Source organism: Halobacteriovorax sp. DA5, assembly GCF_002903145.1.
GTDB lineage: Bacteria > Bdellovibrionota > Bacteriovoracia > Bacteriovoracales > Bacteriovoracaceae > Halobacteriovorax_A.
Window position 1 is genome coordinate 1 of record NZ_PPDJ01000007.1, and the last position, 115,343, is coordinate 115,343.

Here is a 115,343-nt window from a genome sequence, read left to right on the forward strand (position 1 = left end):
TTTAAGCGTTTAGTTAATCAGCGATCTCTTCTTGTCGAATATAAATTCCACTTATTCCCCACTTCCCATTATAAATATCAGATTTTCTAAATCCCATACTGTTATACTCACCGTCGATAGTAAACCTTAAATATTCAACATCATCTTTTGTTTTCAAATTCAACTGTCCAAGTCTATCCACGATATTTTTCAATCGCTTCTTAGTCAGGATATATTCTTTCAAATATAGTCTAGGATGAATCACACTAGATATTTGTGTTTCATATTTAAAATCAGGATTTATAAAGTAATGAATACACTCCTTATTTTTTTCACTTAGTGCACACTTTCTAAACTCATTTACAAGTTCTTTGAGTGAATCATATCCTTTAACATAAAATAGTTCTTTAGAAACCCTTTCCGGGCATGAAACAACATTATAAGACTTTAAAGCAATTCCCTCTTGCTCTACTCTGATACAATCTCCTGTCTTGTATCGATAAAAGTATCCTGATAAATTTAAACTACTTTCACGCCTATGAGCATCAGTAAAGAGCTCCTTTTTAATTTCGGGGAAACTATCAGGAATGAAGGCGTAAGATATTAAAACAGGAACATTCATATTAATATTCCAAAAAAACGATCTAGTATCTTTTTTATAACTATCGAAGAATTCTGGCTCGAGGCCTTTATCCTTACTAGTGTCAGAGTTACTTCCAAAGACTAACGAAATCCAAAAAATACATAATACGTTTTTTAAAATATTATTCATTATCAATGCCTCTCTCTAGGTGTTTTATCGTAGACGTTATCCAACGGAAAATGCCTAAAACTAATTCAAATATACGATTCAAACTTTTGAATATATTGCCTAAGAGCTTCAATTTTATTGCAAGTATCTTTATTTAAACAATATTTGATAATCTCAAACTTGTCCTGACTAGAAAACATGACTTCGAATGTTTTGGCCTTATTTCCCTTATTCAGTTTCACATATTTGAAATCATGGTAGCCTAAATCATTTCTAAAAAAAGAAAAGACAACACTGTCTTCAGAAGTCGAATAGTATTTTGTTGGTATCGCTATATACTTCTCATTATTTAATAACTTTTCGATCTTTTCATCAGTTAGCTTTGGATATCTATTTTCGATTTCAAGTTTCTCACAATTCAATTTCTTATAATTACAGTATTCATAAATTTCTAACGGATAAACACTTCTAAACACTCTAACAATATCCTTTTCCATATAACGATAATGTATTAATTCACCATTAAAATCTTTTAATCCTTCATAATTAAAAATGAGAATATCCCTATCTGATATCGTAAGTGTAAACTTCTTATAAGTATCTAGATCAAAATCTTGAAGATATTCCTTTCCACATCCACTACGTAACTTTCGATTATCAATTACTACGGGCTTAGCACAATTCATAAAATCTCTTCTAAGCTTTAATATTAATACACTCCAAGAATACGTAGGCTTAACTCTTCTTGAGTATGATGAAGTAGAGCTTAATAAGATTAAAATCATCAATATTGATTTTGAATAAAGCGTGAATTTAAGCAAGAATGCCCTCCTCTTCATAAATACTTCTTAGTCGCTAATACAGACTTCATTCACTCACAAATATATGAAATAATTATCGGGTATAAATGAACTGAATGTTACCTATTTCCACACAAGTTATATTGAGTCCGAGTTCATCGTATTTAGCAGTGTCAAAGTCAAGAAATTCTAAAGAAAGAGATTCCAGAAACTAGAACTTTTCTCAAAAAAATTGCCAACAATATGAGAAAAGTTGATTGGTATGAATGTGAGTCTGTTGTACGAGGAGATTTGTTGCTCATTTTCACTTCGTGAAAGAAAAAGCACCTGGAACACCTATCCAATACCATTAATATAAACAATGTTCACATTCTTTCTTGGAGAACACTTAAGTTTTGCATAAATATTAGAACTAATTATGATTCTTAATAAAATGATTATATTCATCTAAGAACTCCTCTATCTCTCTATCATATTTTTTATACATCCAATGGTCTCTATCTAGAATAATATTATCTATTCCTTCCTTATCTTTTATATAACTATAAATTTTCAACTTCATTGGCTCGATATGCGGAGAACAATAATTCACAACATGAAAAAATGAATTACTGTGCACCTTTTTCAATTTACTTGCAAAGTCATGACTTTCCCTACTTCCGCCAATTTTCAACAATTCTTTTCGAAATATTTTTCTTTTATTAGTATTAAAAAGGAGATAATCATAATAAAGTGTTAAGTCTTGGTCATACTTAGTCTTCGAATAACGATAGGTTTCTAAGTTTTCATAAAGCTCTCTTACACAACCTCCAAGATTTTCATCATGAAAATACCAAGTATAGACCTCTTCTTTATTCTTTAGATCGAGACTGAAGAACTTCGTATTGTGTTTTGCAAATTCTTTCCAGATCTTTATGATATCTTCGTCTGCATCTTCTCCAATATTACTTATGATATATTCCCAAAGATCATCTCTGATGCCGTCTTCATTTTCATCGACTCCTGCTAAAGTCTCCGTTCTATCTTGCCAAAAGATATACCAAGGACGGTCGAGCTCCACGATTATTCCATATAGCAACCACGGACCAAATAACACCGTTAAAACTCCACCAAGCACGACATAGTAAACAAGGTGCGGAAGAACAAAACTTGCAATTAATGCTTTTATTGTAAACTTCGCTACCTTCTTCTTTTTACTTTCATTCATTTAAAAATCCGTTCCTAGTGCTTGCACATTAAATCAGCCTTACTCAATCTTAAATAAATCATGAATGCTTATCGACATTATACAGGCATAAATTCAATATACTTACTGGCTTTAGGATTAAAATAGAATTGTCTTCTATATATTTAATTTTATAATAATTTTTTGAGAGTTAATTGCTAATTTTCACTTCGTGAAAATGTCGCTTTTATATTGCGGAGACATTCCCATTGGCCCAGAGACGAACCGCTCGGGCTTGGACCCTCGCTCTCGACGCTAATCTCTAGCTAAAGAGTTGGGGGCCTAGCACCGCAAACAATAGCCCACCTTTGGGCGGCCAATTTTGCGGGTGCTTAATAGCGATCTTTAAAACGTATAATCAAAGATTGATTGATATGAAGGTTTCCGCGACGATAGTCGATGAATTTTGCACGCATTAAGTTTTTTAATGAGTGAGAGAAGTCCACATCGGCCATGGCAAATTCTTTGTAAGGATAACCGGCCCAAAGATTTTTAAGTTCAGCATGAAGATCTTTTTCTCTTTTTCTGAATTTACCTTGGTCTTTGAGATGGTAAATGATGAAAAGCTCTTCGTCTTCAAGATCAATTCCTAGGCCATAGCAGATGGCACTAAGGGCATGAACTGCTGCGATATACTTCTTATCTTTACCGAATTCATTTTGAAAATTAACAAAGCCTTTAAAGAATGCATCTAATTTGAAAACCATATTTTCATAGATTGCATATGTACTTTTTGATGAGTCATTAGAGACGTGGATACATTTATGAAGAAGTTCTTCAAATTGATCCATTTTCTTAAATTCTACTCTTTCTAATATTTCTTCTAATGTTTCTTGTAATTGTTCCATAGTCGTCTTTCTATCACATAATTCCTAAGCTGCCTATTGAGTAATACCGCGAATCTGATACTCTCTTGACGGCTTACGACGGCGATCGTATTCCTTTTGTCCAGGAGAGCGAGAGTCATTATAAATATCCTCTGCTCCATAATAATTACTGATCATACATACATTCAAAGCTGCAATACGATCACATTTTGATTTTACAATTCTCTTATAATTGGCCACGGCCTTTTGGTTGCGGGCCTCTCTTTCTGGTGTTAAGCGGTAGTATTCAACAAAGAGATTTCTATCCGCTGGATTAATTTCATCCTTGTACACATTGTAAACGAGCTTCTCGCAAGAAACATCCTTAAGCTCACCTTCAATAGCAGGAAAGTGATTCTTTAAAGTTGATGCTGATTGAGAGCGGAAGCCGCCTTGGTCGTTGTCCCCTGCAAAGAAAGAAAGGTTTGAATAAATATCTTCAATCTTGGCGGTTTCATTTTCACATGAGTTGAGCATTTGATCGACTCTTGTTAGAAGCTTCTCAAGATTCTTCTTTGTCACCTCGGCATTTTCATCATCACAAGAAATACACCACTCTCTTTCAGCGAAGTCCGAGTTCACATAGAGCATGGTTGCCAGAAGTGTATTTTCAAGTCCACTCATCGCATCCGCATGTGCAGTTGGAATGATAAGATCAAGGACAGTAAACCTACGAGTGGCCTTAACTTTTTCAACAAGTTCATCAAAGGCCTTATTAAAATCAAGCTTCTTGAAGTCAACAGGACGCTCATTCAAAAGAAATTGATTCTTAACCAGAGTTTCAATGGAATATTGTAATTTGTAGTTACCAACTCTAATGGTGGCCACACCGTTTTTAATCGTTGCAGGAGGGAGCTCACCGATGCCAGTCTTCTTTAGCCAGCGAAAGTACTTATGTTGCTCTTTAATATTTTTAAAGGATTGAGCATAGACCTCAGGGTCTTTGCGTCTCTGATTATAGCTATCCGTAATATTTACGAAGCGACGATAGTAGTTCTTCAGTGCAAACTCTTCAACGATGGCCTCGACAGAGTACTCCTCTTTCTCCACAATCATTTTTGCATGAGTCTGGGTAGCTGTCGCCAAGAGGCCAACAAGCGCTAAGATCTTAATAATCGAGTTCCTCATAATTATCTCCCATACGCTTAACGGAGTAATTATATCAATTATTAAATATTTATGTCAGAGATCTAAAGATATCAGTAAGATAGCAAGGCCATCGACATGGCCTCGCCCTAGTTATGCCAATTAAAATTGTGCTGATAATTGAAAGATAAAAGATGAGCCACATTCGAATTCATCCAGCTGATTGACTCCACAATCCATTGCTGAAACCGAATAGTCCATTGTGAATGAGCCTTTTTCGGTATTCAAATTGAAGCCATCTGCTAAATCAAGGCCTTGGGCCGTAAGAGCTGGAGCGATTGCTCTTTCTAAGTTCTCTGCACTAATTGAGATTTGTTTGAGCTTACCAAATAAAGTCTTCTTAACCACTGCTGGTACCACAATATCAATTTCATGCTCTTCAAAGATAATTTGAACTGCTTTTTTAGAGACAACGTTTAATTTCATTTTATTAAGTATTTGCTTAGTAGGAACTCCTTGCGAGATTTCATTACGTGAGCCTTCAACACTAATAACCATGTCGAAGTCACCTTCAATTGTCGACTTTGTTCCAGTAAGAGCATCTCCCTTAACCTCATAGAAATCCTTACCACGAAGCTCGATCGTAATTTCCATACCATTTTCAAGGTGATTAAAGCTTGTGTTAACAGTCTTAGCTAATTCATTATAGCTTACACCCTTGGCAAGAGCTTCAGTCATTGCCGTTGAACAAGATTCAACCTGTGCAAGATCTCCTCTTTTAAGTAAGGCTGCGGCCTTAGTGGAACCCTCAAGCGCACGAGCATAATTTACTGCAGCTTCACTATTTGAAAAGCGGCAACTTGATAGGCCATCATTAACTGACAATGATGCAAATGCTTGAGTGCTTAATAAAGTGATTGCTGTAGCAATAATAAATTTATTCAATTCAGGCTCCCTTGTACCTTCTTAAAAGTCTGGCAGTAAATTATCATATCTAGGAAATCTATCGAGTTATTTGAAAATTTGCCAATGGATGTCTTAGATTTAGACGCCTATTTTAAACAGGGAGAAATGGTCTTAAAACTTAAGATTTCTCTTAAGTTTCAAGACCTTAGAGCTTATTCAGTCTTCATTTGCTCAATAAATAATCGATATAATGAAGGAAGAACAACAAGTGTTAGAAGTGTTGCTGATATAATTCCTCCAACGACAACTGTAGCAAGAGGCCTTTGAACCTCTGCACCTAGCCCTGTTGAAAAAATCATCGGCAGGAAGCCGAAAATATCCGTTAAGGCCGTCATAAGAACTGGACGAAGTCTAACCATCGTCCCCTCCCTCACAACGTCATCAGGTGATTTTCCATCAGCTAAGAGTCGATTAAAGTAAGTCACAAGAACAACACCGTTTAGAATACTAATCCCACAAAGAGCAATAAAGCCAACCCCAGCTGAAATACTAAATGGTAGACCTAAAATCTTTAATGAAAGAACACCACCAATAAGGGCCATTGGTGCACACAGAAAAATTAGTAAGACTTGTGCATAATTCTTAAAGGCCGCATAGAGCATAACTAAAATGAGAAGCAGGGCCAAAGGAACTAGAACGCTTAGTCTTTCTTTAGCAGAAATAAGATTCTTAAAACTTCCACCCCATTCAATATAGTAACCTTCTGGAAGAGTTACTTCTTTTTCAACAATCTCTTTTGCAACTTTAACAAAGTTTTCGATATCTCGAGTTTGTGGATTAATAAGAATGGCAAGTCTGCGAACTGAGTTTTCACGACTAACTGATGCGTATGTTTCAGAAAGCTCAATATCGGCCACATCACTAATCTTAACAGTGTAGCCTTCAGAGATTCCAACAGGAAGGTTTGAAATTGTCTCCACATCCTTCCTCTCGTTTGCAGACAAACGAGTCATGATCGGATACTTCTTAACACCATCATAGATATCCCCAACTTGGGCACCACCGATAGCAGTTGAAATAACATCAAGTACAGGTTTACTACTTACGCCTAGTTTAGCTAGTTCATCAAGCTTTGGCGTGTATTGAATCATTGGAGCGAGCCCTTTTGATTCAACTTCAACCTCTCCTGCACCAGGTGTTTTTGCAATGGCCGCAGATACCTTAGTGGCGATCTCTTCAATGACTTTTAAGTCTTCACCGTAAACCTTAGCAGAAACAGACGCCCTTGTTCCTTCAAGTAACTCGTTAAAGCGAAGCTCTACTGGTTGGGAGAACATGGCCACTTGAGCTGGTATATTTAAGGCGAGGGCCTTTCTTACTTCCTCCATAAGCTCGGCCTTGTTTTTGATATGTTCATTCTTAGGCCACTCATCTCTAGGCTTAAGCATGACATATGAGTCCGAGATATTAACACCCATCGGGTCCGTACTAATCTCGGCCGCTCCTGTTCTTGCGAAGACCGTCTTTACTTGAGGAAACTCTTTAATAACATCTTCACTTAAGCGTTGAAGATGAATTGAGTTTTCAATACTAACATTAGCAGGACGGATAAACTGAACAGCAAAGTCCCCTTCATCTAATTGAGGAATAAACTCGGAGCCCATGCCCATAAAAAGAATTCCACCGAGAGCAATAGCAGATACGCCAAAACCGAGGACAGTCTTTTTAAATTTTAAGGCCAATTCTAAAATTGGAGCAAACGCCTTTTTTGCAAGAAGCATGATTCTTGGTTCACGATCTTGTGTATTAGAGCTTAAGAAAGTTGCAGCTAGAGCAGGAACTAAGGTGAATGAAAGTACAAGTGCTGAGGCAAGGGCCATAATGAAAGTTGTGGCCATTGGACCAAACATCTTCCCTTCAACTCCAGTTAGGGCAAATAGAGGGATGAAAACAGTAATGACAATGATCTCACCGAAGCCTGCGGCAGAACGAATTTCTATTGCACTTTCTACAACAAGATCTTTGATTTCAGCGCGTGTTAAGGCACGCCCAATTTCCTTTGTTCTCTTTTGTAAGCGGTGGACACAATTTTCAATAACAATAACGGCACCGTCAACAATGATCCCAAAATCTAGAGCACCAAGACTCATTAAATTTCCTGAAACATTTTGCCAGCGCATTAGAATGAAAGTAATTAAAAGAGATATTGGAATGGTAGCAGCAACAATAATTGCGGCCCTAATATTTCCCACAAGAAGCATGAGAAAGGCCATCACAAGTCCGGCCCCTACAATTAGGTTATGCTCAACTGTACTTAAGGTAGCATTAACCATATTCGAACGATTATAAACGATTTCGAGATTTACCCATGAAGGAAGATCCTTTTTAATCTCGTTGATACGCTCTTCAAGCCTAGTTGAGACTGCACGCGAGTTTTCCCCAAGAAGCATGAAGGCCGTTCCAATGACAACTTCTCTACCGTTATGAGTCGCCGCTCCAGTTCGTATTTCCTTATCAAATTTAACTTTTGCAACATCTTTTACGCGAATGATATCAAGAGAACCAAGTCGCTTAATGACAATATTTTCAATGTCCGAAATATTCTTTAATAGGCCAACTCCGCGAACAAGTAGCTGCTCTCCTGTTTGAGGAATATAGCCTCCCCCAACATTCTGGTTCGTACTCTCAATGGCGTTTTCAATATCATCAAAGTGAATTCCAAAACGGGCCATTTTATCAATATCTGGTTGGATGAAATATTGCTTCTCATAACCACCAATTGTATTAACTTCTGTCACACCTTTAACAGTTAGAAGTCTTGGCTTGATCAACCAGTCTTGGATTGAGCGAAGCTCCATAAGCTTCAGCATCTCCTCTTCTTCAGTTTTTACTTCTCCCTTAAAACTTAAGGAGTAGTGAAAGATCTCTCCAAGGCCCGTACTGATTGGCCCCATCTCTGGCTTCATTCCTATAGGAAGATCGATATTAACAAGTTTTTCAGAAGTAAGTTGTCTGGCGCGATAGATATCCACATCATCACTAAAGATGACAGTAACCTGAGAGATTCCGTATTTAGAAACTGAGCGGGTTTGCTCAACACCAGGCATTCCCGTTAAAGCTGACTCAATTGGAAACGTTACCATTCTTTCAATTTCTTCAGGAGTTAGCCCTTCAACAGGAGTATTAACCTGCACCTGGGTATTTGTGATATCTGGAACAGCATCAATTGATAATTTATCAAAAGAGTAAATACCGCCAATGATGAGAATTGCTGTGGCAATAAAAACAAAGAGACGGTTATGAACACTGAATTCAATTATTTTATTCATCATGATTCTTGCTCCCGTCCTTAATGTGCGTGGCCATATTCAGACTCATCTGTTGAGAAGATATCTGAAACGCGAAGAAGACCAATTCCGCTAACAACAATTTCATCCCCTTTAGTGAATGCTCCCGTTAACTCATGCTCGTCTATTAACTTAAAGAAGCCAGCTCTTTTACGATAAAGCGCACGCTCTTTACCAACCACAACGTAGGCACTATCTGGGATATTTACAAATCCCTTTGTGTACGTAGTTGTTTTAATAGCAAGTCTCTTCTGCGCTTCATTAGACAACTGAAAACCGTGCCTTTCATCAACTTTCGTGATGGCCTTGCCTTCACCAGTTTTCTCTTCCCCGTGTCCATGATGATCGTCGTGGTCGCCATGTTCTTCATGATCGCCGTGTTCTTCATGGTCACCGTGCTTATCATGATCGTCGTGGTCAGAATGTTCCTCATGCTTATGTTCGTCATGCTTGTGTTCGTCATGATGAGATTCACAGCCAACTAAACCGATCAGTAATATTATTAAGAATATTTTTTTCATATTTGTTCCTCTAGGATTGTTCCTCTTAGTAAATAGATATTCCATAAAGCTTCGACTGCTCCCATTTCGTAGTCGTTTCGCCTAATGGAAAAGTCCACCATTTGCCTGTGGGCCTCAATAATTAGCGATGTTGAAATCACACCGCGATCAAAGAGCTTTTCTATTCTCTTATGCTTCTTTTCTAAGACCGCCTGAGAAATCATTTTCTTGTAAACTGATTTGTAACGTTGATATTTTTGAATCCAATTCCTAAGATCGATTTGAAGATCAAGCTCATCGTAGCGAATTTGGTACTCACCCTTTTTAACTGCGGCCATCCCCTTGGCCTTTGCTCCATCATTTGTATTAAATACTGGTAAGTCAAAAGTAAGGCTTAGACCAAAGGCATGCTCTTTCTCATCATCAACTTTGGAGTATTCATACATCGGGCCAATTTTGAGATCACTATAAGCATTAGACTTGGCGACATCGTACTCAGCTTTTGCAACAGCAAGTTGTGCGAGTCCTTTCTTATAGTCAGTGCTATCTTTTAACTCTAATGACTTAAGGTTTATCTTCTTAAATTGGAACAACTCAGGAAGAGCACTTTTTGTGACGACACAATTCTTTCCCGCATTCAATTTCAGATGAACTTGGAGTTTAGACTTTTCAGCATGTAATTCAGATAGCCTGATATAGTAATCATCCATGGCAAAAGAAAGTGTTTCATACTCAACCTCTTGGCTTGGCGAAAGCGCTTTCCTAATCTTGCTCTTTTTATCAAGAACTTTCTTTAGAGAATCGTATGACTCTTGATAGACAGGTATAAGTTCTTGAACTTGTCTAAGGCGATACATATTTAGAATATTTTCTAAAACGACCTTTTCTTTCTCCCCTTTAAATTCAAGGCTACCAAGCTCTTTCATTCTCTGGGCCCACGTCTTACGCGATCCCCTCTTACCCCCTAACTCAAAAGTTTGAGTGACTTTAATCATCGAGGAAATCTCATTTTTTCCAGGCGTGACAATTTCTGTTTCAACCTCAGGGTTATAAACCTGATTGGCCGAATTGATTTCACCATCAAGCATCTCCTCATTGGCCTTTGCCAAGAGATTCACTTGATGATTCGATTTAATTTGCTTCAAAAATTCATTGGCATCTGTGATACGACAACTCTGTCCATAGGTATTTATGCCCATGCACAAAGCGAGAATCACGATGCTACTTCGACTAGTATTCATCGCATTAATCCTTTAAAAATAAGAATGTTAAAACTTTAAATTTGTAATGTTACGATAAAGAAGGTGGCTTCTTTGCCGGGTCGAGGTATGGGGATTTGAAGAAATCCAATCTTGGTGTTTGTGTGATATTAATTTCAATTAGAGGTAATTTAATTTCGACAGTATGTTCGAGATTGGCCAAGAAGTGAAGACCTGTACAATGAATATGACAGTGATCAGAACCGCTGTCGTGATCGTCGCAATGATCTGGATGGTCCAATTTAGATTTTTCGACTTTGGTACTCTCCATATTATTTACAGACAATTTAATTTCATGGGCCTCATGAGTGAAGCTCACAAAAATCATAAAGACTGTGAATAGTGAAAGTAGAATTCGCATCATGAGTAAAATACTAACATGCTCAGATATTGGAGTCTAGCCTCCAATTTGTTTCCACTTTAAATTATTTTTATCGAAGTGCGCCTTAACTTGATCAAGCTTTTCACCGTGAACTTCAATATAGTCGTTCTTAAAAGCGCCACCAACCCCTAGAGACTTCTTTAAATCTTTAGCAAGTTTCTGACACCACTTCTTATTTGCTGGAAGATCACTTATTTCAACGATTGCTCTTCCTTTTCCAGAAGTAAGCCTTCTAATTTTAAGAACAAGTTCAGACTCGTTAACTTCTTCATTAGAATTATTTTTACTATTTTTTTTTCTTAAATCACCGGCCTCATCAGACCATACTAACTTTGCATCTTTCATTCTTTAATCATAACTTAGAAACTAGAATTTGGCATTTTCAAAAATTCAATCTCTTCTGGTGTTGACTCTCGACCAAGAACTCCATTGCGATGTGGATAGCGGCCAAAGCGCTCAATGATGGCCATATGCTGATGCATATATTGAAGGGCCATGTCGTTATCTAATTTTTCAAATAGTCTCAATCCCTCTTTTTGAATGGTAAGAGATTCACTGTGCATATAGGGCATGTAGAGAAAGTGTTTCTTTCTAGTCGTAAAACCTTCATCTGTTTTTTGCAAAATGGCCTCCTGAGCTAAAACCAAGGCCATATCATCACTTGCAAAAGAGCGTGCATCACCACGATAGATATTACGAGAAAATTGATCGAGGATAATAATTTCGGCCAAACGACCCAGATGCTCCTCCCTCCATTCAAATAACTCTCCTTTTGCTGCCTTTGTATGAAGTCTGCCAAAGCGCTCTTCAATCTCGCGATCAATTCGAGCATCTTTCATCCACTTTTGCTCTTCAGTAAGCTCATCAAACCAAAAATCAAGTACTTCGTGATACATAAACTCTCCTACTTAATGAAAAATTACCCGATATCTTGTTCAAAATTCGAAATCTAGGTAGAACCTTGTCATGAAACAATTAATCCTTCTAGCGTGTTTATTTACATTAACAAAATCAATCTTTGCGGCCGTTAGCAAGGATGAGTATGAGCAAGTAAAAGCTGCTCTTTACCAAGCTTATAGTGAACTTGCCCCGTCACAAAATGAAGTTTTACAAATTAACTTACCAATTGCAGGTTTACCTGATTCGTATTGGTGGGATATTGATATGATCCATGCCTCATATGTTCAGGCCACAAATCAAGAAGATCAAATTGAACACCGTATTTACTTAATGGGTGGTTTTGGCCGTCTAGCAGGAATGACTCCAGATGGACTTGCATTAACAGCATGCCATGAAATCGGACACGGTATCGGTGGAGCTCCAAAGAAAGATGATCCAATGAATATGGGCTATCACTCTTCAATGGAAGGTCAATCTGATTACTTTGCAACAAAAGACTGCTTGGCGATCGTCTTTAAATACCTTCCAGAATTACGTGAAGTAAAAGAGAAATCGATCTACAAAGATCTATGCTCAAAACAAGATAAGCATGAGTACTTTACTTGTCTAAGACTTCTAACTGCTATGGAAGCAGATCAGGCCTTCTTTAAAAGCAATGGTGATGAAGTAAGTTTTGCGACATACTCTTCAAATGTAGCGACTGAGCTAAATACTGCCCCGTCATTTTATCCTAGTGCCCAATGTCGTTTTGATACGATGATTAACGGAATCTTAGACCTAGAGCGTCCAGAATGTTGGTACCCAGGTGGCGAGAAAAACGGAACATTGCGCTAAATACCTCCTATTTTTCGACATGTTCTCCATTAAATGCTAAGGTGCCCACTATTAGTAGATTTTAACCAAACAAAGGGTATTTAATGGAAACTCATATGGAAAAAGTAAGCTACATTATCGGTCGCCAAATTGGATCTGATTTTGTTGCACAAGGAATGGAAATCAATGCTGAAATTTTCGCAAATGCTGTAGCATCTGCAATGAAAGGTGAAGCAAGCCAACTATCACCAGAAGAAACTCAAAAAACAATGACTGAGTTCCAAGAGCACATGGCAAGACAACTTGCTGAAGCAGCGAACAAGCTAGCTGAAGAAGGTCGTGCATACCTTGAAACTAATAAAGCAGCCGAAGGTGTATCAACAACAGCTTCAGGTCTACAATATAAAGTTCTAGAAGCAGGTTCAGGAGCAACTCCATCTGCAGAGTCTACTGTAGAAGTTCACTACGAAGGTAAACTAATTGATGGAACTGTTTTTGATTCTTCATACCAAAGAGGACAAACAATTCAATTCCCTGTTGGTGGTGTAATTAAGGGTTGGACAGAAGCTCTTCAACTGATGAAAGAGGGAGACTCTTGGGAACTAACAATCCCATCTGAGCTTGCTTACGGTGAGCACGGTGCAGGAGCAAAGATTCCTCCACACTCAACTCTTATTTTCAAAGTACAACTTATCAAAGCAAACGTATAAGTTTCATAGGGGCCAAGTCATTGGCCCTTTTTTCTTAACTCACTCATAACCTTTCTTAACCAAACTTAAACTTCTAAATTGTTAATAAAAAGCTACATTTCCATCCATAACTTATGGGAGGATTCATGAAAAAAGTATTAATCTTTTTGGCAACACTACCATTTTTCTTTAATACTGCTCTTGCAGAAAGAAAAAGCGGAGAAGAAGTAAAATTATCAACAACAGAGACAGTCGGTGCAATGAAGCACACAAAACGTTTTAGAAATTTCTTAAGCGCGGCCAAAATTGCAGGCCTTGATGATATCGTAACAATCGATCACCCGATCACTATCTTTGCACCGAATGATGCAGCATTTGCTAAGTTACCACCTGAAACAGTTGAGTACCTTCTAGCAAATCCACTTGAGCTAAGAAAGCTTTTACTTTATCACATTGGATATGGCCGCCACGAAAAAAGCGATCTTAGACAAAAGAAAGAAGTTAAGACATTCCACGGAAGAGTTATTCTTGTGGATCAAGACAGTGAAGAGTTTATCCTAAACTCAAGTACACTACGTCTTGGAACATTAAAGAAACACGATAGAAATATCATTGTTCATGAAATCAATGAAGTATTACTTCCTTCTGAAGAGCTTCCTGCAAACAACTTCCAAACAGTTGAGTATGTTGACCTATCTCGCTACCTTGGTACTTGGTACCAACAAGGTGCATATGACGCCTTCTTTAACCTAAGATGTCAGGGAACAAAAGCAGAGTATAAGCTTAAGCACAATCGCATTAGAGTTAAAAACTCATGTCAGCTAGTTAATGGTGAAGAAAAAGTTGATAAAGCTTATGCAAAAGTAGTGGATAAGATTTCAAATGCAAAACTTAAGGTTAGCTTTGTTCCTCTACTTGGATACTTTGGTGTTGGCGCTGGCGACTACCAAATCATCCACCTCGATGAAGAATATACTGAAGCTATCGTAGCTGATAGAAATAGAAATACGCTCTTCATTTTGACTCGTGACAGAGAAATTGCTGAGTCAAAATATGAAGAATTAGTACAAATTGCTGTAAATCAAGGTTTTAGACCGGAGTATATTAAGAGAACTCCAGTATATGAAGTTGTTGAGCCTGCTGAGCCAACTGAACCGACAGTAGAACCAACTGAGCCTAATGATCATACAGATGGTGACAATCATGACGGTGATCATGATGGGGATATTGTAATTACAGATCCAGTTGAGACTGAAGTAATATTTTAGAAAAAAGAAGGGCCAGATTCTGGCCCTTTTTTATTGAACTCTTACAAGATTTTTACAAACGATGATATTTCTCTCTTTCTTTGGGAAATGGGGAAAGAGATTATATTTTGAATCAAGAGAATCAACCATGAATTTACCATTCTTTTGTTTCTCTAAAACAAGATCATTAAAGCCTGTGAATTCGTCATCATGAAACCAACGAGTCTCAATCCCTGTATACTGACGATAGAGTCTAAACTCATCTGACTTATCTGTTTCTAGCTCGCCTTCAAGCACAAGAGACTTATCTCCTTTTTCAACAGTTGCATGACAGTATCCATCTTCACATTCAATACTAACGGCACAGCCACTAGAGCTCTCATAATTGCCTTCTAATTTTGCGGCAAAAGAATTAAGTGAAACTAGCGCAAGTAATGTTACTAAAGTAATTTTCATTGTGAACCTCATAATTTTTTTTTGAATCTAACAGAAATCAAATTCAAATCATATGAAGTGAGTAAGAAATATTATGGTGATTAGATTTTAAACAAGGGGGCAGTGCCCCCTTAAGTAACTGTAATTATAGGGAATACATTTGAACAATGATTACCGCAAAAAAGATTGCTAGAAAAAGGCCCACACAGAAATAGAATCCCCAGACACTTCCCTGCTCTTCATCATTATTATAGTGTTGTTTAACCTTACCTTCATAATCGTATTTCTTTACTTCGACAGAAGTATCTACTGATGTGTTTTCCATACATCCTCCATTGGATTTAAATCAAAAAAATAAAAAATAAAAAGTTATAAATTGATCTAAGACAATGGTGGACTGAGTCCAGAATGAATTCCTTGATAGAATTTTGAATCGAGATTGATATAAGGTAATGAAAAGTGACCAAAGACAGAAATAACTAAATCACTTTCATCATTTTTTAAATGAGAATAATCATCAGGAAAGTCTTCCAAAGACTTGAGCTCTGGCGCCCTTGTTCGATTTTCGATAGAAGAGCTAGTCTCATGATTAAAGTCTAAGAATATTTTTGCACTATCCTCAACATCAATTTGAGTTGAAGATGCACTTGCGATACTTCCAAGAAAGAAGATCCAGCTAAATAGAAGTATTTGCTTAATTTTCAAAGCGCCATAGTCCTCTAACATTTGTTACGCCATTTACGCGCCACTTATCTTTCTTCATTAAGCTGAAAATAACTTCAACTGGCTTAAGCTCATATTGGCCTTCATTGATATTTTTCAAAATAATTGCATTTGTTTCCGCACGATTGGAAACAAGTGGTGGCCTAGTTAATTTCAATAAGGCAATTTGCATATCAAATTTATTATCAAACTCTGGAACAATAATGACAGTTCTTACTGTCGCTCGATTTCCTTCAACTTTGACATCAACCACTTTGAAAGACAGTAAACCTTGAATTGCAGAAAGAACCTCTTTCTTTGTCTTCTTGATATTCTTTTCCCAAGCAACGACATCATTTACGAAACCGCGATAGTCTGCGATCTGCTGCTGACTACCAAAACCAGGGTCGTAGTAATTAAAAGTTTCTTCAAAATTCGCTGAAAAGGTTTCTCTAATAACAGCTTCAACTGTTTGTTCAGGAGTAGGCTTAGAGCAGCTTACGAGTGAAGAAATTAAAATTAGTAGAATTACAAATCGTTTCATTCTAACAGTATACACGCTGGCCTAATTATGGCCTAATCATTTCTTTGTCAAATCTTTGTATTGAGAGAGAAGTCACTAAAACATGGAAAATACTAGAATAAGTATTACTTTTATAAATATGATCCGCAGGAAGTTTCTCCATTAACTCTTTATGGGCAGCTGCTAAATTCGTATACGGCAGCTCTGGAAAGAGGTGGTGAATAGCATGATAATTAAGTCCATTAACAAAGATGAAAAATGAACTTAATCCAGACTCAATTGTCACTGTATCAAGTAAATGCTCCTCCCATGTCATCGGAACAAGACTCTCGTTCGCATAGAGATGATTAAAGAGTGCTCGATACATATTCAGCGTCGAAGAAATCACAACGATTGAAAACCAAATCCATATCGTCTGCAAAGGAAGAACTTCCAGGAAAATCAATAGTCCAATTGCAACTTTATAAAGTACACACATAAGATCATTTCTTACCATGCGAGCAATATCTTTTTTTTCATTTCTTATTGGCCTTTTATAGTCCATCGAAAATGCAAGAGTTGAAATATTCTGATAGACCCATTTCTTTTGTTCTGTATTTAAAAAGATATATGTCAGAGGGAGAATTCCAAAACGGATGACTTGAATGATAGGTAAAGCAACTGAAGCTAAGAACGGCCTTGTTAAGGTTAGGAATCGAAACTCAGAAATATACTTATATTCAGGGTCTCTTTCAGTGCCATATGTTTTCTTACCATGGTGAAAAAGATGGGCATCTCCAAGATAGACAGGATAAGCATTAGGCCATCCAAACAGGATATTAAAGGCTGTACGATAGCCTTTTACCTTCTTTGCAATATGACTTACTTCATGGACTAAGATCGTTCCACGATAGATAAAGAAGATAGCAAGAATGAATGTGAAGATATTAAAGTGAAAACAAGTATAAAAGAAAGCACTCCATCCAATTAGAGCATTAGAAAGAAGGTCAAACCAAATCCTACCTTTTTTTAAGGCATGATGGTTCTTTAAGATCTCCTTCATTAAATGAATGTCATCTCTTTTGATAGTTGTCTCTCTCATTATACTTTTCTAGCACATAAGAGAGACATACATAATATAAGAATTGAAAACTTAACTTAAATTAAGTGCTACTTCACACCATTTTTAATTTCTTCAACCACTGATGGATCAAGAAGTGTTGAAGTATCGCCAAAGTTATTGAAGTCATGGGCCGCAATCTTTCTAAGTATTCGACGCATAATTTTTCCAGAGCGAGTTTTTGGAAGTCCTGGAACAATTTGAATTTTATCTGGGCGAGCAACAGCACCGATTTCTTTTACAACAGTTGCGTTAATAAGCTTTGTTACCTCGGCCTCGTCAGTAAGATTAGTTACAACGTATGCGTAGATCCCCTCACCTTTAACGTCATGTGGAAAACCGACAACAGCACTTTCAGCGATGGCATGATTCTTACCAATAGCATTTTCAATTTCGGCCGTTCCAAAGCGGTGTCCTGAAACATTGATAACATCGTCAACACGTCCAGTGATTCTAAAATATCCTTCAACATCACGTTTTGCGCCATCACCTGAAAAGTAATAGCCTTTGTACGTTCTGAGATAAGCATTCATAAAACGCTCATGATTCTTGTAAACCGTACGTAGCATTCCTGGCCACGGATACTTAATACAAAGCTTTCCTTCGGCCATTGTTTCACCAATTTCATGCCCATTATCATCAACTAACACTGGAACAATTCCCGGAAGAGGAAGAGTTGCCTTACATGGTTTTGTTTTCGTAAGCCCTGCAAGTGGAGAGATTAAAATCCCACCAGTTTCAGTCTGCCACCAAGTATCAACAATTGGGCATTTCTTCTTTCCAATAAACTCATTATACCAATGCCAAGCTTCCGCATTAATTGGCTCACCAACTGAACCTAGAACCTTAAGAGTTGAAAGATCATACTTAGCAGGTACATCATCTCCCGCGGCCATAAGGGCACGAACCGCAGTTGGTGCTGTATAGAAATGTGTTACCTTATTCTTTTCAACAATGTCCCAAAAACGTCCCGCATCTGGATATGTTGGAACACCTTCAAACATCATTGTTGTGGCGCCGTTTAGAAGTGGCCCATAAGTAATGTACGTATGACCAGTGATCCAGCCAATGTCGGCAGTACACCAGTACATATCATTTTCTTCTACCTGAAAAACGTTTGCAAAAGTATATGCTGCCCAAACCATATACCCAGCTTGAGTATGAAGAACTCCCTTAGGTGTTCCTGTTGAACCAGAAGTATAAAGAATGAATAATGGATCTTCGGCATCATGCTGAGGTGCCTCGTGTTTGTCTGATGCTTTATCAAAAACATCATGCCACCAAATATCGCGTCCCTCTTTCATGGCCACTTCATTTCCAGCGCGCTTATGAACGATGACAGTTTTTACACTCTTACATGCACTATCTTCTAGGGCCTCATCAACAATAGGCTTAAGCTCTGTCACTTTCGTTCCGCGAAGTCCCCCATCGTTAGTGACAAGAACACTACACTGAGCATCTTCAACTCTTCCAGCAAGTGCTTGTGCAGAAAATCCACCGAAGACAACTGAGTGGATGGCACCAATTCTTGCACAGGCAAGAACAGTAAACATAAGCTCTGGAACCATCGACATATAAATACAAACGCGATCCCCTTTTTTTACGCCAAGCCCTTCTAGCATATTTGCTGTTTTACAAACTTGAGCGTGAAGTTCTTTATAAGTAAATTCTTGATTGGCTTCATTCGGATCGTTGGACACAAAGACCATCGCTTTCTTATCACCCTTCGTTGCAAGATGGCGATCAAGACAATTTTCTGTGATATTTAATTTTGCTCCATGGAACCAACGGATATCTCCGTCTTTAAAATTACCTAGAGTTACTTCATCCCACTTCTTAGAAAATTTAAAATTTTCTGCAATAGATCCCCAGTATTCTGTTGGATTATTTTTGGCCTGCTCATAGGCAGCTTCATATTCTTCGAAAGTCTTTAAACGAATATCCATATTCATTACCTCGCTAAATTACTTATTAATTTTTTATGTCAGAGGTAAATTTTCTCGCAACTTTTAAGATACGTCTAGTACTGGTAAGGATTCTTAACTTCTATTATCTTAGATAGTAAGGCCCTTAAATCATTCATCTGCCCATACCAGTAATTTGGCGATTCAAAATAGCCAAAAGTATACTTGAATGAAGGGTCATCCCAGCGCTTTGCTATCCAGGCACTAAAGTGTATTAGCCTTAATGCACGAAGAGAAGGAATGAGCTTTAGTTGCTCGTATGGAAATGAGCGAATGCTATCGTAGGCTTCTAGAAAGATATTGCGATCAATGACAGACTGTTGGTCATCCCCAGGGCAAATAGGCCAAACATCTTGAACCACTGGGCCCATTACCATATCGTCAAAATCAACAAAGAATGAGTCATCCCCTCGAAGGATGATATTACCCTTATGAAAGTCTCCGTGAACTCTTTGATAACTTACATTTTCAAAAAGTGGTTTTGATTCAGCAATGATTTGTTCGCAAATTGTAATGAAGTGCTCGCGAATATCAGTTGGAATATAATTTGTCGAAGCTAAGAACTTTAAGTTAGCGACTCCATACGTCTCAGGAGTAAGCTTAATTCTGTGATCAGCACTTTTTAAGGCACCAACACTGTGAATACGAGCAAGTGAGCGGCCCATAATTTCAAGCTGCTCGATATTCATCTCTTCAGGGTTTCGTCCCCCTCTCTTTTCATAGAGACAATAGAAAATTTTGTGGTTCGGCATTTCAAAGATAGTTGTGCCGTCAATTTTAAGTGGAGCAATTACAGGAATCTCCGCATCATCTAGATCCTTTATGAAGTCATGCTCATCAATGATCTGATCTTTCGTCCAGCGTCCAGGACGGTAGAACTTGGCCACAATGAAATTATCACTTGGAGACTTAATCTCTGCTTCTGGGCGATCCACCTCAATCTCATAAACGCGGTTTTCAATACTATTTAGTGGTAGGCAACGCCCTGTTGTCTTAAAACCGACAGCATCAATAGCGTCTAGAATGGCCTCTGGATTCAATTGGAAGAAATATTGGGTTTCTTCACTACCCCATACATAATCAGTCATGTAAAAAATCATATGCTTGCGCATAGTGCCATGGCAATGAAAACCTAGGGTGTTAGAAAGCCTTATACTTAGGAGAGATTATGTACAAATTTGCACTTTTAGCACTTATTTCAACTTTTAGCTTTGCCGCAACTTTTGAATTTGTTGGCCCTTGTAAAAGAGGAGCTCTTTTTAAGACTGAGATGCAGCTTAAAAAAGGTTCAACTGTAGGAAGTGCTACGATTGATCTTCTCAATAATTTTGGTATTGCTTATAAAGGAACTCAAAGAGCAATGAACTCGATCTTTGATACGCCAACAGGACTTGATGCCATGGAAGTCTTAAGTGATACACAAATGAATGCTCACGGTTGGTGCTATTCTGTTAATGGCCAAAGCCCAGAAGTATATCCAGATGAAGTTCCAATAGGAAATGGTGATCATGTGATGTGGTGGTTTGGTTATGCTCACTACGATAGTGGAGAATGGCTAACTCAGTGTGAACCAACTTGGATGCGTGCACCTTCTCAGTTTTGTAACTAAGAAGGTTACCCACTAGCTCGAACAACTTAGTGTCGAGCAACCTGGCCTTGATGTGGACCAATCAGGTGCCTTAACAAGAAAAGGTCTTGTGAATTCATTTAACTCATATGGATTAGCAATGGCCTTTTCAAGATTTCTAAGAGATGTCTCATCCCCTTTTTCTAAATCATCTAAAACCATCTGAACAATATAGTTACGCGGAATAAAAGCAGGATTCACTTCATTCATAATTCCAAATGCAATCATTGGATCAATTCTTTGAAGTTTCTGCTCTCTTTGCCATTTAGTGACCCAAGTATTAATTCGTCTAAGATCTGCATCACTTAAGCTTTTATAGAAAGCATCTTGCCAAGAAATATCCTTGCCTTCCATCACACTCATAAGAGTACGGTAGAAAAGAGTCATATCGGCCTGTAGCTCATATTTTAAATCAAAGAGCTCATCGATAAATTCTCGAGAACAAGTTTTAAGTCCTAGTTTCTTTGCCACACTCTCCTGATAGAAGCTGTGAAAATACTCAGGGTATTGATCTAGAGCTTCATCTAAACTTTCAAGGCAAACTGCTTGCAGGGCCTCTTTAAGCTGAGCAAGGTTCCAATATGCAATACTTACTTGATTAATAAAACGGTAGCGTCTTTCTCTAAAGTCCGTCGTATTTGGCGTCCAATTTGGATCGAAGCGATCAAGCCAACCATACGGCCCGTAATCAATTGTTAGTCCTAACATTGAAAGGTTATCAGTATTCATGACACCGTGGACGAAGCCCACACGCATCCACTCACTCATAAGAAATGCACTTCTGCGCACAACTTCTTTAAACATTTGGGCAATGCTCATGCCTGGAAAGTAATTATCAATCGTAAAGTTTACGAGCTCAGTCAACTCTTCTAATTCGTGATTGGCCGCATGGATCTGATAGTGCCCAAAGCGAAGAAAGCTAGGAGCAACTCTTGTGCAAATAGCACCTTTTTCATAAGCAGCATTTCCATCATAGAACATATCACGTAAGACTTGTTCACCTGTTTCAACAAGACATAGTGCTCTGGTTGTTGGAACACCCAAATTATACATGGCCTCCGAACAAATATACTCTCTTAAAGATGAGCGAAGAACTGCCTTACCATCGGCACCTCTTGAATAAGGAGTCAGACCTGCTCCTTTTAGTTGTACTTCAAGTCCTTCATAAAGACCTAAAGTCATGGCACGGCCATCACCTAGCTGGCCGGCCCAGTGACCAAATTGATGACCACCATAGCGAGTTGCAATTGGAGCTGGATTATATGATTCTTGGTTGCCACTTAGCAGAGAAAGCCAAGATGACTTATGTTCTTCAGTTATTCCCATGGCCCTAGCAAGATCGCCAGACCAGCAAAGCTCTTTAGGAGCTGGGGATTTTTCTGGTGTGACACGACTAAAGTGTGCACCAGGAGTTTGTTGTGGACGACCTGTGAGATTTTTAAACTCACGTAGTCCTTTATATGCAGTTTCTAACTTAATCATAGTTACCTAGTAATGTGGTGGCTTGAAATCCCTAAGATTATCAAGTGTCAATTGCTCTGCAGAATCCTCTCCTTGATTAGCAAGGAGGTTCCTAATATGTGTGACAAGTTCATCAATGATAAATTCTTGTTTCGTGACAACTTCGTTTAGTTGGCCAAGTAAATGATCTTGGTGACAAAACTTTTCTTCTAATGCGATTATTTTCTTTTCAAGTTCTTCATTATTCATGTCTATAAAATACTACATTACTCAAGTAGCGTCCATTTCTTAGTCGATGAATACTGTAGTTTTGGGCGCTTACAGACGTCAAAAATATTAGGATTTTATTAATAACTCCCCTTCCTTTACATGGTACAATTACTGCCATGAAAAAGAAGTGGAATATTGCCACAAATTTCATCTCCATCCTTCTTATTGGGTTTATTATTTACAAGCAGGCACCTGCTGTACTCAATAACTTTAAAAAAGAAGGAAGCACTCTTACTCCACAAGAGTATGTTGACCTTCGCACAAATCAAAAAGTCGATTTCCCTAGTAAGGATTTAAGAGATAGAAGCCTTGCTATCTTTTGGGCGACATGGTGCGCTCCTTGTAAAGTGGAAATGAAACGACTTCATCAATCTGTTTTGGAGGGCAAGCTCTCGCCAGATCAGATCTATGCCATCAACTCATTTGAAAATGAATCAACAATCAGAAGATTTATCGGTCAATCTCCATACGAGTTTCGCTTTATCTCTTCACCTTACGCAGTAAAAACTCTTGATGTAAAATCAACGCCGACAACAATTCTACTTGAAGGCCCACACGTTAGTTCCATGAGTTCAGGATTAAGCTTTATTGGTATTTGGCGCGCAGAGCAATACCTTGCTAAGAAGTAGAATTCTCGACAAATAGTTCCTCACTAGCTACTATTAACAATACTTTATTATTAAACGAGGATTCTATGGGAAGAAAATGGGCCAATATCGTCAAGAAGAAAGGCGCTCTTGATAAGGCAAAAAGTCAGATTTACACAAAGCTATTATTTGAAGTAACAAAAGCAGTAAAATCAGGTGGCGACGACCCAGGCTCAAACTTTATCCTTAAAATTGCTCTTGATAAGTGTAAGGCAAATAACGTTCCAAAAGATAATATTGATCGTGCCATCAAGAAAGGTCTTGGCGGAGAAGATGATGGATATGAAGAAATCAACTATGAGGGTTATGGGCCAAATGGTGTTGCGGTATTTGTAGAAGCTTCAACAAATAACCCTACTCGTACAATTGCTAACGTAAGAGTTCACTTCAAGAAGGCCGGCGGCTCAATTGGAACAACAGGTACTCTACAATATGTATTTTCTAGAAAGGCGCTTTTTGAAGTTCCAGTTGCAGACCTTGATGAAGATGAATTCACTCTTGAGATGATAGATGCTGGAGCGGAAGATATTGAAGTGGAAGATGGCTACTTTTCAATCACTGGGCCAATGGAAGTATTCGGCTCTATCTCTAAGAAATTAGAAGAGATGGGAATTACTCCAGAAGAAGCGACTCTTGAACAAATTCCACAAACATTCAAAGAAGTTGATGATGAAACGTATTTAACTATAATGAAGATGGTGGATGGCCTTGAAAGTGATGAAGACGTTCTAAAGGTTTACCACAATATTGAATTTGATGAGCGTTTCGAAAGTTTATAATGGATAAAGCAAAACTAACATATACAAATGAACAAGGACGAGAGGTGAAAACCTCTCAGTTCTTAAAAAATCGCGGCTCTTGCTGTAAGACTTCATGTCTTCACTGCCCTTACGGCTTTACCTTAAATAAACACGGTATTCAAAGCCAAGAAATTTCAGTAAATGACATAACGAAGGCCCAGGCCATCGTCGATGCCAACCAACAAGAATCTCTATCTGTTGCCTCTTCTTTAATGGGTGCAGCTTTTGGCGGTAGCAAGCCTAAGAAATTAACAATAACAGAATCAAATTCGTGTGATTTTGCTTTTGTTGAGCTTAAGGGTGAGATTTTTGGCCTTATTGAAAAAGGTGGATTACAGGCCAAGAAGCTCTATCTCAAAGAACAATTTAAAGAGCAAGGTCTCGATCTCGATACAGTAAATTCAGTTATATAGACACTGTTCACTGTTTTTACACGCTCGTCTTTTTTTCAATTTCTCTGTGAAACCTCTGTAATCAATTTATATTGAAGCAGATTAAATGGAGAAAATATGAAGAAGATTACTCTACTTTCAGTAGTGCTCATGGCACTTCTTAGCTCACTGACAACTCAGGCCAGACGAGACGAATCGCCTTTTGAAAGAAGGCAGCGTGAACGTATGGAGGAGCGTCGTAAGCAGAAAGAACTCGAAAAGAGGGCCAATCAAATCAATTGGGGAGCAAATTACCAAGACCTTCTAAACGAGAATTCTCGCTTCTTCAAAAGACTATTTGATCGCTATGAAAATGGAAATATCGTAGGACTTGAGCTCGTTATTGCCTCAAGCTCTTGGTCTAATATTGAAAGTGGCTTTGGCCACACAATGCTACGTTTTGTCGACAATGTAGGAACTGAAGCAGATGACGTTGTTCTAAGCTTCGTTGCAAACGTCGACACTTTAAAGCTTAATTACTTTAAGGGAATTTTTGGTGGCTATCCTGTCTTTCCTCAAGTGAAAAGTCTTCGTATGTTTATGGATGAATACAATAACAAGCAAAGACGTGACCTTGATCGCTACATCATAATTTCTAATGAAGAAATTAGAAGTAATATCATTAGAGAACTTAAAACTCAGTGGGAACAAGTTACTAAGCACAGAGTAGAAACTCAAAAGTCGGTACTTCAAAATACCCTTGATGAATTGAATAAGTTTTCAACTGAAAAGTATGGCCAAGGTAATTATGGAATCCTTCCGCTACGCTCAGGTACAGGTTCGGTATTTGCCCTAACACCCGTTCCAAATAATCTGACTTCAACATTTAAGACAACTGTCGAAGAAGTTTTTCCTGTTAAATATGAACTACCTGAAAGTAGTGAATTAGGAGACTACACTTTCTTCTCTAATAATTGTGCTGGAGCACTTGTTAATTTTCTAAAGCAAGTTGGTTATCCATATCATAAGAAGATGGGCTTTAAAGGACGTATTCCTCTAGCTCTTCCAGATTATTTGCAAAGGGCCTTAATTAACCCATACCCTATTATTAAGATTCACTCTCTAAGAGAGCTTAAAGATAAAGTAGCTAATATTCTTGAGTTAAAAGATGAGACATATCTGCAATACGATATCGACACAGCTCAAGTAAAGAAACTACAGAAAAAACTTAGCCTTAATGAGTTTAGAAAACTTAATGAAATCGCAACTCTTGATTTAGAAGCTTTCAAGTATTATGCATCTCAAATTCAAGAAACGAAGTCCATTTCATTTGACGAGCTTCATGGCATTACTAAAGCACCAGATGCACTTTATGAAATATGCAATAACTCTAAATGTGAACAAGATGTGATTAAAGGACTAGAAGAGTTTTACGGGACAGGTAGCTTTTCTAAGATCAAAGAGATTAATAAAGAGAAATCTCTAAAGTCCATCACAAGATGGAAGCGAGATCACGACACAAAAAGAAGAGAGAGAGTCATCACTCGCCCTTACAAAGGTTTATTAGTTAATAAGAAAATATTAGATCATCAAAAGAGATTCTACCTACTCGATTCGAGGTGGTAGAAATAGGAGAATTCAATGAGAAAGATTATGCTTTTAACATGTCTAATTTCTATTTTAATGGGATTTAGTACAAGAGCATCATGCCTTGAAATTTATCAAGAAAATCATCGTGCGCCTGACTATCAACAATTAGGGGCCGTCGTTGGGATTTCTTCTACGATTTCAGGAGTCACAGTTGCTGGTGGAGAGATTGCTCTAGGTCTATCAACGACAAGTGCCGTGGGTATTCTTCATCCCGATAGTGCTCTTAGTGACCTTACAATTTCAAAGTCAATCAAAGGCGCAGCTTCTTCAACTGTTGATACACTTTTTTATGGTGCCTCAAGTACATCTGCGGCCATGGGAATCATTAAAGACAGAGATTATAGAAAGCAAATTAAGCTTATCCAAGCTTCTGAGCTTGCTCCAAAGCTTATTAGTGGCGACATTATCGAAATGACAGGAATGATCAATGATACACGTCCTCTAGATAAGAGAGTTTCAGTTAATGAAGTTGCAAATGAAATTCAACTAGCAAATGAAAGAATGGAATTCTGTCTCGATAGTGAAAATCTTATGACAGTAGATCAAATACAAAAATATATTGGTGAACAACTATAAAGGAGAAAACAATGAAAAAATCGTTAATTGCCCTTGGACTACTATGTTCAGTAGCAGCTTCAACGCAAGCATCTTGCCTTGAGCTATACAAAGAAAGAAATAATGCTCCAACAGACAAGGCCCTTGCAACTGGTGCGGCCCTAAGTACAACTGGTGTGGCCGTGATCTATGGTGGTGTTGAGCTCGCTTCAACAACAATCGCTGCAGGAACTGCGCTTCTAGAAGATTCAGGAAATATCATTATCGATCTAATCGCTCTTGATATTATTGAGGATGGACTTTCATCTTCAACTCATGCTGTTTACCACGGATCATCTAGTACACTAGCTGCAACTGGTGTTATTGATGACAGTAAGAGAAACTTTAGAGGACAAATTGAATTAATCCAAGATGCACAACTTTCACCAAAAGTGACAGGATCAACTCTAGCTGAGTTTACAGAAGATCTAAATGATAGAAGATCTTCAAATGATAAAGTTACTGCTGAGCAAGTTGCTGACGAAATCCGCGTAGCTGATGCTCGTGGTGAATTCTGTATGGACGTTGATGATATGATGTCTATGTCAGAAATCCGTAACTACATCAATAATCAACTTTAATAAGTGTTTAAATAATAGGCCCTCTTCTAGGGCCTATTGTTTAAGTTCTAAACACTATCCTCCCCTAAACTCCTCAAATCACATAACCTAATTGGCACTATCATTGCATTAAATATAAAGACTAACTAAATTAGGAGAGAGAAATGAAAAACGTCTACTGCTTGGGACTTCTTACCATTCTATTCTTAAATACAAACACGTATGCGCAAAATCTACGTGGGAAGATTTATGATAAAGATGGCAAGGCCAGAGCAATTGTAAAAGTAGACGGCCAAGACCAAGACCTCTCACTAGAGCTCGATAAGCGCTATGACAGGTATATGGATAAAGTTCTTAAGAACTCTCCAGATTATGTCTTTGAATTTGACGGTGAAATTTCAGGAGACAAGTTAGTAATTGATAAAATGCCAAGAGTTGTCGCTGATCTTGAAGATCGTATCGGTGTTCTAACAAGAGCAAAAGATGGCAACTATTATATCGATGATCAACGTGTTGAGTTTGGACGTTCAAAAAAGATTTACGGAAGTGAGTTTGATTATATCTCACGCCACTACTTTGAAAATAAGAAAGTTCACACTCAAGGACATATGCAAGATGATACCTTCATTATCAATGCAATTATTCCAGCGGATCTTTTTACTGTTGGAGAGAACCCATATCCAGCAAGTGAAAAATTTAATAAGAATCCGCTAAAGTATATTTTGAATGAGATGCCAAAGAATAAGAACTCACAATCTAAGGTGCCTTTTAGAGGCACAATCAGATATCGTGATAATTATGAAGCAACTCCAGGTGATCATGTCTTTATCGTAACTCTAAGCGGACGCCAAGGAGATGAACCAGGTGCGGCAGCAGGACATTTTGCTATTGGTATGGGAGAAGTTCAAAATGACCTATCGATAAAAGGTGAAACATTTAACTTTTACTTTAAAGGTGAAAAAGAAGTTCTAGCAAGTAATACTGATCTAGTAAGTTACTATGGCCACTTAATTCAAGGTCAAGTTAACTATAGGCCAACTTATACTCTTATTGGCTATGCTCGTTCAAAAGAAGATATGCTTAAAGTTAGAGATATATTTGAAGAGCAACTACACCGAGTGCGTACAGAAGTAGGACTTGAAATTACTCCTTTCTATAATTGTACAACAACATCAAATGATACAATGAGAACAATTGGGATTAAGGGAGCACATGAATTTGCAATTAGTAATATCCTTGATTACCAAACATATTTACCAATGAGCTCGAAAGCACCAAAAGATGGAACAAATGCATCAACTCTATCTCAGCTACGTTATATCCTAAAGAGAGATACTGAGCATTATGTACCAAGAAAAGCATTTGAATCATTTGCTAAGGCAATGGTTTATCAAAGTAAAAGACTAAAGCTTAAAAGAACAGATTATATTTTCTTACCACAAACACCTTCACAAAGACCGACTGGTGGGATCTCTTATGATGAAGTTCTATCAGAAGGAAAGAAAATTATCGATTTCAAAGAAGAGAGACTTCTTAGACTTGAAAAAGAAGAGAATGCTCGTAAGACATTAAAAGATCCAAATGCGACCGCACAGCAATTAGAAGAGGCCAAGTCAATTCTAGCAAATGCTCCGACTAAAGAAGAGGATCAAAAACAAATTAACGAACTACTATACAGAATAGATTAAAATTAACTTTCTCCTAAACTCCTATCCTGAGAAGATAGGGTTTAGGAGTTTTCATGACTAAGCCCTTAATACTCATTCTACTACTGGCCCCATTTTTCTCATACGCAGAGTGGAGTACTCATCGTTTCTCTCTAGGTCTAGGATACACATATCATGACACGACAATACAGGTTGGAAAGAAATCCTTAGGTGCACTCATATTGAGTACCGAAGACACACTAGGACTTGATGACACCCAATCTTCGATTCGCTTAAATTATGAATGGCGATTTAGTCAGAACAAGAGGCACTCAATAACGACAGGTTGGTATAGTCAGCATAGGAGTGGAAGAAGAATTCTTGATCAAGATATAAAATACTTCGATAAGAATAATAACGAAGTAGTCATTAGCGCAGGAACTTCAGTAGAAACAATCTTAAATTTTGACATCGTTCGACTCGCCTATTCTTACGCCTTTTTCCTAGATGATCGCATTAATATTTCAACCGGAATAGGTTTCTATATTATGCCCCTTGAATTTGGCATTGGTGAAACAGGCACAACCAAGACAGAGAGTGACTTTATAGCACCACTACCTACTCTTCAACTCAAGTCAGAAGTTAAGATTACCCCTGAATGGACCCTTTCAAATGAATTTAATATCTTCTACATACAAATCGGAGATTATACCGGAAGTGTAATTGCAACAAGCCTCTTTGTTGACTATCAATTCTATAAATCATTCTCTATTGGACTTGGTTTTGAAGCTTTCAAGTTAAAAGTCGATATGTCAGAAAGCTCCGATGTCTTTGATGCAGAGGTTGGTGGAGAGCTCAATTTTGGAAATAATTCACTAATTGCTAGGATGCGCTACGAATTATAGGGGCCTGGTAGATTTTTAAGTAAAGCTCAATCCAATTTAATAAATCTTTTCTCTTTTTATTAAAAAGTGCAATTTGGTCCTGGCTTAGTGTTTTTGAAAATTTATCAAAGAACTTAAAGAAAGACTTATTTTGTTTTAAAACTTCTTTTAATGGAACAATATCTTGAAAATTCTTTTTAAGGTAATCCTGATATGCTTTTTGATCTTGTAAATTTAGCGCCGAAATAAATTCATTATGCCAGCTTCGGTTCTCAACACGATCTTTTTGATATTCAAGAGCAAATTCATTGACGAGTTTAATTTGATTTTCTGAGAGCTTCCCAAATACATTCTCAAGGCGTTTCACACCCCTTTGCTCATAACTCTCCTCATAGTCCTTACGGTCTTCGACTCTCTTTTTTACAAGCTTCTGTCTTTGTTCAAAACTAAGTCCTGACAACACTTCCACAGATATTATATTTACTTTCTTCATGATAAGAGAATACGGAGGATAACCTTTCACAATAGCTGCTTTTAATGAGTCATTTTGAATTTCATAGTCTTTAATAATTGCCTTTAACTCGAGAACTTCTTTATGATGTTCAAAGAAGGCATTAGTCACTTTAACTCTTAATTCTTTTTCTTGTTCATCATCTAAAGAAAGATAGTCATCAATCTTCTCGCTTAAGAAATCAGGAGCCTTTTTTAAAATAACTTCACGATAACTACAACTAGCAAGGGAGAGAATAAGTAATAATGAGAGAAACTTAACAACTATTTTGGACACTCAACTTCCTTCCATTTAGAATCATTTGTATAACGAAATGTCGGAGCATTTTCAATATCGACTTGCTTCAGCCAAACATCCCATCCCCATTGTCGCATAACTTGGTAAATTTCTGGATACTCCTTACTTGTTAAACAAGTATTAGGTTTCCTTCTGACAACAAATTCAGAACAGCTCAATATAAATAGGAAGATAATAAATAACTTCATTTAAAACCACTTCTCAACTTGAAAGATAAAATCTAAATAAGAATTATCAGCAACGTAAAGGTCACTATTATCAACTTGAAGATCATAGCGATCGATCCTCTGATTAACTTTAAAAGTTAATATTCCAATTCTATTCTCATATTTTAGATAATCAAACTTAAGAAAATAGTTTTGTTGAGTTGATTTCTCAACATTAACGTTTTGAGTCTGACCTGAAAGCGAAAAAGTATCAGCAGATAAAAATGAAATTCCAAGACTTGCTTTCAAGTGCTTTGAAAGATCAATTTGTGCTTGAAATCCTATTGCAACTTGATAACTATCTTCGGCCTTTAAGCTCTCATTTCCAAATTCAAATTGATTTAATCCACCATTGTAAAAAATGGCCCCGACATAACTAAGTAGATAGAAAGTATTAAAATCAATTCCTGCAATGGCACTTACTTGATAATAATCTTGTCCATCAAAGGGGCTTACAGTTTTACTAAGTGGTGTTTTCCCGGAGTTTGTTGCTCCCCATACGACTTTAGTACTCAAGTCGAAGAAAACCTCATTTAAGTCGATAAAGCGATATCTAAGCTCTATGGCAGGATCATAAATTCCAAAAGGGCTCTGCTCAGGAGTTTCTTCATCCAACTCATTTTCAAGATGCGTTTCAAAATCAGCAATTTCAGCATGAGTACTAAAAGCAGCTAAGAACTTATCTGAAAAAGCATAACGATACTCAAGTCCGGCAACAAGAACAGAGCGGTCAACTTCAAAAAACTCTTCAACTCCTGCACTACGATTATCAAACTCCATCTCGTCAATAGACCAATAGAGTGAATAAGTTAAAACACTCTCTCCCTTTTGAGGAAAACGATAAAGGTAATCCAATCTATTTTCAGCGAATGTAGAAATTGTCAGGAAAAAGATTAAGAAATATCTCATAACATCATCCCAAAGCTTAGAGCATAGCGTTCATTGATTATATCAATTGCTGGCGCTACGACAATCTTACTCTTTTCATTAAAGCGATAATTGCCACGATTATCAAAATGGAAGTCATACATTAAATAACTTGTAAGCCCGCCAATGAATGCCCCCATAGAGACATCTTTAAAACTGTGTTTCTTTGCATCAATACGACTCCAACCAATATATGAAGCATAGACAAGAGGAAGTGAAGCAACCAGATAATTTCGATAAAATCTTTCACTATTAAAGATATCCCTACTCATCCACATTCCAACAGCAAAAGCATGAGTGGTATGGCCACTAGGAAAAGAAAGATAGTTTGAACTATCAGGTCTTTCTTTATTGGCCGTATACTTGATACCAAAAGTTATTCCTTGAGAAATAAGCAACGACTCCGTAAAAACAAATGCTTTCTCTAGAGCATACTCATCGCTACCAAGTAAGTAGTAACCATACATACCAACCGTTAATAACTCAGGTCCATGATTACCTAACTCATACAACCACTTTGGGACAGATAGATCATCTTCATTATAATCAAAATCTCCTCCCTCAAATTCTGTTTTTACAAAAGATGGAGAGATGATTGAGTAAGTAATGAGCTCTAAAGCAAAGAAGGCCGACATAAAGCGAATTTGAATAGGAGAAATATCCCACTTAGATTTTCTAATATGCTCGGATGGTGCAACGAAAGCACTTGTGCTGAAGCTAATGAATATACAAAGAATAAATGCTTTTAACATCTATTAATGAAAACAAAAAACAGCTAATTCGTCTATTTATTTTACTTTTAGAACGATAAATAAAGAAAGAGTACTGCAGATTAAAAACCCTAATGCAATTGGCGTTACATCACCGCTATACATCTGACCAATTACCCCACCTATTGTCGCAGAAATGATAATCTGCACGGAGCTAACAACCGAATTTGCAGTTCCCGCAATATGTCCCATTGGCTCCAATGCTAAAGCAATGAAATTTCCAAAAAGAAGACCAAAGCTGAAAAGGCTTAATAGTAAAAAGCCATAAAAAAGGAAAAATGGAGGAAGTCCTCCAGTAAAGAATAAAATAATATTAAACGTAATTGCGATAAAAGAAATTGTCGTTAGAGCTAGGCGACATAATTTTTTCATTCCAAACTCTTCCACAAGTCTAGAATTTAAAAATGAAGAAAGACCGATAAATGAAGCCAGTACACCAAAGGCCAATGGGAAGTCCTCACCTAGTCCATACTTAATTTGTAGAATCTGCTGAGAAGTATTTAGATAACCAATAAAAGCACCAAAAACTAGACCAGAAGCAAGAGTATAACTAATTGTTATAGGATGGCTTAAAGTTTCAATGGCAGCATCTTTAATCTTCTTATAAGAAAGAGGGCGTCGATACTCTTCGTGTAAAGTTTCTTCTTGTCTCACAGTAAACCAAGCTAGGCACAGAACTGCAAGAACAAGCATAATAAGGAAGATATCACGCCATCCACCAAAACTTAAAATAACTTGTCCAATAGTTGGAGCAAGGGCCGGAACAAGAACAAAGATAATCATAATTAACGACATCGTCTTGGCCATTAGCTTTCCGCTAAAGCGATCTCTAACCATTGCTGTTGAAATAATTTTAGCTGATGCCGCTCCTAAGCCCTGAGTAAAGCGCCCGACTAACATCATTGTAAAAGTATGAGCATTTAAAGAAATAAGTCCACCAACAAAGAAGATCGCTATACCAATATACATTGCAGGCTTTCTTCCAATGGCATCAGAGATTGGACCAAAAAAGAGTTGACCAACACCCATGCCCAAGAAAATGAAGGAAATAATCATCTGGTTATCATTAGGGTTTTGAACTCCTAAACTCTGACCAATAAGATTAAGCGCCGGCAACATCGCATCAATTGATAATGCTGCAAATGACATAAGTGCTGCCATCAGAGTTATAAATTCACGACGACCAATTTTTTTTCCAACTTCTTCTACTGATAAATCCACTAGCTTAAATGTCCCATTTTTCCTGATTGATAATCTTCAAAAGCTTGAATGATCTCTTCTCTTGTATTCATGACAAAAGGGCCATGTGAAAAGACAGGCTCATCAATAGGCTCACCATTTAAGATCAATAGCTCTGCGCCTACATTACTTGATAACTCAACCTCTTGGCCATCTCTTTCAAAGATCACTAATTGGTGTTCGTTAACTTGATTACCATTTATTGCAACACTTCCTTTTCGAATAAGAACAAGTAAGTTTGTTTTATCATCTAATGAAAGTAGGAAGTTAGAATCTTTTTGCATTTTCGTTTGAATAAGATTTATTGGTGTGAAGGTCTGACAAGGCCCTACTTTATCCGCATATTTTCCTGAAACTAATTTTAACTCAACACCTTCACTAGGATTGATTACAGGGAACTTCTCCCCCTTTACCCCCTGATAGCGTGGAGCTGTCATCTTATCTTTCTTAGGAAGATTTACCCACATTTGAACCATCTCAAATAGTCCACCTTCCCTTGCAAATTTTTGAGAATGAAATTCTTCATGTACAACACCACTTGCAGCAGTCATCCACTGGACATCTCCACTGCCAATGATACCGCCGCCACCAGCAGAGTCGCGATGTTCAATTTCACCTTCAAAGGCAAAAGTTACAGTTTCAAAACCGCGGTGCGGGTGCTCACCCACTCCTCTTTTTGTTTGCGTTGGTGAAAACTTTTTAGGAGCAGCAAAGTCCATCATTAAAAATGGAGTTGTGTAATAGTAAATATCAAAACCTGGGTGAAACATTGTGTGAACATGAAATCCATTTCCTACCCAATGTTTTTGCGGAGGATTTAAAATATATTTAATAGCTTTTTGTTTCATTTAATTATCCTTAAAAAATTTCACTCGGCCCTAAAGCGACAATACGATATGGATTTAAATCATCGTGGCTATAGAAGTAGTGTCTTTTGATATGTTCAATATTAGTAGTCTCTTTAATACCTTCGATTGAATAAAGGTCTCTCACATAGCGAGAAAGATTCTTATAATCTTTGATTCTCTTTAGGTTGCACTTGAAATGAGTTACGTAAACACAATCAAAGCGCAAAAGAGTTGGCACTAACCTAAGGTCAGCTTCTGTTAACCTGTCACCTAGTAAGTATTTTTGGCCTTCAAGTATTTCTTCGACTCGATCAAGAGATGTAAATAACTTCGTCACAGCTGATTCATAAGCTTCTTGAGTTTTTGCAAAGCCACTACGGTAGACACCATTGTTGATATTGCTATATATAAATTCATTTAACTCATCAATTTTATCTGCTAAATCTTCAGGATAAAAATCTTCATGATTACCAGTAAGTTCATTAAACTCAGAATTAAAAATTCTAATAATTTCTGATGACTCATTATTAACAATCGTTTGTGTTTTCTTGTCCCATAGAATTGGTACTGTCACAGTTGTGCTTACCTTAGGATCCGCTTTTAAGTAAATTTCTTGAAGATAGTTTAAGCCGTATAGATCATCCCCTGTTGCACCAGCAATTGACTGATCAAAAGTCCATCCCATCTCTAACATATCAGGAGAAACGACACTTACACTAATATGAGACTCAAGTGATTTTAACTTGCGATAGATAAGAGTACGATGGGCCCAAGGACAAGCATAGCTAACATATAAGTGATAGCGCCCACTTTCAGGTTGATACTTTGAGTGATTGCTACTTATTGTGTCTCTAAACGAGCGTGGTACGCGATCATATGCCCCACTTTCGTCACTTGTGATGACCGAAGACTTGACCCATTTTCCATCGACTAAACGTCCCATTACTAAACCTTTGTTTGATTATTAACGGGTATAGAATAACGAACAAATGGATCGATTAAAAGATCATTTACCAGATCAACTTGTTCTAACTTTAGATCATTTAGTATTTAGCTGGCCACAGGCCGCAAGGACATCATCACCTTTAGTGGTACGAACCATCGTCGGGATTTTGAATTCTTCCAGGATTAATTTGAAATCCTGAACACTTTGAAGCTCTGGCCTCTTATATTTTGTGCCAGGGAATTCATTGAAAGGAATGAGATTTATTAAAGCACGTCGATCTCTAAGAAGCTCACCTAAGGCCTTCGCATCTTCATTTCCATCGTTTAAATCTTTAATTATCAAATACTCATATGTAACAAATTGCTTATAACGAAGAGGTATACCATCAATGTAATCAAGAACTTCTTTAAGAGGATACTTTCTATTAATTGGAATTAGCTCGTCACGTATTTCATCAAATGGTGAATGTAGGGAAAGTGCTAAATTAACTCCAGGTATCTCATCTTTCCATCTTTTTAGTCCTGGGATATAGCCACTTGTCGAGATCGTTATCTTTTGATGGCCAATCGAAGTTCCATATTGAGAAGTAAAAATATCACAGGCCTTCTTTACTTCATCAAAATTATGTAATGGCTCGCCTTGTCCCATAAAAACGATATTAAGAATTCTCTCTTCACCTGGGCGATGATCTCTTAGCCAATGCCAGGCAGCTAGAAATTGACCAATAATCTCACTAGCTGAAAGATTTCTTTTTAGCCCTTGCGTACCAGTGAAACAAAAAGAACACTTCATGGCACAACCAACTTGAGAAGAGAGGCAAATTGAATACTTCTTATTAAAAGGAATTAAAACACTTTCTACTTTAGAACCATCTGATAATTCAAAAAGAAATTTTACCGTTTTATCGTCTGCCTGCTGAACTTTTACAGGACGAGGTAAAATAAAGTTAAAATTAGTATCAATAAAAGACAACGTACTCTTAGCAATATCAGTGATTGAATTGCTGTAATGATTTTTTCTTTTATAATACCAATTATAAAGTAGATTAGCGGCCGATACATTGAGCCCATTTTGCTCTAGTAACTGCTGTAACTCATTGAATGTAAGTTGATAAAATGACTGCTTCACCAAGTCACATTATAAGAATTAACACATATAGTCCATGCTAAAGAATCAAAAGGGGTCAATTATGAAAGTTTTATTAATCAGCTTATTTTCAATTCTTACTTTTTCCCAAGAACTTGGCCTAGGTGTCGGAACCAAGTCCCCTAATATAGAGATTAAAAATATTGAAGGTACGGAAATAATTCTAGATGATAGCGACAAGAAAACGGTACTTGTTTTTTATCGTGGTTCTTGGTGTCCATATTGCATGAAACAACTTCAAAGTATTCAAACAGAAGTTATGCCAAAACTTGATAAAAGCTCTAAGCTAGTGGCCATTAGTGTGGATAAGAAGATGATTGCTCATAAAATGAAAAAGAAATATCAATACACTTTTGACATTGTCTCAGATCCTAAAGCGAGTCTTCTCTTGGCCTTTAATATTGTTAACAAACTCGACGACAAACTTGTTCAAAAATATAAGCAGTCTTATAAGATTGATATTGAGGGAGACTCAGGGCAGACACATCACATGGTTGCTCACCCTGCAGTTTTTGTCATAAGAAATGGTAAAATCACTTATCAAGATATACACAAAGAATATAAAGATCGTACAAAGAATGATGATATTTTAGCAGCGCTAGAATAAAGCTTACTTTGTATAAAATGTTGCACGCTTTTGCTCAATGAGAACAAATTGTTTGCCCTCAAAAACAGCAAGGCCATGATAATTACCTTTAGGTAATTTTATAGAGCCAGAGAATGCATCTAGCTCATTATCGAGAATAAGTATTTCACTACTATTTGGATCTAGGCCATATAAAATTGAGTCAATAACCTTAAGGCTTGAGATAACTGGGCCTAGATCATTATCATCAATGAAGATTTCTTTTTCACTATTCAAAAGAAAATCTGCACTAGAAAATCTAGTTGCAATAACTTTATTATTCTTTTCATTGGGTATTGAAACGATAACGAGTTCTTGAGTTTTCTTATCATATGCTAAACAGCGAATATAAGAGTATTTCGAGCGAACACTTGAAAGACGTCCTCGATATTTCTCAGAAATTCCATTTGTTCCCTCTAAAAAACCTGCATAATGATCAACAATTTTTGCTCCCTCATCAATACGGATGACAACATATGACTTATTATATCCTGTAACCATAAGACGACGTGGGCCAATGAAGCTTATACCAACAAAAGTTTTTATATCGATACTATAAAGAGGATCTATTCGTACGTAGTAGAGAATACTTTTTAATTTATCATCTAAGATATAAATAAAATATTGATCTGTAACAATGGCAAAAAGCTTTGACTCACTATTATAATCGATATCTCTAATCCCACCCCTAATCTCACTAGGAAGACTAACCTCCTTAACCTTCATTAATTCATCACCACTTTGAAACATTGCAATCTTTCGTCTTTCATCATGCTTAAAGTAAGGTTTATCAATTGAGTAGTTTCCCCTTAAGCTAAATGGTTTTAATAGGCCACTCCAATTCTTAGTCGACCAATGCCAGTTTTTAGGAACCCAAGAAAATCTCACGGGATCACTATGTCCAATGAATGGTGGAGGACCAACTTGGGTAAATGCTTGTACCGAATTAAAAAATAAAATAATGAAATAAGAGATAAATGCCAATGATTGAAACTTGCTAAGATAGCGAACTTCTCCGTCTTCATTATCAACTAAATTATTACCAAAGAATATAAGTATAATTGAGAGAATTAATAAAATTGACCAGCATATAACAACACCCCACGTATATGTGTGAAGTCCAAATATTTCTAAAGAAAATCCCTGACCAAGATCTCTTAAGAAATGACCTCCTGTATGCCTTAAGGTCATGAAGATTCCAATCGTACAATACAGAATTAATAAACCGAGATACTTTGGTCTAAGGCCATAGCGCATAATAAAGAGAGTTGTTAATGTAACAAAAATAAGGATTGCTCTTTCCTGCCAACAGAGAATACAAGGATTATCACCTAAACCAAACCCTAGAATGAGACATGCGATTCCAACAGGTAGAATAATCAGGGCCATTGATGCCAGGGCCACGATATTATAGAAACGTTCTGATTTATTTGTCATGGACACCTCTAGTAGTTACCAGGCGGAAGAATCATCGATTTTGTTGCAACAAACCAAATTAAGAACATTAAGAATGTAGCACTATAAAGAAACTTTTCTGCTTGCCTTTGATTTTGAGGCTTCTTCCATACTAGAAAACCGGCAATTATTAACAGTACCATTTCTAAAAATTCCATACAGACTCCTTCTATCAGCTCATTTCGGCTTGTGTTTAATTTAAGCTAAGTTAAATTCCCTTAAATTTAGCTTTGCAGTAAAATAGAAAGATAACAAAAGGAGTTGTTATGAATAGTCTTAAGCTAATTTTCTTAATACTAATTTCTAGTGTGACACTGGCAAAATTTGGATCAAAATCTCAACCTCTCTATCACTGTGTGAATTATGATGAGCAATCAAAAGTTACTGATGCGATGATATATGAATCACAATACGGAAGAGGGCCAATCTTTCATGAAATTGAAGTTTATGTTGAAGATACTAATCAAAACAAGGAATTCTCATACCGTAAAAAAGTTAACTATATTCCAAAATATGATGCCAAAGTTGAGTCTTTCACAACTGGAAGTTTCAGAATAAGACTTGATCATGTCGTAGGTGGTATCGATGGAAATATTTGGGCCTTTGTCCGTATTCCAGAATATGATATTCATTCATTTGATTGGTCATGTAAGGCAGTAGAGGGACAATAAATGTCCCTCTTCAAAAATTAAACTTTTTTAACTTGAGTTGCACAAGGTCCACGTTTACCTTCCCCAAGCATATAAGTAACTTTATCATTATTGTTTAACTTATTGCCAGTTTCAACAGCAGAGATATGAACAAATAAGTCCCCTTCCCCACTATCTGGTTTAATAAACCCAAAACCCTTTGTTTCATTAAAAAACTTAACTTTACCTGTTTGCTCTGTATTCATATTCTTCCCTATTTTTTCCAAAACCGACAATCAGTTGCCGGGAACTAAATTAACAATAGAAAAGTTATCGCCAAAACATTGAGATTTGAGAATTTAAAATAGGTTAAGTTTTTCAAATCAAAAGATTACTTGGACATATTGCATAAACAATCGTGATAGTCGTTTTTAATGGAAATAAATGAGAGAAAATAAAAAAGTCGCACTAAATTAAGTGCGACTCATTTTAAATTTTATCAAAAATGGTAGGAACACTATTGGAACAATAGTAAAGACCACCACGATAATTGCTCCAGCAGGAAGATCAAAGAAGTAACTGAGGGCCATTCCAAGTAAGCTCAAAATTAAGCCAATCCCCCAACCGATAAACAGCTGTGATCGAATACGTTGAGAGAGTAATGTACTGATCAATGCAGGGACAACAAGAAATGAGAAAACAAGTAGAATACCAGCTATTCCAACAGATGAGGTAATTACAACACCAAACAACGAAAAGAAAATAAAATCCCAAAATGCAGAACTATTATCTTTATCTAAAGTTGACCTAAGAATTTGTTTTCTAAAAATATAGTGAATTGTAGCAACAATACTATAAATAGCACCTGTCTTTATAACATCTGCCCAAGTTACCCAGAGGATCTTACCAATGAGTATTTCTTTAATATGTTCTGCACCATGGGCCATCATGTTAACAACGAGAATAACAGCGGAAGAAGCGAAAGCATAAACAAGAGCGATTAACACTTCTTGCGAGATATACTTTTCAAACTTCTTGGCCCAAGCAAAGTAAGCTGCGGCCACAAAAGTGAAACCTAAAGAAACAAAGTAATTAAGGCCACTATGGTGATCGAGATGAAGGAGTAAAGCTACTGTTGAGCCTAGGCTTGCCACTTGTGCTAAGGAGAGATCAACGAAGATAACTCCTCTTCTTAAGACATGTAATCCTAGATAGCAGTGTATCCCTACAAGAATTAAACACATGACAAATGGTGCAGCTAAAAAAGAAATAACTTCCATTAATCCTCCAGTGCTAGAGCGAGGCTCTCATAAAGAGAGAAAATATCTTTCACTTGTGAGCTACCGTCAACAGCAACTGCGACATTATTGATTTTTACATTTTTGATACTCTTACTAATTCTTTTAGCGACACTATCATCGAAGTAATTTTCAACTAAGATATGACGAATTCCTTCTTTTTTCATCTGTTCAATAACACTGATAATGTGTGAAGCAGTTGGAGGAATTCCTGGCTTAGGTTCAAGAACATTTTGAACTTGAATCCCAAATTCATCTAAAAAATAAGTTAGCGTACGGTGAAACGTTATAATCTTAGTTCCTTTCTTAATCTTGGCGCTAAGATCTTTTATCAATTCTTTAGTGCGTTTTTCATATGCTATGTAATTATTTTCGTAAGCCTGCCTATTACTTTCATCTAACTTAATGAATCGATCACGAACTCCCTTCGCAACTTCTAGGGCCTTACTCGGTGAAAGCATAAAGTGAGGATTTCCTTCCGGATGAACATCACCATGAGCACGCGTTAGCTTCCCCTTAACCTCATCTGTTAGTTTCACAAGAGCGTATGCTTCAAGTCTTCCTTCTTGTCCGATACGAACTTTTGGATTGCGACTTCCTCTAACAACAAGCGGGAGCCAACCGACTTCAAGGCCCGCACCGATACTAATTAACAGATCGGCCTTAGCTACTTTAAAAGTATAGCTAGGTTTTGCTTCTAGGAAGTGAGGATCTTGAGTACCTTTAGCAAGAGAGTGTACACTCACACTCTCTCCACCAATTTTTTTTGCAATATCTGCTAAATTTGTCGTCGTTGTTACAATTCTCAATTGAGCGTAAGAGCTCATACCTAGAACAAGTAACAACCCTATAAGAATTGACTTCATTTTAGCGACCTAGTACTGGTGTGCCGGGTGGGCACCGATACTAAAGCTTAACTGAAGACTTACTCTTTTTTCAGGACGATCTTCACCATCATGAATTTCATCGTATTGCATTCTTACAGCTGAGAATTCAGTAGGAACAAATGCTAAAAGTGCAGTATATGCATTTTGATCTGCAATTGACTCATCCTTAGCAACACCTAGGAATTCATATTGTGCTTGAGCAAACCAGCGTGGTGCAAATTGATAACGTAAGAATGTCGAATAACCACCATTTTTAACTTCGTTTGTTCCCTGAACATCTTTGTGGATAAACTCAGTTGACCAAACAAATGACGAATACTTACCTTTTTTAACTGGACGCCATTTTAATGTTAAGTCTGTTCCTAGGACAGTTGATTTCTCAGCTTGTTCTTCAAAATAAAGACCTGAAAGACCCCACTCTAGAGTTAGTGACTCAGATAAATCCCAAAGGTTTTTTAGGTTAGCGACTGTAGTGATCGAGTGTGGATCTTCAACAAATAATTCTTCATTTGTTGGCTGAAGAAACTGAACAGTTAAATCACTATACCATGGCAGTGGCGCTAGATATGATACACTTACACCAACTTCATTTAGTCCTTCTTCTCCAAACATATACTCTTGAACAAGACCACGGTAAATGAATGGCTGAGCGTGAGTATGTACCATATTGTACTTACCAAATTGGGCATAGAACTTCCCTAACTTTACTGTAAAATCAGGAATTGAAATTGTTTCAGCAAATACTTCTTCAGGCTCAAATGCATAACCATGCTCTTCCTCGCCACCCTCTTCATGATGTTCCTTGTGAACAGCAAAAGTCGCCTCAGCTCTAAAGTATGCATCAACATCTGCACTAAACTGAAGCTCTGCTTCTTGTAGAGAAAATCCATCGTGATCATTATCACGAGACGAGTTTTTATAGATAGTTAAAGCATTTAAACCGATGGCAGGATTAAACCCATTGCCTCTTGAATTGTCAGAAAGAGATTGCGCAAAAGTGTTTGAGCCTAGTAATAAAATAGAAATATAAAATAAGTTTTTCAAAATAAACCTCATTGAAAATTAATTAATTAAATTTAAAAAATAAAAAGTGAATGTAATTAAATTAACAATGAGTTGGTGGCCCTCGAGGAGCTGTTTGAATAGATAGTGATTGTAATGTGTGACCGACTAGGGTCTGATAACGATCTGTAACGAGAAAAAGAAAACTTGCTTCAAGTTCTTCAGAGAAATCAGAATTACTAGCATCATATTTGAATTGAGAAACTTTAATACAGAAATGGCAAGCTTGATCTAACTTACTAGTCTCATGCTCATTTTCATGGAAATGAATGCTTGCAGTAAGAAAGCTTACAAGAAAGGTTGCCGCAAATATAAATCTAAAAAATTTCTGCATTAGCTCAATACTAGCAATACTAAATTTAAATTGTCTCGTTTTTTTTTAACAAGACAATCTATTTAGATACTTAACATCTGTCCAATAAAGAGATTACTCGATCGAAGAGAGTTTCTCTTTCTTATTTCGTATGTAGTCGTATTATAGAGTTTGGCAATACGTGTTAAGTTATCACCCTTTTTAACACGATAGCGAAATACTCTTACACCTCTAGTGATATCTAACTTTTGCCCTACGTAGATACTATTGCCATGAATTCCATTTAAGCGTCTTAAGTAAGATACGCTTAGGCCCGAGCGACTTGCAATCTTTCCTAGATAATCATTCTTTTTCACAAAGTAGAATCTCTTCCCAACAACACTCTTATACTCATTTGCTCTTAGGGCAAGTTTTTGACCTGGATAAATTCGGCTGCTTCTTAAATTATTAATTCGCTTAAGCCTGTTAAGTGAAATTTTGTAACGACGAGAGATCTTTGTTAATGAGTCCCCTCTTTTAACTCGATAGTGAGTTGGAAAGGAATTAAGTTTTCCCCATTGACGGTTACTTGCCAATTTCTGTTGAATTTCTTCTATATTCTCATAATCCTTACGAGGCATCCAAATCGCATATTGCTTAATCCAATTAGGTGTACGCTTATGTTTAAGGGCGGGATTAATTTTTTCAATTTCACTGCGATCAATATTAAAATGTTTTGCAACATCTTTAATGTGCACGCCCCCAGGAACCTCCACTAATTTTAAATCAGGGTAAGTCGGAGATTGTGCAATCGTCTCTTCGTCAAAGCCAAATTGAGCAAGATTTTCACCAACGTAGGCTGCTGCCAAAAACTTAGGGACATAATTTCTCGTTTCTCTTGGAAGTAGTTTTCGATCTGCAAGTTCCCAAAAATTACGTGTTCTCCCCTTCATAATGGCACGTAAAACTCGAAGCTCCCCACAATTATAAGCTGCAATTGCAAGCTCCCAAGAATTAAAAACGGTATATAGATCTTTTAGATACTTCGTTGCGGCCTCTGTACTATGAACAGGGTCTCTTCTTTCATCAACAACTCGGTTAACAGCTAGTCCATATCTCTTTCCCGTGGCCTTAATAAATTGCCATGGCCCAACGGCCCCTGCATGAGACAGTGCAGTTTTGTTATAGCCACTTTCAATTAGAGGTAGGTAATATAATTGATATGGAAGCTCTTCTTCTTCAAGTACTGTTTGAATAACTTCTTTGTAATACATTCCCTTTTTAATAAATTGTTCAAAACGAGCACGATCTTTTACTGCAAAATAATTTATCCATTTTTGGACACGTTCATTTTGATAGAGCTCCATCTCATGCTTAATTGTATCTTCATCTTGATAAGAGATCGTATTGCTTCCAGCAACAGCAGGTGTAATATTCTCCTTCTCTGAAGAAACACATGAGAACAAAGTGAATAAGAGTGTAAAAATAGAGAAGAACTTAATTGAATTTAAAAGAGTATTTTTTTTCATATAAAAATTCTAAGGGAATTTTCACGAAATAAAATATGATCAAACACAAATTAGTTTTATCCTAATTCAATAAATCATCTGAAACATCAGACACTTCAATCTGTAAATCCACATCTTCATAACGGTCAGGAACATTAGATAATTTTGACTGAAAGAGTTCTTGTAGCTTACGAATAGAAATAAGGCCTTCATCTGATTTCTTCCAAATAGCATAGAGAGACATTTTGAGAGGCTCTCCAAGATTAAATGTTTTGAGTCCGAGGTATTCTTCAAGCGGATTCTTTGGCAAGAACATCACACAACGTCCTCTCAAACACAACTTATGAACAAAGTCGATATGATCGCTATAGACCTTCTCTTTAGGTACGACACCATTCTTTCTTAAGTGTTGGTAAATAACACGATTTAGATTCTTATCCCAATTACTCTCTGCAAATGGAATATTTACAAGTAGATCCTTTTCATCCTTAAACTTGTCATAAAGTTCTGTTGAGCAACAGAAGACAATTTCGAATGAACCTATTTCAGCAACATTTAGACTTTTTCTCTTAGGTTTTCGAAGAGAGATTCCCCAATCGATATTTCCTCGTAAAATATTATCCACAAGAACTTCATGGTCGGCCTGGCGTATTGTATTAACTGTTCCATATTTCGTATAAAGATCCCAGTATTGAGATGCAAACTCAGTAGCAAGATCATATGAAATAGTCTCTTCAATACCAATTGAAACAGGATAACCACCAACAACATCTTCTGAGAAGTGTTCAAGTAACTTACTCCCCTCTTCAAAAATGCCTTTTGTTCTTTCGAATAATTGTAGGCCTTCAGGCGTTAGAGATAGCCCCTTTGAGCTGCGATTAAATAGCTTCATATTGAATTTATTTTCAAGACGCTTTAATTGTTCACTAAGTGTTGGTGATGAAGTACCTATGATTTCGGCACCTTTTTTTAAAGATTGAACTTTGGCGACTTCATAAAAACAATAGAGATGATTCCAATTAATATCTTTTAGTTTTTCCAAGTTTATTCCTCGATTCATTTAGCTTTGCTCCTTACCTTAACAAGACGATCATCAATTAGCAAAAACCGAACTACCTAGTCGCGCTAAGTACCTAGGAGTCGGAAGAAAGGGGGAAAAATTGGTCTAAAATGAAAATGATCATCTTTAAAACCTGTTCAATTAAGTTACTTATTATATTTAAAATCATATCTACCTCTAAATTATTAACTCTTAATATTGAGTTTATGAAACTCAATCCCTGCACTTTGAAGCTCAATATAGAGCTGTGTGCGCATATCATTTCTTAACTCCCAAGCATCACTTGGATTATCGGCCCAAGCAGCTAACCAACACTCAATAGCATCCTTATCTAATTTCATGACCCACATCGTTGGCTCTTCAACATCGCTGAAATATTCCGATCTTTTTGCAACCTTGTGAGCTATTTCCTTTACCAACTTCAAATCGACATTTGGCGCAACGAAAAATTCAACGTGTGTCCAAACATAATGATCATTCATTGTAAAATTCTGGATTTCTTTCTGGAGTAACTTTGAATTCGGAATTACTAATCTAATCCAATTCCATTTTTTTATTACTGAATAAGTCAATCCAATTTCTTCGATCAGCCCATAATGTCCATCGATCGTAACGGTATCTCCTATCTTGATTGATTTAAAAAAAGAGATAATGACACCTGCAAAGAGATTTTCTAGAAAAGGCCTTAAAGAAAAACCAGCAATCACAGATACAATGGCAGCGATAATTGAAACGTAGACTGTTGGAATTTCACCTAAGTACGGGATTGAAACAAATAGAGACCATAAAATAAAAAATAAGACTGGCAGTGCTTTCATCATAAATGAGAAGCGACCTTCTATGCCCTCAGCACCATGAGACTTTAATTCTTTTTCTTGATCGTCAACAGGTGAATCTGTTTCAACAGCATCAGAAATATCTCTTTTACGAATATTTTTGAGCTTTCTTTTTTGCACTCTTTTAATATTAAAAAGAGAAAGAAAGTACCCTCCTAAAAATAGGAGGGTAACCGTAATTGGGTATAAATAATCGACCAAGGAGTTAGCTATTGGCTTCATTTACAAGCTTTGAATTTTTCATTCGATTATCAACAACCTTATTACTAGAAACGATTTCATTTAATGGTGTGTTTGAAAGAACAAAGTATGTGATTAGTCCTGCCATGATACCTGGGGCAACTTCATAGATAGTCGCACCGTAACCAAGATTCATCCAAACGATTGTCACGACTCCACCAACAATAACCATAGAAATAGCAGTTATTTCAGATACCTTCTTACCAATTGCATAGATAAAAAGGAGTGGGCCAAAGCAAGCAGCTAGTATTGACCAAGAAAGAAGAACCAACTCAAACACATTCTTGCTTCCAAAAAGGGCAACACAAAGAGCAATAATTGTCGTACCTGCTGTTGCTAGCTTTGTTAGATAAATATTATCTGATTTTTTAGGTAAAATATCTCTCGTAAAAGCTGCAGAACAACTAAGTACCTGAGAGTCGGCAGTCGACATTGTTGCAGCAAAAATACCTGCAAGGACAACACCAATCAGTAACTCAGGTAGAAGTTTTTGACTCATTAAAGGTAGTGCGAGTTCAGCATCAAAATTTGCTGAGCTTGGTAAGAGAAGTCTTGCAGTTAGACCAACACCAATTGTTAAAATTGTAAAAGCAATAAACCATGCATAGTAATACAATTTAGTCTTTGCCATATTCTTAGTATCATCAATTGTCATAAATCTAATCATGATATGTGGTTGTCCAATAACACCAAAACCAGCAAATACCCAACCTAATATAAATAAACCGATTCCCGTTCCACCTGGTACATTAAGTCCAGTTGGAGTGAAACTTAAAAACCCAGGAGATACAGCATCTAGTTTTGTCACATATGAATTAAATCCACCAACTTCATTGATTCCAACAAAGAAAAGTAGCCCCATTGCAATAATCATGACAAATGATTGAGCTGCATCTGTCCAAATTGATGCGCGAATCCCACCTGATAGACAGTAAGCAAAAACAATGACTGCACCAATAATAGCACCAGTACTATAATCCCATCCAAAGAGAACGTGTAAGGCCTTAGACCCTGCCTTGAATTGAGCAGCAGCATAAACACCTAAAAATAAGATAGTAATGATACCGACTAACAATCTAAGTTTCTTAAAACTTGTTCCACGTTGCCAACGAGAAAGAACACCCCCAAAGCTTAATAGGTTTTCTTTTTCAGTAACATCTCTTAGCTTCTTGTGAACAAAGAAACTCATGACCATATCACCAACAATCCAACCAATCATTACCCAAGAAGATTGAAGTCCACTCGTATAGGTATAGCCAATAAGGCCAATAAACATATATCCACTATTATTTGTTGCCACAGCAGATAAAGCTGCAAGCCATGGTGGTGTGGAATGTCCTGCTAATAAATAGTCAGAATTATTTTTCTTACTTTTTAAACTTGAAGAAACTCCAATCAAAACAAAGAGGAGTAAAAAAAAGAGGAAACTGTAAACAATCATTTAACAATCCTTTTTTTGGCACAGCTATCCGTTCACTTAAAGAATACAAAGCGCTAGCGAACAAGATGAGCTCTTGCTTATTAATAAAATACTAAATTAAAAACTTATTCATTAGAGTATCGAGAGGCAATTCTCTTCATCTTCAATTAGGCTTCGACGAAGGAAAGATGTCTCTCTTAGCGCCTTACCATGCCCCTCTTCACAAATAGAAGTCTTCTTTTGTACTTTAGTTTTGCGGGACTGTTTCTTATCAACGATACTATAACTTACTAATTGTACTAATTTTTCAGATTTCTTATTGTTCATTTAATTACCTTAACATTGTCTAGATTCATTAAGAATTGATTAATTTACTAATTAGGTTATCCCTAAGACTCACGTAGTTGGGCCGAGCGAAGGATCGCTTTATCAATTCCCATCCTCACAAATGCATCGACACCATTATCCTTAAAACTTTCAATCGCCTCTATCGTAACGCCCCTTTTAGACGTTACTTTCCCGATTAAATCATCTAGTTCACTCTCGCAATTAATCAATGCACTCTTTGCACTTCCTCGAAATAATTGGCTAACGATTGCTCTGGATTCAACTGATCCTAATCCCCAATCCTTCAAAGAGTCTTCTAGAGTATTCATAAAATAATAAACAAAGGCCGGGCCAGATGCCGAAACAATGGTTACCTGATCAAAGAGTTCCTCGGTACTCATTTTTAAAATTAAAGAGCTATCAGAGAGAAGCATTTTAATAAAATCGAGTTCATCTACTTCCACATTCTTCGAAGAACTAAGAAGACAGATTCCTTCAGAGTATTCCATAGGTAAACTTGGCATCAATCTGATTACCTTTGTCGTATTTAAGAGCCTACAAATCTTTTCTTGATCGATTCCGGCCATGATAGAAATGATAACTTTCTTTGAAAGGTCCATACTCTTTAGAGACTTTGCTAATTCTTCAAATTGTTGAGGTTTACAGCCAATCAAGAAATAGTCTGCATCACAAGCTTCTTCTAAATCAACAATTGCCTTTCCCTCTACTTCTTTAGCTAGTTCAACTGCTCGAGTGTGACTTGGCGTATAAGTGAGAAATTCATTTTTTACTTTTTGGCCTCTATACATTGCACGAACAACTGCGCTGGCCATATTTCCGCAACCGATTACTGCAATTTTCTTCATCACTACTCTCCTTGCTCTATTAAATTATGATCTGACCTGTCCATCACCGACGACAACATAGCGAGAAGTCGTCATTTGTTCGACACCCATTGGCCCATAAGCATGTAGTTTCGTTGTTGAGATTCCAAGTTCAGCACCAAGGCCTAGTTGAGCACCGTCGTTAAATCGAGTTGAGGCATTAACCATGACACAACTTGCATCAACGCTTTTTAAGAACTTAAGACAATTGTCTTCATTAGTTGAAATAATACATTCTGAGTGATTACTTCCATACTCTCCAATATGCTCAATAGCATCATCAAGAGAAGAAACTGTTTTGATTGATAAAATATTATCTAAATATTCTGTCGCCCAGTCTTCAGAAGTTGCTTTAATGAATGAACCTTTTGTCTGTTTTGCAAATTCTTCATCAACTCTTAATTCACATCCTTTTGCCAAAAGTCTTTTCGCAATTTTTTCATTTACTTTAGGAAGAATGTCTTTATGAATTAGTAGTGTTTCAATTGCATTACATACACCGGTTCTTTGTGTTTTTGCATTCTCTACTAAAGTCACGGCCTTCTCAATATCAGCTTCGCTATCAATATACATATGACAAAGGCCCTGGTAATGAGCAATGACTGGCATTTTGGCATTTTCAAAAACATGATTAATTAGGCCATGTCCACCACGTGGTATAACAACATCAATCTCTTCTTTAAGACTTAGTAAATCATTTAAAACTTCGCGATTATCTGATGCTAAAACTTCAACGACACTCTTATCAACATATTTCGATATCGCCTCCTGAATGATCTGTCCTAGAACCTCATTTGAATGCTTGGCCTCTTTTCCACCTTTTAAGATGATGGCATTTGAAGATTTAAGCGCCAAGGCAGCGCAATCAACAACAACATTTGGTCGACTTTCAAAAATCATTAGGATCACCCCTAGTGGAACCCTCTGACGTTTTATCTTTAAACCGAGATCATTAGTAAATTCGTTATAAAAAGTACCAACGATTTCAGGTTGTTCCTTAATCGTTTTAACTCCAGAGATAATGTCATCAATTCTTTCATTAGAGAGCTTTAGGCGATCAACCATTGCTTTAGAAAGATCATTTTTAAAAGCAGCATCTAAATCAAGTTGATTCTTTTGTAGAATTAACTCACGATTTTTATCAAGGGCCCTAATAAGATCATCAAAAATCATTTCTTTTGTTTCACTACTCAATTGTAGTAATTCTCTTGACGCCTTCTTTACTGTACTAGCTAATTTTTTCATCAATTATTTCCTTTTCTAAAATTAAGTTTATTGTATGGACAACCTCGATTGATGTTCGAAAACCAATAACTTCTTCGATTTCATCACTATGGCGTCCCATAATTTGTTCAACTTCACAGTGGCCATACTCACAGACCCCGGAAGCAAAAACTTCTCCATCACAAAGAATATCAACACAGTCCCCTTTATAAAATTGGCCAAAAACATCAATAATCCCTTTTGGTAAGAGTGACTTATTTTCATTAAGAGCTTCGAATGCACCTCGATCAACTTCAATATAACAATTTGGTTTTTTCATTGAGAGCAGCCATGCTTTGCGCTCTTCCGGGTCATAGGCATTTTTAGGTGCAAAGTAGGTTCCTATGTCTTTAGTGAGTGGATCTAAAATTAGGCGCTCATTTTCCATTGAACTAATAATCGCCTTTATACCTATAGGAGTAATTTTTGTGATGGCGTGAACTTTTGATTCCATTCCACCTTTTCCTACAGCAGTCTTTCCTTGATAATCCACGTCCTCTAGAACATCACTTCCAAATGGAACAATAGCGATTCTCTTTGCATCACTAAAAGCAGGATCTTTATCATATAGGCCATTTGTTGAAGTGATCATAAGCAATGCATCGGCATTAATCATCTGAGCAGTTTGCGCAGCAAGGTGATCATTGTCTCCTAAGGCGATTTCGGTAAAAGAGATCGTGTCATTTTCGTTAAGAATAGGCGTAATATTATTTTTCAAAAGTACATTTATACTTTGTTTTGCATGTAGGTTGCGCTTTCTATTTCTAAAGTCATCATGGGTTAGAAGAATTTGTGAACATATTTTTTGATTCTCTTCAAATAGTCTTGAGTATGTATTGATAAGCTTTGGTTGCCCCACGGCACTTGCAGAGTGCTGAAGATCAATTTGACCTCTTCTTGGTAAGTGCTCCTTAAGAAAAGACTTCCCCACACTAACTGCACCAGAGCTTACTAGGACGATTTCGATCCCTTCATCAATTAGCTCACATATATCCTCTACTATTTTTCTAACCTTCCTTGTATCTAATTTTCCGCTGTCTTTTGTAATAACGTTACTTCCAACTTTTACAACAAGGCGCTTCACACCCTGTAGTTCTTTACGAAGTCTCATTCCTTCCCCTTATCTTGTTTAAAAACAACATGACATAAATTCCAATAAACCAAAAGTGAGACATTTCAAGATTAGGGATAACCGAACGAGCAAGTCTCTGACTAGAGTAGTCAACATATACTAGTATATTGTATAGAGCTCTTAAAAATTTAATAAAAATTACAAAATATTCCCTACAGAATTAGGGATTGAGATTATAATATTTCCATTAACTTATGCTTTAGAAAATACAATTTGGAGAGAACTTGAAAAGAAGAATTGAAGTTATTAAGCCTGATAATTTTGAACAAGAGAATCACTTTTATCCGAAGGCCTTGAACTCACAACTACACCCTCTAGTGAGTCACTTTTTTAATTTAGATCACGAAAGAATTATCAAAAGATATAGTCATTTAAATCCACAAATTTGTACTGACACGTTGAGAGAAATTCTATCTTATGAAAGTAAGCACTTCTTCTGGGGTGGCTCTGACTTATTTTATGTAACAACTCAAGCTGGTAATCGCCGCATGGTAGTTCTTGAAACAAACTCTTGCCCTTCAGGACAGAAGTCGATGCCACCAAGAACAGATGCAGATGAGCACAGAGGTTATAAATTTCTAATCGAAAACTCATTCATACCAGCACTAAAGAAAAGAAAGAAGAAACTCCCACCCGGAGCACTGGCTGTTATCTATGATAAGAACTACATGGAAACATCGGGATATGCTTCAACTATTGCAGACCTGACAGGAGAAGAAGTTTATCTCGTTCCTCACTTCAATGGTGAAGAACAAATGGCCGATTTTGAAAACGGAGTTCTTCACATCACTCTTGAAACAGGAGAAAGAATTCCTATTCGTGCGGCTTTTAGATATGTAACTCAAAAGCCATGGAATAGAATTCCAACGACAACGAAGACCTTCATCTTTAACTCGACTCTTGTTTGTCTTTCAGGTGGACGCAATAAGCTTCTCGCAAATAAAGCCTACGAACTCTATAACTCACAAATTGCAGAATCAGGTTTAAAAATCAATATGCCTGAAACAATTAAGGATGTTAATAAATTAGAAATTCCTTTATGGGTTCAAAAGTTTGGTGGAAAAGCAGTTATTAAAATTCCTTATTCAAATGCTGGCCAAGGTGTATTTACAATCACAAACCAAGATGAGCTAGATGCCTTCATGCAAATGGATTATCCATATGACCAATTTATCGTTCAAAGTTTAATTGGTCACTATGAGTGGAGTTCAACAAGTGAGTATGGGAAATTCTTCCATATTGGGACGGTTCCAAATAAGAAAGGAAATATTTATATCGCCGATCTAAGACTTATGGTCTACTCTTCACCTAAAGGCTTTATGCCATGTGCAGTTTATGCTCGTCGAGCGAGTAAACCTCTTGAAGCAACATACCCAAAAAATAGTTGGGAAGTTCTAGGAACAAACTTATCAGTAAAGAAAGGTGAAAACCTATGGGACTCTGACACATCAAGACTAATGCTAATGGATCAAAAAGATTTTAATTCACTAGGAATTGGTACTGACGATCTAATTGAGGCCTACATACAAACAATTCTAACAATTGTGGCCATTGATAAGATGGCAGAACAACTTATAAGTAAGAAAGGGACTTTCAGAACAAAACTTTTTAGAAGTTTAGATAATGATAACTCTCTCTTTAACGAGATCATGATCTCATAGCATAGGAAGTACAATGGGTGGAATACAAGTCATTAAGACCACTGAAGAAATTGATTTAAACTCTTTTGCAAAAGGTGAAGTACACCGTTTACAAATACACCTTTCAGATAACGCACTAGGAGTACCTTGGCGCGTGCCGATCATTATTATGAAAGGAATTGAGGATGGGCCAGTTGTTGGGATTACAGCAGCTGTTCACGGAAATGAACTAAATGGTATCTCAACAATTTTTAAAGTTATTGAAGAGATTGATCCGAAGAACTTGAAAGGAACTCTCATCATGGTTCCTATTAGTAACGTACCAGGTTACCTTACAAATCAGCGTCGCTTTATTGATAATGTTGACTTAAATCGTATTATGCCAGGTAAACTTACTGGGAACCCTAGTAATGTTTATGCTTACTACTTCACTCAAAAAATTGTTTCGAAGTTTGACTACCTACTCGATCTTCATACAGCAAGTCATGGCCGTGTGAACAGTCTTTACTTAAGGGCCGATCTTGAAAAAGAAGAAACAAGAACCCTGGCCTTCTTGCAAAACCCACAAATTATTGTTCAAAAATATGATGAAGAAGGAACGCTAAGAGCATGGGCGAATGAACAAGGAATTCATGCTATTACTGTTGAAATCGGTAATCCAAATGCTTTCCAACATGCTCTAATTGATGAGACTCTCGATGGAATTAAGAACACACTTCGCTACTTCTCTATGATTGAAGGCGATGTGAAAGATATGATTACTGATGCAACAATTTGTGACCATTCTTACTGGATTTATTCAACAAAAGGTGGAATTGTTGATGTCCTTCCAAAACTTACTCATCGAGTGCAAAAAGGCGAAGTCATCGCAAAAGTTTACGATGTCTTTGGACAAGTTAAAGAAGTCATTTGTGCTGACCGTTCTGGAGTTGTTATTGGAAAGAATGTTAGACCTAACTGCGAGGCAGGACAACGTATTGTGCACCTTGGAGTAGACCTAAAAGAAGCATTACCGGAAGAAATTCCTGGCCACGATGATTTTGAAATTTCAGAGAAATAAAAAAAACCAAGGGGGATTCAATCCCCCTTTTTTTATAAATTCACATTAAGTGTTAGTCCAACATTTGTGCGATCGGCACGAATATCTTCTGCAATGAAGCGAATATTAGGTGCAATTGAGATATCGCGATTAAAGAAGTATGTAGCTGCAATAGTTTGTTGAAGAACGCGCTTTTCAAGTTTACTCTCACGTCTTAGTGTATAGCGAGAGAAGATATCTGAAATAAGTCTTAAAGAAATATTGCGCTTCAAGTACATTTCAGTTGATAAACTTACCTGATACTCTCTTTCTCTTTGATATGGAAGAAGCGAGATATCAAAACCCATATACTTTGTCGTCGACTTATCAAAGAAGTACTGAGTCAAAGTGGCAGTTGCCGCAATATAAGCGAATTTAGAAATACGGTACGCCATTGCTTGTGAAAAAGCGGCAGCAGAATGATAACCATAATCTTTTTCTGTTCCACGAGTTACATACTGATACTTTAGAAATGAAACATTTTGTAATTCACCAATTGTGTATGTTTTAAAGTATGAAAGAACAGGATTATCAATATCAAGCTCTTGTGAGTTGTCATCAAATTCTTTTTGAATAGAAGCTGTCGATGCCGTGTGGTTTGAATGAAATGGAGTTGCCATATACATTCCAGCTTGAAGAGAAATATTATCTGATTTCGTGAGGCGATATTTAGCACCAAAGACACCAGATATATTTGTCAAAGAAGGATTACCTTCTGCATTCTTAATATTAGGTCTTTCTGCACTTGTTAAGTCATTAATTGCACCACCTTTGTAAGCAAAAGTTGAGTAAAATGACCAACGCTTAAGAGAGCCCGACAAAGTCTTTAAAGTTGGGTTTTCGATTACCTCTTCCTTTGTATTAAAAGATTCGGCTTTTTTTACTTCTGCCTTTGACTCATTTGCCGGGGCAGCAGATATAGTAATTGAAAGTATTGAGAAAAATAGTAACGTTACTAGCTTCATTGTCTCTCCGTTAGTTAAAAAAGCTTAAAAAGCTTTCGCTATTATTTGTAGTTTTGTATTTAGTTTCGCCAACGAGGTCATTAGCAATCATGGCCGAGCGCCAAGACATTAAACTTGTTTGTGGATCTGCTACACCATGGCCATGGCGACTAAAATTCATTGAATAGATCTTCCCGTTTTCAATCGTAGTCTGGATGCTATAATCCTGTCCTACAATTATGCGCCCCTTAGAATCCTTTGTAATCTTATCTGCAATTCCATCCAGAAAACTAGGTAGAACACTTTTAAAACCTGTCGCCAAGATAACAATATCGGCATCGATAAATTCTTCGTTTTGATTAAGTAAATTATCAACAACTAATTTATATGATTCTCCTTGCTTCTCAATCGCCTTAAGCCAGCGCATTGGAGAAATTGTATAATCAGGAAGTTTCTTTAAATAGAATCGGTCAAGATATAGTTCATTATACATTTCTTGTAAGTATTGAGGAGTGTTACCATCACTAGCTAATAGCTGGCTTTGAGTATATGAATCTTTTTGCTCTTGAGATAGAGAGTGAAAATTAAGTACAAATTCAGGTGTAAATATTTCATTTGTAAATGGAGCTTCATCAAGTGGTTGTAAATTATGTCTTCCGCTTAACAAGGTAACCTTTTCTACTTTTCCCCACATTCCATTTAGAGCATTTCTAAATGTTTCGACTCCCGTCTGTCCCCCACCGATAACAACAACTTTCTTACCTTTAAGATCAAGTTTCTTCATTTGCTTAGACTTAGCGTGAAAAAGAGTCTCAGACAGGAATGGCCTTGCACATTCTGGTATATTTTTAGTTGGGCCAGAAGCGACACAAATATTTTTCGTAAAGTAACTCCCACCTTCCTTAATCACCTCAAATTTTTCACCATCGTGCTTTATATCAATTACCTTAGATTCGAAATCAATATCATCACAAAGTTGTTTTGAAACCCACTTGCAATAGTCTTGAAACTCATAGCGGTTAATCGCCTTACGATCCGTATTTAAGAAGTGATAAAATTGTCCATTTTCAACTAAGTAATTTAGAAAACTAAAGATACTTTTAGGATCAACAGGAGTGACAAGATCCTTTAAGAAAGAAGTTTGCATCATCGCATCACCAAACATCAACTCAGGATGCCAACTAAATTCTGGTTTATTATCTAAGAATTTACTATTAATTTCACTTAAAGGATTTAAAAGAGCTGCTAAACTCAAATTAAACGGTCCTAAACCGATTCCAACAATGTCATATATATTCTGCATTTAACTACCTCAACTCAACCCTAACTATTTTTAACAAGAGGATTTTTAATATTACTTCCAAGCATTGGTTTAAGCCTTTCCCCTGTTTCGCTGTAACCAGCTACAAAGCGAACAGTATTAACCAATACCTTTTCAAATTCATTTCTTAATAAATTAACCTTACCAACAGGAGAACAATCGACTTGATAGTTTGCTACAACTTCACCAAGTAAGTGATAAAAGTCCTTTTCTTTAAAACCTAGACATTCTTCAACAACTCTCGAGAAGTAGCGTAAGACTGTGATAAAGTGTCCTGTGATAAGATCGTGAATCAAATACTCTGGTGGTAACTTATCAAGCTCAACACCAAAATCAGCTTCGCTATGCTTTGAATCAGATGCCATTCTAAAGTCACCATGAAAGTCTTTGATAATAAGTTTATTAGGTCTTGCACCTTTAAGAGTCAGTATCGTATTTTGTCCGTGAGCAACAAGGCCCAATCCATGTTCTACTTGTAAGTGATAAAGAGGAATGACAACAACTTCAAAGTATTCTTTTAACCATTCTTTAGTACCTAGGCCCGATAATTTAATATATTCACTAACAAGAGATTGGTCATCTTTAGTGAATAATAGTGCCGCTGTAGGAATTGCGAGCTCATCATCAGCAATCTTATTCTCTACACTTTCTCGCCATACACACCCAAGTAATTCCTTATAGCGATATGAGCCACCGTCGATACGGTTAAACTCAGGTAGCGGACAGCTCATTGCTGCAACTTCTTTTAATATATCGACCTTATCAACAAGAAAGCTATCTGACTTAATGATGCTCTCAACCTTCTGTGATAAAAGATGTCCTTTTGAGACATATTTTTGAGGAATTCCTCTTACACTAGATGTATTTAAAATTGAAATTGCGACTTTTAAGTCAAATTTACTCTCACGAGAATTAGAAGATAAGGTTCTAATAGAAACCTGTGGAGTATATTCTCTTCCCATGATTCCAAGTGGTATAAGGGCATTTTGATAAATTAAGTGTGCAAATTGAACACTTATATATTTACTCCACTGCCAAGGATGTACAGGAATGAAAACAAAATCATCACTATTTGCGCCAGTTTCATGAACTAGCCCTTTAGCAAATTCAACTTCGCTATTCGACAGGGAGTCTTTATAGAGATCATTTAGTTTTAATTGTTCTTGATCAAGGCCTAATTCAAGATACTCTTTTTTTATTGCACACCAATGTAGCTTGTAGCTGTTTCGTGTTTCTGGTGCATACTTTAAGAGTTCATCACTTCCCCATCCGAGGCGTCCCTTATTCATAATAATTTTTGGGTGCCCTGAAAGAATTTGATCAATTTTATTAAAATTAAACTGTGCAATCTCATTAAGAGAAAGATTCTCTAGAGAGTGATAATGAAGGATATCTCCATAAATAGTCTGATTACCTTCTTCGATAAATTGTGCCAATGTTTCATCACTCATCTTTGTAAGGTATTGAGTCTCGTAGAAGAAATCTGCCAGAGTAAATTCCATGATAACCTTTTCACCACTTACTTTGTGAAAAGTACTTTTATCAATTTGAAGGTTTCCCCATGCACCAATACGGCCATGAAAGCTATAATAGATGCTATCATTTATCCTAAAATTAAAACGATCATCAATAAACTCAACATTAAATAGTTCTTCAAACTGAAGTTCTTCAATGGCCTTAATGATTAGGTTTTTATGTAATTCATAGAATAGCTGAGTATTGATCATGATTGAACCTCGCGCAAAAACCTTGTACGATCAGCTTCTAAGAGATTTGATGTTTTATGTGGAAAATCAAAAACTCCTCTATGTTCCCATCCCGGAAGAAGCCTTGCTAAAGTTAAGACCTTCTTATTATCAACACGAGGCTCCCCCCACACCTTTTGAGTTCTTTCATCATCTTCAAATAAGAATTTAGTTAAATGAAAAATTGAATCAAAAACGGCACGAGTACCTAAGAACTTCTCTTCTCCAATTAAAATGTGGATTCCTCTATCATATAGTGAAGCATCACAATAAGGAGCAATCCTATCATCAAAGCTCCAATAAACTTCGAAGTATCCAGCTTGTTCTCCATCGATATCCACAATCATTGGAAGTTGGTATGGAGAATCTTTCAGGCCCTGTACATAAGCTCTTAGTTCCTCTATCGACTTATTCATTTCCCAAAATTCATAAACATACTTCTTATTATGCCATTCATGAAACTTTTCAAGATCTTCATTCAAATCAAATGCACGAAGAGTTATCTCGTGATTATGCTTAGATTTTGCACGATAAAGCTCGCCTTCATAGACACGAGGTTTTCTTAGAAGAGTACTAATAGGATTAGGTATTTTATTATAAATATCCCAAGGATTTTCAATTGTATTTTCGTTAATATTGCTTACACAACATCTGAAATTACCTTTTTGATAGAGAAAGTCACTGTTAATTAAATAATTTAGAAATGTTGATTTATGATGCGCTTTAAAAATAAAATTTCTAAATTGTCCTAAATGAAATAGCTCGGCCTTAGCATCACCATTTGCAAGCGAGATAATGGTATTAAATACTGAGTTGATAATTAAGTAGTATGTATATACTTTGTTAACATCATCAGGTGAAAGAATATTTCCCTTTGTGCCACTAATAAATTCATACTTAGAACCAAATTTTTCCACACTCTTTGTTGTAAATCCAGTCCCCTGACAATCACGGTATATTGTCCCAACAGGTAACCCATCTTTCATTTTTAGGATGATATTTTGCATATGAGCACCTAGAAGAATTCCGTGCTCTTCAGAAAGAGTAATAAACTCCCCTATGACATTTTCAAGAAAGGCTTCAAACCAGTACTTTCTTGCTAAAAAGATATTCCCGCAAGCCTTCTTTGCATTTCCCTCTACTAAGCTTAAAAGATGTGACTTTCCTGTATAAGGATTCTCTTCAGCAAGGCTACCTAGTAGAAAACAATTATCTGTCTCAAAATTTTCACGTAACTGAATTGTCGATTCAATAATAGCATTACCATCTTGTCCCTTAAGAGCAACATAGAATGGTTCATAAAGAATATGAAATTTATCACTAAAGTTTGCGACCCCTTCATTTTTGAATACAGTTTCCATCTGCATTCCACGAATAGCTTCTTCTGGTTGAAGATGCCTTATCGAGTTTGTTAGCTTTACATCCATTGAATACTTAACTAAGAAAGGTGCTCCATATGAATATAGAGATCTAAGGGAAGAAAGTGCATACCAATCATTAACACCACTTGCAACTTCCACTATGCCATTAACTAATTCTTTCTCTTTTAAACGACGCCACTGCCAAGGATGCATTGGAATATAGACGAAAGGGTCATCGATATCTTCTAAATCAAATTGAGCAAGCTTATTCATAGCTGTAGAAACTGCAAATAGCTCTGCATTAGTATGGATTGATTCTTCTCTACACTTTATCCAGATCAACTTAAATCCATTAGAGAATTCAGGTGAATAAAGTTTGAGATCCTCTTCACTCATTCCCTTTTTACATTTAGGATAAGGGTGAAATGGATGTCCAAGAAGCATCTTTTGTTCACTAGTAAGGTAGCTATCAATATTCACTTGTGGATTATATTTAAGAATCAACTCGATATTATCGCGAGAGTTAATTATATTTTCGATAAAAGTAGAATCAACATTAGAAAAATTAGGCACTAAGTGAACAAGCATCTCATCAAAAGTAAGCTTTGTTTTATTGAAGTAAATATCACCAGTATAACGATGCCCACCGAGAGGAGAATATGACTCAAGTTCAAAAACAAGATCACCAATCAATACATCACTATTTTCAACATCAACTTTAACAAGATTATCTTCTGAATAATCTCTTATCATTGAGTTAACTAATGCACGAATACTATATTTATCAGCAAGCTGCCTATAATTTATATTAACCATTAGTCGCTCCGCTTAGTTCTTCGCTCGTATCTGAAGTACTGTATTTGAAACTTATTGAGATCGCCCCTACTACTAAGGCCACAAATAGAAAAAGAATATAATTTGTAAAATTGTACTTAATAATTACACCTGACATTATCGCTCCAAGAGCGTTGCCTAGGGTTTGATAAAAACTGATCTCACTGGCAACAATCTGCTTTGGAGAGCTAGGGTTCAAGTTATAAATATGTCCCATATATAAAATTGGAATAATTGCAGCTCCAAATGAGAATAGAATGATGAATCCGTAAAGTGTTTCTAAGCTATTTACTCTAGAGAATGAGTAGAAACTAAATAAAAGAGAAACAATTGCCAAAGTAGAGAATATTTTAGAGTTAATAAGTTTTAACTTCTTTAAAATTAACTGTGTAAGAATTATGACAAGAGATGCAAGAGTCAGCAGCCAATAGATAGTAGCGGATTGCTTAATTTGACCAATTAATATGTCTCCAACCACACTCGTGATACTAGTGTGAAAAAATGAAGTCATAAATGTATAAATCAATGGAATAAAAAGAAGTGGCATTATCAATTGCTTAGTATCAGTATCTTTCTTTCCAGCGATAGTTTGAATTTCGTTGATTCCGCTCTTAAAATCAAACGGAATTGTTAAAAGAAGCATAATGATCAAAACTACTAAGCTCAAATTGAGATTAAATGCGAGAAGTCCACCTAGTACCAATCCAACAAGCCTTCCAGTATTTAGAAAAATAGTTGTTTCAAGAATACCACTATGAGTATCTTTGTATCGGCCAATCTTAACAATTTGAGAAAAAGGAATAATAGAGCTTGCACTCAATGCATAAATAATTCGAGATATAACAAAGAAAATGAGAGACAGCCTAACATTACCAGAAGTAAATGTTGCTAAAAGGGCCAGATTCGACATGAGCAATCCAAACTGAGCAATTCGATAGATAGTCTTGGCCTTAAGTTTAGAAAAAAGTGCGGCCCACTCCTTTGTCATAAAAAGAAAGAAGAAGATCGAAAACCCATAGATAATTATGATTGATGTAATATCAAGATTCGTTACCATAGCAATTTTCGGTATAAGACCAAGAAGTATAGTTTGGGCCGCACCAAAAACAAAACAAAGGCATGAGATGGCCTTAGTAAAATTGTCACTTATTTGAAGTTGAGAACTCAAGAGATACTCTCCTTCTGAATTCTCTTCTTTTTTCTTAGAGAAGAAATAAAAACTATCAAATCACGCCAAGAGAAAACTAAGTAGACTAAAAACAGTGCACTTAAAATCCATTTAAAATCAGAAGTAACAAAGAAAATGACAAAAACAAATAAGCTAGGAAGTAGAATCTCAGTAAACGAAATATTTACATCACTTATTAAATTACCATTATACTGCTCACTCCTTGCTACTAAGTATTTTTTTCTAAATAAGAAAATATAGATTCCACTAATTGGTATAAAAGAAGAAATAAGACCGAAAAGACTCCAAATAATCTTAAGAATGACTCCACCATAATCGCCAAAGTGCAGAGGTTCTGAAAGAATGAGAAGTTCTAAGTACCATGGTAACGTTACTGTGCGGTTTAACTTTCCTGTTATTCCATCAATATAAGCGATCTCGTGATGATGACTTTCATTTTCCATCAATACAACAAATTGATTTGGTACTGAGAATTCATTATCAGGAAAAGAAATAAAGTCATATTCTAAATGAGCAAGTTTTGATTCTAGTTCTTTTAAAATTGTTGTGACCGATACATACTTTGCATTTTCGATGACAATTGCATTCTCTTGCTGGGCCTTTACATTTCCTCTTAAAAAGAGACCAATTAATGTACTATTGAATGCTAAGATCGCTCCAGTAAAAGTAACAATAAAAAGCCATGCAAGTGTTTTAACGCCGATTATTTTATGAAGACGCCCAAGCATAATTCGAGAGTTCATTGTTCTTACGTTACGGTAGAACTTATTTGCAATAAAAGCACCACTTAGAAGAGCAACGAGAAAGAACACTCCCATAAGCCCTATTAAAATTTTACCTTTTCCACCTAAGAGTAACTCACGATGTAGCTTTAAGACGAAATCAATAAAGACCGTAGGCTTGACTTGATTTGATGTCAGCACATTACCAGCAAGATCAAATTTTAATCTTGTTGCACCTTTAAACTTTTCAACACCTGGCTCTGTTATTCGTGCTTGAATATCACCATCATCACCTTTAAAAATTGAAAGTACTTTTTTATCTTTGTAAATTTCATTTTCATGTATGTAATTTTCAATTTTTGAAAGAGAGGATTGATCTGAAACAAAAGCGCTCTGCTGTTCTACCGAATGAACAGGAGATAATTCGTGACGCCAAACGAGAACAACTCCTGTTAAGCCTAACAAGAGAAAGTTAATCGCTAGGACTAAGCCTAGAATACGATGAATTTTTAAAAATTTTCTTACTAATGAACTCATAAAATTAAGTAAAAAGCAGGAACCTTATACTTTCTTACGAAAGAAAGGCCCTGCTTAATATCAAGGATTTTTTATAGTCTTTTATAAACCATAAAATCGATACCAATATGTGTTGCACCTTCGCCGCAAACTTCAGCTGCACCAGTTGCAGGAACCATAATTGTTGCGTGGTGAGGGTGTCCCCAGTATAGGTAATCATTGTTTGCAAGCTGAGCATCAAGAACTGCCTTACCTTCTGAACAATCTGCTGAAGCATCAACCTTAGAGAAAGCTCTTGAATCGACTAGGTCAATTGTAGAAGCTGCGTTGTCTGCAAATAGGATTGAAGAGTATGAACACTCAACACCATCTACATTCTCAAAAGTTGCCTTGATTAGAATATTATCTAGTGTGTAATCAGTTGAAAGCTTTTCAAATTTAACATTCATGTTGTTGTGAGAAGCCGGTGCATTTGTGTAGTCAGTAAATGCTGCACATACATAACCTTTATGCTGTGCAAGCCATCTCTCACCTTCAAGAACAAGGTCAGTGTTTGCGATAGCTGAAACTGATAGTAGTGATAATAAAGCTATAAGTGATTTTTTCATCATGTTTATTCTCCTTTAAGTTTATGAAGAATAAATATCTGAACGAGTTTGAGATGTCAAACAATAATCTACACATTTAAACAAATGATTGCTAATAAAGACACTTTTTTGAAGTAAATACTTGAAATTTGGTAAAAGTGGCCCTATTTGGAGACATCAACAGGGCCTTTTTGTTAGATTTAGCGAATTGGATCACGCCCTTCGATCTTACTAAGGATGCGAGTTTCGCCAGACTTTTTAAACTTTGATTTAAATGAATTAGAAGAATGAACAACTTCATTCTCTAGGTTACGATGAGAGCTCACCTCTTGTGAATCGTATTTATGTTCACAAAGGGATTCAGCTGTTGCCGAAAGGCTCACCATACTTGCACCAATAATTAGTGTCGTAAATAATGTATGAACTTTCATATCCATCTCCTTTGATGATTAATTATCCGTTAATTAATCTTCGCAAGAAATAGGATTAAAATAAAATACTGAGTCTTTATGGCGCCATAGACATTACCTATTAAACCATGCAATGGACTTAAGTCCATTTTTGACGAGGCCATAATAGCTCTTGATTCGATCATTTTGAAAATGGTGTGTTTCACTAATAAATGAGACTATTTTTTTTCGATTAAATGCCATTGCCCAATCATGTGCACTCATTCCAGAATCATTTATTTCGCAAAGCTTTGCTCCATATTGAATAAGTAATTTTACGATTTTTAAATCACCTTTTAAGCAAGCTAGCATCAATGCAGTATTGCCAAGGCCGTCTTTAGCGATTGGATTTGCTCCAGCGCTAAGTAGTGTATGACAAAAGTCAAAGTGACCACGTTGGGTAGCCTCTAAGAGTGGCGTATAACCTTTTTCATTTTTGACCTCTAAGTTACATTCTTCATTTGTGAGTAAGTAAATACTTAACTCACCTACATCACCACTTCGTGCCCAATCAAAAATTTTAGTCATAACTTCTCCTGATAGATAATTCTACGGAGAAGTCATCTCGTCTATAAAGTGAAGATGGGATAAGTTTAATTAAGCCCCTTAATCGTTATTTGCCTATTATTTATTGAATTAAGCTATATTGGTGCCGTACGCAAAAATCTTTCTTGTTGTATATTAAGATTTTATTAAGAATTTCATTGATCTTTTACATCAGTCTTTAGACAATATTAGTCTATAAAAACATACACATGGAGTGATTATGAGAACAATTGTTAAAAGTTCAAAGTTACTTATGCTAATTCTAGCAGCTGCAATGACAGTTCAAACTCATGCTCAAGAAGAAGCAAAAAGTAAAAAAGATGGAGACATCGACAGTGAAATTACAAACGCTAGACTAAGAGCTCAGTCTGGTTCAAAATCTGACTACAGCTTAAGTCTTTCACTAGGTTACAATGGTGGTACACTTGATGACATCTTTGGTGAAGAAAGACCAGATATCTATGGTGACCCAGAAACAGAAACAAAAACATCTTTTGGTGGTAGTTTCGCAGGTAGATACCGTTTCAATAAAAATGACAGTATGACTGTTGGTGCAGGTTTCTCTGTACTAAACCCATGGGGACACTCAGAAGGTAACGTTGATAACCCATATATCGGTTATTCAAGAATTTACAAGATTGGTGATTTCCAAACTTCAACTTCAGCAGACATCACTTTTGGTACAGCAGAATCTTATAAAGCTGTAGATCTTAAGCAAGTTGTAAGCGCGTCTCACAACATGATGAAAAGATTTGAAGGAACAAACCTAACTGTAGGAGCTTCAGTTTCTTTAAGTGCATACTTCTACGGTTCAGAGCCTGAAGTTGCAGTATCTAAAGAAGCAATGACAGAACTAGCTGTTGGTTTCTACCCACAACTAGAGTACGTATTCAACGATACATTCTCATTTAGAACAGTATTTGGATACTTTAACTACCAAAAGTCTAGAGGTGAAGATTCTAAACTTCTTAGAGCATATGAATATCAGTCAGTTGGTGTTGGTATTTCTGTAACTAGAGATATTTACGTTTACCCAAATATCCAGTTCCTTGCTGATGATCTTGATGCAGACAAAACAAACTTTGCAATCTCTGCAGACATCAATATTCTTTAATAAATTTAAAGTATACTTAGGCCCGGTTATCCGGGCTTTTTTTTTTGCTTAAATTCCAAAATCTCTCTATAATTTTAGTATGGATGTTTTTAAAGGTTTAAAGAATACACATACTGAAATCAAACGAATCAATGGCTACCTCAAAGAAGTTGTTACATTCTTAGATGATACCGGTAAGCCAATTGGTCATGTTATCAATCCACTAATGGTTGAATTAAGACTACGTGATGTCTCACAAATTTTTGTAGGGGCGTTTCTAGTGGCCTCACCATTGTGTTTTACTGAAGAAGTATGGAATCTTAGTGTAAGTTTGAAGTTTGATAATATCTATTATCTACTAGCATCTTCAATTGTTATTGTTACTTGCTTTGTCTACTTTAACTTCTACCGATTTAAGCTTAAGGGAAATGTCGCAGAGTTTATTAAGAGAATTTTTGCGATTTACTTAATCACAACTTCCAGTGTTGTATTCATTCTATTTTTGATTGATAAATTTCCCGTAATGACCGATCCAATTCTAGCTTTTAAACGCACAGTAATTATTGCATTCCCAAGCATCTTTGGAGCGGCCATCACAGATTATTTGAAGTAATTAGAACTTAGTATCTTTTTGTCCACAGTGTGGCATATTTGATGCATATGGATTGTGAACTTTATCCTGTTTAGAAGAATTTTGTACCCACTTCTTCTTAACCATAGGACATGAGTAAGCATTATACTTCTCACCTACATCATATGTATTAATGATATGAATTAGTGCCATTGAAACTAAGTGGTAACTTTGATTGTTTTCAGCAGTTGTTTTTGAAGCTTGAATTTCAGAAAGCTTTGTTTTTGAAAAAGTTAGAAGCTTCTTAATTTTCTCATCACTAATCTTATCAATTGCTGTTGAAAGCTTCTTTGCAGCTTCCTCAACTTTTGCCCCATCGTATTCAAAGAAGCTTGCATGAAGTGTTTCATTTAATTCGAGAACTTTAACAACTTCTTTTTTTGTGTTTGGTGCCATCTCAATACGGCCAGCAGCAAATAAATGAAAAGCAATCATACTTACAATAATAAATTTATTCATGTGTTTCTCCTTTAAGGTTCTTTTGTTCAAAATATGAATATGTAATAGGAACAACAAATAATGTAATTAACTCAACAAGCATCCCTCCAAGCGTAGGAATGGCCATCGGCTTCATAACTTCGCTTCCTGTACTTGTCGACCACATAATAGGAACTAAGGCCACGACAGTCGTTGTCGTTGTCATAACAAGAGGTCTAATACGTCTAGAACCTGCATTGACGATTACTTCCTTAAGCTCACTCCAATTTCTTGGTTTAATTGTTTTAAACTCTTCTTGCAGATAGGTCATCATAACGACACCATCATCGACAGCAATACCAAATAAGGCAATAAAACCAACCCAAACGGCAACAGACGTATTAAAGCCTCCAATCCAAAGCAGAATTAGACCACCTGCAAATGCGATTGGAACGGCACTAAAAACAATTGCAGCATTACGTAGATTTTTAATCCCAAAATAAATAATGATTAAATTTATAACAAGCGCTAGAGGAACAAGAAGCATCAGTCGATTATTAGATCGTACCTGATTTTCATATTGCCCGGCCCAAACTAAAGAATATCCTTTAGGGAGTTCTACTTTTTCTTCTACCGCCTTCTTAGCTTCTTCCACAAAACCAATTAGATCACGATCTTGAACATTTAAAAGTACGAGTGAGCGCAGCATCCCATCTTCGGACTGGATCATCGCTGGTCCCGTTACAACTTCAATCTTAGCAAGCTGTTCTAATGGAATATGCTGACCAAGTGGACTAGGTACAAGTACCTTCTTTAACTCGTCAATACGATCTCTTAGCTCTTTCTTATAACGTACGCGAATTGGAAATCTTTGTCTGCCATCATAAAATTGCCCGATCGTCATACCGCCGACTGCAGTTTGAAGAATTTTATTTATCGTTCCAGTATTAATCCCATAGCGACTTGCGGCCACACGATCAATATCAAATTCAATATAAGGTTTACCTGTGATCTGTTGTGCATAGACCCCACTTGCACCTTTGATGCCCTCAAGAACATGGCCAATTTCTTGTCCAATCTTTTCTAGCTTTTCGAGGTTATCCCCAAAGATTTTCACACCAATTTGCGTTTTAATTCCTGTAGAAATCATGGCGATTCTATTCTCAATTGGAAATAGCCACGCGTTTACAAGGCCAGGAACTTGTAGCTGTTGATCAAGCTCAGCCATAATATCGTAAATCGAAGTTCCACTTGGCCACTGATCTTGAGGGATAAGTTTTACAACTGTTTCAAACATTGCAACCGGAGCAGGATCGAGTGCCGTTTCAGCACGCCCTAGTTTTCCTATCGCACTCGCAACAAGAGGATGCTTAACTAGCTCCTTGTCTGTATAGGCCAAAAGCTCTCGTGCCTTTGTCATCCCAACATCAGCAGTAGTTACAGGCATATAAAGAATTTCCCCCTCATTAAGTGAAGGCATAAACTCTTTACCAAGTTGAGAATATGCAATCCCTCCGAGGATGAAAATTAGAGTTGGGAAAATTGCAAAGAACTTTCGATTATCCAGAAGCCAACTAAGCACAGGCTGATAAGTATTAATAATTTTTAAGCTGACAGGGTTTTTCTCTATCGGCTTAAGCTTTCCTTTTAAGAAGAAAACACTTAGGGCCGGAACAAGAATAATAGCAACCACAACAGAGCCAAACATTGCCAGTGTCTTTGCCCAAGCAAGTGGACCAAAGAGTTTCCCTTCACTTCCTTCTAATCCAAATACAGGTAAGAAAGTTACAATTGTTGTGGCAACAGCTGTTAAAATAGCTGGACCAACCTCACGGGCTGCCTTAACTACAATTTCAACACGCTCAGACTTAGAAAGATCTCGATCTTCACTTGCAAGGCTTGAATAGATATTTTCAGTCATGATAATACCCATATCCACCATTGAACCAATAGCAATAACAAGCCCAGATAAACTCATAACATTAGAGTCAATACCAATAAATTTCATGAGAATGAAACTTATACCAACACCAAATGGTAGAGTTAGCGATACTAAGATTGAAGATTTAAAGTGAAGTAAGAATAGTAAAATAACAATAACAGTTATCACAATCTCTTGCGCTAAGGCAGAATAAACTGTTCCAATTGTTCTTTCAATTACCTCTGTTCGGTCGTAGAAAGGACTAAAAATAACGCCTTTTGGAAGTCCGGCCTTAACAATTTCAATTTTCTCTTTTACATTATCAATGACTTCTTTTGGATTTTCTCCAAATCGCATTGTAACGATACCACCAACAGCTTCTGTTCCGTCTTTATCAAGTGCTCCACGACGAAAAGCAGGACCTGTACCAACACTTGCCATGTCTTTAATTCGAATAGGAGACTTATTCTTTACAGCAACGACAACATTTTCAATATCTGTAAGTGACTTGAAGAATCCTTTACCACGAACAATAAATTCACGATCACCATCTTCAATAACTTCTGCTCCAACATCAATATTACTATCTTGAATAGCTTGAATAATAGATGTCAGATGAATGTCATAGGCAATAAGTTTATTAGGATCAACATCGATTTGATACTCTTTAACAAATCCACCAATACTTGCGACTTCACTTACTCCCTCCACACTTTGAAGAAGATAACGAACGTAGAAGTCTTGTAATGTTCTCAACTCTTCTAATGACAACGGCTTTTCATTATCTGAAGCGTTCTCGAGTGTATACATATAAACTTGGCCAAGACCTGTTGCATCCGGTCCCATTGCAGGATTTACGCCTTCAGGTAGTTCATTCTTTGCACTTGTAAGCTTTTCTAAAACACGAGATCTCGACCAGTAAAAATCAACATCATCATTAAAAATGACATAAATCGTAGAGAAACCGAATGCAGAAGTTCCGCGAATATTTTTAACTCCAGGAATTCCCTGAAGAAGAACACTTAAAGGATAAGTAATTTGTTCTTCAATATCCTTAGGTGATCTTCCTGCCCAATTTGTGAAAACAATTTGCTGATTTTCTCCAATATCTGGAATTGCATCAATTCGTGCTGTCGATAAGCTAAAGACAGAAAGTAGTGCAACTAAGATAAAGATTAGTACTACAGTGACACGATTTCGAATGGATAATTCAATAATATTCTTAATCATTAGTATGCCCTTGATGAGGATCAGATGTACTCATATCCTCATATCCACCAAAAAGTTGTGCTTGAGCATCAAGAAGAAAGTTTCCTTCGATAACAACTTGATCCCCATCTTTAAGTCCCTCTTTAACCTCAACATAGCCTTCTGACTCATGCCCCGTTTTAATAACGACTGACTTAAACTCTTTATCACTAACCTTTACCCATGCAACTTTTCTCTTTCCAGTATCAATAACAGCAGATCGTGGAATTACGAGAGGCATTCCCTCTAATTCAAAAGTAATTTGAGCATTTGCAACCATTCCAGGCTTTAGTTTCCCTTCCTCATTTTGAATCGTAGCGCGAACCTTTAATGTTCGAGACTGTTGATCAAGAACAGGGCTAATAAAATCCACCTCACCCTTTGTCGTCTTTCCAGGGATTGCAATAAATTCTAATTCAACAGTTTGACCTAATTGTACTAGGGCAGAATCCTGCTCATAGACATCGAGTTCGACCCAAACATCACTTAGGTTTGAAAGTTCAAAGAAGTTTTGTCCTTCTTTAAAATATGTACCAACTGTAGCACTTCTTTTTTGTACAATTCCTGTAGCAGGCGAATAGATTGTGATCTTATTCGGAACAGCACCAGACTTTGCCCATGCTTCATATTGTTCTTTTTTTATCCCCCACAGCTCAAGTCTTTCCTGACTTTGTAAATAAAGATCACGGAACTCACGTCCTTTATTCTTTAAGTATGTCTTTCGAGCTAGAATGTATTCTTCTCCTGCTGAAATTAATTTTGGACTGTAAATATCAACAACTGGATCACCTGTTTTAACAAAACTTCCTGTTGATTTCACATATACTTTCTCAACACGGCCATCGATTCTTGCCGGTATATTACTTTCCTTTTCTTCTGATTGGAGTACTTGACCTAGAAGTCTAATTTTCTTAGTCATCTTCATTGTCGTTACAGGAAAGTAAGATGGATTAAAATGTTTTAGTTGAGACTTTCTAAGTTTCACACTAGCAACAACTTTAGAAGCATTCTCTTTTTGTGTATTAACTTTAACCATTGGAGACCCATCCATTGGACAGACATCTTCTTTCTCACTTGTTACATCTGGAAAGTCCTTACAACGCCAAAGATCCTTTTGTGGTTCATTTTGTGTCATGGCAGAATGGTCATGATCATCTTCAACTTCAACTTTAGTTAAGTTCATATGACAGATTGGACACTTTCCAGGCTTATCTTCCTTAATCTGTGGGTGCATTGAGCATGTATAATAAGTTTTAACCTTAGATTCACTATGTGTACTAGTTTCCTCTTTCGCCGAACAAGCAACAAATCCTAAAAGTGTTGTGAAAGTAATAATTTTAAGTAATTTATTCATAGAGAGACTCTCCAAGAGTGTATTTATAATCAACTTTAGAAGTTGCTAATTGTGCTTCTAGCATGACTTTTTTTAATAAAATTGTTTGCAGTCGCAATTCACTCTGCAAAAGCTCTACATATGAGCTATTGCCACGACCGTAAGATTTTGAAGTGATTGATCGCGAGTTTTTAGCGAAGTTTACAGACTTCTTAGTAATAATTTGTAACTCCGCTTTTAATTTCTCAATATCATCTTTAATAATATTTAAATCACGATTCTTCTTAAGCTTGTAATCTTCCAATTTCTTGATTGCGGCATAACGATTTGCAACAGCTGCACCTTTTCCACCACTTTTGTCATCTGAAACCGGAATAGGAAATGTTATTTGTGCTCCAACGAAGTCACCATTCTTATCTATTTCATCTGAACGAAATGTATAACCTAAAGAGACTGTAATATCTGGAATATAAGCAAGATTAGCTTGTTCAACAGCAAACTCTCCTGCGATCTTTCCTTCTTCGAGGGCCTTAAGACGATTATCTTTTATATCCTCTTTCATAGACTTATCTAATAAACTCCAAGGAACACTTTTGTAATCAAAGCTAGTAGCACGATCTCCAAGTAAGTATTTGAGCTGTGCCTTATTCTGTTTTAATTCGAAAGTCTTATTACTTAGTTCACTTTCAATTTCTGACTTTCTAATTTGAATATCAAGTAGAGCTTGCTGAGTAATGCGTCCATTTGAATAGAGCTTCTTACTTACTTTCAGAATATTATTAATCCATGCTATGTTTTCTTTTAAAATGAATAGCTCGCTTTCAATTTTACGATTCCCAATAACATTTCCCCATAGGGCCTTAACAAGTGCTTGCTCATAATCAAGTGCAGAAAAATTCATGGCCCTTGCTTGAGCATTCATACTTTCAGATGCTTTGCCGTACTTGTTGGAAAGAGCAATCTTCTGAGAAATACCTAGCTCTAGGCCAGTCATTGGAGTTTGGTTGTAATCGAGAGTCTCCACCGGAAAGTTCTTGGCAGCAACCTTAAACATTGGGTCTCCCCAAGAACTTTTTTGTTTTGAAGACTCAACAAGAGATTTAGCACTTCCCTTAATGGCCTCAACACTATTGTGATTAGCTAATTCTCCAACGGCTTGCTTAAAGCTGAAGGCCATGGTGCTAGTAGAAATACAAATGATTAAAGCAGACTTAAACATAATAAAACCTATGACTTTGCTGATTTTTTTAGAAGTTCCATGATCTCACTGATTTTTTCTTCAGAATCCTTTTCAGAACCTGATTTGATGGCCTTCATAACACAACTATTCAAATGTGATTCTAGAATCACATGTTCAAGCCCCTTTAGAGCACTTCTTATGGATTTAATCTGAGTAAGAATATCAACACAATACTTACCATCTTCAATCATATTCTTAATTCCACGAACTTGACCTTCAATACGATTAACTCTTGTTAATGTTGATTTGTGATCTGGGTGCTTACTCATATTAATTTCCTTATTCTTAAACTATTTGAAACAACTGAAATACTACTTAGTCCCATGGCAACACTTGCAAGTACTGGAGGCATTGTCGGCCCACCGAAGATAACAAGCACACCAGCGGCAATTGGAATTAGTAATGTATTATAAATCATTGATAAGAAGAGATTTTGCTTGATGATCTTCATTGTCCCTTTAGCAAGTTCAATGAATTCAACTGCCTTGGCTATATCACCTTTAACAATCGTCACATCTGATGCACTAATAGCAACATCAGTTCCAGTTCCCATTGCCATTGAAAGATTTGCCTTTGCGAGAGCTGGCGCATCGTTAATTCCATCACCAATCATAGCAACCTTACGTCCTTCTTTTTGTAGACGCTCAATTTGAGAAGCTTTTCCAAGAGGCAGTGCTCTAGCGATAAAGTGATCAACACCCACTTCTTCACTAACACTTTTTGCAACGATTTCGTTATCACCAGTAATCATCCAAGTCTCAATTCCAAGAGATTTGAAATGATCGATGGCCTCTTTCGCACTAGGCTTAATCTCATCACCTACAATCAGTGTAGCAACATGTTCTTTATTTCGAGCAACAAAGATGAAACTTCCGATCTTATCCGATTCCAAATCAACATCGCGTTTGATTCTTAAATCATCTAAGAGCGACTCGTTTCCAATTTGGTATTCGATATCGTCGATATCAGCGATAATTCCCTTACCTTTTATAACTTCAAAACCATCTGGTTCATTTAAGTTAACACCTTTTTCTTTTGCAAAATTTAAAACGGCCTTTGCAAGAGGGTGCTCTGAAAATTGCTCAATAGAAGCAAGGTGAGCAAGAATTTGTTTTTCATCCTCTCCTTCTTTATAAAGTGAATCAATAACACTTGGGCGTCCAAATGTAATTGTCCCTGTTTTATCAAAGATCACTGTATCAATTTCAACGGCCTTCTCAATCACTTCTCCTCCACCAATAAGGAGACCTTTTAAAGAGGCTCGACCAGTTGAAACAACAACAGCAGTAGGTGTTGCGAGTCCAAGAGCACAAGGACAGGCAATAACAAGAACTGCAATAAAATTAGAAATTGAATTCCCCCATCTTGGCTCTCCTCCATAGAAGTACCAAGCAAGAAAAGTCACAACAGCTATAACAATAACCACTGGAGTGAAGACTCCACTAATTTTATCTGCATATTTTTGAATATTTGGTTTAGAAGACTGGGCCTCTTCAACGAACTTGATAATCTGAGAAAGGAAAGTATCACTACCAACTTTTGTGGCTTTATAATCAATGACATGATCACCATTGATTGTTCCAGCAAAGACTTGCTCCCCCTCTCCTTTAGTGACAGGTAGAGGTTCTCCAGAAATCATCGATTCATCAATAGCACTACTACCTTTAATGATCTTCCCATCAACTGCAAATTTCTCACCAGGACGAACTCTTAAAGTATCCCCAGCCTGAACTTCACTGATAGCAACTTCCACAAATGAGTCACCTTTTAAGATCGTCGCTTTTTTTGCTGACAATTTAAAGAGATCATTAAGGGCCTCTTTCGTTTTCTTCTTCGCTCTTTCTTCAAAGTACTGTCCTAAGAAAACAAATGAAGTAATGAATCCAACGGCTTCAAAATAGACTCTAGTTGTTAAGCCTAGTTCAACACTTAAATTTGTAAATACTGTGATAAACACACTATAAAGAAAAGCCGCTGTTGTCCCTAATCCAATAAGGGTATTCATATTGGAGCGACCACTTTTTAGAAATTGTAGAAGTGAGCGTTGGAATTTTAAACCAATCCATGCCCAAATTGGTGTCGTTAAAACTAGCTGAATATACCAATTAGCTTTTTTACTTGGCCATCCTTTAAGTGGTCCCATCTCAAACATAAAGACCGCAATAGCAAGAGTCATCCCAATCACAAACTTATGGAAATTATCCTTTTCAATTGATTTTACAGGAGCTGACTCACTTAGCATCTCTTCTTCGGATTGAATTGTATAACCAAGTTCAACAATTTTATTTTCAATATCATCTAAGACATTCTTATTCTCAAATTCAAAGTGACCACTTTCAATTGCATAATTTACACTTGAAAGTTTAACTCCATCAATTTTTGAAACTTCACTTTCAATAGAAGCTGCACAACTTGCACAGCTCATACCTGAAATTTTTAAGTTTACACTATTTTGTGTTTCCACTCAGTCTCCTAAGCCTCAAGTTTTTTCATGCTTGTTACAGGAAATCCGATTTCCCCTAGCATTGACTTGATTTGCATATTTGAAAAACCTTGCTCTCCACTAACAAGAACTTCCTGGTTTTCGATATCAACATTTATATTTGTCACTCCTGTAAGCTCCTTTAGTTGCTTTTCAACCTTACCTACACATCCCCCACACTTAATTCCACTGACAACAAATTTAACTGTTTTCACTTCATCTCTCCTCTCTAAGAATAACTAAAACCATATACCCCTATAGGGTATATTAAAATATTACGCCTCTCCTAAAAATAAAGCAATTAAAGATTGGTTAATTGACATAGAAATGACAAAGGCCCTAAGAAAAGGGCCCTAAGTAACTGAATTAATTTATATCTAAATAGTTATTTCTGACTCGGTAATTTGGGGCCAACAAAACGATCATCATTATAGACCATATCAACACTTGAAGGGCCTCGTAATTCCTCAACGGTTTTATGGGCCAATAATGCTACGATCATCTCATCTGGTTTCATTTGATTAAAAATATGTCCAATAATTGATTTTCTAAGCTTGTCATCATCTTCACAACAAATAAGCTCTCTAATACTAGGTCCTGCTACTTCATTCGACTTTACCTCTATCACTGTTTCCTCTTGTATGGGGCCGACAAATTCTTGTCCAAACTCCTGAACTTCAAGACAGCGAACTTGTGCAACTTCACCACAGCGAAGTAAATTATCCAATTGCGAGTCCTGTGCGAAACTAATTGACGAATATGCCAGTGCAAAATAGAGAATACCGAATTTAATCAAGATCATGCTTCCTCCTGGCCAACGTACAACATTCAAGTTAGCAAGATGATCAATAATGTATATTGTAACCTTCTTTTGAAAATCAATCAGATAAGATTCTAAGCTACTGAAATCTCAATACTAACGTTAACATGTTAACAATAATTTTTGACTAGTTTTTCGGGCAAAGAGGCATGTCAGGATCTTTCTGACAGAGGTAGGCCTTGAGAATCTCATTCTCTTCTTTTAGAGTTTCAACTTGCTCTTCTAACGATGCTACTCGACGAGAAATCCCTTCTTGCATAAGATTTAGCATACGCTTATTTTCTTCAATCTGACTTTGCTGCTCTTTTGTCGCATTAATAAGGGCCAAGAAGATTGGATCGTTATCAACTGTTAGATAATCATCAGTTGTCGTTCTAACTGCTTCAGGAATCACTTTTTGAATCTCTTGTGCAATAAAACCAGAGTGTTCTCTTTCATTGAGAATACCAAGAGCGTTATCTTCTTTGTAACGATACTTAATTGTATCAATGGCCATAATAGCATCTAGGCCATAAGTGAATTCACCTGTAATATCTTTTAAGCGTGCATCAGAATATGTGGCCCAAGAACCACCACCTGGTTTAGCGGCCGTTCCGTTAACAACAAGTCTTTCTCCGGCTTCGGCCAATTGAACACTTGCAGACGTACCAATTGCAACCCCACGATAGTGAGTGCTATCACCAACATCTGGTTGAAGATGAAGTGTTGAAAAGTAGCCGCCATACGTGTCCGTTGTAGTATGTCTAGCGAGGATCCACGCCCTTCTTCCGTTTAAATCGCCATTAGTCCCGATCTCAACGGCGTTATTACTATTAGAAAATTTCGCAACAATATTACCTTGGGCAATACTAGTTGGATATGAAGCAGTATTGTCTCCTGCATGAGCATGCATCGTAGCCGCAGGGTTTGTCGTTCCCACTCCTAGCTTTCTTGACGAGCTTAGAGTCATTGCATAGATATCATCAAACTGAGAAGTCGCATCTTTTGAACCATCATCATCTGTATCAAAAGTGAAATATAGCTTCCCTTCATCTAGTCCAAGCCTAAAGTCATCTGCATTAACCGAACTATCTTGTAGAACAAGTCCTGGCCTATAAGCAAAAATTTTAACATCTGATGTATTATTGGCCGCCGTAGCATCTTCAAAAAGCGCCATTGAACTTCCATTATCAGAAACGCGTCTTACTTCAAATTTTGAACTTGGTGTCACTGTTCCGACTCCAACATTTGCAGATTCACTTATATAAAAATCTGGATCAGCATCGCCAAAAGTTGCAGTATTGGCCTTAAGTCCCAGTCCTTTACTTTGACCTGATTGAATAAGTCCTGCACCATTTCCACCATTAAGACTTACATCAAGTCCCATATATAAACCTTGATTATTATCTCTTACAGAAATAAATTTATCATTTAAGCTACCATCTCCAAAAAGTGCAACATTACCGTTAGTTCCAACATCTAGAGTTGTACGTGGTATCGTTTTTCCAATCCCAACATTACCAATTACAGGATTTAAAAGAAGGTCGTGAACTGCTGCCCCTGAAGATTGAGTTTGGATAATCTTCTTTCCGGCAGAATCGATATAAACATCAAGATATTCATCATTTGTCCCATCACTATTCTTATCAGCGATTAGTCGAATACCTTCATAATTATCAGCGACTCCACTTTGCTGAATTGAAAGACGTGCAGAAGGAGCAGTCGTTCCCATTCCAATCTTTCCTGATGCATGATCCACAACAAGACTCTTACTACCCGCGAGATCTTCTTTTTGCCCCGTAAAAATTTTCACATTTCTAAGGTTTGAATTTGCTCTAATTTTAAAATTAGCAAGTGGAAGGCCTCCTGTATCAACTGCACCACTGGCCTTAGTGAAAGCGCCATTAGGCTTAGTAATTTTCCAAGTGATGATATTATTAGTAATATTCACATGCCCTTTTAAGCCCTTCTGTCCAGAGACATAAGTGTGACTAACATTTCCAAGCACTGTAGAAACACCTGCAATTGTCTTTCTAACCGCCTGCTCATTATCACCTTCATGTGAAACACGGTAATAGTTATTACTATCTAAACCAAATTGAAATGGATCAGCCCCTGTACTGTCAAAGTCAAATGTAATATTGATTCCTGTGGCCGTTGCACCAGCGGAAAAATCGTAAGCAGTATCACTCCACTCACTTGCAGCAACAAGAAACATTGGATCAATTGATTGAACACTAGTTCCCTTAATTGTTCCCACGACATCAAGGGCAGTTATTGGTGATGAAGTTCCAATCCCTACTTTCCCACTTCTTTCAAATGTCATAATATGGTTATCAACAGTATCATCATTAGTTCCATAACGCATTTGTAGAGAGTGAACAGGAGTTGAGGTTGATTCAAGTTTATAGAATGAATCGGCTTCAAATGCACCTAGGTGCATAAGATTCTGTGTTCCACTATTTGTACGAGGTGCCCCAACTTGTACAGAAGGAGTTGCTGTACCACCAGTGTTTGCAGGACCTAAGATACTCTTACCATTGACATGAAGTTTTTCACTCGGAGTAGCTGTTCCGATACCTACATTACCTGAGTTATCAACTGTCATCTTAGTTGTGCCACCAGTTTGAAAATTGATCACTCCTGTTCCATTGACATCAGTATCAGCAGAGATTGTATTATCTGCAATATTAGAAGATGATGACGAGTTAACCCCAGTTAGACTTGAACCATCCCCTATAAAAGCTGTTGCTTTTACATTACCGCTAACTTCCAGTTTTTCACTTGGAGTCGTTGTTCCAAGACCGAGATTACCTGCTTTTGTATAATAAAGACTTCCACGAATTCGAGAGTACTCTTTAACATTTAAAACGGCTGTTAAGTCAACATCGTCTTCATTGATAAACTTAAAGGCATCAGCATCTGCTTGTGATCGAAAGCCTTGAAAACCAATATTATTAGCATGAAATGTACTATCCGCATCGTAGCGTAGTGCCCACCATGTCTCACCTTTATAAGTAATTTCAGCTAGAGCAATTTTTGCATCAACGCGATAAGCGTTTGTGATCTCTCCTACATCTGTATAAACAGATGATGTATCAATCACAACATCAACAAAGTAAGGACGAGGGATGGCCGTGGCACTTCCACGATGTCCGTAGATGCGTCCATAGACCTTGTCTTCACTAGATGACTTAGCAAGTAAGAAGTAAGAAAGATTAGTATAATCGTAATTAGCGTAAGTGACCTGCTCACTTGTATAAAAACCAGAAAACTCAGCATCACCATCAACTGATAATTTTGCAGTTGGTGCCGTTATACCAATTCCGACATTTCCTGTTTCATCAATTGTCATTCTCGTAATATTATTCGTTCTTAGTCCGTACTTATGATTAGTCATGGCCCCTGAGAAGGCTTCTCCTGCGATACTTGTTCCCATTGCAAATTCAATATCATTTGCTACATCTCGACCACCGTAAAATGCTCCACCACTTCCTTGAACCATAACCATTCGATCGGCCGCAATACCAACTGTTGCAGAAGCTTCAGGAGTAATCCCAGGCTCTTGAAATAAAGCGATAAAATCATTTCCGTCGACTGCATCATCAGCAACAACATGAAGTTTTCTTGTAGGACTTGCCGTCCCAATACCTACATTACCACCAGTGTATGAAATATCACTTCCACTAGTCGCCCACTGAGTCGCGCGATCATCAACATAAGTCTTTATCGAACTAACCGATGGAGCTTGTCCTGTTTCTGTACCGGCCATTGAATTGATAACAAGATTTGAGTTTGCTGCAATCGAAGTTGAATGTGCATTTAATTGACCTTGAACTTTTCCAAATGCTTCTAAGATAGTATCTGTAGCTGTAACACTTGAAGCCGCACCTGTTACATATCCAGTTAGCGCAACATCAATGGCAGGATTATAATTAATAATTGAATCAGCAAGCTTATCTCCTGCTCCAACTTGAGCAATCTTGCCGTTTGTTGTCCCCACATCAACCGCAAGAGTTCCAGTTGAAGTAATAGTTCCACCAGTTAGACCTGTTCCACCAACAACAGAAGTTACAGTTCCGCCACTTCCAGTAGGCCACGATGTTCGACAATCACCACCGATACAAAGTTCTGTCCCTTTTACTCTACCAACAACTTCAAGCATTTCAGATGGGTTTGTAGTCCCAATACCCACATTACCGTTACTACTTATTCGCATGACTTCATCACTAGCAGTGATACCGTTGCTCAAAATAATACCACTCGTATCAAGTTTTATTCGGCGGGAGTTATCCCCAAGCTTGATATAGCCTTCATTAGTGCTACTGGTAATACCTCCGACCTCAAGTCCATTAATTCTTGCGTGGGCATAGCCCGTTGAATTAGAAGCAGAAAAGGGAACATAATTGCCCGAAGAATTATAAGTAATGGCCCCTGAAGAGTTAAGACCACCAGCGGTAATTACACCATTAACAGTGAGCGGGCTTATTGGCGAAGTTGTTCCAATACCAACTTGTCCGCTATCAAAGTAGATATCACTTGCTGAATTTGTCCACTGAGATTGATTAACACCAGCAATTTCAGTTGTGACATAATTTTTCATGGCATCTACAGAAGCAGCTTGCCCAGTCTCATTACCTGCCGTCGAGTTAATAACTAGAGTTGAATTTCCAGCAATCGAAGTTGCGTGAGCATCAAGTTGCCCCTGAACTTTAGCAAATGCCTGTAAGATTGTATCTGTTGCCACGACACTTGAAGCAGCTCCTGTTAAATATCCAGTCAAGGCAACATCAAGAGCAGGATTATAATTAATGATTGAATCCGCTAGCTTATCCCCTGCTCCAACTTGAGCAATCTTGCCATTTGTTGTTCCCACATCAACAGCAAGAGTTCCTGAAGAAGTAATCGTTCCACCAGTAAGTCCTGTGCCACCAGTTACAGATGTAACTGTTCCAGCATTTCCAGTTGGCCAAGCTGTACGACAGTCGGCCCCAATACAAACTCCTGTTGCTTTGATATTGCCATCAACATCTAATTTTTGTGTTGGCGCTAAAACACCTATACCTACTCGCCCAGCATTTGTTACTGCTAAACTTTCAATTTGAGTTGCATCCACATCACTTACAATTCTTAGTGAGTGATAGGCATTATTAACACCTTCGTTTGCAATGAGAAGACCCGACATATTAGAAAGATTTGTAAGACTTGAAATATCAGCATCAGTTGCACCAAAGCGCATGACATTTAAGTCATTGGCAGAACCCACAACATGTAGTGGACCCATCGGAGTATTTGTTCCAACACCAACATAGCCAGTGTTAAAATAAATATCCAGTCCAGAATCTGTCCACTGCGAAGAAGTGATCCCTCCAGTCTGTGAAGTCACATAAGTTTTAACAGCATTTACAGATGGAGCAATTGTTGTTTGCACCCCACTCATATCATCGATCACTTTTGCATCAGCGAGATTCGTGGCCGTTGTATCAACATAAGTTTTAATAATATTTTCAGTGGCAACCGCACCAGTCGTTCCAAGTGGGCCAGCACTATTAACAGTCAAACCAACATCACCTGGAGTTGCCCCGGCCTTGTTAATCTTTGACCAAGAAATCGCTGCGTTCGTATTGATATCAGCATCCACAATTAAGTTATCTTGAATATCACTTGCCGTTGTTGAAGGTGGTGTTGTTGTACCACTAGTAACACGTCCATAGTCGTCAACAGTAACTGAATAATATGTATCCCCTGTCACAACAGTTGGAAGACCAATCACTCCAGCATTATTAACAAGAGTAGAATCAACACTTACAGAAGCAGTTTGATCCACACACACAAATTCATTTAAATTATTAATTGAAACAACTTGTCCATCTGAACACGTACTTTTGAAATCAACGCTATCAGGTGTGATAGCATCATTTGCAATTGTCTCAGCAAGAGCTGCGTGATTGGCGTAAACTGAAATTGGAGTCGCTAGAATATTTTGAGAGTCATAGACAACAGGGTTTGCAATATCAGTAATGTCTGTGACTTGAATAACGAGAGTTTCAGAAGGTGGAATAGCATCAATCACTGCAGCAATACCTGTAAAGTCTAACTCAACAGTATAAATACCATTTGAAAGAGCAACAGCGTTGATTGTCTGAGTTCCCCTATTACTACCAGGAGAGCCAGAGTAATAGAGATCAAATTTAAGATCAGGAGTTCCTGTAACCGGTGTGCCATTTGTTAAAACAAGGCGGCCAGAGTAACCAAGCTTAGTCGTCGATGCAATAGCACTTAGGTTTAAGAATACCCCTAAACAAATTGCTAAAATAAATGTTAATTTTCGACTAACGTGCAACCAAGTTCCCCTGTTAATACAGTGGCTTATCGTCAGTATAAGATGGTTTGATAAAGATAGATAATTAAATGTCATTTAGCGGACTTATCTGCCGATCTAATTTCTAAGTACCTAAAATTTGCCACGAATATGGGCCTAGAGAATAAGAATTATTGTCTACAGAAAGGCGCTTCAGGGTCTTTTGAACATAAGTAGTCTTTAAGCATCTTATTTTCGGCCTTAATTTCAGCATTTTCTTCTTTAAGGCTTGCGATTTCTCGACTATTTTCATCTACTTTTGTTTCAATTCCACTACTCATGAAATTAAACATCTTCTTATTGTCCTCAATCATATGATTCAGATCTTGAAGAGCATTGATAATGTACGGAGTAAACTCTCCTTGATTAAGAGTTAGATACTCTCCATCCTCTCTTTGTGTATCAACAGTTACCGCATGAGGAATTGCCTCTTGAACTTCCTGTGCAATAAATCCGTAATTTATCTTTTCACTTTCATCCGCATTCCAAACATAAGTGCGAGGACGAAGCTTCATAATCGTTTCAATCCCACCATTAAAATCTTCAATGTCGTGCTTAAGTCTTCTATCTGATGAACATGAGAAAGTTGCAGAGCCACCGGCCTTAGAGCATACCGATCCAGTACCTGCAAAAGTTGCGATTCGTCCATCTGCATAATTAATGGCGTATCCATTATTCCCACTATCACAAGCTCCTTCACAACCTGCTCCAACCCAACCAGTTGCACCGATCGCTCCAGTGACATGAAGAGCATTTGCAGGGGCCGTCATTCCAATCCCAACACTTCCATCCCAAATGAATGTATTGGTATTTAGATCCATATAACCAGAAACTTTATCTGCATCTGTTTCAACAAAAGTTATCTGAGCATCAGACTCAATACTCATAGCATTATCATATGGAAGAGATGGCCCTAATCCGGTTTTCGACTGTTGTCCCAACAGATGTGGGTAGATTGCATACTTATCAGTTGTTGAAGTTAGATTATATCCAAGAGCATAATCAGAAGCCGTTGATATATTTCCGGCAGCAACATTTATAGCATTAGTATGTATAGCGTTTTGTGAAAATGTTGTAACGTTTGTGACATCTGTATCATAGACAAGTCTTAATTGCTCTACTCCTGTAGCATTATATGCATAGCCAGTAAAAGTTGCGTTATACATCGTCGAGTTATCAGGAATAGCAAGAGCAACATACTTCACGCCACTATAAGTAACATAAGCAAGATAAGTGTATTCACCATAGTTGATGATATTTCCTCGACAGCTATCATACGCACAGGCCGTATTGACTTGTGCTGAAACTTTTCGATTCCATGCAGCCGTTCCACCTCGCCTTAAATTAATTTCACCATTTACATAGTGCTCGTCTAAGAGAGCTCCATCATAGGCACGGTGAAGAAGAATATAATTTACACCAGTCGAGTTTTCAGTTTGTGAGTAACCATCAATCTTACGATTAACATGATAGTGTTTACCATTTTCATAAACGTGTAGGCGCGATGATGGAGTACTTGTCCCAATCCCAACATTCGCCGTTTGGCGACTAATGCTGATAGCATTTACATCACTTGATGTTAAAAGGTCGGCCGTATCATGAACACCAATATGAAGATAGTCTGGCCCCGTTCCATCATAGTGAATATATCCACCTTGGAATGTATTATTAGGCTCAGCAAAACGAATACGACCGCCTTCAAATTGATTACTTACATCTCCAGCAAGAGTTAGTGTTGGCCCATTAGTGACATCATCAGCTCCACGTACCGTAAGTTTTGAAATAGGCTCAGATGAACCGATACCAACCTTACCATCATTTGCGATGATCATTCTTGTTTGCTCTGATAGAGAACCGTTCGTTACAGTTTTAAAATCGAGATCAGTCCCTCTAGTCGTTGGGCTCCAGTCCTCTGATGCTCGCCCTGAAATTCCGGCCAGCGCAGTTGTCGCCCAATTTGTGCCATCAAATCCAGTAAAAGATATTCGTCCCACTTCATGATTCTCTAATGGAGCTGTCTCTGCACCAATAGTCCCCTTAGCTCCACGTAGGAGTAAGTGAGAAGGATTACCTGAAACGCGGTCAAAGAAGATAGGATCTGTTCCGAATGTATGAATTTGACCTTGAGGAGTATTCGTCCCGATACCTACTCGCCCAGTGTTATAATAAATATCACTTCCCGAAGTCGACCATTGAGTAGCTCTCGCATCAACATAATTCTTCATGGCACTTACTGAAGCGGCTTGAGTTGTTTCACTACCTGCAGTTGAGTTAACAACGGCCGCAGTTTGAGCACGAGAGTCAGTGAAAAATAAATTAGTACCTTCACTTACTTGCGTAGTCGTCATGCCTGTAAGCTGTGAACCATCCATTGCAGGTATTCGTCCTGTGCCATCAAGACGAACAAGCTCGTTTGCACCATTTGAAGTTGTGATTTCATTTTCATTTGCAAATACACTCGATAGACATTTCCCTCCGTCAATACAGATATCGTTATCAACAGTGATCGCTCCATCGTTTGCAATAGCAAGACCTGTTCCCCCGCCACTTCCAACTAATTTATAAGTTGTCAGATCAATATTTTTAGAAGCTACATGGCTTCCCATATTATCAGAGCCACCAAGTTTTATAACTCTTAGTGATCCATCTGTAACAGAACCATCACTTAAACTGAATCGTCCTTCAATATAGTCAGTTGATCCATTCATTGAAACAATTCCAGAAGCTGTCTTATCGGCATTTCCAGAATTTGTAGATCTCGTCCAAGATGCAATGATATTAGAGCCATTCTTCGTAGCTAAAGCGTAGTGATGTCCACCAGTCGTCATTCCATTTGCAATACTTTGAATGACAACAAGATAATTCCCCGCCTGCTTAGGAACAAAGCGGTCTGTTGTTAAATCGAATTCACCATTTATATCAACATGTTTAGTCGTATAGTTTAAAACTCCACTACCACTATGTGTACCACCAGAGAAAGATACATGAACAAAGCTTTCTGCATCTCCAGCACCACTTAAATTCACTCCAAGACTATTCCAAGTTGAGCCTTGATAAATATAAAGGCTTTGAATATCAGTATCGTAAACGACAAGACCTTCGGCCGGTGATGCAATGGCATTTCTTTGAACAGATGTCATACGTGGTGGTAAGAAACCTTTTGTAGTAGAAGATACATCAAGTGCAGCTGATGCATCAGGAGTTGTCCCAATACCAAACGAAGTAAAGAAGTTATCTCCAAGATTAAGAGGGTCAAAACAGTAGAAGCTCCCAAGACCATTAGTTCTTAATACTTCTCCATTTGCACAACTTGAAGCAAGACCAGCAAGTTGCGTATCAGTGATGGCCTCAGCTGGAATAGAAAATGTTGTTCCCGTTAAATCAAGACCTGCGCCTGCAGTATAAGTTGTATTCGTATCAGTATCTGTATCAATATCAGTGACACATGATAGGCTTGTTCCATCAGATTTTAAAACTTCTCCAACTCCACATGTTGGAAGAGTTGTTTTGGCAAAGGCCGAAACACTAGGATCAGTTTCGACAGAAGTTGGAAGACGCCCACTTCCATCAAGTTGTGGAATTTGACTTGCACTTGTTCCCACATCCACGGCCAATGTTCCAGATGTTGTTATTGTTCCACCAGTAAGACCAGCTCCGGCAGTAACAGATGTTACTGTACCAGCTCCAGTTCCTGCTGTTGAGAGACAATTACCTCCATCAATACAAATATCGCTTGAAACTGTAACATTACCAGAGGCATCAATTGTAATCCCTTCTGCATCTCCATCACCTGAGAGGTAATTAGAACCAAGAAGTAAGTTTTGTGTCAGAATGTGATTACCTAAATTATCACTTCCTCCCCCTGCACCAGAAGTTCCACCACTAATCTTTACCCCTGAAAAATTCCAGTCTTGTCGACTTGAACTTGTTAGAGTCTGCGTTGTACTAACTGTATGATAGGCCCTGATATCAACGACATCACCAGCATTAAGTTTTATGATACGTGATGTAGATTGACGTCCAGAATCCGCACTACCATGTCTTTGGTCAAAGTGAACAGGAGAACCATTTACATAAATACCAACATATTCATTACTACTTCCTGCTGCACCACCAGTTGGGTAGACATTAGCTGAAAATGCATAGATCCCAGCTTCAGGCGCTGTAAATAGACCTGTTGATGGATCATAACTATTACTTGCATCGTAAAGTTCAGTCGTATACTTTACAGTAGTCGCAGAAGCATAAGGAATGCTCAAACTAGAGACTCCATAAGCTTCGAATTCATGAGAACCAGCTTCATTTAAGTTCTTAGCGACAGGTGTCCCACTATTGTTAGCACAGATCTTATAATTGTCGACACTACTGTCATACCAGATCATCCCAACATTTGTGCTGTCACAAGTTTGACCATTTAAAGAATTTGCGCGAATTGGCCCTATAGAATCAATATTAGTTGAAGGATTTCCATTTTGAACACCAATAAAACCGTTTGGTTTTAAAACTAGCCCAGTTGTCGAGCTTCCATCCGAGTCATAGAAATTATAGAAGATTGAGTTTTGTTGGTTATCAACTCTACCGTCTCCACCAGCAAAGATATGCCAATTCTTATTTCCCAATGTATTTGGAGTTGTTCCAAGTGTCATGAGATTAATTGCAACATTATCATCTCTTTCTGCATCTTCTGATGAAATAGTAAAACGTGGAAAACCTCCACTTGTAACTTCTAAAGTTGTCGATGGATCGTTAGTTCCAATACCGACTGAACCACCGTTATAATATATTTTACTGCCATTTGTTCCCCACTGAGTTGCACGAGCGTCAACATAGGTTTTAATAGAATTAACAGAAGGCGCTTTATCAGTTTCACTACCAGCTGTTGAATTTACAACTAATGTAGAGTTTGCAGTAATTGATGTTGCGTGAGCATTTAGTTGGGCCTGGACTTTTCCAAAGGCCTGCAGAATTGTATCAGTTGCAAGAACGGTAGAAGCGGCTCCAGTTGAAAAACCAGTTAAGGCAACATCAAGGGCCGGGTTATAATTGATAATTGAATCAGCTAACTTATCTCCTACTCCAACCTGAGCAATCTTGCCATTCGTTGTCCCAACATCAACCGCAAGAGTTCCAGAAGAAGTGATTGTTCCACCAGTAAGACCAGCTCCTCCAGTTACAGACGTTACAGTTCCTGCATTTCCTGTTGGCCAAGAAGTTCGACAGTCAGCTCCAATACAAAGCCCTGTCCCCTTCACATTACCTGCAACTTCTAACTTCTCTGTTGGATTAAGAACACCGACACCAACTCGCCCAGCATTTGTTACTGCAAGACTTTCAATATCTGCTCCATCAATATCACTTACAATTCTAAAGCTGTGATAGCTATTTGAAATTCCCTCAGAGGCTATGAGAAGACCTGCCATATTAGCATAATCTGTAATAGCGGCCACATCTGCGTCGGTGGCACCAAAGCGCATTGTATTAACATCATTTGCTGTTCCAACAACATGCAGCGGTCCTGTTGGAGAATTTGTTCCAATACCAACATGTCCAGTATTAAAGTAAATATCGAGTCCTGAATCCGTCCATTGAGATGATGTAATAGCACTAGTTTGGGCCGTTACATAATTTTTTACTGAATCAACTGAAGGTGCAATTGTTGTCTGCACACCACTCATATCATTAATAACTTTCGCATCTGCAATAGCTGTGGCCGTTGCATCAACATAACTCTTAACAACATTCTCTGTTGCAACAGCAGTAGTTGTCCCTAGAGGTCCTGCACTATTAATAGTTAAGCCTACATCACCAGGAGTTGCTCCAGTCTTATCGATCTTTGTCCAAGAAATTCCAGCGTTTGTATTGATATCAGCATCAACAATTAAATTGTCCTGAATATCATTTGCCGTTGTTGAAGGCGGTGTTGTATTACCACTCTTCACACGTCCCTGCGCATCCACAACAACAGAATAGTAAGTTGTATTATCAGTCACAAGGCTTGGTAATCCTATCACTCCCGCATTGTTAACAAGCGTTGAATCAACAGCGACAGCGGCCGTTTGGTCCACGCACTCAAGTTCATTTGATGCGTTTACTGAAACCACCTGACCAGGAGAGCAAGTAGCTGCGATAACTAAATTATTCGAAAGAGCAGCATGATTAGCATATACCGAAATTGGAGTTGCTAGTACATTTTGAAAATCATAAACAACAGGATTACCAACATCAGTTATGTCTGTTACTTGTATGACTAAAGATTCTCCTGAAGGGATACCATCAATCACCCCAGCAATGCCAGCAAAGTCTAACTCGACAGTGTAAATACCATTGGAAAGAGCAACGGCGTTGATTGTCTCAGTTCCCCTACTTACTCCAGTAGAGCCAGAGTAATAGAGGTCAAATTTTAAATTAGGAGTTCCTGTTACTGGTGTTCCGTTTGCTAGAACTAGTCGGCCTGAGTAGCCAAGCTTAGTTGTGGATGCAATTACGCTATGACTTAAGAATAGACTTAAGAAAAGAAATAAAAAGAATGTTAAATTTCTACTAACGTACAACTAACTTCCTCTGTTAATACAGTGGCATATCGACATTTTAGATCAATTGATTAAATGAAAGAAATTTAATGACTTAGAGAGGAAGAATCTTCACAGCCTTAAGAAAGCCGCCAATAAAATGAGTAACTTATTAATTAATCTACTGATGAGTTACAGTATAGAGACCTTGTTTATTTGAGGTGATTCCTTGGTCATTACTTAACTGACCTGAATTAGAAGTATTTGGAGTAGCTTGGAAATGGCCATAACCGACAAAGCTTCCATAAGTTGTGCGAATACCAGAAATAACAGGAGTTGCTCCAGTTGCCGTGAATGCAGCAATATTGAAATCACGAATCACAACATTTTGCACCTGACATGAGATAATCCCTAAATTTCGATCTTCCAAAACTGTTGCAATATAATTATCACCAGTAGCAAAATCACCAATGCCGATCAATTGATCAATCTGCTCAGTAGCAGGATTAAGAGATGAGACATCGACATTTGTCGCGATTGATGAAAAGCCAGAAGTACCGTAGTCATGATAAATTTGATCACAGGTCCAATTTAGTCCCCCTGCTCCTGGGTTTGTCCCTTTAAAATTGATTTAATGATAGTAGTAATTGGCCTTACCAAAATCACCCGACTGAGTATAATTAGGGAGGGCATTAGCAGTTGTTTGAGCATAAACTTTTGGGAAAGTTACCAATAAGTCTGGCGGAGTTGAATCAATAGTATATGTAAACTCGGCCACCTCTGTTGAACTTGTCGTGCTCATCGACTCTGCAAAGAACGATAGGCCATATTCTCCATCTACTGAACCAACAGCAATCGGCCCAGAGTAAATTGTTGGAGATGAGACAGGGTCACAAAATCCCCCACCAGTTTGTAAACAATATGAAATTTTAGAAAACTCACTACAAGTAATAGTGACATTGATTGTTGTTGAATACATCCCTTCTGCACGATCCACAGAACAAGTTACAGGAGTGATAACTGGATCATTTGAACTACTACTTCCACTTGAACTAGAAGAAGATGAGCTACTAGTGTTATCATTATCATCATTCGTTGAGCTTGAAGCGCCTGTCTTAACACCTAAATCATTATTAGAGATTGAGGCAATTGAGCCTGAAGTACTAGGGCCATCACTTGCGCTGCTACCACTATCTGACGAGAAATTATTTGAAGAAGAACTCTCTCCTACTAGGCTTCCAGCATCTCCACCACTATCAGAAGAGCCAATATAAGCTGAGCCTCCTCCTGCAGAAATACTTCCACTCCCACTTGGGCCACCATAATTTTCTTCGTGGCCAGAGCCTTCAAGTTGCTGGGCCTCGTAAGCAGGATCTCTTACAACCTTGCCACCTACTGAAACTCGTGATGATTCTTCCTTTCTTTTTCTTGTTGGAAATTGGCGACTGATCTCTTCTTCGTAAGAAGAAGGTCGACGCTTAGAGCGGCCAGCTTCGTCTCTTTCAAACTCTGCTATATTCTCCTGAGCATCACTAGACTTAGATAGCATTTTATCTTCAGGAGAAGTTCCTGATTCGGGGGCCAGGAAGCTAAAATAAGAAACAACTGCAGCGATTACACCTGCACCAAAAATATTTCTTAATAGCGAACGAAATTCTGAACTCAAAGTTACACCTTCCCCTACTTTTCTTATCGGTTAATTTTAATACATCTTTAAAAAGAACAATAATTTAGTAGGAAAAGGCGTATAAATTAGTAAATAGCTAATATTATTTGCCAAATTTTAGAGTCAGCATGACCTATCTTCATTAAACGAGCTCTGAGTTTGAAAGGTGAAGAAAGTGAAAATGCTTCTCGTATTGAGTTACCGCATCGGCAACAATTTGATTCTTCGTGTAACCAAAAACATCATATTCCTGCCCACCACTTAGTAGAAAGACCTCAGCACGATAGTACTTTTCATGCTCTTCATCGGGTGCATACTCAGGAACTTCAAATGAGCGAAGAAATACCTCATACTTAAAGTCTTCCACTTCTTCATTATGAATAACTAAAGAGATAGAATCCTTTTTGTTAGTATTTAATCTAGCATCAAGTCCTCTCTTTTTAAATTCTTCCTGAAGCTCAACTAAGCCAGGTTCAACTACTTCATTTAAAAACTTATCAGCTTCTTTAAACTTTGGATGGCTAAGTAGAGAATCGAGTCTTTCCTGCCATGTTGTATTGGACTGCTCATATTGAATAGTCGTGGTGTGATTTTGAACTTGTTTCATCAAGAGTAAATCAGCTCGTAACGATTTCACCAAACAATAAATTGCTATCATTAAGAGAATGATCATCGGAAAGGCGGAGGCAATAGTCATCGTCTGTAGCGCATCCAAACCACCAGAGTGAAGGAGAATTGCTGCAACAACACCTTCTGTAACCGCCCAAAAAATTCTTTGCCAAACCGGTGGCTCTTCTTGACCACCAGAAGCAAGTGTATCAATAACTAAAGAACCAGAGTCAGAAGAGCTCACAAAGAAAGTCACAACGAGAAGAACTCCTAAGACAGAGAGTGCCGCAGAAAAAGGAAAATATTCAAAGAAGCGAAATAGTGCGACTGGAACATTACCATTAACCGCTTCGACAAATTTTCCACTCGTATCTTTTAAGGCAATACTAATTGCAGAGTTTCCAAAAACCGTCATCCAAAGAAATGTAAAACCGGCCGGTACAAAGAGAACTCCAATCATAAATTCTCGAATCGTGCGTCCTCTTGAGATACGTGCAATAAACATTCCTACAAATGGTGACCATGAAATCCACCATCCCCAATATAGAAGTGTCCAACCACCAATCCACTTTTCTTTCTTTTCATAAGCATAAAGATTAAAAGTTTTATAGATAATATCTGAAAGATATGATCCTGTATTTTGAACATACTGCTGAAATAAGTGTACTGTATCACCTAATGCCATGACCGCAACAAGTAAGATGACTGCGACAACAAGATTGATATTAGATAATTTCTTAATTCCTCCGTCTAATCCAAGAACAACTGAAATTGTCGCCATCCCTGTAATAATCGCGATGAGAATGACTTGGATTGTTTCCGATTGAGGAATGCCAATTAAATAGTGTAGACCTGCATTGACTTGAGCAACACCAAAGCCCAAGGAAGTCGCAACACCAAACATCGTTCCAATAACGGCAAATGTATCCACGACATCACCTGCAACACCATGTACTTTGTCACCTAGTATTGGATAAAAAGCAGAGCGAGGAAGAAGAGGGAGATTCTTTCGATAACAAAAGTAAGCAAGACAAACTGCTAAAAGAGCATAAACACCCCAAGCATGAAGGCCCCAGTGAAAGAAGGTAATCTTCATTGCTTCACGTGCACTCTCAATTGTTTGAGCTTCCCCTACAGGAGGTGAAGAGAAGTGCATAATAGGTTCGGCCACTCCAAAAAAGAGCAATCCAATTCCCATTCCTGCAGAAAAGAGCATGGCAAACCAAGAAAGGTTTGTATAACCAGGCTCAGAATGATCAGGTCCTAACTTAATGTCACCAAGGCGGCTGACCATAAGCCAAAGTGAAGTGAATAAAATGATTCCCATTGATAAAACATAAACCCAACTTGTCTTAGCAATTAGCCAAGCTTGAATTCCTTTAAAAAACTGACTTAAGTGACCAGGCCAAATTGAGCCGACTGCAGTGATTAAGAGAATAAAGAAGGCAGAAGAAAAGAAAACATTCTTGTTGATAGTTGATTCGACTTCATTAGTCGATTTCGATTCTTTATTGATAACAAACTCCCCTTTAATTGGGCCCGTAACGGATCCAACACAAAATAACGTATAAAAACCAATACCTACCTATCGACAAATTAGTTAATTATTTTAAAGTTAAATTTCTTTGATTTACTTTAACAAAATGATAACTCAATACATCTCTCTAAACGTCCGTTATAACCCTTGTTACAAAAACGAGGCAAATATGGACATTAAAAACATCATGACAAAAACACCAATTACTATCACAGAGAATAAATCAATCAGGGATGCGGCAAAGCTTATGTGCGATAAAAAAATAAGTGCATTACCCGTTCTCAATGACGATGGAGATGTCGTTGGAATTATCACTGAATCAGACTTTGTTGGAAAAGAAGTTGAAGTCCCTCATGCTATGGCCAAACTCAAACAGGCCTTTGGTCAGAATTTAAATTTTACTCAGCTTGAAAAATCGTACGAGCAAATAAAAGAAATAAGAGTTGGCGATGTCATGAGTAGAAATGTTAAGTCACTAACAGAAGATACTGACCTAGAAGGCTATGTACAGTTCATGATAGAGAAACATATTAAACGTGTTCCAGTTATAAAAGATAATAAACTTGTGGGAATTGTTACACGTAAGGATATTATAAAGTCATTTCTCTAGACGCAATTTATTGGCTTATGATAATGGAGTATAATACATAAAAAAAACTGTATTGAAGGTACTTCTATGTCACATATTAAGCAAAAAATATCTCTACTTCCACTTCTACTTTTTGTTGTTATTTACTTAGGAACTGGTATTTACTTTCAAATGAAAGGTGTTAAACATGCTTTTTATCAAGTACCTGCACCAATTGCCATTCTCCCAGCAATCTTTCTTGCATTTTTTATTACTAAGGATACGCTTAATAATAATGTTTCAAAGTTTGTAAAAGGAATTGGGCATCCGGATATTATTACAATGTGCCTAATTTACCTTCTTGCTGGAGCATTTTCTACAATTGCGACGGAGACAGGTGGAGTTGATGCAATTGTTAACTTAGGCCTATCAATAATTCCTAACACTCTCATTCTTCCAGGTGTTTTCGTTATTTCAGCGCTAGTTTCAACTGCCATGGGTACATCAATGGGTACAATCGGTGCAATTGGTCCAATAGCTCTTTCAATGGCGACCAAAACAGATATCAACCTTGGTATCCTAGCAGGTGCAGTAATGTCTGGTGCAATGTTTGGGGATAACCTTTCAGTTATTTCAGACACAACGATTGCGGCCACAAGAACCCAAGGTTGTAATATGCGAGATAAGTTTCAAGAGAACTTTAAGATTGCTTCATTTGCGGCACTTATAGCTATCATTCTCTACTTCTTTCTAATCTCTGCACCAAATGTCACGATTGATAAACCAACAAATCTCTATTTGGGAATTCCATATATATTCATCCTTCTCCTGGCCATCTTAGGAGTAAATGTATTTGTCGTTTTATCTGGCGGGATTATTCTTGCTGGAATCGTTGCTCTTTTCAATGGTTTTGATTTTTCAACTATTATCGGACTTACATATCGAGGCTTCAGTAGTATGCAAGAGATCTTTCTTCTCTCTCTTCTAATTGGTGGTCTAAGTGAGTTTATTAGATCAGAGGGCGGCCTTGACTACATATCAGGAAAGATTCAAAAACTAATTTCTAAACTTGCCCATATAAATAAAAAAGCGGCAGACCAAATTGGAATTGGGCTTTTATCTGCACTTACAAATATATGTGTTGCTAATAACACTGTATCGATTATCATCGTTGGACCTATTGCAAGAAGGCTTGCTATACAAGGTGATATTTCCCCAAAAAGAAGCGCATCTTTAATTGATATTTTTAGCTGTGTGGTTCAAGGGCTACTTCCTTATGGCGCCCAGGCACTACTGCTTGGAGTTACTTTTAAGATATCTCCATGGGAAGTCGTTACAAACTCTTATTATTGTATGATTCTTCCATTTATTGCTCTAGGTTTCATCTTTACAAGACGTTAGAGCGTATAATTTTTGCGATTTCTTCTATTTCAATTGAGATGAATGGGTATTTTTGTCATAAAGACCTATGCAAAATTCCCTAGTTAAGTATTTATTATTCATTGCCCTATCAATCCAAACACTAGCTTTAAGCGAATATGCCGCAAGCTTTGATACAGTAAATAGTACAAAATGTAGTACAAAGATTCCAACGAATTGGCAGATCTCTCAATTTGCAAAACCATACTTAACAACTAAATTAGATGAGGCATACTCTCTCCTAGTTAAAAACTATGTTTACGATGGATTGAAATCTAAAGAAGATTTTAAAGACAAGATATTGGCAGCAAGTAAGTGCCAATCTAAAAGCTGTAAACTTAAAGAGCTATTTGAAAGTGATGAACTTATTGAAAAGTCCATCTTTCTACTTTTTAAATATGGACTCAACACTTCTCCTTACGCAAATAAAGATGCAGCACTTCTTGATCTAGAACAAATGGATGCCATTATTAAAGGTGTTAACCTACTGCCTCTTCACCTTCCCAAATTATGGAGCAGCAAACGATTAGTTCGTCATATAAAAGAAGATATAGGATACGGTACTCATGGGATGATCTTTGCAAATGCTTCTATTGAACTTTATGCTCCATGGGATAGAGAACTTGATGAAGATGGAAAGGCTTACAGCCTTTTTCATGAGCTTGGCCATAACCTCGCTTATTTCTATAACCTAAACTATTCCTCATTTTGGTGGGATATGTCAGGTTGGATCGACCATCCAATGGGATGGAGATACAATCGTAACGAAATGGTTTCTTTATACGGTCAAACAAATCCAAGTGAAGATGCGGCCGAAAGTATCGCTGCTTACCGTTTAAATCCATCACACTTAAAAAAAGTTTCTCCTAAGAAGTACGCATTTATTCGTGACTATATTTTCTTAGGTCAAGAATATCTAACAAGCTCTAGCTGTTCAAATACACCTGTTAAAAGCTACCTAGAGAAGCTAATCTCAAAAGCCAACAAAAGCTGTAAGAGCAACGATTGTGTTATCACTAGTATCAAATCACAGATTAAAAGTGACAATCGCTACCCTCTATTTTTAAAAGCTAAAGATGACTTTTTCAAAGCTTTCTTAACCAGGTAACTGCCCTCGATTAAGAGAGATATGTAAGTGGAGAACCTCGTTATTATAACGATTATCTGATTCATCTGATAAACGCACAATATCTGATATCGAATCAATTTGATTCTTAATAAGAGAAAGATATCTTGGTGATATTCTACGAATCATCATTTTATTCACTAGATTTTGAAACTTAAAGTTTTTACCAAACTCCATATCCCAATCATCAAACTTCCCATATGCCTTGCTAATTGTCTCACTTTCTTCTTTTGGAAAGCGAAATTCAGTTGATCTAGCATAGATTAGGCCATCTTGTTCAAAGGCAATTTCGGCCTTGATAAGATCATTAACAACACTCTTTTTAATGGAGTATGTTTTAAGCTCCCTAATATCGAGAGCACTTCTTGAAAGAGTTAAAATGAGAAATAGGAAGTAATGAGACTTTGTTTGTGCTAGAGCATTTATTTGCATAACAGAAAGGTAGCGTTGCCCCTGATTGGCCTTTGAGATAACTTCTTCCAGCTTCTCCTCTTCCTGATTACTCTCCTTGAATAAATAATCAAAAGAAGAAAATTGATTACGACAAAAGCTCAGAATAAGTGCATTTGCATCTTTTGTTTTTAAACACTTTGCAATTTGATTAACGATAACAGACGAAGGAAATGCACTCCCCTTTTCAATCTTAACGAAATATTGATAATTGCACTCCAATCCCTTCTTCGCCAACATTTCATAGAATGATTTCGCACTCTTATGCCCGTATGCCTTTCTAATCTTCACCAAATCTTGACCAAAGTGAACCATAAATCTCCTGACAGGCGATTATCGCCTAATAGAATACTTTTCAATGGATTATCGGAATTATAGAACTCATTCATTAATAAAATTTGGAGATAATAATTAATGAGAAAGCTAATTGCTCTGCTACAAATTTGCCTTACAACTTATGCTGGAAACGGTGTTGAGCGTGGAAAAGTAATCCTAACAGGACAGTTTGAGATTCAAAAAGAAATTAGAAATTATCTTTCAAAAGAACTGACGAAGTGCTCTCTAGGAATAGCACAAGAGCGCTTTAATATTAAAAACATTGCAATTACAAAAGATAAAGTTGATCAGGGTATTACTGATTACTACTACAAAATTGAGCTTACACACTTAGATAATATTGGAAATAACCTTAATGACATCAAGATCGAAATTGAAGATGCTGATTATAGTAACTGGCGCCGTTACGAAGAGAAGCTTTCCATTCAATTACTATCTGATGTGAAAGGAAATTGTAATCTTTAATTATTAATACACGTATAAACAACGGAGAAAAAAATGAAATTTATTTTAGTAGCACTAATGACACTTTCGGCATCAGCTTCAATTATCAACTCAACTTTTGAAGCTCGTCACAACGACAAAATCGTTGATGCAATCATCAACGAGTGTAACGTAATGAAAGACCTTACTCTTGTAGCAACAAAGAAAGAAAAAGTTGTTGTTGATCAAGGGATCGTAGATTACAAGTTCGTATCAACTTTCACAGGAAAGCAAAGATACGATCAAAATATGTTTGATCACTACGAAATTACAGTTGAGTCTTGGCTATTTGATGGTTATGACCACAATACAAAAGAAGCTAACTGGTACTATGTAGATTCAGTTGAATGTGAAATGACAGCAGAGATGCAATAAAATAGAAAGGCCTCACACGAGGCCTTTTTTATTATTTTACGCTTTCGAAAGCTTTTAAAATATCTTTTCTAGTAATAATACCAACTAGCTTATCCCCATCACAAACAGGAATTCTCTTAAGTTGTTTTTTCATCATAAGCTCTACTACAGCTGTTAGAGAGTAGTCAGAAGTAACAGTCGTTACATTCTTTGTCATAATCTCTGAAAGAGGCTTATTCTTAGCTTTCTTATAAATATCTTCAACGTCACCAAGATTATAGTCCATTCCAAATAGTCTCTTAATAGAAGCAAGAGCATGTGGGATTTCTACTTCTCTACCGATGAAGTCCGATTGAGTTACAATACCAACTAATTTGTCAGCGCTATCTAAGATTGGCATAACACTCACACCTAGATCAAGCATTGCTTTTGCTGCATCTGCAACAGTTTGAGTATCGCGACAAGTTGTTACATCTTTAGTCATAAATTCAGTTACTTTCATATAAACCTCAATTTTGTATTAATCCTCACTATTTTAACTTAAACTTGGCCCCTTAGCTATCATTATGAACAAGTGCCCAAAACCGAGAAAAACGATAGGGTACTAAAAATTAATATATATTATGCATCATTTTTGGCCGTTACTTAATTTGACACAAAATTAAAGCCAATTTAAAGTATAAAAATGCTAATTGTTTATATAGTCATCTCGATTGGCGTCTCCTTTGTATGCTCGATCATGGAAGCAGTTCTGCTATCAATTACCCCTAGTTTCATCTTAGCGTCTCAGCGTCAGAACCGTAGCTATGCCTCAGCATTAAAGAAGTATGCCTCAAATAAAGATGAGGCCATCTCCGCAATCCTCACACTTAATACTTTTGCCCATACTCTTGGTGCAGCAGGTGTAGGTTCAGAGTCGATTCAAATATTTAAAGATATGGGAATAAGTGGTGCAAACCTAGAGTATTATCTTTCCGCTGTTTCTATTGTCTTAACTTTGGCCATTCTCTATCTTTCAGAAATTATTCCAAAGTCTCTCGGACACCATTATTGGAAAAGTTTAACTCCATTTTTATTAAAGATTCTACCGCCACTAATCTTTATCCTTAAGCCGATTCTATTTATTTCAATGACATTAATGAGGATGTTAAAAACTGATCCTGAGCATAAAATGAGTCGTGAAGAAGTCGAATCAATGATTGAGCTAGGTGTGCAAACGAAGGCCCTTGCCAAAGATGAAGGTGAATTTTTAAAAGAGTCCCTACTCGCTTCACGAAAAGTGATTGAAGAAGTTATGACTCCCGCACGCAAGGTCTTCATGGTTAATATTGAAGACACTATCTCATCTGTTTACGATCTAAAGGCACCTGTTACACGTATCCCATGTTATGGTGAGAATGTTAACGACATCAGTGGCTACATCCATAAAGAGGATATTGCCAAATCAATTATCGAAGACAATAGCGCTAAAAAGCTTTATGAATTAGATATCATCAGGCCCATTGCTATTATTAATCGCCAGACTCCTCTTCGAAACCTCTTCAAACGCTTCATTCGAGAAAAAGAACATATCGCCATGGTTAGTGATGATTACGGCACAATACTTGGGGTAATCACACTTGAAGATATTGTTGAGACCTTCTTTGGGATTGAAATCATGGATGAATTTGATGAAGTAGAAGATCTACAGAGTCAGGCAAAAGATGAGATTTTAGCAGAAGAAAAAAAAAGAGAGCACTTATAGTGCCCTCTTATGAACCTTAATCTTTAAATGTTAGTGGCATTTGAAGGTATCTTACACCATTATCCTGAGGTGCAGGCATATGCCCGCCACGAATATTTACTTGTATACTCGGTAGCAGAAGTTTTGGAGCAGCAAGCGTCTTATCGCGACTTGTGCGAAATTTTACAAACTCTTCGCGACTAGTTTCGGCCTTAAGATGCACATTCGTTTTCTTATTCTCACCGATTGTACTCTTATACCTTAACTCCCTTCCACCTGGCTGATAGTCGTGGCCTGTATAGACATTAGTCTCGTCTGGTAGAGTGTAAAGTTTATTTGTAATTGAATCATAAAGAGCATTTGCGTCCCCACCAGGAAAGTCACATCTTCCTGTACCATAATCTGGCATAAAAAGAGCATCTCCCGTAAAAACATTATTTCCAATTACAAATGAAGAACATGCCGGAGTATGTCCAGGAGTGAAAATCGTTTTGATCTCAATAGTTCCTGCAACAAGTGGCGCTTCTTCATTTAAGAAAGCATCGAAGTCCTCAAGTTTAATCTCTTTTAGAATATTAAATCGTTCACCAAATACTTCTTGAACAATCTTGATATTCTCGTTTATTGCCACTTTCACACCAGGAAAGAAATCCTTGAGCTTTAATGCTCCTGTAAGGTGATCCGCGTGAGCGTGAGTTTCTAGAATATAGTGAGGCTTAAGTCCCGCTTCTTTAACAAAAATAGCAACCTTTTCAACTGACTCTGTTGTGATAGTTGATGATGCCTGATCATAATCAAGAACTGGATCGATAATCACAGCATCCTTCGTCACTTCATCATAAACAACATAAGTTAGTGTGTAAGTTTGCTCATCAAAGAATGTTTTTATATTTAAATTATCCATAATTTCCTCCTATCATAGAGTAAATAAATTTATGGGAAAATACATTGACCCCCATCAAGGTTTAAGAAAAATTAATCCCCTATACTGATTTCAGGAGGAAATTAACATGGCATATCTATTAGCACTTATTGCAGGAACAACTCTTGGTCTTTTAGGCGGCGGGGGCTCAATTCTAGTGGTTCCAATTCTGGTCTATATTGTAAAAATTGACCCTAAAATCGCCATTACAATGAGTTTAGCAATTGTAGGTCTAACAGGCTTTATGGGGACACTTAGACATCATAAGAATGGTAATGTTATGGTTAAACTTGCCTTTCAATTTGGTGCTATGACAATGCTTTCCACTTATCTTGGTACCTATCTCGCTTCTTTCATTAGCGGACAAGTTCAACTTTATATCTTTGCAGGAATTATGCTACTGGCCTCAGTTTCAATGCTTAAAAATGGCAAGAATATCAAGGTTAAATCATCATCAAATCTAACAATTTTTGGGGCAGCGAGTGTTGTCGGTATTGTCACTGGTCTCATTGGAGTTGGAGGTGGGTTCTTAATTGTTCCAGCACTTGTAAACTTTTTTAACGTACCAATGAAGAAGGCCATTGGAACTTCTCTGCTAATTATTGCAATTAACTCTCTCATTGGATTTGTAGGAAATATTATCAACTCTCCTAATCTTGAGTTAGATTACCAATTTATTGCAATCTTTACAGCTCTTGCCATTGTTGGATCACAACTTGGATCAGCACTGACTCATAAACTTCCACAAGATAAATTAAAAAAGATTTTTGGCTACTTCTTAATTGTAATGGGGATCTTTATGATAGTTAGAGAAACACTACTCTAGTCTCTTTTTTAATTTCTTCAAATATTTCTTCATCAGAACACCATATAATTTAACGACGACCTCTGGCTTTGCATTAAAGCCAAAGGTCTCTTTAATCATACGACGGTCAAAGTCCACCACATAAGTAAAAAGAGTTCCGTTTTCACTTTCATTAAACATGCGGTTGCTTCTTAAAAAGTATGGATTTGATCTAACAGTTTCAAATAATGCCTGATAAGGAGCATTCAATTTAATTAGCTCTGTTGTTGTTATAAAGTTTTTACGAATTCCGATCCAAGCATCTTCTCTAAATGTGCTACCAACTTCAAATGTTCTTGAGTTTGTGGCCATATCATTAACTTCACTTCGCCAATGATGATCATTCATTGGATCCGCTACAAATTCAAACACCTCTTCAATAGGTGCATCGATTTCGATACTGCCAGTAACTTGGACTGTCTCCAGTGCATAAGAAAGTGTAGATATTGTTGCTGCTATAATTAGAATAAGTTGTCTCATATAAAAATGATGGCAATCTTAACTTAATCTGGCAAGTTTACGTCCAAAATACAAAACCAATTGGATGACTAAAACGCTCAAGAATGCGCTTATTCCAAGTGCTCCACCGTAACCCTTAAGGTGCGGAACAAGGTATTGAAAAAAAAGAGCAAAGAAAACTGAACCAATGACAATAGTATAATTATGCATTTTTGTGGGACAGCTCATTCCAACAAAAGTAGAACCAAAGAATATCACGGCCATCATTTCGTAGTTAGGAACTGTAAGATATAAAATTGCGTAGGCAATTATTGTTAAAAGAGCGGAAGCTCTAATGGCCCCAAACTTCTTTAGACGAGACAGATGAAAAGTCGAAAGCGCACCAATAAGAGAAACTCCAATTGCGGTTATCATATAATACTCCCCTTGATAAAGAAGAATAAAGCAACGCTAACAAAGGCAATTGTTCCAAGCTTTCCACCAAAACCTTGAAAGATTCTTAAAGTATAAAAATATAAAATTGCACCAATGAGAGAGATCCCAAGAATTTCCCAGTAATTAGTCACTAACTCACTTGAGCACATTCCTGCAAAGCTTCCACTATAGACCGCTGCTTGCAATGTCATTCTCATTGGAATAAGACCTGCAATCAAACCTACAGAAGCGGAGGCCAAGACTGGAGACCAGCCTAGTTGTGAATGTAAGAGGAAACAAAAAAGGCATCCTAAAAAGAATGCCCCAAATTTGTATAAAAATTGTATTCTCATGCCCATCTATCTTAGAGCAATGATCTTAGTTTTCCAATACGTAATGGAAAACAAGTGGTGCAACGATTGTCGCATCAGATTCGATAATGAACCTTGGAGTCTTCGAAGATAGTTTCCCCCAAGTGATCTTTTCATTTGGAACAGCACCTGAGTACGAACCATAACTTGTAGTCGAATCAGAGATCTGGCAGAAGTATGACCATAGAGGAACATCATCTTCCATATCTTGGTTAAGCATTGGAACAACACAAATTGGGAAGTCTCCAGCGATCCCTCCTCCAATTTGGAAGAAGCCGATTCCACCATCTCCACAATTTTCAGGGTACCACTTAGCAAGGAACATCATATATTCGATACCATTCTTAACAAGAGAAGGCTCAAGCTCTCCTGTTAAGCAGTATGAAGCAAAAATATTTGCTGTCGTTGAGTCTTCCCAACCTGGAACGATAATTGGAAGGTTCTTTTCACAAGCGGCCATAACCCAAGAATTTGCAACATCTGTTTCAAATTCTTTTGCAAAGTCTTCACGACGAAGAATTCGATATAGGAACTCGTGAGGAAAAAGTCTCTCCCCTGCTTTAGCAGCGTTTGACCACTCTTCAAAAAGATATTTTTGTAACTTTCTAAATGCAGTCTCTTCTGGAATACATGTATCTGTTACGCGGTTAAAACCTTGAGCAAGTAGCTCTTCTTCCTCTTCAGGACTTAGGTCTCTGTAGTTTGGAATACGCTTGTAGTGATTATATGCGATTAAGTTCATGATATCTTCTTCAAGGTTTGCACCAGTACAAGAGATAATTTGGACTTTATCTTGGCGGATCATTTCAGCAAGAGAAACCCCAAGTTCGGCCGTACTCATGGCACCAGCAAGAGTGATCATCATCTTCTTCCCACTCTTTAAATGATCAACATATGCCTTTGATGCATCAACAAGTGAAGCGGCATTAAAGTGACGATAGTTGTTGCTAAAAAATTGGGCCATTGTGCTCATAATAATTCTCCAGAGAAAGCCTAAATAGAACGAGACTTATTACACCACAATATAGATCCAAGTCTACATAAATTAGTCAAAAATATTGTAATTAGAAGAGTACATGAGCCCTACCACACTATTATCAGAAGTACTGTCTTGTTTCTGGTAGTAAAGGCCAAAAATTGGGCTAGCTTTTCGATTGGAAAGCTTAAATCCAAGCGAAGCTTCATACGTTCGAGAGATACTGCTCGGTAAGTCTTCCGTAACACGATTCTCTATCTCACGGTATTGAAGGCCAAATAAAAATGAGTAAGTTGTTCCTTTGTAAAATTTAGACATCGTATATTCAGGAGTACTCAATCCAAATTTAAGCCATATATCATCTGAAAAGTTATTTCGATTTTGCTCTTGGTTCGGATCAAAAGAAATAATATCTTTAGAAATATCATAGAATATTTCAAATGAAGGCGACCAACTATCTGATGATAAGTAACTGTAGCCAATATTTAATCCCGTATTACTCTTATAACTCGGTTTACTTACAACTCTATTAAATACGGCCGGATCTGCATCAACACGAGAAAAGCTCTCCTGAGTACTTGATGAAGAATATTTGATCCCAGGAAAGAGAACCGAAGCACTCAAAAAGTGCTTCCTTTCGATATAAGATGCACTTAAAAGAGTGTTAATAATAATATACTTTGTTCGATCATTTACTGTTTCAAGATATTCGCTACCAGCAATATTCCCATAGAAAGTAGCAAATGTTTTTGAAGACTGAATATCAAGACTACCAGAAAAACCGACGGCGAATTTATCATTTAGCTTCTTTGCTGCGCTAATTCCAAGCACCGTTTCTTCGGCCTGAATATCTGCACTTCCTTTAAATTCATTCGTACTAAAATTGATCGTTCCATTATTTGTTCCACTATAGGTAACAAAATTCGTGAATGTTATGCCAAAGAAGTCCCCTGCAAAACCTGTGAAATAAGGAATGAACTGACTCTCAAAATCGCTACCAGCTGTTCCCTCTACATCAATATCTTGTCTAGCGTACATGAGGCCAAAATAAATTTTAATCTCATCGTGTTTGAGATAGGCCGTGGCCGATGGAAATACCAAGGCCGCACCTATGTCACCAGGGCGTGCAGTTGTATTTCCAAGAAATCCTGCTTCATGACCAATTGGTAAGGAGAATACATTAAATGAAATAAGTATAAGTATGAGAAATCTAGTGAAATACATAGGAAAAATTAAATCACCCTAAGTAAATAAAGTCTATTCCTATAAAAAATGAACTTAATCGTTGATATTAACTTTAGTTTGATGTATCAAACCATAGTTCAAACAAGCAACCAATCTTACTAACAAAGGATATAATATGTTAAAAAGATCTATCTTACTGATTTCATTAGGCTTAGGTATGAATGCCACTGCTGCTACAACTGCGCAGTCAGTAATTGAAGCTTACTCAAATCTTGTTTATAAAACTTACTCAGAGTCTCTTGATAAGGCGATTGTACTTCAGGAAGACGTCGAATTCTTCATCTCTAACCCTGGGGTAATGACTCTAGAGATGGCGAGAGAGTCTTGGAGACAAGCAAGAGCTCCATATGGCCAATCAGAAGTTTTTAGATTCTACAATGGCCCTATCGATAGCGATGAAGGACCAGAAGGATTACTAAATGCATGGCCACTTGATGAAGCATATATCGACTATGTTGAAGGTGCTCCTAATGCAGGTATCGTAAATAATATTGCTGATTACCCAGTAATTAATAAAGAACTTCTTTCATCACTTAACGAGCTTAACGGTGAAAAGAATGTTTCAACTGGTTACCATGCAATTGAATTCCTACTATGGGGACAAGATCTATCTATTGATGGTGCTGGTGACAGACCTCATACAGACTATGTAATCGGTCTTGGAAAGAACGCACAAAGACGAGCTGTATACCTTTCAACAGCAACAGATCTTTTAATAGATCACCTTCAAACACTTGTTGATGCTTGGGCACCAAATAAAGCTAACTATAGAGCTGAATTTGTAGCAAAAGATCAAAAAGAATCTCTTAATAATATTCTTTCAGGAATGATCTTCATGTCTGGTGATGAGCTTTCAGGTGAAAGAATGTTCGTAGCTTGGGAAACTCAAGGCCAAGAAGATGAGCACTCATGTTTCTCAGATATGACTCATATGGATATCCAGTGGAATTTCTGGGGTATTGCAAATGTACTTAAAGCAACAGGAATCCTAGCACTAACAGACAACACTGTTCTTGCAACTACAATTGATAACAGAGTTGCAAAGATCAATAAAATGCTAGCTGGTCTTCCTGTACCATTTGATCAAGCAATCCTTGACGAGAATGCAAGACCAGAAATCCTAGCTTCTATCGAAGAGATGGAACAACTTGCAATTGAGCTTGTAGAAATTTCTGAAGAACTTGAGACGCCAGTACAATGGTAAGAGCTCTCCTTCTTACATTTTTGTGCGTATTTAGTCTCAATACTTACTCCAGTGATAAGTTCCCGGCCGGTGCCGGGACTACACTGGACCTCTCAGTTAATGCTTTCTCACACCCTATGAGTGGGACACGTGGAATGTTAAGGCGTCAGTTTCAAGTAGGTAATAGCTTTTTTAAAGGAGCTTGGGTTACCTCACCTTCATCTACTCCATTAAGAGATGGCCTTGGTCCAATTTTTAATGCAACATCTTGTACAGCATGCCACCTACTTGATGGACGTGGACGAGGCCTTCCAGATGTTGACGGAAAAACTGATATCTCTCTTCTCTTTCGCTTAAAAAAAATTGGTGCTAATGGAGAAACCACTCCACATTCAAAATATGGAGATCAATTTCAACCTCACAGTATTGAAGGTGTTAAAGGCGAAGGTGAAGTATTCGCTAAGTTTGAAACCATAAAGGGCAAATTTGCTGATGGCCAAGCCTATGAACTTAAAAAACCAAATTACATCTTTAGAAAACTAGCTTATGGAAAATTAGGCAACAACACAATTGTCTCACCGAGAGTCGCTCCACAAATGATTGGACTTGGACTTCTTGAGAATATAAATGAAGAAGATATCCTTGCAGGAGCTGATCCCGAGGACTTAGATAATGACGGTATTTCAGGCCGTGCAAATTATGTCTTTTCAATAGTTGAACAAAGACAAACTCTTGGACGCTTTGGCTGGAAAGCTTCACGTCCAAACCTGCTAGAACAAAATGCTGCAGCTTTCAATGGTGATCTCGGTATAACAAGTTCCCTCTTTCCAACTGAGGAGTGTAGTCTTGTCCAAATTGACTGCCTAGAGAAACAAACACAGCAAGATATCTCTAATGAACTTTTAGATAAAGTTACACTTTATACGCAATTAATTTCTGTCCCAGTAAGAAGAGATTTCAATAGTCCGAGTGTATTAAATGGTAAAAAAGTTTTTCATCAAATAAATTGTCAAGCATGCCACAGACCTGAGTTTACAACAGGTACAAATTCGAAATTTGAAGTATTAAATAATCAAAAAATCTACCCATATACAGATATGCTACTACACGACATGGGTGATGAATTGGCCGATGATACTCGTTCATATCAATTTGAAGCTAAGGCCACGACAAGAGAATGGCGTACTCCGCCACTCTGGGGACTTGGCCTTGTAAAAACAGTCAATGGTCATACTCGCTATCTTCATGATGGACGAGCACGTAATTTACAAGAGGCCATACTCTGGCATGGTGGAGAGGCCAAGCAAGCAAAGAATAATTTTATAAAGTTAACAAAGAAAGATCGTAACGATCTCATTAAATTTCTTAGGAGTTTGTAATGAAGAAACTAATTCTATTAGTAACACTTCTATCGAGTCCGGCCATTGCTCAAATATGGCCACTACCAACAGGCACTACTTACCTTGTAAAAGGTACTGGTTATGATTGTGGAACATTCATTAGTCGTTATAAAGTTGAATATACAACGACTCCAAAACTTTTTTCAGATGCAGGAATTAACTTTGATCTTTTAACGGCAGATAGTGACCTAAATGTTTTCTCAATTGAGTCATCTTGGGTAACGACATCAGGTCAGACTTGTAACTTCGGCCTCTTCTTTAATCGTGCCAGAGAGACAAGAACATTAGAGCTTGATTATACAAAATCAATGACAGATGGGGATGCAAGTAAATGTGTCGCAAATGAAGAGCTACTAAAGAGCAAGCTTCAATCATCAGCTTATGAAGCATCAAAAAGAGGTATTCGCTATATAGCCGTAGATATTCTGAATGAAAAAACTGAAGTCTGCGACGGAGAGCGTGTTAGGCTAATTTTTGATAGACGAGCTAACTAATAATCGGTGGCACTAATGTGCCACTACGCTCTTTTAAGTGGAAGAGTGAACACAAAACGAGTTAAAAAAGAGTCTTCATCAAGGTAAAACTCCCCTCCATGTTTTTCGATATTACTTTTTGAAATACTAAGACCTAATCCCGTTCCCCTATTCTTCTTCTTTGTTGTAAAGAAAGGCTCCATTATTTTAGCTTTTATATCATCAGGGATACCTCGACCTGTATCTGTAATCGAAACTTCAACATAGTCCTTATCATAATTTCTAATTGGTACTGCCTTAAGATTAATTCGTCTTTCACCATTTACTTTAATAAGTTCATCAAATGAATTATTAATGAGATTTAGAAGTACTTGTGCGACCTGCACGACAGAGCCATTGATAATAATCGATTCATCTACATTAATGTTGAATTCAATATCATTTTCTTTAAATTTCTCATAACAAAGTGATGTTACATCCTCAACTGCTTCAATAAGGTGGAAGTCTTCAAATCGTGACTTGTCTCCATCTTTTGCGAGATGCTTTAGGCCTTTGATGATCTTTGAAATCCTAAATGCCGTGCTTGAAATACGCCCAGCATTTTTCTTGATACTTTCGAGACCGGTTCTTTGATAAATTCGATTAGCACTTAAATCAATAATCGTGAGAGGATTATTAATTTCATGAGCAATACCACTTGCCATCTCACCAATCGATGCCAGTCTTGCCGAGTTAATAATTTGAGATTGCTGCTGAACAAGCTGTACAGTTCGGTCATGGACATTTCTTTCCAGTTTCTCATTCACTTTAATAAGCGAATCCTTATAACTGCGCTGTTTTTCGAAGAAATAAAGTAAAATAAAAAAGAAAATACAAAGACAAACAAAACAAGCAAAAACAACGAGAAGCTCTGATTTATACTCGTGATAGAATTGGAAAAAGCTAGACGAGTAACTAATGATCTTAGAGTTTTCCGGCAATTTATTGATATTAATCTTATATCTCTTTAACTGATCCAGATCAAAAACAAGATCATTAATAGAATGAGTTATGATAGGAATTTCTGAAATTTTCTTTTCTCCATAGATGTACTCATCGGCCATACGAGCGATTTCTCGGCCATAGGCCCTACCATCAGAGAGATTTCCCCCAACTATCCCTTTATTAAGTAGGAACTTTAGAAAACCATAGATTGGTTGCTTAGAGTACTTGCTAAGAGTCCTAATATTTTCATCGAATTTAAAGTACTTTCCATCACGATCTCTAGCATAAACCCCAAAAAGAACAATTGAATCATCTTCAAAATGCTTGGCCATTTCATAGATTTCTTCCATATTGTAATTTTCAATATAGATAACTTTTTGCTTTAGCTGCATTTTTTCAAACGAGCTTTCAAATTGTTTTTTAAGATAACGACCAGAGGGAGAAAACTGCGTATTTATCACATATATCTTAGTGGCAGTAGGATTAATTTTCAGAGCACCCTTAACTGTAGGTATCACATCAAATGTTTCAACAACTCCAGTAAAGTTCTTTTCAGTTCGGTAGATATCACGCTTAAACTTATCATAGCCATTTACACCACTAAAAATAATGGGAGCATCATTGAAAATCTCTCTTCGATACTTGATTGCAAAATCAAAGGCATAATCATCAGTTGTTACAATTAAATCAATTTTATGAGAGCTAAATTTTGTCGCGTAGAGTTCTGCTAAGGCATCATCATAATCGCGTCCAAAAAATCTTTTAGAATCCATATACTCTGTATAAAAATTCATTGAATATTTATGACGACTCTGTAAGTGAAAACGAAAGGAGCTATCAATTTCTTCCGTCCAAATATTCCCTTTTTCATATGAGTGGAGCATAAGAATATCATAAGTCTCTGCCGCTCTAGAAAGTGAAGAAATAAGAATAAATAAAATGAAAATTAGTCGATAGACGGCCTTAAGTAAAATCATTCTAAATAAATATCACTTAATCTTCGTATTGTAATCAGTTATTTAGGCAGTTGGTAGCTGAATAACGAAACGGGTGTTAGGGCTCGACCTATCCACGAAGATACGGCCTTTATGATGCTCAATTATATTCTTACAAATACTTAGGCCTAGTCCAGTACCTCTTTGATCAACCTTAGTTGTAAAGAATGGCTCCATGATTCTTTCAAAGATCTCTTCAGAAATTCCTTTTCCAGAATCTGTCACTGAAATTTCAACGATATCCTTTTCTTTTTTTCCTTCGAGCTTGATCCAGCGTTCACTGTCTCCCTGAACTAATTCATCAAAAGAATTATTGAGAAGGTTCAAAACCACTTGTGAAATCTGTACTGGTGCCCCGTGAACCTTTAGGTTCTCGTCGACATCAATCTTAAAGTGAATTTCGTTCTCTTTAAATCTTGCCTGACAAATTGAAATGACATCTTCAATAGCAACCTTAATATTCACGAGTTCACTAGTTAGACTAGCATCCTCTTTGGCCAGTTGCTTGAGTCCTTTAATAATTTTTGAAATACGATCAACAGTTAGTTTGATTTTTTCTGCCGACTTTAAGACAACTTCATTATCTGACAATTGAATAATTCGATAAGCACTTAAATCAATGATTGTTAGTGGGTTATTAATTTCATGAGCGATCCCACTTGCCATCTCTCCAATCGAAGCAAGCTTTGCAGAATTGATAAGTTTCGACTGCTGCTCAATTAACTGTCTTGTTCTTTTTTCAACTCTATCCTCTAATTGTTCATTGATTCGAAGAACTTCTTTCTTATGCTTCTTTTGTTGCTCAAAATGATAAGCAAGAACAACTAAACTAATAAATAAACACGCAAAAGAAAAAAGAATAAACCAAAACTCGAAAGTATACTCTTCATAGAAGCGCAGCAATTTATTATTACGATTTATAATTTGTGAATTAACTGGTAGCTTATGGAAATCAAGACCAAATTTAACAATTTTAGCGTAATCAAAAATAGCTGGTGCCTCGACATCCTCAACTATAGCAATCGAATTAATGTCTTCACCAGCAATAATCTGATTAGCAATTAAAGCTGCTTTCTTCCCGTAGAGCTCACCACTTGTAAAATATCCACCAGTCAGGCCGTAAGGCAAATAGTATTTCAAGAAACCATAAATTGGCACGTTTGAGCGCCTTGCTAACTCACCAAGGTTTTTTTCAAAGTCTAAAAAATTTCCATCACGATCACGAGAAAAACCGCCATAAAGAGCAAACGAACCTTTTTCTAATTTTTCAACTTTCTTATAAAGGCTATCTGCTGATATATCCTCTAGGTATTCAACTTTATCTGCGAGTCCTAACTTGGAAATTGATTTTTGAAACTCTTTCTTTAAGTACTTACCTGATGGTGTATGAATCGTATTAATTACATAGAATTTTTTAGCTTTTGGATGCAGGCTTTGAGAAAGCTCGAGCATTTTATCAATTTTGAAACTCTCAACGAGTCCGGTGTAATTTTTTTCGAGTCGATATTTCTGTTTAAATTCATCACTGTAGCCGTTAACACCGGTAAAAATAATCTGACTATTTTGAAAAAGTTTGTCTCGATACTTCATGGCAAAGGCAAACGCATTGTCATCTGAAGTAATAATTAATTTAATATTTCGATCAGAGTACTTTATTGAGAATAGATTATAGAGCCTCTCACCATAGTCTCGCCCGTAGAATCGCTTAGAGTCCATATACTCTGTATAAACATCTAGGTGATTGCTTTCACTATGAAGGTTTTTCTTAATCGACTGATCAATAAGATCTGTCCAAATACTATCTCGAGAGTAAGAGTGCAGTATAAGCACCTCGTACTTATCCATCGCTAAGCTTGGAAAGATTGATAGGAAAAACGTGAATGTTAAAATTAATGCCCTGGCCCAGTTCACAACTTTATAATTAACATTTTATCGCTAAAATGTATTGATAAAATTTATCGATTTAGCAATAAATCTTCATAAAGCGCTGAAATCACACTATGGAATTAAGTAAAAATTAACCTCAATATCATCATGCACAGTTGCGATCCATATCGATGGATCCGGGACTTCGAGCTTCTTTAAAGACAGTACAGATTTTCCAACCAGTGAGATTTTACCATCTGCAGCAATATTTTTTTCAATGAAAATATCCACAGAATGTTTCTTATTTCGAACCTCTATAATTCCCGGATTTAACTCACCTAGTCTAACCGGTCCAGGAATACGAACAATAATATGAGGATTCTGATTCACTTCAAGACACTTCTCATACATTTTCTCATTACGAGACTCATTATCTGTATCTAATTCTTTGGCATCGATTTTAATTGAAATATCTTTGTATCTTCCATTTTTATTTTTTTTATACGTAATACTAGCGACTTTAACGACACCTTGAAAATCAGTAGTTATAACACCGGCCTTTGTCGACGACATATTAAATATGATTCGATTTTGAGCATTGAGGGCCTGCTCAAAGCTTTCATACTTCAAGCTCAACTGTGATGCTGAAATATTACTTACTTGTAAAAAAATTAAAATAAAAACAATTTTATAATATTTCATATAAACCTCATGAGAAAATAATTCTGAAAAGACCTTTTAATGGAGTATGTATATTTCCAATGATTCCGATGAAGGTATCTCTTCTTTTTTTACTATGATTCAAAAATTTTGCAATAAGCTCAACCAACCATGAACGGCGGATCAGCCACTGGAAGCAAATATTAAGAAATGTTTTTTCCCGAAAGTATTTCTCTTTCTTGTACTTATAAACTTGTAATGAAGAGTTATAATCAAAACAAACTTTTGAAATATTGATACTTTCGAAAAGCATATTCGCTGTTAATAAAGCATTAAAGATACCTTCTCCAGTAATTGGGTCAATAAAGCCTGCGGCATCACCAATTAGGGCCACATTATTTCCAATAACATCTCTTACACTGTGCTCAATTGGAAAACTTGTATGGATCTTATTTTCTTCGTCTAGTGTAACCCCTAGCTCATCTTTAATACTTTCAAGATAATACTTGAAAGCATTGCGTGCACTTCCATATTTCTTGATTTCATCAGCTCCACAAACAAGAGAGAGATTTAATTCATAATTCGAAATAGGATCAACACCAAGGTAACTTCCCTTTTCGAAGATAAACATTTGTCCCTTTCTTACTGGAACTTTACCTGTATTAAGCCAAGCATGTAGAGCGATACGTTTTTTTGAATTAGGCAATTGAAGATTTAAATATCGTGCAACAATTGAGTTGCGCCCATCTGCACCGACGAGAAGTCGAGAATAATATATATCACCAACAACTGTCTCAACTCTCCAATATGTTCCTAAATACTCCATACTTACAACACTTTGATTAAGTCGAAAGTCTGCACCGCTTTCAGTTGCGAGATTTACCAATCTTTGATCGAGAATCTTACGATTAACACTGACACCAAAATTTTTCTTTCCGCCCTCACTCATAGGGAATGTACTGTTAACACTGCGGCCTTTTGGTGTATGTATCACCATACCATCAAGCGGCAAGAAGTCTTTATAAACAGATTGTAGGTTTAGATTATCAAGGAGTTTCACACCTTGGGGACAAAGATATTCGCCGCATACTTTACGACCGATATCTTTATTTCTTTCAAGAATCAGTACTTTTGAATTTTGTTCAGCAAGCAAGTGGCCAAGTAGTGCCCCTGCGGGACCACCACCAACAATGAGTACATCGTAAATATTCATTTCCACTCCTCAACGATCTCCTTAAGAGATGCATTACTTAAATAAAGAGTTGGTAGAACAAAAAGATCAAAAATCATTCCACAGAATAAAATGAAAGATAAATTCACACCAAATTCTCTAATTGGTAAAAAGTCATATATTCCAAATAATAAGAATGCGATAATTAAAGTTAATGAGCTTGTCAAAATAGGCTTAACAATTGTTTCGACATATACATCAAAGTTCCCCCTTCTTTGGTCAAAGAAATGAAGTAGATGAAATGTACTATCCACGACAATTCCAAGCCCCACACTATATGTCATGACGGTTGCAATATTTAGAGACATTCCCATGATATTTAGAAACCCCAGAGATAATCCTAGAGGCATTGTATTAACCAAAATAAAGATAGCAAATAGCTTTAGCTGTCGTAAGAAGACAACTGCAATTGTTGCCATGACAATGAGACTCAGTAAAAAGCTTTTTGAAAGAGTATGTACCATTGCTTTTTGAGAAATCATTAAATTATAGTATAGGCCATCGAGGCGAAAACTTCTATCGCCTATAATCCCCTTTACTTTATTTAATAAAATTTCATATTGATCAACATTTAAAGGAGTTCCAAGTAGTGTGATTTTATATTGTGAGTCTATTGGGTAAGCTTCCCTGATACCTTCAGCAGCTTTTGAATATAGCGTAGCATAGGCGAATTGATTATCCGGTAGAGAATAACTTCCACTATACGCTTCATTTATTTTTCTAACAACAAGGTTTCGAGATAATACTCTTACACCATGAATTGTCCCTAACTCATCTTCAACTTGTGTAAGCTTTATTAACTCCTCATATGATAGATCTCCCATACCAATCTCTAAAAGAGGTACACCTCCTGCTAAAACAGCGATGTCATTAAAACTCTTTGCAATATTAGTCTCCCTTGGGAAATACTTGGTTGCATCAGTTACGATAGCAACATTTTTACCACCCCAAACTCCTAAGAGAATTGAAAAAAAACTAATGATCATGAAAGAGAGGGCCGAAAAACTTTTTCGTGGATATTTTTTTAGAATGACTCCCTTAGCTTCATTGAGCTTTAATAAGCCTTCAACACTAAGTAACCAAATAATTGAAAGCAAAGAGCTCAATAAAATCATGATGCTACTTAGTAGTCCAAAGATGCGGATAACATAAATCTCACTCACATATAATGAAAGGAAGCCTATGAAAGTTGTAATAAGCATAAGTGCTATTGGGCGAATTTTATGCTTTAGCGCCTTAGATAAAGAACCTTCCTTTCTGGCAGAGAAATAAATGTGTTGTCCAAGAGAAAGGATAATCACAAATGTCATCAGCGGTACAATTGAAGTCACCATATTCATAGTGCCAAAAAAATACTTAATAGCACTAAGGCCAAAAAGTGCACTAAAGAGACATGGGATAAAAAGTACAATTGTCGTGAGGAAGTTTTTAATAAATACAAATAAAAGCAAGAATGAAAATATAAATAAAATCGGAAAAAGTCTATCTTGAACAAGAGCTGAAGATTTATCTAGATGATAATTTGTATACTCATGGCCAGCACAGAAGAAAAGATTTTCATCTTCCACTCTTCTGATAACTTCTTTTAGTTGGTTTTTTTCACCATTATTAAAAATAAGCAGCCCCATGCGATTTGCTGAAATGAGTTCTGCTTTTGCAAGTGTCCCCTTTTGTAATTCAATTTCTAATTCATGGCGATCTTTAACAAGATTATGAGGATAAACAAAGTAGCATTCATCACGACATATCTTCTCAAGCTCTTTACCGAAGTTTTCGAGACTTGAATACGCTTCAAGACTCGCCACTTCATTTGTATAAACGACTAGCGAATCTACTTCTGGGTAATCTTGCTGAAATGCCTTAAACTGTTCTATCCCCTTATCTGTTAAGAAGATTGACTCAGGATTCTTTTGTTTTAAATCCTTTGTATAAAACAACATTCCAGCGAAGCCCCCTAGAAATAGGATAATAAATAGAGATCTGAAGATCGCTTTTATTATGACCTCCACTCTAAAAGAATACTTTGGGCCATAAAGCCAGGGCCGAATGCTAGCATATAACCACGCTGCCCACTTTCAATAACTCTTTCTCTTGTAACCTTGTCAAAGATATGAAGAATTGTCGCAGATGACATATTCCCACAATTCTCAAGAACCCACTTAGACTCTGAAATATCTTTGTCATAATCACCAATATAGTCTTCAACCATTTGAATGATCTTCTTACCTCCTGGGTGAAACATATAATTATCTATATCTTCAATCTTTAGGCCATTGCGCTCTAAAAACGGTA

At 37.0% G+C, this 115,343-nt stretch carries 108 protein-coding genes and 1 pseudogene (1 of these 109 running past the window's edge); 29 read left to right on the forward strand and 80 right to left on the reverse strand.

The genetic code is table 11. The features are described from left to right. Positions 1 to 13: 13 nt before the first annotated feature. The 12 genes from C0Z22_RS09250 to C0Z22_RS09305 all read right to left on the reverse strand — a co-directional run bounded on the left by C0Z22_RS09250 (position 14) and on the right by C0Z22_RS09305 (position 11,997). The gene (locus C0Z22_RS09250; RefSeq protein ID WP_103218081.1) at positions 14 to 751 is read right to left on the reverse strand and encodes a hypothetical protein; all 738 of its coding nucleotides are present in this window, start codon (positions 749 to 751) and stop codon (positions 14 to 16) included. Between the two features lie 65 nt (positions 752 to 816). Next, positions 817 to 1,551 carry a hypothetical protein gene (locus C0Z22_RS09255; protein ID WP_103218082.1) on the reverse strand — a complete coding sequence of 245 codons (735 nt, stop codon included), beginning with the start codon at positions 1,549 to 1,551 and terminating at the stop codon, positions 817 to 819. A 391-nt stretch (positions 1,552 to 1,942) separates the two neighbouring features. Continuing rightward, positions 1,943 to 2,737 carry a hypothetical protein gene (locus C0Z22_RS09260; RefSeq protein ID WP_103218083.1) on the reverse strand — a complete coding sequence of 265 codons (795 nt, stop codon included), beginning with the start codon at positions 2,735 to 2,737 and terminating at the stop codon, positions 1,943 to 1,945. Positions 2,738 to 3,087: 350 nt separating this feature from the next. Next, positions 3,088 to 3,603, reverse strand: coding sequence for a hypothetical protein (locus C0Z22_RS09265; protein WP_103218084.1), 516 nt, complete (start codon positions 3,601 to 3,603; stop codon positions 3,088 to 3,090). Between the two features lie 33 nt (positions 3,604 to 3,636). Further along, a complete protein-coding gene (locus tag C0Z22_RS09270; protein WP_103218085.1) occupies positions 3,637 to 4,749 on the reverse strand; it encodes a hypothetical protein in 1,113 nt (370 codons plus the stop codon). 120 nt (positions 4,750 to 4,869) lie between these two features. Continuing rightward, a complete protein-coding gene (locus tag C0Z22_RS09275) occupies positions 4,870 to 5,652 on the reverse strand; it encodes a hypothetical protein (protein WP_103218086.1) in 783 nt (260 codons plus the stop codon). Between the two features lie 173 nt (positions 5,653 to 5,825). Beyond that, the gene (locus C0Z22_RS09280; protein WP_103218087.1) at positions 5,826 to 8,945 is read right to left on the reverse strand and encodes an efflux RND transporter permease subunit; all 3,120 of its coding nucleotides are present in this window, start codon (positions 8,943 to 8,945) and stop codon (positions 5,826 to 5,828) included. A 17-nt stretch (positions 8,946 to 8,962) separates the two neighbouring features. Beyond that, positions 8,963 to 9,481, reverse strand: coding sequence for a hypothetical protein (locus tag C0Z22_RS09285; protein WP_103218088.1), 519 nt, complete (start codon positions 9,479 to 9,481; stop codon positions 8,963 to 8,965). Then, positions 9,478 to 10,701: a TolC family protein gene (locus C0Z22_RS09290; protein WP_103218089.1), complete on the reverse strand. Its 1,224-nt coding sequence runs from the start codon at positions 10,699 to 10,701 to the stop codon at positions 9,478 to 9,480. The genes C0Z22_RS09285 and C0Z22_RS09290 overlap by 4 nt, the downstream gene beginning before the upstream one ends. Positions 10,702 to 10,750: 49 nt before the next feature. Next, on the reverse strand, positions 10,751 to 11,083 hold the full coding sequence (locus C0Z22_RS15905) for a hypothetical protein (protein WP_146037857.1): 333 nt from the start codon (positions 11,081 to 11,083) through the stop codon (positions 10,751 to 10,753). A gap of 33 nt (positions 11,084 to 11,116) precedes the next feature. Continuing rightward, entirely contained in the window at positions 11,117 to 11,446 is a 330-nt protein-coding gene (locus tag C0Z22_RS09300) for a hypothetical protein (protein WP_103218091.1), read from the reverse strand. A gap of 14 nt (positions 11,447 to 11,460) precedes the next feature. Next, positions 11,461 to 11,997 carry a DUF924 family protein gene (locus tag C0Z22_RS09305; protein WP_103218092.1) on the reverse strand — a complete coding sequence of 179 codons (537 nt, stop codon included), beginning with the start codon at positions 11,995 to 11,997 and terminating at the stop codon, positions 11,461 to 11,463. 70 nt (positions 11,998 to 12,067) lie between these two features. Between C0Z22_RS09305 and C0Z22_RS09310 the strand changes: the two genes are divergently transcribed. From C0Z22_RS09310 to C0Z22_RS09320, 3 genes are all read left to right on the forward strand, one after another. Beyond that, a complete protein-coding gene (locus C0Z22_RS09310; RefSeq protein ID WP_103218093.1) occupies positions 12,068 to 12,835 on the forward strand; it encodes a hypothetical protein in 768 nt (255 codons plus the stop codon). A gap of 83 nt (positions 12,836 to 12,918) precedes the next feature. Beyond that, entirely contained in the window at positions 12,919 to 13,524 is a 606-nt protein-coding gene (locus C0Z22_RS09315; protein ID WP_103218094.1) for an FKBP-type peptidyl-prolyl cis-trans isomerase, read from the forward strand. Between the two features lie 125 nt (positions 13,525 to 13,649). After that, positions 13,650 to 14,771, forward strand: a complete 1,122-nt coding sequence (locus tag C0Z22_RS09320) for a lipocalin family protein (protein ID WP_158246875.1) — start codon at positions 13,650 to 13,652, stop codon at positions 14,769 to 14,771. Between the two features lie 30 nt (positions 14,772 to 14,801). Here the strand turns inward: C0Z22_RS09320 and C0Z22_RS09325 are convergent, their stop codons facing one another. The 7 genes from C0Z22_RS09325 to C0Z22_RS09355 form a co-directional block, all read right to left on the reverse strand. After that, positions 14,802 to 15,206 (reverse strand): hypothetical protein, encoded by a 405-nt coding sequence (locus tag C0Z22_RS09325; protein ID WP_103218096.1) that lies wholly within the window; start codon positions 15,204 to 15,206, stop codon positions 14,802 to 14,804. 124 nt (positions 15,207 to 15,330) lie between these two features. Beyond that, positions 15,331 to 15,510, reverse strand: coding sequence for a hypothetical protein (locus tag C0Z22_RS09330; RefSeq protein ID WP_103218097.1), 180 nt, complete (start codon positions 15,508 to 15,510; stop codon positions 15,331 to 15,333). Positions 15,511 to 15,566: 56 nt separating this feature from the next. Next, positions 15,567 to 15,890 carry a hypothetical protein gene (locus C0Z22_RS09335; RefSeq protein ID WP_146037858.1) on the reverse strand — a complete coding sequence of 108 codons (324 nt, stop codon included), beginning with the start codon at positions 15,888 to 15,890 and terminating at the stop codon, positions 15,567 to 15,569. Next, positions 15,880 to 16,431: a hypothetical protein gene (locus C0Z22_RS09340; protein ID WP_103218099.1), complete on the reverse strand. Its 552-nt coding sequence runs from the start codon at positions 16,429 to 16,431 to the stop codon at positions 15,880 to 15,882. Before C0Z22_RS09340 ends, C0Z22_RS09335 begins: the two co-directional genes overlap by 11 nt. 25 nt (positions 16,432 to 16,456) lie before the next feature. After that, positions 16,457 to 17,491 (reverse strand): fatty acid desaturase, encoded by a 1,035-nt coding sequence (locus tag C0Z22_RS09345; protein WP_103218100.1) that lies wholly within the window; start codon positions 17,489 to 17,491, stop codon positions 16,457 to 16,459. A 68-nt stretch (positions 17,492 to 17,559) separates the two neighbouring features. Continuing rightward, positions 17,560 to 19,455: an acetate--CoA ligase gene (gene acs / locus C0Z22_RS09350; protein WP_103218101.1), complete on the reverse strand. Its 1,896-nt coding sequence runs from the start codon at positions 19,453 to 19,455 to the stop codon at positions 17,560 to 17,562. A 74-nt stretch (positions 19,456 to 19,529) separates the two neighbouring features. Continuing rightward, entirely contained in the window at positions 19,530 to 20,561 is a 1,032-nt protein-coding gene (locus tag C0Z22_RS09355; RefSeq protein WP_158246876.1) for a serine/threonine protein kinase, read from the reverse strand. Between the two features lie 80 nt (positions 20,562 to 20,641). Between C0Z22_RS09355 and C0Z22_RS09360 the strand changes: the two genes are divergently transcribed. Then, the gene (locus C0Z22_RS09360) at positions 20,642 to 21,082 is read left to right on the forward strand and encodes a DUF4430 domain-containing protein (RefSeq protein WP_103218103.1); all 441 of its coding nucleotides are present in this window, start codon (positions 20,642 to 20,644) and stop codon (positions 21,080 to 21,082) included. Positions 21,083 to 21,094: 12 nt separating this feature from the next. Here the strand turns inward: C0Z22_RS09360 and C0Z22_RS09365 are convergent, their stop codons facing one another. Together C0Z22_RS09365 and C0Z22_RS09370 are read right to left on the reverse strand one after the other, a co-directional pair. Next, the gene (locus C0Z22_RS09365) at positions 21,095 to 22,582 is read right to left on the reverse strand and encodes a YdiU family protein (protein ID WP_103218104.1); all 1,488 of its coding nucleotides are present in this window, start codon (positions 22,580 to 22,582) and stop codon (positions 21,095 to 21,097) included. 6 nt (positions 22,583 to 22,588) lie between these two features. After that, positions 22,589 to 22,810, reverse strand: a complete 222-nt coding sequence (locus tag C0Z22_RS09370; protein ID WP_103218105.1) for a SlyX family protein — start codon at positions 22,808 to 22,810, stop codon at positions 22,589 to 22,591. 137 nt (positions 22,811 to 22,947) lie between these two features. Between C0Z22_RS09370 and C0Z22_RS09375 the strand changes: the two genes are divergently transcribed. From C0Z22_RS09375 to C0Z22_RS09410, 8 genes are all read left to right on the forward strand, one after another. After that, on the forward strand, positions 22,948 to 23,460 hold the full coding sequence (locus C0Z22_RS09375) for a TlpA disulfide reductase family protein (protein WP_103218106.1): 513 nt from the start codon (positions 22,948 to 22,950) through the stop codon (positions 23,458 to 23,460). Between the two features lie 65 nt (positions 23,461 to 23,525). Continuing rightward, positions 23,526 to 24,257: a YebC/PmpR family DNA-binding transcriptional regulator gene (locus C0Z22_RS09380; RefSeq protein ID WP_103218107.1), complete on the forward strand. Its 732-nt coding sequence runs from the start codon at positions 23,526 to 23,528 to the stop codon at positions 24,255 to 24,257. Next, positions 24,257 to 24,691 carry a DUF5522 domain-containing protein gene (locus tag C0Z22_RS09385; protein ID WP_103218108.1) on the forward strand — a complete coding sequence of 145 codons (435 nt, stop codon included), beginning with the start codon at positions 24,257 to 24,259 and terminating at the stop codon, positions 24,689 to 24,691. Before C0Z22_RS09380 ends, C0Z22_RS09385 begins: the two co-directional genes overlap by 1 nt. A 96-nt stretch (positions 24,692 to 24,787) precedes the next feature. After that, complete coding sequence (locus tag C0Z22_RS09390; protein WP_103218109.1) at positions 24,788 to 26,275, forward strand: DUF4105 domain-containing protein; 1,488 nt, start codon at positions 24,788 to 24,790, stop codon at positions 26,273 to 26,275. 15 nt (positions 26,276 to 26,290) lie between these two features. Next, a complete protein-coding gene (locus C0Z22_RS09395) occupies positions 26,291 to 26,875 on the forward strand; it encodes a hypothetical protein (RefSeq protein ID WP_103218110.1) in 585 nt (194 codons plus the stop codon). Between the two features lie 11 nt (positions 26,876 to 26,886). Continuing rightward, positions 26,887 to 27,474 carry a hypothetical protein gene (locus tag C0Z22_RS09400; RefSeq protein ID WP_103218111.1) on the forward strand — a complete coding sequence of 196 codons (588 nt, stop codon included), beginning with the start codon at positions 26,887 to 26,889 and terminating at the stop codon, positions 27,472 to 27,474. Positions 27,475 to 27,617: 143 nt separating this feature from the next. After that, a complete protein-coding gene (locus C0Z22_RS09405) occupies positions 27,618 to 29,141 on the forward strand; it encodes a hypothetical protein (protein WP_103218112.1) in 1,524 nt (507 codons plus the stop codon). Positions 29,142 to 29,194: 53 nt separating this feature from the next. Further along, on the forward strand, positions 29,195 to 30,004 hold the full coding sequence (locus tag C0Z22_RS09410) for a hypothetical protein (RefSeq protein WP_103218113.1): 810 nt from the start codon (positions 29,195 to 29,197) through the stop codon (positions 30,002 to 30,004). On the opposite strand, the gene C0Z22_RS09415 is transcribed toward C0Z22_RS09410, so the two are convergent. The 8 genes from C0Z22_RS09415 to rlmN form a co-directional block, all read right to left on the reverse strand. Continuing rightward, complete coding sequence (locus C0Z22_RS09415) at positions 29,982 to 30,770, reverse strand: hypothetical protein (RefSeq protein WP_103218114.1); 789 nt, start codon at positions 30,768 to 30,770, stop codon at positions 29,982 to 29,984. The genes C0Z22_RS09410 and C0Z22_RS09415 overlap by 23 nt on opposite strands. Beyond that, the gene (locus tag C0Z22_RS09420) at positions 30,758 to 30,979 is read right to left on the reverse strand and encodes a hypothetical protein (RefSeq protein WP_103218115.1); all 222 of its coding nucleotides are present in this window, start codon (positions 30,977 to 30,979) and stop codon (positions 30,758 to 30,760) included. The genes C0Z22_RS09415 and C0Z22_RS09420 overlap by 13 nt, the downstream gene beginning before the upstream one ends. Further along, positions 30,980 to 31,906 carry a hypothetical protein gene (locus C0Z22_RS09425; protein WP_103218116.1) on the reverse strand — a complete coding sequence of 309 codons (927 nt, stop codon included), beginning with the start codon at positions 31,904 to 31,906 and terminating at the stop codon, positions 30,980 to 30,982. Continuing rightward, positions 31,903 to 32,676 (reverse strand): phosphatase PAP2 family protein, encoded by a 774-nt coding sequence (locus tag C0Z22_RS09430; RefSeq protein ID WP_103218117.1) that lies wholly within the window; start codon positions 32,674 to 32,676, stop codon positions 31,903 to 31,905. The genes C0Z22_RS09425 and C0Z22_RS09430 overlap by 4 nt, the downstream gene beginning before the upstream one ends. A gap of 36 nt (positions 32,677 to 32,712) precedes the next feature. Beyond that, on the reverse strand, positions 32,713 to 33,915 hold the full coding sequence (locus C0Z22_RS09435; protein ID WP_199177545.1) for a multidrug effflux MFS transporter: 1,203 nt from the start codon (positions 33,913 to 33,915) through the stop codon (positions 32,713 to 32,715). Beyond that, entirely contained in the window at positions 33,915 to 34,781 is an 867-nt protein-coding gene (locus C0Z22_RS09440; protein WP_103218118.1) for a pirin family protein, read from the reverse strand. Before C0Z22_RS09440 ends, C0Z22_RS09435 begins: the two co-directional genes overlap by 1 nt. 10 nt (positions 34,782 to 34,791) lie before the next feature. After that, complete coding sequence (locus tag C0Z22_RS09445; protein WP_103218119.1) at positions 34,792 to 35,724, reverse strand: glutathione S-transferase family protein; 933 nt, start codon at positions 35,722 to 35,724, stop codon at positions 34,792 to 34,794. A 96-nt stretch (positions 35,725 to 35,820) separates the two neighbouring features. Continuing rightward, a complete protein-coding gene (gene rlmN, locus C0Z22_RS09450) occupies positions 35,821 to 36,855 on the reverse strand; it encodes a 23S rRNA (adenine(2503)-C(2))-methyltransferase RlmN (protein WP_103218120.1) in 1,035 nt (344 codons plus the stop codon). Between the two features lie 61 nt (positions 36,856 to 36,916). On the opposite strand from rlmN, the gene C0Z22_RS09455 reads away from it, so the two are divergent. After that, positions 36,917 to 37,480 carry a redoxin domain-containing protein gene (locus tag C0Z22_RS09455; RefSeq protein WP_158246877.1) on the forward strand — a complete coding sequence of 188 codons (564 nt, stop codon included), beginning with the start codon at positions 36,917 to 36,919 and terminating at the stop codon, positions 37,478 to 37,480. Between the two features lie 3 nt (positions 37,481 to 37,483). On the opposite strand, the gene C0Z22_RS09460 is transcribed toward C0Z22_RS09455, so the two are convergent. Then, the gene (locus C0Z22_RS09460) at positions 37,484 to 38,935 is read right to left on the reverse strand and encodes a disulfide bond formation protein B (protein ID WP_103218122.1); all 1,452 of its coding nucleotides are present in this window, start codon (positions 38,933 to 38,935) and stop codon (positions 37,484 to 37,486) included. 8 nt (positions 38,936 to 38,943) lie between these two features. Continuing rightward, on the reverse strand, positions 38,944 to 39,111 hold the full coding sequence (locus C0Z22_RS16025; protein ID WP_158246878.1) for a hypothetical protein: 168 nt from the start codon (positions 39,109 to 39,111) through the stop codon (positions 38,944 to 38,946). 108 nt (positions 39,112 to 39,219) lie between these two features. Here C0Z22_RS16025 and C0Z22_RS09465 point away from each other — a divergent pair, with 108 nt between their 5' ends. Then, a complete protein-coding gene (locus tag C0Z22_RS09465; RefSeq protein ID WP_103218123.1) occupies positions 39,220 to 39,624 on the forward strand; it encodes a hypothetical protein in 405 nt (134 codons plus the stop codon). Positions 39,625 to 39,641: 17 nt separating this feature from the next. On the opposite strand, the gene C0Z22_RS09470 is transcribed toward C0Z22_RS09465, so the two are convergent. From C0Z22_RS09470 to proB, 13 genes are all read right to left on the reverse strand, one after another. Then, complete coding sequence (locus C0Z22_RS09470) at positions 39,642 to 39,848, reverse strand: cold-shock protein (RefSeq protein WP_103218124.1); 207 nt, start codon at positions 39,846 to 39,848, stop codon at positions 39,642 to 39,644. Between the two features lie 207 nt (positions 39,849 to 40,055). After that, on the reverse strand, positions 40,056 to 40,862 hold the full coding sequence (locus C0Z22_RS09475) for a metal ABC transporter permease (protein WP_103218125.1): 807 nt from the start codon (positions 40,860 to 40,862) through the stop codon (positions 40,056 to 40,058). After that, positions 40,862 to 41,746: a metal ABC transporter substrate-binding protein gene (locus C0Z22_RS09480; RefSeq protein ID WP_103218126.1), complete on the reverse strand. Its 885-nt coding sequence runs from the start codon at positions 41,744 to 41,746 to the stop codon at positions 40,862 to 40,864. The genes C0Z22_RS09475 and C0Z22_RS09480 overlap by 1 nt, the downstream gene beginning before the upstream one ends. A 9-nt stretch (positions 41,747 to 41,755) precedes the next feature. Then, positions 41,756 to 42,811, reverse strand: coding sequence for a hypothetical protein (locus C0Z22_RS09485; RefSeq protein WP_103218127.1), 1,056 nt, complete (start codon positions 42,809 to 42,811; stop codon positions 41,756 to 41,758). A 61-nt stretch (positions 42,812 to 42,872) separates the two neighbouring features. Beyond that, positions 42,873 to 43,163, reverse strand: a complete 291-nt coding sequence (locus C0Z22_RS09490; RefSeq protein WP_103218128.1) for a hypothetical protein — start codon at positions 43,161 to 43,163, stop codon at positions 42,873 to 42,875. 62 nt (positions 43,164 to 43,225) lie between these two features. Continuing rightward, a complete protein-coding gene (locus C0Z22_RS09495; protein WP_103218129.1) occupies positions 43,226 to 44,650 on the reverse strand; it encodes a LysM peptidoglycan-binding domain-containing protein in 1,425 nt (474 codons plus the stop codon). 61 nt (positions 44,651 to 44,711) lie between these two features. Next, positions 44,712 to 45,689, reverse strand: coding sequence for a LysR family transcriptional regulator (locus C0Z22_RS09500; RefSeq protein ID WP_103218130.1), 978 nt, complete (start codon positions 45,687 to 45,689; stop codon positions 44,712 to 44,714). A gap of 185 nt (positions 45,690 to 45,874) precedes the next feature. Continuing rightward, on the reverse strand, positions 45,875 to 46,645 hold the full coding sequence (locus C0Z22_RS09505) for a mechanosensitive ion channel family protein (RefSeq protein WP_158246879.1): 771 nt from the start codon (positions 46,643 to 46,645) through the stop codon (positions 45,875 to 45,877). 85 nt (positions 46,646 to 46,730) lie between these two features. Then, positions 46,731 to 48,206, reverse strand: a complete 1,476-nt coding sequence (locus C0Z22_RS09510) for a sodium/proline symporter (RefSeq protein ID WP_103218132.1) — start codon at positions 48,204 to 48,206, stop codon at positions 46,731 to 46,733. Between the two features lie 111 nt (positions 48,207 to 48,317). After that, positions 48,318 to 48,512, reverse strand: a complete 195-nt coding sequence (locus C0Z22_RS09515) for a hypothetical protein (protein WP_103218133.1) — start codon at positions 48,510 to 48,512, stop codon at positions 48,318 to 48,320. Between the two features lie 62 nt (positions 48,513 to 48,574). Further along, positions 48,575 to 49,378: a pyrroline-5-carboxylate reductase gene (locus C0Z22_RS09520; RefSeq protein ID WP_103218134.1), complete on the reverse strand. Its 804-nt coding sequence runs from the start codon at positions 49,376 to 49,378 to the stop codon at positions 48,575 to 48,577. Positions 49,379 to 49,402: 24 nt separating this feature from the next. Then, a complete protein-coding gene (locus C0Z22_RS09525) occupies positions 49,403 to 50,641 on the reverse strand; it encodes a glutamate-5-semialdehyde dehydrogenase (protein ID WP_103218135.1) in 1,239 nt (412 codons plus the stop codon). Next, positions 50,625 to 51,770 carry a glutamate 5-kinase gene (gene proB / locus C0Z22_RS09530; protein WP_103218136.1) on the reverse strand — a complete coding sequence of 382 codons (1,146 nt, stop codon included), beginning with the start codon at positions 51,768 to 51,770 and terminating at the stop codon, positions 50,625 to 50,627. The genes C0Z22_RS09525 and proB overlap by 17 nt, the downstream gene beginning before the upstream one ends. 245 nt (positions 51,771 to 52,015) lie before the next feature. Between proB and C0Z22_RS09535 the strand changes: the two genes are divergently transcribed. Together C0Z22_RS09535 and C0Z22_RS09540 are read left to right on the forward strand one after the other, a co-directional pair. Then, positions 52,016 to 53,452, forward strand: coding sequence for a hypothetical protein (locus tag C0Z22_RS09535; protein WP_103218137.1), 1,437 nt, complete (start codon positions 52,016 to 52,018; stop codon positions 53,450 to 53,452). 13 nt (positions 53,453 to 53,465) lie between these two features. After that, positions 53,466 to 54,491 (forward strand): succinylglutamate desuccinylase/aspartoacylase family protein, encoded by a 1,026-nt coding sequence (locus C0Z22_RS09540; RefSeq protein WP_103218138.1) that lies wholly within the window; start codon positions 53,466 to 53,468, stop codon positions 54,489 to 54,491. Positions 54,492 to 54,523: 32 nt separating this feature from the next. On the opposite strand, the gene C0Z22_RS09545 is transcribed toward C0Z22_RS09540, so the two are convergent. The 9 genes from C0Z22_RS09545 to C0Z22_RS09585 form a co-directional block, all read right to left on the reverse strand. Further along, positions 54,524 to 55,474, reverse strand: a complete 951-nt coding sequence (locus C0Z22_RS09545) for a hypothetical protein (RefSeq protein ID WP_103218139.1) — start codon at positions 55,472 to 55,474, stop codon at positions 54,524 to 54,526. A gap of 10 nt (positions 55,475 to 55,484) precedes the next feature. Then, entirely contained in the window at positions 55,485 to 56,756 is a 1,272-nt protein-coding gene (locus C0Z22_RS09550) for a lysine N(6)-hydroxylase/L-ornithine N(5)-oxygenase family protein (protein WP_103218140.1), read from the reverse strand. A 20-nt stretch (positions 56,757 to 56,776) separates the two neighbouring features. Next, positions 56,777 to 58,501, reverse strand: a complete 1,725-nt coding sequence (locus tag C0Z22_RS09555) for an IucA/IucC family siderophore biosynthesis protein (RefSeq protein WP_103218141.1) — start codon at positions 58,499 to 58,501, stop codon at positions 56,777 to 56,779. Continuing rightward, positions 58,498 to 60,696, reverse strand: coding sequence for a GNAT family N-acetyltransferase (locus C0Z22_RS09560; protein ID WP_103218142.1), 2,199 nt, complete (start codon positions 60,694 to 60,696; stop codon positions 58,498 to 58,500). Before C0Z22_RS09560 ends, C0Z22_RS09555 begins: the two co-directional genes overlap by 4 nt. Continuing rightward, on the reverse strand, positions 60,689 to 61,882 hold the full coding sequence (locus tag C0Z22_RS09565; protein ID WP_103218143.1) for a hypothetical protein: 1,194 nt from the start codon (positions 61,880 to 61,882) through the stop codon (positions 60,689 to 60,691). Before C0Z22_RS09565 ends, C0Z22_RS09560 begins: the two co-directional genes overlap by 8 nt. Continuing rightward, positions 61,879 to 63,162, reverse strand: a complete 1,284-nt coding sequence (locus C0Z22_RS09570; RefSeq protein ID WP_103218144.1) for a PepSY domain-containing protein — start codon at positions 63,160 to 63,162, stop codon at positions 61,879 to 61,881. The genes C0Z22_RS09565 and C0Z22_RS09570 overlap by 4 nt, the downstream gene beginning before the upstream one ends. Positions 63,163 to 63,233: 71 nt before the next feature. Continuing rightward, positions 63,234 to 63,752: a hypothetical protein gene (locus C0Z22_RS09575; RefSeq protein ID WP_103218145.1), complete on the reverse strand. Its 519-nt coding sequence runs from the start codon at positions 63,750 to 63,752 to the stop codon at positions 63,234 to 63,236. 176 nt (positions 63,753 to 63,928) lie between these two features. Further along, a complete protein-coding gene (locus C0Z22_RS09580) occupies positions 63,929 to 64,159 on the reverse strand; it encodes a hypothetical protein (protein ID WP_103218146.1) in 231 nt (76 codons plus the stop codon). Positions 64,160 to 64,252: 93 nt separating this feature from the next. Then, complete coding sequence (locus C0Z22_RS09585) at positions 64,253 to 64,705, reverse strand: ankyrin repeat domain-containing protein (RefSeq protein WP_103218147.1); 453 nt, start codon at positions 64,703 to 64,705, stop codon at positions 64,253 to 64,255. A 238-nt stretch (positions 64,706 to 64,943) separates the two neighbouring features. Here C0Z22_RS09585 and C0Z22_RS09590 point away from each other — a divergent pair, with 238 nt between their 5' ends. Together C0Z22_RS09590 and C0Z22_RS09595 are read left to right on the forward strand one after the other, a co-directional pair. Continuing rightward, entirely contained in the window at positions 64,944 to 65,837 is an 894-nt protein-coding gene (locus C0Z22_RS09590; protein ID WP_103218148.1) for a hypothetical protein, read from the forward strand. A gap of 79 nt (positions 65,838 to 65,916) precedes the next feature. Next, complete coding sequence (locus tag C0Z22_RS09595) at positions 65,917 to 66,429, forward strand: DUF2391 family protein (RefSeq protein WP_103218149.1); 513 nt, start codon at positions 65,917 to 65,919, stop codon at positions 66,427 to 66,429. Here the strand turns inward: C0Z22_RS09595 and C0Z22_RS09600 are convergent, their stop codons facing one another. The 13 genes from C0Z22_RS09600 to C0Z22_RS09660 all read right to left on the reverse strand — a co-directional run bounded on the left by C0Z22_RS09600 (position 66,430) and on the right by C0Z22_RS09660 (position 92,548). Further along, positions 66,430 to 66,906 (reverse strand): DUF3347 domain-containing protein, encoded by a 477-nt coding sequence (locus tag C0Z22_RS09600; protein ID WP_103218150.1) that lies wholly within the window; start codon positions 66,904 to 66,906, stop codon positions 66,430 to 66,432. Then, positions 66,899 to 70,015, reverse strand: coding sequence for an efflux RND transporter permease subunit (locus C0Z22_RS09605; RefSeq protein ID WP_103218151.1), 3,117 nt, complete (start codon positions 70,013 to 70,015; stop codon positions 66,899 to 66,901). The genes C0Z22_RS09600 and C0Z22_RS09605 overlap by 8 nt, the downstream gene beginning before the upstream one ends. Then, positions 70,008 to 71,387: an efflux RND transporter periplasmic adaptor subunit gene (locus C0Z22_RS09610; RefSeq protein WP_103218152.1), complete on the reverse strand. Its 1,380-nt coding sequence runs from the start codon at positions 71,385 to 71,387 to the stop codon at positions 70,008 to 70,010. The genes C0Z22_RS09605 and C0Z22_RS09610 overlap by 8 nt, the downstream gene beginning before the upstream one ends. After that, on the reverse strand, positions 71,380 to 72,585 hold the full coding sequence (locus C0Z22_RS09615; RefSeq protein ID WP_103218153.1) for a TolC family protein: 1,206 nt from the start codon (positions 72,583 to 72,585) through the stop codon (positions 71,380 to 71,382). The genes C0Z22_RS09610 and C0Z22_RS09615 overlap by 8 nt, the downstream gene beginning before the upstream one ends. Positions 72,586 to 72,593: 8 nt before the next feature. Further along, entirely contained in the window at positions 72,594 to 72,875 is a 282-nt protein-coding gene (locus C0Z22_RS09620; RefSeq protein WP_103218154.1) for a metal-sensitive transcriptional regulator, read from the reverse strand. Continuing rightward, positions 72,872 to 75,070 (reverse strand): cation-translocating P-type ATPase, encoded by a 2,199-nt coding sequence (locus tag C0Z22_RS09625; RefSeq protein ID WP_103218155.1) that lies wholly within the window; start codon positions 75,068 to 75,070, stop codon positions 72,872 to 72,874. Before C0Z22_RS09625 ends, C0Z22_RS09620 begins: the two co-directional genes overlap by 4 nt. Positions 75,071 to 75,078: 8 nt before the next feature. Continuing rightward, entirely contained in the window at positions 75,079 to 75,303 is a 225-nt protein-coding gene (locus C0Z22_RS09630; RefSeq protein WP_103218156.1) for a heavy-metal-associated domain-containing protein, read from the reverse strand. 170 nt (positions 75,304 to 75,473) lie between these two features. Further along, positions 75,474 to 75,890, reverse strand: coding sequence for a hypothetical protein (locus tag C0Z22_RS09635; protein WP_103218157.1), 417 nt, complete (start codon positions 75,888 to 75,890; stop codon positions 75,474 to 75,476). A 145-nt stretch (positions 75,891 to 76,035) separates the two neighbouring features. Continuing rightward, a complete protein-coding gene (locus C0Z22_RS09640) occupies positions 76,036 to 82,230 on the reverse strand; it encodes a tail fiber domain-containing protein (RefSeq protein ID WP_158246880.1) in 6,195 nt (2,064 codons plus the stop codon). A 149-nt stretch (positions 82,231 to 82,379) separates the two neighbouring features. Beyond that, positions 82,380 to 88,799, reverse strand: a complete 6,420-nt coding sequence (locus C0Z22_RS09645) for a tail fiber domain-containing protein (protein ID WP_103218159.1) — start codon at positions 88,797 to 88,799, stop codon at positions 82,380 to 82,382. Positions 88,800 to 88,938: 139 nt separating this feature from the next. Then, a complete protein-coding gene (locus C0Z22_RS09650) occupies positions 88,939 to 89,238 on the reverse strand; it encodes a hypothetical protein (protein WP_103218160.1) in 300 nt (99 codons plus the stop codon). 150 nt (positions 89,239 to 89,388) lie between these two features. Then, positions 89,389 to 90,423, reverse strand: coding sequence for a hypothetical protein (locus C0Z22_RS09655; protein ID WP_103218161.1), 1,035 nt, complete (start codon positions 90,421 to 90,423; stop codon positions 89,389 to 89,391). 142 nt (positions 90,424 to 90,565) lie between these two features. Then, complete coding sequence (locus C0Z22_RS09660) at positions 90,566 to 92,548, reverse strand: BCCT family transporter (RefSeq protein WP_103218162.1); 1,983 nt, start codon at positions 92,546 to 92,548, stop codon at positions 90,566 to 90,568. 208 nt (positions 92,549 to 92,756) lie between these two features. On the opposite strand from C0Z22_RS09660, the pseudogene C0Z22_RS16420 reads away from it, so the two are divergent. The 4 genes and pseudogenes from C0Z22_RS16420 to C0Z22_RS09675 form a co-directional block, all read left to right on the forward strand. Then, positions 92,757 to 92,840 (forward strand): annotated as a pseudogene (locus tag C0Z22_RS16420) (phosphoribulokinase); the annotation flags it as partial. 39 nt (positions 92,841 to 92,879) lie between these two features. Further along, entirely contained in the window at positions 92,880 to 93,179 is a 300-nt protein-coding gene (locus tag C0Z22_RS09665) for a CBS domain-containing protein (protein ID WP_370446913.1), read from the forward strand. Positions 93,180 to 93,245: 66 nt separating this feature from the next. After that, positions 93,246 to 94,538: a Na+/H+ antiporter NhaC family protein gene (locus C0Z22_RS09670; protein WP_103218164.1), complete on the forward strand. Its 1,293-nt coding sequence runs from the start codon at positions 93,246 to 93,248 to the stop codon at positions 94,536 to 94,538. 67 nt (positions 94,539 to 94,605) lie between these two features. Then, positions 94,606 to 95,664 (forward strand): hypothetical protein, encoded by a 1,059-nt coding sequence (locus C0Z22_RS09675; RefSeq protein WP_103218165.1) that lies wholly within the window; start codon positions 94,606 to 94,608, stop codon positions 95,662 to 95,664. On the opposite strand, the gene C0Z22_RS09680 is transcribed toward C0Z22_RS09675, so the two are convergent. Next, positions 95,653 to 96,447, reverse strand: a complete 795-nt coding sequence (locus C0Z22_RS09680) for a hypothetical protein (RefSeq protein ID WP_103218166.1) — start codon at positions 96,445 to 96,447, stop codon at positions 95,653 to 95,655. The two genes, C0Z22_RS09675 and C0Z22_RS09680, sit on opposite strands and share 12 nt — an antisense overlap. 99 nt (positions 96,448 to 96,546) lie before the next feature. Here C0Z22_RS09680 and C0Z22_RS09685 point away from each other — a divergent pair, with 99 nt between their 5' ends. Together C0Z22_RS09685 and C0Z22_RS09690 are read left to right on the forward strand one after the other, a co-directional pair. Beyond that, the gene (locus C0Z22_RS09685; protein ID WP_103218167.1) at positions 96,547 to 96,933 is read left to right on the forward strand and encodes a hypothetical protein; all 387 of its coding nucleotides are present in this window, start codon (positions 96,547 to 96,549) and stop codon (positions 96,931 to 96,933) included. Positions 96,934 to 96,966: 33 nt separating this feature from the next. After that, positions 96,967 to 97,326 (forward strand): hypothetical protein, encoded by a 360-nt coding sequence (locus C0Z22_RS09690; RefSeq protein WP_103218168.1) that lies wholly within the window; start codon positions 96,967 to 96,969, stop codon positions 97,324 to 97,326. 31 nt (positions 97,327 to 97,357) lie between these two features. On the opposite strand, the gene C0Z22_RS09695 is transcribed toward C0Z22_RS09690, so the two are convergent. Further along, on the reverse strand, positions 97,358 to 97,807 hold the full coding sequence (locus C0Z22_RS09695) for a CBS domain-containing protein (RefSeq protein WP_103218169.1): 450 nt from the start codon (positions 97,805 to 97,807) through the stop codon (positions 97,358 to 97,360). 183 nt (positions 97,808 to 97,990) lie between these two features. Here C0Z22_RS09695 and C0Z22_RS09700 point away from each other — a divergent pair, with 183 nt between their 5' ends. Beyond that, on the forward strand, positions 97,991 to 99,049 hold the full coding sequence (locus C0Z22_RS09700) for a CNNM domain-containing protein (RefSeq protein WP_103218170.1): 1,059 nt from the start codon (positions 97,991 to 97,993) through the stop codon (positions 99,047 to 99,049). A 16-nt stretch (positions 99,050 to 99,065) separates the two neighbouring features. On the opposite strand, the gene C0Z22_RS09705 is transcribed toward C0Z22_RS09700, so the two are convergent. After that, a complete protein-coding gene (locus tag C0Z22_RS09705) occupies positions 99,066 to 99,932 on the reverse strand; it encodes an MBL fold metallo-hydrolase (protein ID WP_103218171.1) in 867 nt (288 codons plus the stop codon). Positions 99,933 to 100,038: 106 nt separating this feature from the next. Here C0Z22_RS09705 and C0Z22_RS09710 point away from each other — a divergent pair, with 106 nt between their 5' ends. Beyond that, positions 100,039 to 100,776, forward strand: a complete 738-nt coding sequence (locus tag C0Z22_RS09710; RefSeq protein ID WP_103218172.1) for a sulfite exporter TauE/SafE family protein — start codon at positions 100,039 to 100,041, stop codon at positions 100,774 to 100,776. Here the strand turns inward: C0Z22_RS09710 and C0Z22_RS09715 are convergent. The 5 genes from C0Z22_RS09715 to C0Z22_RS09735 form a co-directional block, all read right to left on the reverse strand. Further along, the gene (locus C0Z22_RS09715; RefSeq protein ID WP_103218173.1) at positions 100,768 to 101,274 is read right to left on the reverse strand and encodes an SRPBCC family protein; all 507 of its coding nucleotides are present in this window, start codon (positions 101,272 to 101,274) and stop codon (positions 100,768 to 100,770) included. The genes C0Z22_RS09710 and C0Z22_RS09715 overlap by 9 nt on opposite strands. A gap of 18 nt (positions 101,275 to 101,292) precedes the next feature. After that, the gene (locus C0Z22_RS09720) at positions 101,293 to 101,667 is read right to left on the reverse strand and encodes a hypothetical protein (protein ID WP_103218174.1); all 375 of its coding nucleotides are present in this window, start codon (positions 101,665 to 101,667) and stop codon (positions 101,293 to 101,295) included. Continuing rightward, the gene (locus tag C0Z22_RS16260) at positions 101,664 to 102,020 is read right to left on the reverse strand and encodes a hypothetical protein (RefSeq protein WP_103218175.1); all 357 of its coding nucleotides are present in this window, start codon (positions 102,018 to 102,020) and stop codon (positions 101,664 to 101,666) included. The genes C0Z22_RS09720 and C0Z22_RS16260 overlap by 4 nt, the downstream gene beginning before the upstream one ends. 25 nt (positions 102,021 to 102,045) lie before the next feature. Beyond that, a complete protein-coding gene (locus C0Z22_RS09730; protein ID WP_103218176.1) occupies positions 102,046 to 103,011 on the reverse strand; it encodes a deoxyhypusine synthase family protein in 966 nt (321 codons plus the stop codon). Positions 103,012 to 103,083: 72 nt separating this feature from the next. After that, entirely contained in the window at positions 103,084 to 104,238 is a 1,155-nt protein-coding gene (locus C0Z22_RS09735; protein WP_103218177.1) for a hypothetical protein, read from the reverse strand. 136 nt (positions 104,239 to 104,374) lie between these two features. Between C0Z22_RS09735 and C0Z22_RS09740 the strand changes: the two genes are divergently transcribed. The 3 genes from C0Z22_RS09740 to C0Z22_RS09750 are packed head-to-tail and all read left to right on the forward strand — an operon-like array spanning position 104,375 to position 107,336. After that, positions 104,375 to 105,463 (forward strand): imelysin family protein, encoded by a 1,089-nt coding sequence (locus C0Z22_RS09740; RefSeq protein ID WP_103218178.1) that lies wholly within the window; start codon positions 104,375 to 104,377, stop codon positions 105,461 to 105,463. Then, positions 105,457 to 106,821: a di-heme oxidoredictase family protein gene (locus C0Z22_RS09745; protein ID WP_103218179.1), complete on the forward strand. Its 1,365-nt coding sequence runs from the start codon at positions 105,457 to 105,459 to the stop codon at positions 106,819 to 106,821. The genes C0Z22_RS09740 and C0Z22_RS09745 overlap by 7 nt, the downstream gene beginning before the upstream one ends. Next, complete coding sequence (locus C0Z22_RS09750) at positions 106,821 to 107,336, forward strand: hypothetical protein (RefSeq protein ID WP_103218180.1); 516 nt, start codon at positions 106,821 to 106,823, stop codon at positions 107,334 to 107,336. The genes C0Z22_RS09745 and C0Z22_RS09750 overlap by 1 nt, the downstream gene beginning before the upstream one ends. Before the next feature lie 23 nt (positions 107,337 to 107,359). Here the strand turns inward: C0Z22_RS09750 and C0Z22_RS09755 are convergent, their stop codons facing one another. The 6 genes from C0Z22_RS09755 to C0Z22_RS09780 form a co-directional block, all read right to left on the reverse strand. Next, positions 107,360 to 109,276: a sensor histidine kinase gene (locus tag C0Z22_RS09755; protein ID WP_103218181.1), complete on the reverse strand. Its 1,917-nt coding sequence runs from the start codon at positions 109,274 to 109,276 to the stop codon at positions 107,360 to 107,362. A gap of 42 nt (positions 109,277 to 109,318) precedes the next feature. Continuing rightward, positions 109,319 to 111,124, reverse strand: a complete 1,806-nt coding sequence (locus C0Z22_RS09760; RefSeq protein ID WP_158246883.1) for a sensor histidine kinase — start codon at positions 111,122 to 111,124, stop codon at positions 109,319 to 109,321. 168 nt (positions 111,125 to 111,292) lie between these two features. Beyond that, complete coding sequence (locus tag C0Z22_RS09765) at positions 111,293 to 111,862, reverse strand: YceI family protein (protein ID WP_103218183.1); 570 nt, start codon at positions 111,860 to 111,862, stop codon at positions 111,293 to 111,295. A 7-nt stretch (positions 111,863 to 111,869) separates the two neighbouring features. Next, on the reverse strand, positions 111,870 to 113,033 hold the full coding sequence (locus C0Z22_RS09770; RefSeq protein ID WP_103218184.1) for an NAD(P)/FAD-dependent oxidoreductase: 1,164 nt from the start codon (positions 113,031 to 113,033) through the stop codon (positions 111,870 to 111,872). Continuing rightward, complete coding sequence (locus tag C0Z22_RS09775; RefSeq protein WP_103218185.1) at positions 113,030 to 114,991, reverse strand: hypothetical protein; 1,962 nt, start codon at positions 114,989 to 114,991, stop codon at positions 113,030 to 113,032. The genes C0Z22_RS09770 and C0Z22_RS09775 overlap by 4 nt, the downstream gene beginning before the upstream one ends. A 56-nt stretch (positions 114,992 to 115,047) precedes the next feature. Further along, positions 115,048 to 115,343, reverse strand: partial view of a type III polyketide synthase gene (locus C0Z22_RS09780; protein ID WP_103218186.1) — the end only. The gene runs 763 nt beyond the window's last position; only the last 296 of its 1,059 coding nucleotides appear in the window; its start codon lies beyond the right edge, outside the window; it ends in the stop codon at positions 115,048 to 115,050.

Bases quoted from the DNA above. Each gene is read 5' to 3' on its own strand.
- C0Z22_RS09250 (WP_103218081.1), bottom strand. From the start codon at position 751: ATGAATAATATTTTAAAAAACGTATTATGTATTTTTTGGATTTCGTTA.
- C0Z22_RS09260 (WP_103218083.1), bottom strand. From the start codon at position 2,737: ATGAATGAAAGTAAAAAGAAGAAGGTAGCGAAGTTTACAATAAAAGCA.
- C0Z22_RS09265 (WP_103218084.1), bottom strand. From the start codon at position 3,603: ATGGAACAATTACAAGAAACATTAGAAGAAATATTAGAAAGAGTAGAA.
- C0Z22_RS09270 (WP_103218085.1), bottom strand. From the start codon at position 4,749: ATGAGGAACTCGATTATTAAGATCTTAGCGCTTGTTGGCCTCTTGGCG.
- C0Z22_RS09280 (WP_103218087.1), bottom strand. From the start codon at position 8,945: ATGATGAATAAAATAATTGAATTCAGTGTTCATAACCGTCTCTTTGTT.
- C0Z22_RS09285 (WP_103218088.1), bottom strand. From the start codon at position 9,481: ATGAAAAAAATATTCTTAATAATATTACTGATCGGTTTAGTTGGCTGT.
- C0Z22_RS09290 (WP_103218089.1), bottom strand. From the start codon at position 10,701: ATGAATACTAGTCGAAGTAGCATCGTGATTCTCGCTTTGTGCATGGGC.
- C0Z22_RS15905 (WP_146037857.1), bottom strand. From the start codon at position 11,083: ATGATGCGAATTCTACTTTCACTATTCACAGTCTTTATGATTTTTGTG.
- C0Z22_RS09300 (WP_103218091.1), bottom strand. From the start codon at position 11,446: ATGAAAGATGCAAAGTTAGTATGGTCTGATGAGGCCGGTGATTTAAGA.
- C0Z22_RS09305 (WP_103218092.1), bottom strand. From the start codon at position 11,997: ATGTATCACGAAGTACTTGATTTTTGGTTTGATGAGCTTACTGAAGAG.
- C0Z22_RS09310 (WP_103218093.1), top strand. From the start codon at position 12,068: ATGAAACAATTAATCCTTCTAGCGTGTTTATTTACATTAACAAAATCA.
- C0Z22_RS09315 (WP_103218094.1), top strand. From the start codon at position 12,919: ATGGAAACTCATATGGAAAAAGTAAGCTACATTATCGGTCGCCAAATT.
- C0Z22_RS09320 (WP_158246875.1), top strand. From the start codon at position 13,650: ATGAAAAAAGTATTAATCTTTTTGGCAACACTACCATTTTTCTTTAAT.
- C0Z22_RS09325 (WP_103218096.1), bottom strand. From the start codon at position 15,206: ATGAAAATTACTTTAGTAACATTACTTGCGCTAGTTTCACTTAATTCT.
- C0Z22_RS09330 (WP_103218097.1), bottom strand. From the start codon at position 15,510: ATGGAAAACACATCAGTAGATACTTCTGTCGAAGTAAAGAAATACGAT.
- C0Z22_RS09340 (WP_103218099.1), bottom strand. From the start codon at position 16,431: ATGAAACGATTTGTAATTCTACTAATTTTAATTTCTTCACTCGTAAGC.
- C0Z22_RS09345 (WP_103218100.1), bottom strand. From the start codon at position 17,491: ATGAGAGAGACAACTATCAAAAGAGATGACATTCATTTAATGAAGGAG.
- acs (WP_103218101.1), bottom strand. From the start codon at position 19,455: ATGGATATTCGTTTAAAGACTTTCGAAGAATATGAAGCTGCCTATGAG.
- C0Z22_RS09355 (WP_158246876.1), bottom strand. From the start codon at position 20,561: ATGACTGATTATGTATGGGGTAGTGAAGAAACCCAATATTTCTTCCAA.
- C0Z22_RS09360 (WP_103218103.1), top strand. From the start codon at position 20,642: ATGTACAAATTTGCACTTTTAGCACTTATTTCAACTTTTAGCTTTGCC.
- C0Z22_RS09365 (WP_103218104.1), bottom strand. From the start codon at position 22,582: ATGATTAAGTTAGAAACTGCATATAAAGGACTACGTGAGTTTAAAAAT.
- C0Z22_RS09370 (WP_103218105.1), bottom strand. From the start codon at position 22,810: ATGAATAATGAAGAACTTGAAAAGAAAATAATCGCATTAGAAGAAAAG.
- C0Z22_RS09375 (WP_103218106.1), top strand. From the start codon at position 22,948: ATGAAAAAGAAGTGGAATATTGCCACAAATTTCATCTCCATCCTTCTT.
- C0Z22_RS09380 (WP_103218107.1), top strand. From the start codon at position 23,526: ATGGGAAGAAAATGGGCCAATATCGTCAAGAAGAAAGGCGCTCTTGAT.
- C0Z22_RS09385 (WP_103218108.1), top strand. From the start codon at position 24,257: ATGGATAAAGCAAAACTAACATATACAAATGAACAAGGACGAGAGGTG.
- C0Z22_RS09390 (WP_103218109.1), top strand. From the start codon at position 24,788: ATGAAGAAGATTACTCTACTTTCAGTAGTGCTCATGGCACTTCTTAGC.
- C0Z22_RS09395 (WP_103218110.1), top strand. From the start codon at position 26,291: ATGAGAAAGATTATGCTTTTAACATGTCTAATTTCTATTTTAATGGGA.
- C0Z22_RS09400 (WP_103218111.1), top strand. From the start codon at position 26,887: ATGAAAAAATCGTTAATTGCCCTTGGACTACTATGTTCAGTAGCAGCT.
- C0Z22_RS09405 (WP_103218112.1), top strand. From the start codon at position 27,618: ATGAAAAACGTCTACTGCTTGGGACTTCTTACCATTCTATTCTTAAAT.
- C0Z22_RS09410 (WP_103218113.1), top strand. From the start codon at position 29,195: ATGACTAAGCCCTTAATACTCATTCTACTACTGGCCCCATTTTTCTCA.
- C0Z22_RS09420 (WP_103218115.1), bottom strand. From the start codon at position 30,979: ATGAAGTTATTTATTATCTTCCTATTTATATTGAGCTGTTCTGAATTT.
- C0Z22_RS09425 (WP_103218116.1), bottom strand. From the start codon at position 31,906: ATGAGATATTTCTTAATCTTTTTCCTGACAATTTCTACATTCGCTGAA.
- C0Z22_RS09430 (WP_103218117.1), bottom strand. From the start codon at position 32,676: ATGTTAAAAGCATTTATTCTTTGTATATTCATTAGCTTCAGCACAAGT.
- C0Z22_RS09440 (WP_103218118.1), bottom strand. From the start codon at position 34,781: ATGAAACAAAAAGCTATTAAATATATTTTAAATCCTCCGCAAAAACAT.
- C0Z22_RS09445 (WP_103218119.1), bottom strand. From the start codon at position 35,724: ATGGGACGTTTAGTCGATGGAAAATGGGTCAAGTCTTCGGTCATCACA.
- C0Z22_RS09455 (WP_158246877.1), top strand. From the start codon at position 36,917: ATGAAAGTTTTATTAATCAGCTTATTTTCAATTCTTACTTTTTCCCAA.
- C0Z22_RS09460 (WP_103218122.1), bottom strand. From the start codon at position 38,935: ATGACAAATAAATCAGAACGTTTCTATAATATCGTGGCCCTGGCATCA.
- C0Z22_RS16025 (WP_158246878.1), bottom strand. From the start codon at position 39,111: ATGGAATTTTTAGAAATGGTACTGTTAATAATTGCCGGTTTTCTAGTA.
- C0Z22_RS09465 (WP_103218123.1), top strand. From the start codon at position 39,220: ATGAATAGTCTTAAGCTAATTTTCTTAATACTAATTTCTAGTGTGACA.
- C0Z22_RS09470 (WP_103218124.1), bottom strand. From the start codon at position 39,848: ATGAATACAGAGCAAACAGGTAAAGTTAAGTTTTTTAATGAAACAAAG.
- C0Z22_RS09475 (WP_103218125.1), bottom strand. From the start codon at position 40,862: ATGGAAGTTATTTCTTTTTTAGCTGCACCATTTGTCATGTGTTTAATT.
- C0Z22_RS09480 (WP_103218126.1), bottom strand. From the start codon at position 41,746: ATGAAGTCAATTCTTATAGGGTTGTTACTTGTTCTAGGTATGAGCTCT.
- C0Z22_RS09490 (WP_103218128.1), bottom strand. From the start codon at position 43,163: ATGCAGAAATTTTTTAGATTTATATTTGCGGCAACCTTTCTTGTAAGC.
- C0Z22_RS09495 (WP_103218129.1), bottom strand. From the start codon at position 44,650: ATGAAAAAAAATACTCTTTTAAATTCAATTAAGTTCTTCTCTATTTTT.
- C0Z22_RS09500 (WP_103218130.1), bottom strand. From the start codon at position 45,689: ATGAATCGAGGAATAAACTTGGAAAAACTAAAAGATATTAATTGGAAT.
- C0Z22_RS09510 (WP_103218132.1), bottom strand. From the start codon at position 48,206: ATGATTGTTTACAGTTTCCTCTTTTTTTTACTCCTCTTTGTTTTGATT.
- C0Z22_RS09515 (WP_103218133.1), bottom strand. From the start codon at position 48,512: ATGAACAATAAGAAATCTGAAAAATTAGTACAATTAGTAAGTTATAGT.
- C0Z22_RS09520 (WP_103218134.1), bottom strand. From the start codon at position 49,378: ATGAAGAAAATTGCAGTAATCGGTTGCGGAAATATGGCCAGCGCAGTT.
- C0Z22_RS09525 (WP_103218135.1), bottom strand. From the start codon at position 50,641: ATGAAAAAATTAGCTAGTACAGTAAAGAAGGCGTCAAGAGAATTACTA.
- proB (WP_103218136.1), bottom strand. From the start codon at position 51,770: ATGAGACTTCGTAAAGAACTACAGGGTGTGAAGCGCCTTGTTGTAAAA.
- C0Z22_RS09540 (WP_103218138.1), top strand. From the start codon at position 53,466: ATGGGTGGAATACAAGTCATTAAGACCACTGAAGAAATTGATTTAAAC.
- C0Z22_RS09545 (WP_103218139.1), bottom strand. From the start codon at position 55,474: ATGAAGCTAGTAACGTTACTATTTTTCTCAATACTTTCAATTACTATA.
- C0Z22_RS09550 (WP_103218140.1), bottom strand. From the start codon at position 56,756: ATGCAGAATATATATGACATTGTTGGAATCGGTTTAGGACCGTTTAAT.
- C0Z22_RS09555 (WP_103218141.1), bottom strand. From the start codon at position 58,501: ATGATCAATACTCAGCTATTCTATGAATTACATAAAAACCTAATCATT.
- C0Z22_RS09560 (WP_103218142.1), bottom strand. From the start codon at position 60,696: ATGGTTAATATAAATTATAGGCAGCTTGCTGATAAATATAGTATTCGT.
- C0Z22_RS09570 (WP_103218144.1), bottom strand. From the start codon at position 63,162: ATGAGTTCATTAGTAAGAAAATTTTTAAAAATTCATCGTATTCTAGGC.
- C0Z22_RS09575 (WP_103218145.1), bottom strand. From the start codon at position 63,752: ATGATGAAAAAATCACTTATAGCTTTATTATCACTACTATCAGTTTCA.
- C0Z22_RS09580 (WP_103218146.1), bottom strand. From the start codon at position 64,159: ATGAAAGTTCATACATTATTTACGACACTAATTATTGGTGCAAGTATG.
- C0Z22_RS09585 (WP_103218147.1), bottom strand. From the start codon at position 64,705: ATGACTAAAATTTTTGATTGGGCACGAAGTGGTGATGTAGGTGAGTTA.
- C0Z22_RS09590 (WP_103218148.1), top strand. From the start codon at position 64,944: ATGAGAACAATTGTTAAAAGTTCAAAGTTACTTATGCTAATTCTAGCA.
- C0Z22_RS09595 (WP_103218149.1), top strand. From the start codon at position 65,917: ATGGATGTTTTTAAAGGTTTAAAGAATACACATACTGAAATCAAACGA.
- C0Z22_RS09600 (WP_103218150.1), bottom strand. From the start codon at position 66,906: ATGAATAAATTTATTATTGTAAGTATGATTGCTTTTCATTTATTTGCT.
- C0Z22_RS09605 (WP_103218151.1), bottom strand. From the start codon at position 70,015: ATGATTAAGAATATTATTGAATTATCCATTCGAAATCGTGTCACTGTA.
- C0Z22_RS09610 (WP_103218152.1), bottom strand. From the start codon at position 71,387: ATGAATAAATTACTTAAAATTATTACTTTCACAACACTTTTAGGATTT.
- C0Z22_RS09615 (WP_103218153.1), bottom strand. From the start codon at position 72,585: ATGTTTAAGTCTGCTTTAATCATTTGTATTTCTACTAGCACCATGGCC.
- C0Z22_RS09620 (WP_103218154.1), bottom strand. From the start codon at position 72,875: ATGAGTAAGCACCCAGATCACAAATCAACATTAACAAGAGTTAATCGT.
- C0Z22_RS09635 (WP_103218157.1), bottom strand. From the start codon at position 75,890: ATGATCTTGATTAAATTCGGTATTCTCTATTTTGCACTGGCATATTCG.
- C0Z22_RS09670 (WP_103218164.1), top strand. From the start codon at position 93,246: ATGTCACATATTAAGCAAAAAATATCTCTACTTCCACTTCTACTTTTT.
- C0Z22_RS09675 (WP_103218165.1), top strand. From the start codon at position 94,606: ATGCAAAATTCCCTAGTTAAGTATTTATTATTCATTGCCCTATCAATC.
- C0Z22_RS09680 (WP_103218166.1), bottom strand. From the start codon at position 96,447: ATGGTTCACTTTGGTCAAGATTTGGTGAAGATTAGAAAGGCATACGGG.
- C0Z22_RS09685 (WP_103218167.1), top strand. From the start codon at position 96,547: ATGAGAAAGCTAATTGCTCTGCTACAAATTTGCCTTACAACTTATGCT.
- C0Z22_RS09690 (WP_103218168.1), top strand. From the start codon at position 96,967: ATGAAATTTATTTTAGTAGCACTAATGACACTTTCGGCATCAGCTTCA.
- C0Z22_RS09695 (WP_103218169.1), bottom strand. From the start codon at position 97,807: ATGAAAGTAACTGAATTTATGACTAAAGATGTAACAACTTGTCGCGAT.
- C0Z22_RS09700 (WP_103218170.1), top strand. From the start codon at position 97,991: ATGCTAATTGTTTATATAGTCATCTCGATTGGCGTCTCCTTTGTATGC.
- C0Z22_RS09705 (WP_103218171.1), bottom strand. From the start codon at position 99,932: ATGGATAATTTAAATATAAAAACATTCTTTGATGAGCAAACTTACACA.
- C0Z22_RS09710 (WP_103218172.1), top strand. From the start codon at position 100,039: ATGGCATATCTATTAGCACTTATTGCAGGAACAACTCTTGGTCTTTTA.
- C0Z22_RS09715 (WP_103218173.1), bottom strand. From the start codon at position 101,274: ATGAGACAACTTATTCTAATTATAGCAGCAACAATATCTACACTTTCT.
- C0Z22_RS09720 (WP_103218174.1), bottom strand. From the start codon at position 101,667: ATGATAACCGCAATTGGAGTTTCTCTTATTGGTGCGCTTTCGACTTTT.
- C0Z22_RS16260 (WP_103218175.1), bottom strand. From the start codon at position 102,020: ATGAGAATACAATTTTTATACAAATTTGGGGCATTCTTTTTAGGATGC.
- C0Z22_RS09730 (WP_103218176.1), bottom strand. From the start codon at position 103,011: ATGAGCACAATGGCCCAATTTTTTAGCAACAACTATCGTCACTTTAAT.
- C0Z22_RS09735 (WP_103218177.1), bottom strand. From the start codon at position 104,238: ATGTATTTCACTAGATTTCTCATACTTATACTTATTTCATTTAATGTA.
- C0Z22_RS09740 (WP_103218178.1), top strand. From the start codon at position 104,375: ATGTTAAAAAGATCTATCTTACTGATTTCATTAGGCTTAGGTATGAAT.
- C0Z22_RS09745 (WP_103218179.1), top strand. From the start codon at position 105,457: ATGGTAAGAGCTCTCCTTCTTACATTTTTGTGCGTATTTAGTCTCAAT.
- C0Z22_RS09750 (WP_103218180.1), top strand. From the start codon at position 106,821: ATGAAGAAACTAATTCTATTAGTAACACTTCTATCGAGTCCGGCCATT.
- C0Z22_RS09755 (WP_103218181.1), bottom strand. From the start codon at position 109,276: ATGATTTTACTTAAGGCCGTCTATCGACTAATTTTCATTTTATTTATT.
- C0Z22_RS09765 (WP_103218183.1), bottom strand. From the start codon at position 111,862: ATGAAATATTATAAAATTGTTTTTATTTTAATTTTTTTACAAGTAAGT.
- C0Z22_RS09770 (WP_103218184.1), bottom strand. From the start codon at position 113,033: ATGAATATTTACGATGTACTCATTGTTGGTGGTGGTCCCGCAGGGGCA.
- C0Z22_RS09775 (WP_103218185.1), bottom strand. From the start codon at position 114,991: ATGTTGTTTTATACAAAGGATTTAAAACAAAAGAATCCTGAGTCAATC.